The 111,939-nt window shown below is 64.6% G+C and carries 104 protein-coding genes, 2 pseudogenes and 2 riboswitches (1 of these 108 cut by a window edge); of the genes and pseudogenes, 57 read left to right on the top strand and 49 right to left on the bottom strand.

All coding sequences use genetic code 11. The annotated features are described in order from the left end of the window. The first annotated feature begins 84 nt into the window (after window positions 1-84). On the top strand, window positions 85-993 hold the full coding sequence (locus KTQ42_RS19000) for a LysR family transcriptional regulator (protein ID WP_217347191.1): 909 nt from the start codon (window positions 85-87) through the stop codon (window positions 991-993). Window positions 994-1,200: 207 nt separating this feature from the next. Here the strand turns inward: KTQ42_RS19000 and KTQ42_RS18995 are convergent, their stop codons facing one another. From KTQ42_RS18995 to KTQ42_RS18970, 6 genes are all read right to left on the bottom strand, one after another. Continuing rightward, window positions 1,201-1,500, bottom strand: coding sequence for an antibiotic biosynthesis monooxygenase family protein (locus KTQ42_RS18995; RefSeq protein ID WP_217347190.1), 300 nt, complete (start codon window positions 1,498-1,500; stop codon window positions 1,201-1,203). A 203-nt stretch (window positions 1,501-1,703) separates the two neighbouring features. Next, the gene (locus tag KTQ42_RS18990) at window positions 1,704-3,680 is read right to left on the bottom strand and encodes a helicase-related protein (RefSeq protein ID WP_217347189.1); all 1,977 of its coding nucleotides are present in this window, start codon (window positions 3,678-3,680) and stop codon (window positions 1,704-1,706) included. A 97-nt stretch (window positions 3,681-3,777) separates the two neighbouring features. Beyond that, window positions 3,778-4,305, bottom strand: a complete 528-nt coding sequence (locus KTQ42_RS18985; protein WP_217347188.1) for a hypothetical protein — start codon at window positions 4,303-4,305, stop codon at window positions 3,778-3,780. Window positions 4,306-4,383: 78 nt separating this feature from the next. Then, window positions 4,384-5,181 (bottom strand): slipin family protein, encoded by a 798-nt coding sequence (locus KTQ42_RS18980; RefSeq protein ID WP_217347187.1) that lies wholly within the window; start codon window positions 5,179-5,181, stop codon window positions 4,384-4,386. After that, entirely contained in the window at window positions 5,166-6,557 is a 1,392-nt protein-coding gene (locus tag KTQ42_RS18975; RefSeq protein WP_217347186.1) for a nodulation protein NfeD, read from the bottom strand. The genes KTQ42_RS18980 and KTQ42_RS18975 overlap by 16 nt, the downstream gene beginning before the upstream one ends. A 272-nt stretch (window positions 6,558-6,829) precedes the next feature. Then, on the bottom strand, window positions 6,830-6,973 hold the full coding sequence (locus KTQ42_RS18970) for a hypothetical protein (protein ID WP_217347185.1): 144 nt from the start codon (window positions 6,971-6,973) through the stop codon (window positions 6,830-6,832). Window positions 6,974-7,159: 186 nt separating this feature from the next. Here KTQ42_RS18970 and KTQ42_RS18965 point away from each other — a divergent pair, with 186 nt between their 5' ends. Next, entirely contained in the window at window positions 7,160-7,783 is a 624-nt protein-coding gene (locus KTQ42_RS18965; RefSeq protein ID WP_217347184.1) for a class I SAM-dependent methyltransferase, read from the top strand. 20 nt (window positions 7,784-7,803) lie between these two features. Here the strand turns inward: KTQ42_RS18965 and KTQ42_RS18960 are convergent, their stop codons facing one another. From KTQ42_RS18960 to KTQ42_RS18935, 6 genes are all read right to left on the bottom strand, one after another. After that, window positions 7,804-8,142 (bottom strand): DUF202 domain-containing protein, encoded by a 339-nt coding sequence (locus KTQ42_RS18960; protein WP_217347183.1) that lies wholly within the window; start codon window positions 8,140-8,142, stop codon window positions 7,804-7,806. Between the two features lie 13 nt (window positions 8,143-8,155). Beyond that, window positions 8,156-8,518, bottom strand: a complete 363-nt coding sequence (locus tag KTQ42_RS18955; protein WP_217347182.1) for a DUF202 domain-containing protein — start codon at window positions 8,516-8,518, stop codon at window positions 8,156-8,158. A gap of 126 nt (window positions 8,519-8,644) precedes the next feature. Beyond that, window positions 8,645-8,980: a YnfA family protein gene (locus tag KTQ42_RS18950; protein WP_217347181.1), complete on the bottom strand. Its 336-nt coding sequence runs from the start codon at window positions 8,978-8,980 to the stop codon at window positions 8,645-8,647. Beyond that, window positions 8,980-9,465, bottom strand: coding sequence for a YeeE/YedE family protein (locus tag KTQ42_RS18945; protein ID WP_217347636.1), 486 nt, complete (start codon window positions 9,463-9,465; stop codon window positions 8,980-8,982). Before KTQ42_RS18945 ends, KTQ42_RS18950 begins: the two co-directional genes overlap by 1 nt. Window positions 9,466-9,475: 10 nt before the next feature. Beyond that, a complete protein-coding gene (locus KTQ42_RS18940) occupies window positions 9,476-9,907 on the bottom strand; it encodes a YeeE/YedE family protein (protein ID WP_217347180.1) in 432 nt (143 codons plus the stop codon). Then, window positions 9,904-10,242 (bottom strand): metalloregulator ArsR/SmtB family transcription factor, encoded by a 339-nt coding sequence (locus KTQ42_RS18935; protein WP_217347179.1) that lies wholly within the window; start codon window positions 10,240-10,242, stop codon window positions 9,904-9,906. The genes KTQ42_RS18940 and KTQ42_RS18935 overlap by 4 nt, the downstream gene beginning before the upstream one ends. A gap of 171 nt (window positions 10,243-10,413) precedes the next feature. Between KTQ42_RS18935 and KTQ42_RS18930 the strand changes: the two genes are divergently transcribed. Next, window positions 10,414-11,127 carry a DUF1264 domain-containing protein gene (locus KTQ42_RS18930; protein WP_249222993.1) on the top strand — a complete coding sequence of 238 codons (714 nt, stop codon included), beginning with the start codon at window positions 10,414-10,416 and terminating at the stop codon, window positions 11,125-11,127. A gap of 505 nt (window positions 11,128-11,632) precedes the next feature. Continuing rightward, complete coding sequence (locus KTQ42_RS18925; protein WP_217347178.1) at window positions 11,633-11,866, top strand: hypothetical protein; 234 nt, start codon at window positions 11,633-11,635, stop codon at window positions 11,864-11,866. Here KTQ42_RS18925 and KTQ42_RS18920 read toward each other — a convergent pair. Continuing rightward, window positions 11,791-12,627, bottom strand: a complete 837-nt coding sequence (locus KTQ42_RS18920) for a GDSL-type esterase/lipase family protein (protein WP_249222992.1) — start codon at window positions 12,625-12,627, stop codon at window positions 11,791-11,793. The two genes, KTQ42_RS18925 and KTQ42_RS18920, sit on opposite strands and share 76 nt — an antisense overlap. Before the next feature lie 277 nt (window positions 12,628-12,904). Between KTQ42_RS18920 and KTQ42_RS18915 the strand changes: the two genes are divergently transcribed. Next, entirely contained in the window at window positions 12,905-13,075 is a 171-nt protein-coding gene (locus tag KTQ42_RS18915) for a hypothetical protein (protein WP_217347177.1), read from the top strand. 102 nt (window positions 13,076-13,177) lie between these two features. Here KTQ42_RS18915 and wrbA read toward each other — a convergent pair whose 3' ends face one another. Further along, window positions 13,178-13,777 carry an NAD(P)H:quinone oxidoreductase gene (gene wrbA, locus KTQ42_RS18910; protein ID WP_217347176.1) on the bottom strand — a complete coding sequence of 200 codons (600 nt, stop codon included), beginning with the start codon at window positions 13,775-13,777 and terminating at the stop codon, window positions 13,178-13,180. A gap of 157 nt (window positions 13,778-13,934) precedes the next feature. After that, a complete protein-coding gene (locus tag KTQ42_RS18905; RefSeq protein WP_217347175.1) occupies window positions 13,935-14,720 on the bottom strand; it encodes an enoyl-CoA hydratase-related protein in 786 nt (261 codons plus the stop codon). Between the two features lie 339 nt (window positions 14,721-15,059). On the opposite strand from KTQ42_RS18905, the gene KTQ42_RS18900 reads away from it, so the two are divergent. Then, complete coding sequence (locus KTQ42_RS18900; protein ID WP_217347174.1) at window positions 15,060-15,314, top strand: helix-turn-helix domain-containing protein; 255 nt, start codon at window positions 15,060-15,062, stop codon at window positions 15,312-15,314. Further along, on the top strand, window positions 15,315-16,637 hold the full coding sequence (locus KTQ42_RS18895) for a type II toxin-antitoxin system HipA family toxin (RefSeq protein WP_217347173.1): 1,323 nt from the start codon (window positions 15,315-15,317) through the stop codon (window positions 16,635-16,637). A gap of 28 nt (window positions 16,638-16,665) precedes the next feature. Here KTQ42_RS18895 and KTQ42_RS18890 read toward each other — a convergent pair whose 3' ends face one another. Then, the gene (locus KTQ42_RS18890) at window positions 16,666-17,967 is read right to left on the bottom strand and encodes a GGDEF domain-containing protein (protein WP_217347172.1); all 1,302 of its coding nucleotides are present in this window, start codon (window positions 17,965-17,967) and stop codon (window positions 16,666-16,668) included. 584 nt (window positions 17,968-18,551) lie between these two features. On the opposite strand from KTQ42_RS18890, the gene KTQ42_RS18885 reads away from it, so the two are divergent. Next, complete coding sequence (locus KTQ42_RS18885) at window positions 18,552-20,657, top strand: Ig-like domain-containing protein (RefSeq protein WP_217347171.1); 2,106 nt, start codon at window positions 18,552-18,554, stop codon at window positions 20,655-20,657. A 290-nt stretch (window positions 20,658-20,947) separates the two neighbouring features. Here the strand turns inward: KTQ42_RS18885 and KTQ42_RS18880 are convergent, their stop codons facing one another. After that, a complete protein-coding gene (locus tag KTQ42_RS18880; RefSeq protein ID WP_217347170.1) occupies window positions 20,948-21,469 on the bottom strand; it encodes a 6,7-dimethyl-8-ribityllumazine synthase in 522 nt (173 codons plus the stop codon). 165 nt (window positions 21,470-21,634) lie between these two features. Continuing rightward, window positions 21,635-21,804: riboswitch (FMN riboswitch) on the bottom strand. Window positions 21,805-21,943: 139 nt separating this feature from the next. Here KTQ42_RS18880 and KTQ42_RS18875 point away from each other — a divergent pair. From KTQ42_RS18875 to KTQ42_RS18865, 3 genes are read left to right on the top strand one after another with little or no spacing between them, the layout of a single operon-like run. Continuing rightward, window positions 21,944-23,161, top strand: coding sequence for an MFS transporter (locus KTQ42_RS18875; protein ID WP_217347169.1), 1,218 nt, complete (start codon window positions 21,944-21,946; stop codon window positions 23,159-23,161). A 58-nt stretch (window positions 23,162-23,219) separates the two neighbouring features. After that, entirely contained in the window at window positions 23,220-24,362 is a 1,143-nt protein-coding gene (locus tag KTQ42_RS18870; protein WP_249222991.1) for a zinc-binding dehydrogenase, read from the top strand. Between the two features lie 28 nt (window positions 24,363-24,390). Further along, a complete protein-coding gene (locus KTQ42_RS18865; protein WP_249222990.1) occupies window positions 24,391-25,605 on the top strand; it encodes a polysaccharide pyruvyl transferase family protein in 1,215 nt (404 codons plus the stop codon). A 188-nt stretch (window positions 25,606-25,793) separates the two neighbouring features. Here KTQ42_RS18865 and pepA (KTQ42_RS18860) read toward each other — a convergent pair whose 3' ends face one another. Next, on the bottom strand, window positions 25,794-26,726 hold the full coding sequence (pepA, locus tag KTQ42_RS18860; protein ID WP_249222989.1) for a flocculation-associated PEP-CTERM protein PepA: 933 nt from the start codon (window positions 26,724-26,726) through the stop codon (window positions 25,794-25,796). 1,095 nt (window positions 26,727-27,821) lie between these two features. Between pepA (KTQ42_RS18860) and KTQ42_RS18855 the strand changes: the two genes are divergently transcribed. After that, window positions 27,822-28,061: a hypothetical protein gene (locus KTQ42_RS18855; protein WP_217347167.1), complete on the top strand. Its 240-nt coding sequence runs from the start codon at window positions 27,822-27,824 to the stop codon at window positions 28,059-28,061. A 195-nt stretch (window positions 28,062-28,256) separates the two neighbouring features. After that, window positions 28,257-28,409: a hypothetical protein gene (locus KTQ42_RS18850; RefSeq protein ID WP_194711922.1), complete on the top strand. Its 153-nt coding sequence runs from the start codon at window positions 28,257-28,259 to the stop codon at window positions 28,407-28,409. A gap of 1,268 nt (window positions 28,410-29,677) precedes the next feature. Here KTQ42_RS18850 and KTQ42_RS18845 read toward each other — a convergent pair. Beyond that, a complete protein-coding gene (locus KTQ42_RS18845) occupies window positions 29,678-30,595 on the bottom strand; it encodes a YihY/virulence factor BrkB family protein (RefSeq protein WP_217347166.1) in 918 nt (305 codons plus the stop codon). 272 nt (window positions 30,596-30,867) lie between these two features. Here KTQ42_RS18845 and KTQ42_RS18840 point away from each other — a divergent pair, with 272 nt between their 5' ends. The 3 genes from KTQ42_RS18840 (at window position 30,868) to KTQ42_RS18830 (ending at window position 34,299) form a co-directional block, all read left to right on the top strand. After that, window positions 30,868-32,706: an AI-2E family transporter gene (locus tag KTQ42_RS18840; protein ID WP_217347165.1), complete on the top strand. Its 1,839-nt coding sequence runs from the start codon at window positions 30,868-30,870 to the stop codon at window positions 32,704-32,706. A 108-nt stretch (window positions 32,707-32,814) separates the two neighbouring features. Beyond that, entirely contained in the window at window positions 32,815-33,258 is a 444-nt protein-coding gene (locus tag KTQ42_RS18835; protein ID WP_217347632.1) for a YaiI/YqxD family protein, read from the top strand. 573 nt (window positions 33,259-33,831) lie between these two features. Beyond that, entirely contained in the window at window positions 33,832-34,299 is a 468-nt protein-coding gene (locus tag KTQ42_RS18830; protein WP_217347164.1) for an Lrp/AsnC family transcriptional regulator, read from the top strand. 40 nt (window positions 34,300-34,339) lie between these two features. Here the strand turns inward: KTQ42_RS18830 and KTQ42_RS18825 are convergent, their stop codons facing one another. From KTQ42_RS18825 to cyoA, 7 genes are read right to left on the bottom strand one after another with little or no spacing between them, the layout of a single operon-like run. Beyond that, complete coding sequence (locus KTQ42_RS18825) at window positions 34,340-34,876, bottom strand: response regulator transcription factor (RefSeq protein ID WP_217347163.1); 537 nt, start codon at window positions 34,874-34,876, stop codon at window positions 34,340-34,342. After that, window positions 34,866-36,212: an ATP-binding protein gene (locus tag KTQ42_RS18820; protein ID WP_217347162.1), complete on the bottom strand. Its 1,347-nt coding sequence runs from the start codon at window positions 36,210-36,212 to the stop codon at window positions 34,866-34,868. The genes KTQ42_RS18825 and KTQ42_RS18820 overlap by 11 nt, the downstream gene beginning before the upstream one ends. Next, window positions 36,196-36,993 carry an SURF1 family protein gene (locus tag KTQ42_RS18815; protein ID WP_217347161.1) on the bottom strand — a complete coding sequence of 266 codons (798 nt, stop codon included), beginning with the start codon at window positions 36,991-36,993 and terminating at the stop codon, window positions 36,196-36,198. The genes KTQ42_RS18820 and KTQ42_RS18815 overlap by 17 nt, the downstream gene beginning before the upstream one ends. After that, complete coding sequence (gene cyoD / locus KTQ42_RS18810; RefSeq protein WP_217347160.1) at window positions 36,990-37,418, bottom strand: cytochrome o ubiquinol oxidase subunit IV; 429 nt, start codon at window positions 37,416-37,418, stop codon at window positions 36,990-36,992. The genes KTQ42_RS18815 and cyoD overlap by 4 nt, the downstream gene beginning before the upstream one ends. Beyond that, window positions 37,415-38,044, bottom strand: a complete 630-nt coding sequence (gene cyoC / locus KTQ42_RS18805; RefSeq protein WP_249223033.1) for a cytochrome o ubiquinol oxidase subunit III — start codon at window positions 38,042-38,044, stop codon at window positions 37,415-37,417. Before cyoC ends, cyoD begins: the two co-directional genes overlap by 4 nt. A 7-nt stretch (window positions 38,045-38,051) precedes the next feature. Next, window positions 38,052-40,055 (bottom strand): cytochrome o ubiquinol oxidase subunit I, encoded by a 2,004-nt coding sequence (gene cyoB, locus KTQ42_RS18800; protein WP_217347158.1) that lies wholly within the window; start codon window positions 40,053-40,055, stop codon window positions 38,052-38,054. Beyond that, a complete protein-coding gene (gene cyoA, locus KTQ42_RS18795) occupies window positions 40,039-41,121 on the bottom strand; it encodes a ubiquinol oxidase subunit II (protein WP_217347157.1) in 1,083 nt (360 codons plus the stop codon). The genes cyoB and cyoA overlap by 17 nt, the downstream gene beginning before the upstream one ends. 156 nt (window positions 41,122-41,277) lie before the next feature. On the opposite strand from cyoA, the gene KTQ42_RS18790 reads away from it, so the two are divergent. The 8 genes from KTQ42_RS18790 to KTQ42_RS18755 all read left to right on the top strand — a co-directional run bounded on the left by KTQ42_RS18790 (window position 41,278) and on the right by KTQ42_RS18755 (window position 48,809). Further along, window positions 41,278-42,627: an MFS transporter gene (locus KTQ42_RS18790; RefSeq protein ID WP_217347156.1), complete on the top strand. Its 1,350-nt coding sequence runs from the start codon at window positions 41,278-41,280 to the stop codon at window positions 42,625-42,627. A 573-nt stretch (window positions 42,628-43,200) separates the two neighbouring features. Beyond that, a riboswitch (guanidine-I (ykkC/yxkD leader) is annotated at window positions 43,201-43,313 on the top strand. Window positions 43,314-43,362: 49 nt separating this feature from the next. After that, the gene (locus KTQ42_RS18785) at window positions 43,363-44,394 is read left to right on the top strand and encodes an ABC transporter substrate-binding protein (protein WP_217347155.1); all 1,032 of its coding nucleotides are present in this window, start codon (window positions 43,363-43,365) and stop codon (window positions 44,392-44,394) included. A gap of 33 nt (window positions 44,395-44,427) precedes the next feature. Next, window positions 44,428-45,441 (top strand): fatty acid desaturase, encoded by a 1,014-nt coding sequence (locus tag KTQ42_RS18780; RefSeq protein ID WP_217347154.1) that lies wholly within the window; start codon window positions 44,428-44,430, stop codon window positions 45,439-45,441. Next, complete coding sequence (locus KTQ42_RS18775; RefSeq protein ID WP_217347153.1) at window positions 45,441-46,331, top strand: DMT family transporter; 891 nt, start codon at window positions 45,441-45,443, stop codon at window positions 46,329-46,331. The genes KTQ42_RS18780 and KTQ42_RS18775 overlap by 1 nt, the downstream gene beginning before the upstream one ends. Window positions 46,332-46,341: 10 nt before the next feature. Further along, complete coding sequence (locus tag KTQ42_RS18770; RefSeq protein WP_249222988.1) at window positions 46,342-46,989, top strand: isochorismatase family cysteine hydrolase; 648 nt, start codon at window positions 46,342-46,344, stop codon at window positions 46,987-46,989. Continuing rightward, window positions 46,986-47,780 carry an N-acyl homoserine lactonase family protein gene (locus KTQ42_RS18765; RefSeq protein WP_217347151.1) on the top strand — a complete coding sequence of 265 codons (795 nt, stop codon included), beginning with the start codon at window positions 46,986-46,988 and terminating at the stop codon, window positions 47,778-47,780. The genes KTQ42_RS18770 and KTQ42_RS18765 overlap by 4 nt, the downstream gene beginning before the upstream one ends. Next, complete coding sequence (locus tag KTQ42_RS18760; RefSeq protein ID WP_217347150.1) at window positions 47,777-48,484, top strand: hypothetical protein; 708 nt, start codon at window positions 47,777-47,779, stop codon at window positions 48,482-48,484. The genes KTQ42_RS18765 and KTQ42_RS18760 overlap by 4 nt, the downstream gene beginning before the upstream one ends. 112 nt (window positions 48,485-48,596) lie before the next feature. Beyond that, entirely contained in the window at window positions 48,597-48,809 is a 213-nt protein-coding gene (locus KTQ42_RS18755) for a hypothetical protein (RefSeq protein WP_217347149.1), read from the top strand. Window positions 48,810-49,087: 278 nt separating this feature from the next. Here the strand turns inward: KTQ42_RS18755 and KTQ42_RS18750 are convergent, their stop codons facing one another. After that, window positions 49,088-50,062: a tripartite tricarboxylate transporter substrate binding protein BugD gene (locus KTQ42_RS18750; RefSeq protein WP_217347148.1), complete on the bottom strand. Its 975-nt coding sequence runs from the start codon at window positions 50,060-50,062 to the stop codon at window positions 49,088-49,090. A 311-nt stretch (window positions 50,063-50,373) separates the two neighbouring features. On the opposite strand from KTQ42_RS18750, the gene KTQ42_RS18745 reads away from it, so the two are divergent. The 8 genes from KTQ42_RS18745 to KTQ42_RS18710 are packed head-to-tail and all read left to right on the top strand — an operon-like array spanning window position 50,374 to window position 57,472. Beyond that, window positions 50,374-51,336, top strand: coding sequence for a tripartite tricarboxylate transporter substrate binding protein (locus KTQ42_RS18745; protein WP_249222987.1), 963 nt, complete (start codon window positions 50,374-50,376; stop codon window positions 51,334-51,336). Between the two features lie 57 nt (window positions 51,337-51,393). Further along, window positions 51,394-53,061: a malonate decarboxylase subunit alpha gene (mdcA, locus tag KTQ42_RS18740; RefSeq protein ID WP_217347146.1), complete on the top strand. Its 1,668-nt coding sequence runs from the start codon at window positions 51,394-51,396 to the stop codon at window positions 53,059-53,061. A gap of 7 nt (window positions 53,062-53,068) precedes the next feature. Further along, window positions 53,069-53,407: a malonate decarboxylase acyl carrier protein gene (gene mdcC / locus KTQ42_RS18735; protein ID WP_217347145.1), complete on the top strand. Its 339-nt coding sequence runs from the start codon at window positions 53,069-53,071 to the stop codon at window positions 53,405-53,407. Next, the gene (locus KTQ42_RS18730; protein WP_217347144.1) at window positions 53,407-54,303 is read left to right on the top strand and encodes a biotin-independent malonate decarboxylase subunit beta; all 897 of its coding nucleotides are present in this window, start codon (window positions 53,407-53,409) and stop codon (window positions 54,301-54,303) included. Before mdcC ends, KTQ42_RS18730 begins: the two co-directional genes overlap by 1 nt. Continuing rightward, window positions 54,303-55,013 carry a biotin-independent malonate decarboxylase subunit gamma gene (mdcE, locus tag KTQ42_RS18725; RefSeq protein WP_217347631.1) on the top strand — a complete coding sequence of 237 codons (711 nt, stop codon included), beginning with the start codon at window positions 54,303-54,305 and terminating at the stop codon, window positions 55,011-55,013. Before KTQ42_RS18730 ends, mdcE begins: the two co-directional genes overlap by 1 nt. After that, window positions 54,997-55,677: a malonate decarboxylase holo-[acyl-carrier-protein] synthase gene (mdcG, locus tag KTQ42_RS18720; protein WP_217347143.1), complete on the top strand. Its 681-nt coding sequence runs from the start codon at window positions 54,997-54,999 to the stop codon at window positions 55,675-55,677. The genes mdcE and mdcG overlap by 17 nt, the downstream gene beginning before the upstream one ends. After that, complete coding sequence (gene mdcB / locus KTQ42_RS18715; RefSeq protein ID WP_349292173.1) at window positions 55,665-56,540, top strand: triphosphoribosyl-dephospho-CoA synthase MdcB; 876 nt, start codon at window positions 55,665-55,667, stop codon at window positions 56,538-56,540. The genes mdcG and mdcB overlap by 13 nt, the downstream gene beginning before the upstream one ends. Window positions 56,541-56,542: 2 nt before the next feature. Then, window positions 56,543-57,472, top strand: a complete 930-nt coding sequence (locus KTQ42_RS18710) for an acyltransferase domain-containing protein (protein ID WP_217347141.1) — start codon at window positions 56,543-56,545, stop codon at window positions 57,470-57,472. 85 nt (window positions 57,473-57,557) lie between these two features. Here KTQ42_RS18710 and KTQ42_RS18705 read toward each other — a convergent pair whose 3' ends face one another. Beyond that, the gene (locus tag KTQ42_RS18705) at window positions 57,558-58,151 is read right to left on the bottom strand and encodes a hypothetical protein (protein WP_217347140.1); all 594 of its coding nucleotides are present in this window, start codon (window positions 58,149-58,151) and stop codon (window positions 57,558-57,560) included. A gap of 605 nt (window positions 58,152-58,756) precedes the next feature. Here KTQ42_RS18705 and KTQ42_RS18700 point away from each other — a divergent pair. From KTQ42_RS18700 to KTQ42_RS18685, 4 genes are all read left to right on the top strand, one after another. Further along, a complete protein-coding gene (locus KTQ42_RS18700) occupies window positions 58,757-60,202 on the top strand; it encodes a DUF2868 domain-containing protein (RefSeq protein WP_217347139.1) in 1,446 nt (481 codons plus the stop codon). Further along, window positions 60,199-61,680 (top strand): DUF3482 domain-containing protein, encoded by a 1,482-nt coding sequence (locus tag KTQ42_RS18695; protein ID WP_217347138.1) that lies wholly within the window; start codon window positions 60,199-60,201, stop codon window positions 61,678-61,680. Before KTQ42_RS18700 ends, KTQ42_RS18695 begins: the two co-directional genes overlap by 4 nt. A gap of 121 nt (window positions 61,681-61,801) precedes the next feature. Then, entirely contained in the window at window positions 61,802-62,230 is a 429-nt protein-coding gene (locus KTQ42_RS18690; protein WP_217347137.1) for a hypothetical protein, read from the top strand. A 202-nt stretch (window positions 62,231-62,432) separates the two neighbouring features. Then, window positions 62,433-64,301, top strand: a complete 1,869-nt coding sequence (locus KTQ42_RS18685; RefSeq protein WP_217347136.1) for a CocE/NonD family hydrolase — start codon at window positions 62,433-62,435, stop codon at window positions 64,299-64,301. Window positions 64,302-65,091: 790 nt separating this feature from the next. On the opposite strand, the gene KTQ42_RS18680 is transcribed toward KTQ42_RS18685, so the two are convergent. The 7 genes from KTQ42_RS18680 to KTQ42_RS18650 all read right to left on the bottom strand — a co-directional run bounded on the left by KTQ42_RS18680 (window position 65,092) and on the right by KTQ42_RS18650 (window position 72,688). After that, complete coding sequence (locus tag KTQ42_RS18680; RefSeq protein WP_217347135.1) at window positions 65,092-66,072, bottom strand: tripartite tricarboxylate transporter substrate binding protein; 981 nt, start codon at window positions 66,070-66,072, stop codon at window positions 65,092-65,094. Between the two features lie 103 nt (window positions 66,073-66,175). Then, window positions 66,176-67,387, bottom strand: a complete 1,212-nt coding sequence (tcuB, locus tag KTQ42_RS18675; RefSeq protein WP_217347134.1) for a tricarballylate utilization 4Fe-4S protein TcuB — start codon at window positions 67,385-67,387, stop codon at window positions 66,176-66,178. Next, window positions 67,374-68,792, bottom strand: coding sequence for an FAD-dependent tricarballylate dehydrogenase TcuA (gene tcuA, locus KTQ42_RS18670; protein WP_217347133.1), 1,419 nt, complete (start codon window positions 68,790-68,792; stop codon window positions 67,374-67,376). Before tcuA ends, tcuB begins: the two co-directional genes overlap by 14 nt. Window positions 68,793-68,870: 78 nt before the next feature. Then, a complete protein-coding gene (locus KTQ42_RS18665) occupies window positions 68,871-69,797 on the bottom strand; it encodes a LysR family transcriptional regulator (protein WP_217347132.1) in 927 nt (308 codons plus the stop codon). Beyond that, window positions 69,797-70,747, bottom strand: coding sequence for a DMT family transporter (locus KTQ42_RS18660; RefSeq protein ID WP_217347131.1), 951 nt, complete (start codon window positions 70,745-70,747; stop codon window positions 69,797-69,799). The genes KTQ42_RS18665 and KTQ42_RS18660 overlap by 1 nt, the downstream gene beginning before the upstream one ends. A gap of 123 nt (window positions 70,748-70,870) precedes the next feature. Beyond that, complete coding sequence (locus tag KTQ42_RS18655; protein ID WP_217347130.1) at window positions 70,871-71,653, bottom strand: enoyl-CoA hydratase; 783 nt, start codon at window positions 71,651-71,653, stop codon at window positions 70,871-70,873. Window positions 71,654-71,767: 114 nt separating this feature from the next. Beyond that, window positions 71,768-72,688 (bottom strand): LysR family transcriptional regulator, encoded by a 921-nt coding sequence (locus KTQ42_RS18650; RefSeq protein WP_217347129.1) that lies wholly within the window; start codon window positions 72,686-72,688, stop codon window positions 71,768-71,770. A 198-nt stretch (window positions 72,689-72,886) separates the two neighbouring features. On the opposite strand from KTQ42_RS18650, the gene KTQ42_RS18645 reads away from it, so the two are divergent. The 4 genes from KTQ42_RS18645 (at window position 72,887) to KTQ42_RS18630 (ending at window position 77,993) form a co-directional block, all read left to right on the top strand. Further along, window positions 72,887-73,909: a D-2-hydroxyacid dehydrogenase gene (locus tag KTQ42_RS18645; protein ID WP_217347128.1), complete on the top strand. Its 1,023-nt coding sequence runs from the start codon at window positions 72,887-72,889 to the stop codon at window positions 73,907-73,909. 36 nt (window positions 73,910-73,945) lie between these two features. Further along, window positions 73,946-74,734 (top strand): class II aldolase/adducin family protein, encoded by a 789-nt coding sequence (locus KTQ42_RS18640; protein WP_217347127.1) that lies wholly within the window; start codon window positions 73,946-73,948, stop codon window positions 74,732-74,734. A gap of 8 nt (window positions 74,735-74,742) precedes the next feature. Beyond that, complete coding sequence (locus tag KTQ42_RS18635; RefSeq protein ID WP_217347126.1) at window positions 74,743-76,380, top strand: MFS transporter; 1,638 nt, start codon at window positions 74,743-74,745, stop codon at window positions 76,378-76,380. A 908-nt stretch (window positions 76,381-77,288) separates the two neighbouring features. Continuing rightward, complete coding sequence (locus KTQ42_RS18630; protein WP_217347125.1) at window positions 77,289-77,993, top strand: heme-binding protein; 705 nt, start codon at window positions 77,289-77,291, stop codon at window positions 77,991-77,993. 66 nt (window positions 77,994-78,059) lie between these two features. On the opposite strand, the gene KTQ42_RS18625 is transcribed toward KTQ42_RS18630, so the two are convergent. Next, window positions 78,060-78,488, bottom strand: a complete 429-nt coding sequence (locus KTQ42_RS18625) for a hypothetical protein (RefSeq protein WP_217347124.1) — start codon at window positions 78,486-78,488, stop codon at window positions 78,060-78,062. Window positions 78,489-78,617: 129 nt separating this feature from the next. Beyond that, window positions 78,618-79,517, bottom strand: a complete 900-nt coding sequence (locus tag KTQ42_RS18620) for a LysR family transcriptional regulator (RefSeq protein ID WP_217347630.1) — start codon at window positions 79,515-79,517, stop codon at window positions 78,618-78,620. 103 nt (window positions 79,518-79,620) lie between these two features. On the opposite strand from KTQ42_RS18620, the gene KTQ42_RS18615 reads away from it, so the two are divergent. The 8 genes from KTQ42_RS18615 to KTQ42_RS18580 all read left to right on the top strand — a co-directional run bounded on the left by KTQ42_RS18615 (window position 79,621) and on the right by KTQ42_RS18580 (window position 84,508). After that, window positions 79,621-80,634, top strand: a complete 1,014-nt coding sequence (locus KTQ42_RS18615; protein ID WP_217347123.1) for a zinc-binding alcohol dehydrogenase family protein — start codon at window positions 79,621-79,623, stop codon at window positions 80,632-80,634. Window positions 80,635-80,717: 83 nt separating this feature from the next. Further along, on the top strand, window positions 80,718-81,425 hold the full coding sequence (locus KTQ42_RS18610) for a class I SAM-dependent methyltransferase (RefSeq protein ID WP_217347122.1): 708 nt from the start codon (window positions 80,718-80,720) through the stop codon (window positions 81,423-81,425). A gap of 16 nt (window positions 81,426-81,441) precedes the next feature. Then, on the top strand, window positions 81,442-82,206 hold the full coding sequence (locus tag KTQ42_RS18605) for a DUF72 domain-containing protein (protein ID WP_217347121.1): 765 nt from the start codon (window positions 81,442-81,444) through the stop codon (window positions 82,204-82,206). A gap of 67 nt (window positions 82,207-82,273) precedes the next feature. Then, the gene (locus KTQ42_RS18600; protein WP_217347120.1) at window positions 82,274-82,591 is read left to right on the top strand and encodes a hypothetical protein; all 318 of its coding nucleotides are present in this window, start codon (window positions 82,274-82,276) and stop codon (window positions 82,589-82,591) included. Between the two features lie 15 nt (window positions 82,592-82,606). Next, window positions 82,607-82,768 carry a hypothetical protein gene (locus tag KTQ42_RS18595; protein WP_217347119.1) on the top strand — a complete coding sequence of 54 codons (162 nt, stop codon included), beginning with the start codon at window positions 82,607-82,609 and terminating at the stop codon, window positions 82,766-82,768. 788 nt (window positions 82,769-83,556) lie between these two features. After that, complete coding sequence (locus tag KTQ42_RS18590) at window positions 83,557-83,793, top strand: hypothetical protein (RefSeq protein WP_217347118.1); 237 nt, start codon at window positions 83,557-83,559, stop codon at window positions 83,791-83,793. Window positions 83,794-83,799: 6 nt separating this feature from the next. Continuing rightward, entirely contained in the window at window positions 83,800-84,195 is a 396-nt protein-coding gene (locus KTQ42_RS18585) for a hypothetical protein (protein ID WP_217347117.1), read from the top strand. After that, on the top strand, window positions 84,176-84,508 hold the full coding sequence (locus KTQ42_RS18580) for an SGNH hydrolase domain-containing protein (RefSeq protein WP_217347116.1): 333 nt from the start codon (window positions 84,176-84,178) through the stop codon (window positions 84,506-84,508). Before KTQ42_RS18585 ends, KTQ42_RS18580 begins: the two co-directional genes overlap by 20 nt. 135 nt (window positions 84,509-84,643) lie before the next feature. Here the strand turns inward: KTQ42_RS18580 and KTQ42_RS18575 are convergent, their stop codons facing one another. After that, window positions 84,644-86,335, bottom strand: a complete 1,692-nt coding sequence (locus KTQ42_RS18575) for a SulP family inorganic anion transporter (protein ID WP_217347115.1) — start codon at window positions 86,333-86,335, stop codon at window positions 84,644-84,646. A 368-nt stretch (window positions 86,336-86,703) separates the two neighbouring features. Continuing rightward, complete coding sequence (pepA, locus tag KTQ42_RS18570; protein WP_217347114.1) at window positions 86,704-87,537, bottom strand: flocculation-associated PEP-CTERM protein PepA; 834 nt, start codon at window positions 87,535-87,537, stop codon at window positions 86,704-86,706. Between the two features lie 550 nt (window positions 87,538-88,087). On the opposite strand from pepA (KTQ42_RS18570), the gene opgC reads away from it, so the two are divergent. Further along, window positions 88,088-89,296, top strand: coding sequence for an OpgC domain-containing protein (opgC, locus tag KTQ42_RS18565; RefSeq protein ID WP_249222985.1), 1,209 nt, complete (start codon window positions 88,088-88,090; stop codon window positions 89,294-89,296). Here the strand turns inward: opgC and KTQ42_RS18560 are convergent. From KTQ42_RS18560 to KTQ42_RS18550, 3 genes and pseudogenes are all read right to left on the bottom strand, one after another. Continuing rightward, window positions 89,289-89,981, bottom strand: coding sequence for an SGNH/GDSL hydrolase family protein (locus tag KTQ42_RS18560; RefSeq protein ID WP_249222984.1), 693 nt, complete (start codon window positions 89,979-89,981; stop codon window positions 89,289-89,291). The two genes, opgC and KTQ42_RS18560, sit on opposite strands and share 8 nt — an antisense overlap. A gap of 250 nt (window positions 89,982-90,231) precedes the next feature. Further along, a pseudogene (locus KTQ42_RS18555) lies at window positions 90,232-91,535 on the bottom strand (MFS family transporter). Between the two features lie 181 nt (window positions 91,536-91,716). After that, window positions 91,717-93,216, bottom strand: a complete 1,500-nt coding sequence (locus KTQ42_RS18550; RefSeq protein WP_217347112.1) for an aldehyde dehydrogenase family protein — start codon at window positions 93,214-93,216, stop codon at window positions 91,717-91,719. A 231-nt stretch (window positions 93,217-93,447) separates the two neighbouring features. On the opposite strand from KTQ42_RS18550, the pseudogene KTQ42_RS18545 reads away from it, so the two are divergent. The 3 genes and pseudogenes from KTQ42_RS18545 (at window position 93,448) to KTQ42_RS18535 (ending at window position 97,844) form a co-directional block, all read left to right on the top strand. Further along, window positions 93,448-95,392 (top strand): annotated as a pseudogene (locus KTQ42_RS18545) (sigma-54-dependent Fis family transcriptional regulator). Between the two features lie 265 nt (window positions 95,393-95,657). Then, entirely contained in the window at window positions 95,658-97,451 is a 1,794-nt protein-coding gene (locus KTQ42_RS18540; protein ID WP_217347111.1) for an NAD(P)/FAD-dependent oxidoreductase, read from the top strand. An 84-nt stretch (window positions 97,452-97,535) separates the two neighbouring features. Then, window positions 97,536-97,844 (top strand): hypothetical protein, encoded by a 309-nt coding sequence (locus KTQ42_RS18535; protein WP_217347110.1) that lies wholly within the window; start codon window positions 97,536-97,538, stop codon window positions 97,842-97,844. 332 nt (window positions 97,845-98,176) lie between these two features. On the opposite strand, the gene KTQ42_RS18530 is transcribed toward KTQ42_RS18535, so the two are convergent. Genes KTQ42_RS18530 through KTQ42_RS18510 form a run of 5 tightly spaced genes read right to left on the bottom strand, consistent with a single transcriptional unit; the run spans window position 98,177 to window position 103,607 of the window. Then, complete coding sequence (locus KTQ42_RS18530) at window positions 98,177-99,166, bottom strand: D-2-hydroxyacid dehydrogenase family protein (RefSeq protein ID WP_217347109.1); 990 nt, start codon at window positions 99,164-99,166, stop codon at window positions 98,177-98,179. Next, window positions 99,163-100,032: an alpha/beta fold hydrolase gene (locus tag KTQ42_RS18525; RefSeq protein ID WP_217347108.1), complete on the bottom strand. Its 870-nt coding sequence runs from the start codon at window positions 100,030-100,032 to the stop codon at window positions 99,163-99,165. The genes KTQ42_RS18530 and KTQ42_RS18525 overlap by 4 nt, the downstream gene beginning before the upstream one ends. Before the next feature lie 33 nt (window positions 100,033-100,065). Beyond that, complete coding sequence (locus tag KTQ42_RS18520) at window positions 100,066-101,397, bottom strand: MmgE/PrpD family protein (RefSeq protein ID WP_217347107.1); 1,332 nt, start codon at window positions 101,395-101,397, stop codon at window positions 100,066-100,068. An 11-nt stretch (window positions 101,398-101,408) separates the two neighbouring features. Continuing rightward, window positions 101,409-102,404, bottom strand: coding sequence for a tripartite tricarboxylate transporter substrate binding protein (locus KTQ42_RS18515; RefSeq protein ID WP_217347106.1), 996 nt, complete (start codon window positions 102,402-102,404; stop codon window positions 101,409-101,411). Window positions 102,405-102,449: 45 nt separating this feature from the next. Then, on the bottom strand, window positions 102,450-103,607 hold the full coding sequence (locus KTQ42_RS18510) for an acyl-CoA dehydrogenase (RefSeq protein ID WP_217347105.1): 1,158 nt from the start codon (window positions 103,605-103,607) through the stop codon (window positions 102,450-102,452). 281 nt (window positions 103,608-103,888) lie between these two features. On the opposite strand from KTQ42_RS18510, the gene KTQ42_RS18505 reads away from it, so the two are divergent. Further along, window positions 103,889-105,961, top strand: coding sequence for an acetate--CoA ligase family protein (locus KTQ42_RS18505; protein WP_217347104.1), 2,073 nt, complete (start codon window positions 103,889-103,891; stop codon window positions 105,959-105,961). Between the two features lie 429 nt (window positions 105,962-106,390). On the opposite strand, the gene gcvA is transcribed toward KTQ42_RS18505, so the two are convergent. Together gcvA and KTQ42_RS18495 are read right to left on the bottom strand one after the other, a co-directional pair. Then, complete coding sequence (gcvA, locus tag KTQ42_RS18500) at window positions 106,391-107,293, bottom strand: transcriptional regulator GcvA (protein ID WP_217347103.1); 903 nt, start codon at window positions 107,291-107,293, stop codon at window positions 106,391-106,393. Window positions 107,294-107,367: 74 nt separating this feature from the next. Next, complete coding sequence (locus KTQ42_RS18495) at window positions 107,368-108,048, bottom strand: FCD domain-containing protein (protein ID WP_217347102.1); 681 nt, start codon at window positions 108,046-108,048, stop codon at window positions 107,368-107,370. A 195-nt stretch (window positions 108,049-108,243) separates the two neighbouring features. Between KTQ42_RS18495 and KTQ42_RS18490 the strand changes: the two genes are divergently transcribed. The 4 genes from KTQ42_RS18490 to KTQ42_RS18475 form a co-directional block, all read left to right on the top strand. Continuing rightward, the gene (locus tag KTQ42_RS18490) at window positions 108,244-109,113 is read left to right on the top strand and encodes a fumarylacetoacetate hydrolase family protein (RefSeq protein WP_217347101.1); all 870 of its coding nucleotides are present in this window, start codon (window positions 108,244-108,246) and stop codon (window positions 109,111-109,113) included. A 102-nt stretch (window positions 109,114-109,215) separates the two neighbouring features. Then, window positions 109,216-110,205 carry a tripartite tricarboxylate transporter substrate binding protein gene (locus tag KTQ42_RS18485; protein ID WP_217347100.1) on the top strand — a complete coding sequence of 330 codons (990 nt, stop codon included), beginning with the start codon at window positions 109,216-109,218 and terminating at the stop codon, window positions 110,203-110,205. Between the two features lie 207 nt (window positions 110,206-110,412). Beyond that, the gene (locus KTQ42_RS18480) at window positions 110,413-111,867 is read left to right on the top strand and encodes a hypothetical protein (protein WP_217347099.1); all 1,455 of its coding nucleotides are present in this window, start codon (window positions 110,413-110,415) and stop codon (window positions 111,865-111,867) included. Beyond that, window positions 111,867-111,939, top strand: partial view of a copper-binding protein gene (locus KTQ42_RS18475; protein ID WP_217347098.1) — the 5' portion only. It continues 392 nt past the right edge of the window; the window shows 73 of its 465 coding nt (coding positions 1-73); its start codon is at window positions 111,867-111,869; the stop codon falls past the right edge of the window. The genes KTQ42_RS18480 and KTQ42_RS18475 overlap by 1 nt, the downstream gene beginning before the upstream one ends.

Here is a 111,939-nt window from a genome sequence, read left to right as displayed (position 1 = left end):
GGGCCTGGACGGAGCAAGAAAAACTGCAGTCTGCCGCCGAGACTTATTTCTGTGAATCGCATATTTTCTATAAACTTATCGATTATGGAGATAAATCTTTCGGCCCGCGACATCCGCGCCTTCCTTGCCGTGGCCCAGACGCTCAGCTTCAGCCAGGCGGCGCAGGAAATGCACCTGTCGCAGTCGGCCCTGTCGACACTGATCAGCCGGCTGGAACAAGCTGTTGGCACGCGCCTGTTCGACCGCACCACCCGCGCCGTTGCCCTGACGGCGGCCGGGGAGGTGCTCGCCGCGCAGGCCGAGCAGCTGCTGTCGGACATCGAGCGCGCGGTGGTCGCGGTCCGCGATGTGGCGGCGGTGCGGCGCGGCCGGGTGGCAATTGCGGCCATGCCGTCTTTGGCGGCGCGCATCATTCCCAAGCTCTTTCGCAGCTTCAGCGCCAGACATCCGGACATCAGGCTGTCAGTGGTCGACACCCTGTCCGAGCCGGCCTTCGAGCTGGTGCGCGAGGGCCGGGTGGACTTTGCGCTGACGGCGGCCAATCCCGCCTATACCGACCTCGACTATGTGCCGCTGACGACTGACAACTTCGTGCTGCTGGCCGCACCCGGCCACCCGCTGGCCAAGGGTCGCGGCAAGGTGCGCTTTGCCGACACCCTGCCCTTTCCGCATATCACGATGTCGCGCCATACCAGCGTACGCCAGTATGTCGAAGCGGCCGCGCTGCAACATGGCTTCGGATTCCATCCCGCTTATGAAGTGGACCATCTCGCCACCATTGGTGCCATGGTGATCGAGGAACTCGGCGTGGCGGCACTGCCGGCGCTGGCGGCCGACGTGATCGGCGACCCCGGCATCGTGCGCCGTCCGCTGGTGGAGCCGGTGATACGCCGCTCCATCGGCCTGGTGCTGCGCCGCGAGGGCTCGCTGTCGCCGGCCGCGGCGGCCATGTTGGCGATGTTAAAGCAGCAGTTGCGCAAGCCGGCCGCGTAGCACGGTAAGGGAATAGCGTCAGGCGAGTCCGCCAGCAGCCGATCGCCTTCCCATGTAAAGGCCTTGCATGCCGATGAATTGCCTCATATGGCTGACAAGATTTGCCGCCATGGGCAATTCAGCGAGCGGGGAACAGGGGCAGGACAAGTCCACTGCGCACCGCCATTCAAAACGCGGCACGCCCGCTGCCTGCTCGTGGCAGCCGGCTCAGAATGCCTGCAATACCGTGTTCAGATGCTGCACCTGGGGCGGCTCGGCAAAGTAGGGGCCGGCGAGGCGTCGCCATTCCTGGAAGTCGGCACTGTTGCGAAAGTCAACGGTATGGTCCTCGACGGTCTGCCAGCCGACCACCAGCGTATACCTGTCCGGATACTCTACCGACTGTTCCAGTTGCATTGAAACGCAACCCTTGGCCCGCTGGAACAAGGGTGCCGCTGCCTGCACCGCCGCCACGAAGCTGGCTTCCTCGCCTGCCTTCACCCTGATCTCTGCCCGCTCGAAAATCATCGTATCTCTCCATGTTGATGTTGATGTTGACGCCCATGCCGGCCTGCAGACAGGCGCGACGGCGCGCTCGCATCTTAAACGGTTAATGCATTCGCAGCACTGCTGGGTAATACGACGTAACGTGATGGCCACCGGCGTCTCTCCGCTGTCCCACCACGCCCCGCATCACCAATCTCGATAGTCCGCGAAACACTACCCAGCCCTCAACCGCCACGCCGCTTTCCCTGCCGCCGCCGCAACGCCGCGTTCTGCGCCTGCAGCATCGCATCGACCCGCTCGGACGCAGTGCGCGCCAGCGACTGCGCTTCCTCGATGCTGGGGAAATACTCGGGCATGCGGTAGCCCAGCCAGGCATAGGCGGAATACAGCCGGCACTGGTCCTCCACTTCCTGCAAGTTCAGTCGGCCGAGCTCGCGCGGGTCGACCTCGAGCTTCATCACCCGCTTCTTCGCCAGGGCCCTGGCCCAGCCTTCCCAGGCCAGTTGCAGCGTGGGCACGCGGCTGGCGATGGGCACCAGGGACAGGGTGAACTTCTCGGCGATGGTCAATGGCAGCGTGTCGAGCCACAGCGCCCGTTCCGACTGCTCCTCGGTGATGCGCGGAAAGAAGAAGCCGTCCGGCACATCGATGTTATGCACGAAGCGCTTCAACAGCCGCACCAGCGACTGCTCGCCGGTCACGGAAGAAATCCGGTGCAGATGCTCCAGCGTCGGCGCGACCGAGAAGTTGGTGGCCGGCACCGGCGCCAGCTTTTCCTTCAGCAGTGCGCGGATCACGTCGTGCGTATCCTCGTCGTAGCCCGCCACGAAGCCTTCCTCGTGCACGCCGTAACGCCCGGCGCGGCCGGCGATCTGGCGCGCCAGCGCCGCGGAGATTTCTTCCTCCTCGACGCCGTTGAACTTGACGGCGGTGGTCATCACCACCCGCGAGATCGGCATGTTCAGGCCCATCGCCAGCGCATCGGTCGCCACCACGATGTCGGCCTCGCCATCGCGAAAGCGCTGGGCCTGCGCACGCCGCACTTCGGGCGACAGGTTGCCGTAGACGGTGGAGACCGACATGCCGGTCTCGGCGATCATGTCGCGCCACATCAGCACCTCGCGCCGGGAAAACGCGATCACGGCGTCGCCGCGGCGGAAGTTACGCAGCTTCCTGACGGCCTGCCCTTCCATCGTCAGCGGCGCCTTGCGCTTGAGCATGTGGATTTCGAGCGGACATTCGAGTCGTTCAGCCAGCGCTTCGATCGCCTTGCGCGCTTCCGGCGCGCCCACCAGATAGACCGTGGTGGCGGGTGCGCCGCAGACGGCGGCGGTCCAGGCCGCGCCACGGTCGCGGTCGGCCAGCATCTGGATCTCGTCAATCACGGCGACCTCGACCCTGGTGCGGCTGTCCAGCATCTCGACCGTGCTGGCGACATGGGTCGCGCCTTCCTCGATGCGGCGTTCCTCGCCGGTGATCAGGCTGACCTTCAGCGCCTTGCCGTGCGGCCGGGCCGCTTGCATGCGTTCATAGTTTTCCAGCGCTAGCAGGCGCAGCGGCGCCAGGTAGACGCCGCTCTTGGCATGGATCAGCGCCTCCATTGCCTTGTGGGTCTTGCCCGAGTTGGTCGGGCCAAGCACGGCGATGAACTTGCGCGGCAGGCGGCGCGCCATCTCGAAGGAATCGGGATACTCAGCCAGGTTGATGCTCTCGCGGGTCAGCGCGGCATGGCGCTCCTCCTGCGCCCGCTCGATCGCATGCGCCAGGCGCTGGCGGATGCGGTCGAACACGAATTCCGCCGGGTCGGCGCTCTCCTGCCCGGCCAGCGACTGCAGGTAGGGCATCGCGTCCAGGCCGGCATCCTCGGCCTGTTCCTCGATCTCGCGCGCGAAGGCGGCGACCTGGCGGCGCAGCGCTTCTATGGCTTCCGGCGTGACCCGCTCCCGCACCAGCGCGAGCTGGGCGTCGTCATCCATCCTGCGCCATTTGGTAGGCTTGGCCAGCACGCCGTAGGCCGGCACCAGGTCGTAGGGGATGCGCAGCAGGCCGGCTTCGACCTCGCCAGTAAAGCGCACGAAAACCCGGCCTTCCAGCTTGACCAGGCGTGCACCGGCGGCGCTCACATACTGTTGTGCCGAGGCGGCGTCCGGCGCATCCTCGTGCTCGCCGGCGGTGGAAAGGGGAATGTCTGGCTCTGTCATTGGCAATCATCAGCGGCGGCGCAGGCCGCCAGGTAAAAGGAACCGGTATCGTACCGGAGCGGCCCGGGGTTCTGTTGGAGCGGGAACAATGGCGCCGCTAGCGCGTGGCGGTCACGGCTGCCGGCGCGGGCGCCTGGCGCAGCCGGTGGCTGCTCAGCGCGTCACGCAGGCACCAGGCAAGCGCTGCCAGGCCCAGCGCAGTCAGCGCCAGGCTTTGCCAGCCATGCGACACCGGCACCACCGCGCTTGGCAGCGCGCGCCATGCCAGCCAGTGCGGCGCCAGCAGCGTGATGTAGGCGCCGAGGTTGATCAGCAGCGCCACATGCAGCATCCGCTCTAGCGGCGGCAGGCGGCGCGTATGGTCTTCCAGCACGCTGTCCCAAGTCGATACCGTCACTTCGCAGGCGACCACGGCGGCGACCAGCCAGGCAGCCGCGCCATGCCATTCGAACCAGGCCAGCCCAAGAAACAGCGCGGCGAACAAAGCCTCCCGAGCCGCGTGCAGCGCTTCCTCCATGGCCGCGCCCGGCCGGTGCGGCAGGCGTTCCGCGAGCTCATGGTTCAGGGCCACATCCAGGCCGCCAAGCAGGCCGTGCAACACCAGCAGCGTCAATACCAATTCCATTGCTCCCTCCGCATCGTATGCGGATACGACGCCGGCCGGCGGCTGCGGTTCCACTACAGCGCAGTTAAACGCTGCCGCTCAGGGAGCCGGCCCCGCGTCGGCGCGCCGGGACGTGGTCTTGCGGGCCTGTTCCACCATGCCGGTCAGCAGTTCGACCGGCAGCGGAAACACGATGGTCGAGGACTTGTCGCCGGCGATGTTGGCCAGCGTCTGCATGTAGCGCAGTTGCATTGCGCCCGGCTGCCGGGCCAGCACCTCGGCGGCCTGCATCAGCTTTTCCGAGGCCTGCAGCTCGCCCTCAGCATGGATCACCTTGGCGCGCCGCTCGCGCTCGGCCTCGGCCTGGCGGGCAATCGCCCGCACCATGGATTCATCCAGGTCCACATGCTTGATCTCGACATTGGCCACCTTGATGCCCCAGGCGTCGGTCTGGGCGTCGAGCACCTGCTGGATATCGATGTTGAGGCGCTCGCGCTCGGCCAGCATCTCGTCCAGCTCATGCTTGCCCAGCACCGCGCGCAGCGTGGTCTGCGCCAGCTGGCTGGTTGCCTCGAAGAAGTTGGCAACCTGGATGATGGCCTTTTCCGGATCGACCACCCGGAAGTACAACACGGCGTTGACCTTGACCGATACATTGTCGCGCGAGATCACGTCCTGGGTCGGCACGTCGAGCACAATAGTGCGCAAATCAACCCGCACCATCTGCTGGAGCACCGGGATCAGGATCACCAGGCCCGGCCCCTTGACAGCCCAGAAGCGGCCGAGCTGGAACACCACGCCGCGCTCGTATTCGCGCAGCACCCTTATCGATACGGCCAGCAGCACCAGCAGCAAGACGACGATGAAACCGAATCCGAAGCTCAGGGTGGCGGGCATGTCGATTCTCCTTGTGTGTCGTCGCCGATCGGAACCACGTCGAGCAGCAGGCCTTTGCGGGCCACCACCCGCACCCTCTGGCCGCGGCGCAGCGGCGTGGTGCTGGCCACGCGCCAGGTTTCGCCGCGCAGCCGCGCCCAGGCCTGGTGCGGCGCGCCGGGCGCTGCCTCCACCTCGGCAATGCCGCCTACCATGTCGTCCAGCCCGGCGATGCGCGGCCGGCGCCGGGTTTTCAGCGCCAGGGTGGCGATGGCGCCGAGCAGCAGCGCGCTGGCCACTGCCACGGTGGCGATCAGGCCGAGCGGCAGGCCGTAGCCCGGCAGGTCGGTATCGATCAGCATCAGCGCGCCGGCAACAAAGGCGGCGACGCCACCGATGCCCAGCACGCCGAAGCTGGGCAGAAAGGCTTCGGCCACCATCAGTAGTAGCGCCAGCAGGATCAGCGCCAGCCCGGCATAGTTCACCGGCAGCAGCTGCAGGCCGTACAGCGCAAGCAGCAGGCAGATGGCGCCGACCACGCCCGGCGCCACCGCGCCCGGGCTGATAAACTCGAACACCAGGCCATACACGCCAACTGTCAGCAGCAGCAACGCGATGGTCGGGCTGGTGATGGTGGAGAGCAGCTGCACCCGCCAGTCGGGCTGCACACGCACCAGCGTCGCGCCGGCCGTATGCAGCTGCCGTTGCTGGCCGAGCACGGTGACCTTGCTGCCGTCGAGCTGCCGCAGCAACGCTTCGCCGTCGGCGGCGAGGTAATCGATCACCCGCAGCTTCAATGCTTCCTCGGCCGGCAGGCTGACCGCCTCGCGCACGGCGCGCTCGGCCCAGTCTGCATTGCGCCCGCGCAGCTGCGCCAGGCCGCGGATGTAGGCGGTGGCATCATTGACCTGCTTGCGTGCCAGCGCCGATTCCGGCCTGGCGGCAGCGCCGGGCGGCGGCTTGTCGCTCTCGGGCGCTGCGCCCGGCGGGCCGATCTGCACCGGCGTGGCTGCGCCGAGGTTGGTGCCTGGCGCCATCGCCGCGATATGGCTGGCGTAGAGGATATAGGTGCCAGCGCTGGCGGCGCGCGCGCCGCCGGGCGCGATCAGGCCCGCCACCGGCACCGGCGAGGCCAGGATGGCCTTGATGATGGCACGCATCGACGTGTCGAGTCCGCCGGGCGTATCCATTTGCAAGATCACCAGCTGGCTGCCGTCGCTGGCGGCGCGCGCCATGCCGCGCACCATGTAATCGGCGCTGGCCGGACCGATCGGACCGTCGATGCTAAGCAGCGTTACCGGCGCCGGCGCGGCCAGCGCGCAGGCGGCCAGCAGCAGGCCGAGCAGACAGAAGAGCGCGCCGCCGGCATGCCGGCGGCGGCTTCGAGGCAGTGGCATCGCGCGATTTCCCGGAGTCCCCACAAGGGCCGGTTATGGCCGGCCTACCATGCCCATTCTTGTGCAGCCGGGCCGCGCGGCTTTGCGTCACATCAGACGGCGGCGTGGCTGGGGCCGGGGCGCTGCCGGCCCCAGCCAGCCAAACCTTACCGGATGATCACCATGCACATGCGCGTGACCAAATTCCATGGCCCCAGCGTCACGTTGCCGGCGTTGACGCGCTTGCGGAACACGCTACAGGTGAGAGTGGCGCTGCCTTCGCGGGTATCGGTCTAGGTGTCGTCGACCCAGGACGACACGCCGCGGTCGTTCTGCAGGGCGATGTAGACGTCGGCCGCGGCATTGGGGGTAGAAGAGGCCAGCGGCTTGCCGGCATAGCTCCTGGAGTCGTTGGCGGTCCATACACTGGGTGCCAATCGGGTTGCCCGGTTGCTCCGTTGGCTGCAGACTCCTGGTTGGACAGGTGCAAGGTGCCTAGTCGATTTTATTCCACGGAAGCAAAGCAAAGCGCCGAATACGACAGCCGCTATGCTCGTCGGTATATTGCAGATGCTGGCGCCCGTCTACGCCAGCCGGCATTCCTTATCTCAATGGGAGTCACCATGACAGATGCACGCTTCTTTCAAGCCGCCGCCACCTGGGACCAGCGCTACAGCGCACCGGAATTCGTCTTCGGCACCGAGCCCAATGCCTACCTGGCAGACCAGGCCGGCCTGCTGCAGGCGGGCAAGAAGGCTCTTGCCGTGGCGGATGGGGAAGGACGCAATAGCGTCTGGCTGGCACGGCAGGGACTGCTGGTCGATGCCTTCGACATATCGCCGGTAGGCGTGGACAAGGCGCGTCGCCTGGCGAGGGAGGCCGGTGCCGACGTTAACTACCACGTCAACAGTTGCGACGACTGGGCCTGGCAAGCCAAAGCCTACGACTACGTCGTGGCGATCTTCGTACAGTTCGCCGATCCCGACATGCGAGACAGGCTGTTTGCCAACATGGTGAGGAGCCTGAAGCCGGGCGGCTGCTTGGTGCTGCAGGGATACACCCCCAGGCAGCTGGAGTATAAAACCGGCGGCCCCGGCCTGCTGGAACACCTGTACACCGAGGACATGCTGAGGGCGGCATTCGCCGGCCTGCGCATTGTCGACATGCGGTCCTACGATGCGCAGTTGAATGAAGGCAGCCGGCACAGCGGCATGTCCGCGCTGGTTGGCATGGTGGCGCAGAAATAAGGGCCGACGGAAAGGGCCTGTCAGACCTTGCCAACGAAGGCGCTGGCCACCGCCGCCAGCAGGCAGGCCAGCGCCGCGCCTAGCGCCAGTGCGCGCATCAATGCCGGATGCACAGGCACGGGCTTGGCGCCGGTCATTAATGCCCTGGCCCGCATCCTGCCGCAAATATGGAAGCCGGCAGACGACGTCAATAGCGCGAGCCCGAACAGCAGCAGCATGCTTTCGTCATCGGCCAGGCCGGCACGCAGCCACAGCAGCGCATTGACCAGAAAGGCGAAGGCGGTGCGGCTCCAGGCAAGCGCGGTTCTCTCTGCCTGCAGGCCGGGGTCATACGGAGACAGGGCGTTCTGGACAGGCACGATGCGGCAGCGCTTAGGCGATGGCGACCATCACGCCGACGAAAATGCCCAGCATCAGCAGGCACACCGACAGCAGTGGGATTACATGGGGAAAGGGCAAGGGCTGTGCATGGCGCATCGCGATTTCATTGGCCCGCCAGCGGAAATAGGCCAGCCCGCACAGCGCCGCGGCCAGCAGGCACAGGAGCACGGTCCCGGCAAGCGCCAGTCCTCTGGGCTGCAGCCGGCTGGCGAACTGGTGCACCAGCACTGCGCCGGCCAGGATGGACAGCGCTGTCCTGATCCAGGCCAGGTAGGTTCGTTCGTTGGCCAGCGAGAACCGGTAGTCAGGTTCCGTGCCGTCCTGTTGCCAGGCCGGTCTCCTGCCTTGCCGCATTGTCTTACCCCCGGGTTGTTTATGATGACGGCGCATGTCGATGCCAGCGTCCGTCGCTACGAAGCGCGCCAGTATATCAGCCGCCTTCCATGCTCCACGGCGGCGCCAGGCGCATGCCGGCGACGGTCATTGCGCCTGCGGCTGGAGGGCAATCACCGCCATGCCCGCCAGCGCCAGCAGCGCGCCGGCGACGTCCCAACGGCTTAGGGCGATGCCATCGACCAGCCGCAGCCACAGCAGCGCGACCACGATGTACATGCCGCCATAGGCCGCATAGGTGCGGCCAGCCGCCGCCGGATGCAGCGTCAGCAGCCAGGCGAATGCCACCAGCGAGGCGGCAGCCGGCAGCAGCAGCCAGGGCGACCTGGCGTCGCGCAGCACCAGCCACGGCAGGTAACACCCGACGATCTCGGTCAAGGCTGTCAGTGCGAACAGGGCGGCGACTTTCACTATTTCTGGCATTAGGGGCCTCGGTGGACGGGATCGGTGCCTGCCAAACGCGCCTGGCGCTGGGCAGCCTTCTGCTGGTCGTCCTGCGGTCGCCATTCCAGCAACTCGAACAGCGCCATGCCGACCAGCGTCGCCAGCACGAACACCAGCGGCCTGATGCCGCCTGACAGCAGCAAGGCCAGCGACGGGCCGGGGCAATAGCCGGCCAGCCCCCAACCTGCGCCGAAGGCCAGGCTGCCCAGCGCCAGGCGGCGGTCGATCCGGGTGGCCGCCGGCAGCCGCATCGGCCCGCCGAGCAGGACGCCCGATCTGCGCCCGGCCAGCCGGAATGGCAGGAAGGCCGCCGCGATGGCGCCGGCCATCACCAACGCCAGCGACGGGTCCCAGTTGCCGGCCAGGTCGAGAAAGCCGATCACCTTGGCCGGATTAGTCATCCCTGACAGGATCAGCCCGATGCCGAACACCAGGCCCGACAACAATGCAATGACGATCTGGATGGCGGACTCCTCAGGCCAGCAGGTGGCGGACGATAAACACCGTGGCGAAGCCGGCCGCCGTGAAGCAGATGGTGGCTACCAGCGAGCGCGGCGACAGTTGGGCAATGCCGCAGACGCGATGTCCGCTGGTGCAGCCGGCGCCATAGCGGATGCCGATGCCCACCAGCAGGCCGGCCGTGATCAGGATGCCGGCGTCGGCATCCACCACCGTCTCCGGCAGGGGCCGGGCGATGGCGTAGAGCAGCGGCGCGATCACCAGGCCGGCCAGGAAGGCAACCTGCCACAGGATGTCGTTTCTGGCTGGACGCAGCAGTCCGCCGAGGATGCTGCTGATGCCCACGATGCGCCCGTTGAAGAGGATGAAGATCGCCGTCGAGATGCCGATCAGGATGCCGCCCGCCAGCGAGGCCCATGGGGTGAAATGGGTCCAGTCGATGTTCATGAGGCTTTCTCCTTCTCCTGTTCCGGGGCGCAGTAGAGCGCATGGAGTACCGTCATCACCGCCAGCGCTTCCCGGCTGGCGATGCGGTAATAGATCTGCTTGCCCTCGCGGCGGGTAGCGACCATGTCCTCGTCGCGCAGCACCGTGAGCTGCTGCGACAGCGTCGGCTGCCTTATCCCGGTCATTTCTTCCAGTTCGCCGACGCAGTATTCGCCCTGTGTCATCTGGCACAGCAACAGCAGCCGGTCCGGATTGGCCAGCACCTTCAGCAGACCACAGGCCTGGCCAGCAGCCTGGCGCAACTGTTCGATATCGATAGTGGCGGTGGTGCTCACCGTGTCACCTTGTGGTTTGTTATGGCCATGCAAGTTGCAGGCGCATTTTTTACTCGGCCATATTATATATTTTTGTATAGTGAATCACCAGCAGCCTGTGTCGCCATGCAGGGCGTGGCTGACGCAATGCCGTGTTTTCGGCGCCAACAGCACATCACAGAACCCAAGGACATGACCACGACCCCCAGCATCGCCAGCAACGCCTGCCTCGCCCTCGCCGCCACCTCAACCGTGCATGCGCAGGAGCGCAGCAAACCGAAAACCGCCGTCAGCGGCGAAGCCAAATCGGCCAAGACCAAGACGCTGGAAGCCGGCGCCAGGCTGTTGCAGAGCAAGGCTCCCCTGCGTGACTTCGATGTCTACCTGGTCGGCTTTCACCCGTTGAAGGACCATCCGGATACCCAGATCGAAGCCCGTCATTACTGCCATCAGGTCAATCAGGACTTTGCCCAGTGCGTGCTGTTCGACGGCAATACCGGGCGCGCCAACATGAATGACGTGGAATACATCATTTCCGAAAAGCTGTTCGCCGGCCTGCCCGAAGAAGAGCGCAAGTACTGGCATCCGCATAATGGCGAGACCCTGTCCGGCCAGCTGGTGGCGCTGGGTATACCGCAGGCGACGGAAAAGTCGCTGATGAAGACCAAGATATACAGCTACGGCACGACCTGGCATTCGTGGAACACCGGCATGGCCGGGCAGGCGGGCGACCGGCTGCCGCTAGGCGACCCGATGCTGGCATGGTCCTTCAGCCGCTACGGGGGATCCTGCCTGGGCTGGCCGAGAAGTGCGACCAGGCGCTGGGCACCGACACCGGCAAGAAGCGCCAGGATCGCGCCGATCTGCGGTCGCTGGCCAAACCGCAGTCCGGCGTGGACGACCTAAAGGACAGGTTCGACCGGCCGACCAGGGAGATTCCAGGCGTGGTCGACAGCAAGGCCGGCGCTGCACGGCGCTGACCTGCGGCTGCCGTGCCTCATGCCGGCAGTGACAGCGCCACCCTGGCCACCATGCCGACCGCAACCAGCGTAGCCACCATGGCAAAGGCGCTGGAGATGGGCGCCGCCGATGCGTGGCGCAACCATGCAGGCCGCGCATGGCCCATGCCGAGCTAGTGCGGCCTGCGGAGTTTTCCAGGAATGTCTGGCGGATTTGCACGGCAACCCGGCCTCAGCAAACGGACGCTGTACCGGAGCCCTGGAACCCGGGCATCGCCATGCCCGATCAGGAAGCAGATTCATGACCGGCAACGGCCATGCGGCACCGCCCCTGATGCCGGCGCCAGCCGGCCCTTGCAGCGATGGAAGTGCATCGGGCACGCGCCGGATCAAGCATCGATGGCCGCGCAGCAGGCATGATGCCTTCATGATGCCCAGCCACCTGCCCAACGATGCTGCTTAGGGTTGATACTGTCACCGGCCCCCTTGGCCTGCTGGAGCCGGCCGCCTTCTGGCTCGGCACCGAGAGGATCACGGTACTCGATATCGTCGACCGCTGGCCGGCGGCTGACTATACCTATTTCAAGGTGTCCACCAACGACCAGGCCAGCTATATCCTACGCCATGACAGCCGGCAGGACTGCTGGGAACTGACGCTCTTCAAGTCGCCCGGCCAGGCTGTCTGACCTTTCTTCCCTATGCTTACGTCCAGCAGACCGGCCAGCGGCGCCTGCCGTTCCAGTTCATCGAACCAGACCGCATAGCCGGCATCGCTGGGATGCAGTCGGTCGGCCGCGATCAGCCGCTGCGGGTCCTGGGCGAAGGGGTCGGCTGCATGTTCGCGGTAGAGGTCGACATAGGCCGCGCCCACCGTGCCGGCGCTGGCACGCGCCAGCCGGTGCAGCAGGCGCGCCCTGTATGAAAGCAGCCACGACAGCGGCCGCGGGAAGAAAGGCGCATTGCCCACATTCGGCGCCGGCAACAGGATGACTCGCCCTGCCTGCGAGGCTGCGCGATGCAGCGTCAGATCGATGTCCCGCGCCAGGCGCGACTCTGACGTGAAGCGCATCACGTCGTTGGCGCCGCCGGCAACCAGGATCAGGTCATGCTGCCCGACGTCGCGCAACTGCTCGGCGATGTCGGCGAAACGCGCGCCGGCGCGGGCCAGGTTGCGTATCCGCAGCGACGGGTAACGCGCAGCAATGCGACCCGCCAGGCTAGCTTGCGGCGTGCTGGCGCCGGTGCCCAGCGCGGTGCTGTCGCCAACGATCAGCACGCTGGCCTCGGCCGCTTCCGGGCTGGCATGGAAAGGCCTGCTGAGCCGGCTCAGGCGCGCCGCGTGGCGGAGGTTCTGCATGGTGCTGCCACCGACCGATGCGGCGGCAGCCAGCATGGCCAGATAAAGCGTGCCGCGCACGGCCAGCCGGCCGGAAGTGCTTGCGATCATTGATGGATTCCCTGCGGCGGACTTCGCCACGAAACGGCTGCCTGGGGCGATCATGTGCCTTGGGGAACAGCCTGCGGCGGTATTGCCGCCTTCTGTCGAGCCCGCAAGCCTAGCCTCGGTTCAGCCATTCCGCCGTCGCCTTCGTTTGACGCAACATTTCTGTGGCTGTCTGTCAGCCGATTCCGACGACCGATACGCTGCTTGTCCGATAGGCATCCGGAACACGCTGACCTAGAGTCCACAACATAGACACCTATTTCATCATCAGGAGACTGCCATGAACCGCGACACCGATACCCGCAAGGTCACGCAGACGGACGAAGACGACCGCGCCGCCCAGCCCACCATCGTGCATGAAACCGTGCCCGGCGAAGATCCGATCATCCAGGGAAGCGATATGGACGCCAAGAACAAGGCCGGCAAGAGCACGGCAGATGAGGATATCTGAGGTGACAGGCTAAGGTGGCTGACACCCGGCAGCCCATGCTCGCCGGTTGCGGGTGCCAGAGAAAGCAAGCCGCTGCCCTCTTCCTTGCCTGTCCTCCTGCCTTCAGCCGAACAGCTTGTTGGCCGTTTTGGCGATCAGCTCGCCCTGGTGGCGCGCGCCGTCCAGTTCGAGTTGGCTGGGCCGGCGTTCACCCTTGCCGCCCGCGATGGTACTTGCGCCATAGGGGCTGCAGCCGACGATCTCGTCCATCGTCATCTGGCCCTGGAAGCTATAGGGCAGGCCAACCACGGTCATGCCGAAATGGAGCAGGTTGGTAATGATGGAAAACAGCGTGGTTTCCTGTCCGCCGTGCTGGGTGGCGGTGGAGGTGAAGGCGCCGCCCACCTTCCCGTTGAGCGCGCCGCGCGCCCACAGGCCGCCGGTCTGGTCGAGGAAGCTGGCCATCTGGGATGGCATGCGGCCATAGCGGGTCGGGGCGCCGATGATGATGGCGTCGTAGCTCTCCAGTTCATCCACCCTGGCTTCCGGCGCCTGCTGGTCCAGCTTGAAGTGGGCATTCTTCGCCACTTCCGCCGGAGCGGTTTCGGGCACCCGCTTGATGTCAACCGTCGCGCCCGTGCCGCGCGCGCCTTCCGCGACCGCATTCGCCATGGTTTCGATATGGCCGTAGGTGGAGTAATAGAGAACGAGAACCCTGGACATGCTTGCCTCCGCTGATCATTAAATGATGAATCCGGCGGACAGGGCCGCCGGGCTGACTCGTAGAGAAAGCCCGGTATCCATAGTTCAACCAATCGGCGGCAGGAAGGACTGCCGTCATGAGGGTGCGATTTGATCAAGCCCGGCGCGGCGCCGCCAGCTACCTGCCCTTGAAATGCGGCGCGCGCCGCGCGAAGAAGGCGTCCATCGCCTCGGCGAAGTCCTCGGTGGCGGCGCTGGCGCGGAAGTTGTCGCGCTCCAAGTCGAGCTGGGTGTCGAGATCATTGTCGAGCGCCTGCCGCAGCAGGCGCTTCATGCGGCCGATGGCCAGCGTCGGTCCATCGGCCAGCCTGCGCGCTAGCGCATCGGTTTCCTCCTGCAGCGTGGAAGCCGGCACTACCCGGTTGATCAGGCCCAGCCGCAATGCCTCGGCGGCGTCGAAGGTATCGCCCAACAGCGCAATGGCCATCGCGTTGCGCAATCCGACCAGGCGCGGCAGGTTCCAGGAGCCCGACACGTCGCAGTTGGCGGCGACATTCACATAGGCTAGGTTGAAACGGGCGGTATCGGCGGCGATTGCCAGGTCGCAGGCCATGGCCAGGCTCAGGCTGCCGCCAGCCACGCTGCCATGCAGGCTGGCGATCACCGGCGCATTCATCGCCGCCAGGTGCCTGACCGCCTTGTGCATCGGCTCGATCAGCGCCATCGCGGTGCCGACCGGGTCCTGCCGCAACGCCGCCAGGTCGCCGCCGACACCGAAGGTGCGGCCTTCGCCGCGCAGCACGACGGCGCGTACGCCGGCGTCCGCCGCCAACTCGGCGCAGGCATCATGAAAGGCATTGGCGGTCGGGATGTCGAGCGCATTGAGGCCGTCCGGACGGTTCAGGATCAGCCAGGCAACGCAGCCTTCACGGCGCAGCACGACGAGTGCATTGGATACAATCATGACGCATCTCCTCTTCTTTTTGTGGGTGGGACTGGGACAGCGCCGCTTTCCTGTAGCGGCCGGTTGCTGCCATGGTGCACGCAATGGCTTTATTCGTCCATTGTCGGTTCGAAGCAACTGAACATCGGACTTTGTTAGAGCAAGCGGCTTCCTGTGTTCCTGGCCTCATCTGACATCATCTTTAATATTGCCTTGGGTACCTTTTTTAACGAATAAACAACTATTATTCTTTTAAAATAATAATTTCTATTTATTCGCTTTAAGATATAACATGACAACATGATTGAACGCTGCAACCTCGCTGTCCCGCTTCCATCACCGTCTGCCTAAGGAGCCTGAATGATGATGCCCATCCGCACCACCGGACAGCTGGGCCCGGTACTGCGCAGCCTGCGCAAGGCCAAGGGCTGGTCGCAGGCAGAACTCGGACGGCGGGTTGGCCTGTCGCAGGAACGGATTTCCGCCATCGAGAGCCGGCCGGAAAAGGTCAACCTCGACACCCTGCTGACGCTGGCCATGGCGCTGGACGCCGAGTGGAGCATCGGCGAGCGCGCGCCCGCAACGCCCTCCCCGGATGCCGGGGAGCAGTGGTAGATGGCCGGCCGGCCTTCCCGCAGCCGTGCGCTCGACGTCTGGATGAATGGCGAACTGGTGGGCCGCTGGACGCTGGCGGGGTCCAGCCACCGTTTCTCCTATCACGCTGCCTGGCTGTCCAGCCCCAATGCGCGGCCGCTGTCGCTATCCTTGCCGCTGGCGCAGGGCAGCCATGCCTTCAGCGGCGAGCCGGTCGAGCATTACTTCGACAACCTGCTGCCCGACAGCCTGGCGATCAGGAAACGGCTGGCGGGCCGGTTCGGCGCCGCGTCCACCCGCGCCTTCGACCTGATCGAAAAGATAGGGCGCGACTGCGTCGGCGCGGTGATGCTGCTGCCGGCCGGCGCCGCCGCGCCGGAGGTACGAACCATCGAGGCCGAGCCGCTGTCGGAAAGCCAGGTGGAAGGCCTGCTCGATGCCGCCATTGGCGGCACCGGCCTAGCCATGGACGATGGCGAGGAACTGCGCATCTCGATCGCCGGCGCGCAGGAAAAAACCGCACTGCTGTGGCAGGGCCAGTGGTGCCGGGCGCTGGCGGCCACGCCCACCAGCCACATCCTGAAGCTGCCGCTGGGCGAAGTCGGCGGCGCCCGCGCCGACTTCTCGACCTCGGTAGAAAATGAATGGCTCTGTTCACTGCTGGCCAGGGCCTTTGGCCTAGAAGCTGCCAGCAGCCATATCGAACGGTTTGGCCGGCACAAGGTGCTGGTAGTGGAACGCTTCGACCGGCGCCGCATGGATGGCTGGATCGCCAGACTGCCGCAGGAAGATTTTTGCCAGGCGCTGGGCTGCCCGGTCGAACTGAAGTACGAGAGCCGCGGCGGGCCCGGCATGGCGACCATACTCGACCGGCTGCGCGGCAGCAGCCTGGCAAGCCGGGACCGCGAGACCTTTCTCGCGGCGCAGTTGCTGTTCTGGCTGCTCGCCGCGCCGGACGGGCATGCCAAGAATTTCAGCATCTTCCTAGAACGCGGCGGCGCCTTCCGCCTGACGCCGCTATACGATGTGCTGTCAGCCTGGCCCGTGATCGGCGACGGCCCGAACAGGCTGCCCTGGAAAAAGGTAAGCATGGCCATGGCGCTACGCGCCGGGAATGGCCATTACCGGATGGCTGAAATTCAGCGCAGGTACTGGAATGAGGTGGCCAGGCGCAATGCGGTGGGCGCGGATTTCGAAGCGGTGATCGAGCGTTTCATCACCCGCGCGCCGGCCGCCCTGGCCGAGGTGGCCGCTCGCTTGCCAGCAGACTTTCCGGCTTCGGTATCTGAACCTGTGTTCAGCGGCATTTTGAGCCAGCTGGCGGCGCTGCAACGGCAGGGCTGACAAGCCGGCTCCGCGTCCGGCAGCAGCTTCAGTCCTGCGGGGATTGGCTATTTTTCTTCTCAAGGTACATTGCCTGGTCGGCATGCCTTAGGATATGGCCTGCTTCCAGGCCATGGTCGGGATAGAAGGCAAGCCCGATGCTGGCGCGCGTCTGCACCGGTTGCCCGTTCAGATACGCCGGCTGTTGCAGCGCCCTGCGCACCGTATTGGCCACCACGATTGCCTGCTGTTCCTGCGCGACCTCTTCCAGGAGGACCACGAATTCGTCGCCGCCTAACCTGGCCACCGTGTCGACTTCCCGCACCACGCGCTTCAACTGCTGTCCCACGTGTTGCAGCAGCAGGTCGCCGGCGGCATGGCCGAGGGTGTCGTTGACCTGCTTGAAGCCATCGAGGTCGATGAACAGCACCGCGGCGCGGCATTGCTTGCGTCGGCAGCGTGCTAGTACCGTTTCCATCCGGTCTTCCAGCAGGCGTCGATTTGCCAGCCCGGTCAACTGGTCGTAGCGTGCCAGGCGCAACAGCTCATCGTTGAGATTCCTGCGCCGAATCGCCGTGGCTGCCTGTGCCGCGACGAAATGCAGCAATTCCCTGTCCCTGTCGGTCTGCGTCATCCCAGCCGGCTGCCTGACCAGCAGGACGCCGATTGCCTCTTTGTGCGATACCAACGGCATGGCAAGCCACAATGGCGCGCCCGGTTCGTCTTCGGGCAATACCATGGCCTCACCGGTGCGGATCACGGTGGCGCAATGCCGCAGCGTTTCTGCGTCCCGGGCCTGTCGCGGGGACGCATGCTGGCCGGGACGACAGGCAAAAGCCGGCTGGCCAGTCATGGCGTCGCAGGTAATGACCGCAAAGCCGGTCAGCGGCACCAGCGTAGCGATAATGCGGTGGATTTCCTGGAACAGCTGATTCAGGTCAGTGGCTTCGTGCGTTGCTTCGGAGATGGCATAGGTTGCCGCCTGCATCTGCTCCGCATGCCTGCGTTCGCTGATGTCGCGGGCGACGCCAATGCGCAGTTGTGCTGCCTCGGACCAGCGGGCCGACCACATGATCGACACCAGGTGGCCATCCTTGTGCACATAGCGGTTCTCGAAGCCTACCCGGTCGCAGCCGGCCACCACCTTGCTGGCTTCCTCCAGCGTGCGCGCACGGTCCTGCGGAGCAACATGGTCGAGCAGCCACTGTCCTGTGAACTCCTGCGGCGTGTAGCCGAAGATGCGTTCGCAGCCTGCGCTGACATAGACGACACGGCCGTCTAGACCGACAAGGAAAACCGCATCTAGCAGCAGATCCACAAACGGCGGCAGCAGGTCTCTGTTGATATCCATCGCGGCATGATACTCGCTTACTGACGGACAACAACTGGCCACCCTGTCTTGAATAGCTTGCGACCTCAGGAGCCTGAAAGTGGCCCGGTCCGCAGGATAAAAGCGCGCGGTGGAAGCGATATCAGGCAACCCGCCGACGCAACAGGCAAAACGCCCTTTTCTATTGACTAACTTAAGTGCAAAGCGATTTGCACAACGTTCCTTCACTGAATCAGAACGATCATCGAATTGCTGCATCACGGAAAAAATGGGCGAGTCATTGTCGGGCATCCTATTCCGTCGAACTGCAAGCTTATTTATCTGAGGCCGAGCAAAGCAGTCGTCTCGGGATCAAACCGCGAAAATTCCCGAATGACTATGCAAATTACTATTGATAAAGGCGTAAACCGCACATTATTTCAATTGCCCTGCACTAAATTTCGAAATACTATCATGCAACGAATTCCGTTATAAAACAATGACTTATATTTCCATAGGGAAAAGTTTAAATTACATTTTGGAAATTAATTGTGACGGATTCTCAGGCACGGCGAACGGCCCGCCATCAGGCCCTAGCCTAAAACACCAAAAACCAGGAGACATGCATGTTGAAAAATACTGGCCGCCGCATGGCGTCTGCCGTGGTGTTGCTTGCCCTTCCACTGACTGTGCTGGCCGATGGCGTCGCCATCCGCTATGACCTGTCGGATCCGGCTGGCAGCCCCTTCCCGAGCGACCGCTTTACCGTCGCCGACCCCGATCAGAACACCGGCCGCCGCGTAGCATTGCCGCTGCCCAACTGCACCATACGGCCCAGCGACTGCGCCGACATCAGGGTGCTCAACACCCTGGACGGCTTTTCCACCCAGCCTCGCATCACCCTGCCCTTCAACGGCGACATCGACCCCCGTACCGTCAACAGCAACACGATTTTCCTGATGAATCTCGGCGATACGCTCAACGGCGCGGGCGCCGGCCAGAAGGTCGGTATTAACCAGGTGGTATGGGACCCGGCCAGCAAGACCCTGGCCTTCGAATCAGATGAATTGCTCAACGAGCATTCCCGCTATGTACTGCTTGTTACCGACGGCGTGCGCGATGCCAGCGGCAAAAAGCTCAAATCGATCGACATGGATAATGACGATAGCGATCAGCGCCGCGAGACCAGCGAATACCGGCGCGAGTTGCGCGATGCGTTGCGCTCGCGCATTCCGGCCAACCTGAAGGTGGCCGCCGCCACCCTGTTTTCCACCCAGAGTATCAGCACCGATCTGTACAAGATCATGCAGTCGGTCAAGAGCGCCAAGCCGACCGCTAGCTTCATAATCGGCAATAACGGCAATGCCCGGGCAGTGTTTCCGGTGGCCGGCACCACCATTTCCTTCAAGCGCCAGACGGGCGCCACCAGTTTCGCCACATCGCAGCTGCCGGTCACGGCGCTGCAGGTCGTACCAGGCGCCGTAGGACACATTGCCTATGGCACTTTCAATTCGCCCAGCTATCTGAACGATGCCAAGTACATCTCGCCAACACCAACCCGCACCGGCCAGCCTGTGCCACAGCGCAATGAAAAACTGGTGTTCCAGCTGTTCCTGCCATCTGGCGCAAAACCAGCCAACGGCTACCCGGTTGCCATCTTCGGCCACGGCTTTACCGACAGCATGTACGGTGCGCCATGGACGGTGGCATCGACTTTCGCCGCTAAAGGCATTGCGACCCTGGCAATACAGGTGGTGGGCCATGGAGGCGGTGAGCAGGGCACGCTGACGGTCACCAGCGGCGGCAACACAGTCACCGTGCCAGCCGGCGGCCGTGGCTATGACCAAAACGGCGACGGCGCGATTGAATCCACCGAAGGCGTCAACGCCGCCCCACCCTACACGGTGCTGGGCAGCCGCGATGGCCTGCGCCAGACCGTGGTTGATCTGATGCAACTAGTGAGCGTGGTGGACAACGGCATGGACGTGGACGGGGACGGCAAGGCCGATCTCGACCGTCAACGGATCTATTATGCCGGCCAGTCCTTCGGCGGCATCTACGGCACCATCCTGCTGGGCGTGGAACCGCGCATCAAGGCCGGCGTGCCCAACGTGCCGGGCGGCTCCATCACCGAGGTGGCAAGGCTGGGCGGATTTCGTCCGCTGACGGGCATCGCGCTGGCCAGCCGGCTGCCGTCGCTGATCAACCTGCCGCCGGCGGGAGGCATCAACTTCGATGAAAACATCCCGCTGCGCAACCTGCCGCCGGTGGTCAACAATGTGCCGGGCGCAATGGCGATTCAGCAGCTGCTCGACCGCAACGAGTGGGCGCAGCAAGCCGGCAACCCGGTGTCGTACGCGCCGTTCATCCGGTCCCACCCGTTGCCGGGCAACAGCGCCAAGCCAGTGCTGATCCAATTTGCGCGTGGCGACCAGACGGTGCCGAATCCCACCACCACCGCGATCCTGCGCGCCGGCAAGCTGGCCAACGCGGCCGTGCAGTACCGCAACGACCTGGCTTACAAGGCCAATCCGGCGGTGCCGAAGAATCCACACACTTTCCTGACCAACATCGCCAATCCTGCGGCGGCAGCCTTCGCAATCGGGGCTCAGCAGCAGATTGCCGAGTTCTTCATCAGCAATGGCGTAACGGTAATAGACCCGGATGGCATGGGCGATATCTTTGAAGTGCCCAGCAAGGATCTGCCGGAGACGCTGAACTTTATCCCCTGACCGGAAATGCCGGAACGCGGCAACGCGTTCCGGCAAAAGCCCCGGCACAACGCCTGGCCGCCTCGACGGTGCCCAGGCGTTGCCACGTCAGGCCATGGCGCGCTTGCGGCCTGGCCTCAGAACACACCCAGCAGCAACAGCAGCAATAAGGTTAGCACCAGCGATACGGCAATAGAGCCGAGGCAGCCGAGCCGGCTGGAAAAGAATACGAACATCGCGTCCTCCGCAATCAGCAACACCGGCTTGGATCACGGAACCGCGCTGGCGTTGCATGCGGGCCGCCGTACGACTCACGTCCCTGCGTCAGGCAGGCCGCGCAGCCGGCGCACCGCCTGCATGGTGGCATGGCAGGCCTTGGCGGCCTCCTCGCCCTTGACCACAAAATGCGCGGCGAAGAAGTCGCGGTGCTCCGCGCCGGCGTGGAAATGATGCGGCGTCAGCACGGCGGAAATCACCGGCGTGCCAGTGGAGAGCTGCACGTCCATCAGGCCGGAAATTACCGCCTGGGCAACGAACTCATGACGGTAGATGCCGCCGTCCACGACCAGCCCGGCGCCTACGATGGCGCCATAGCGGCCGCTCTGCGCCAGCAGCTTGGCATGCAGTGGAATTTCAAAAGCGCCGGCGACCTCGAAGAAATCAACGTCGCTCCCGGCATGGCCGAGGCGGCCGATTTCGGTCAGGAAGGACAGCCGGCACTGGTTCACGATCTCGCTGTGCCAGCCGGCCTGGATGAAGGCAATGCGGCTACCCGGCAGGGCGGCAGCGGTGTCGCCGGAGTGGATGGATTGGATGGTTTGAATGGACTGCATGCTTGTTACTCCTGTTTTCGATGGACAAAAAACAGGGCTTGCGATCGATGGGAAAGGATGCGCGCCATGCGTGAGTGGCATGGCTGCCGGCCAGGCGCGGCTGCCTCGTCACCGCATGACACGACAAGGCAGCCCGCGCCGCAACAGCCGGCTTGGCAGGCACTATCCCGCTCTCTCTTTATCCGGACTGTAACCGTCGGTCCCGGAATCGCACCGGGTCTGCTGACCTTGCCGCAACCCAGATAAGCCGGTGCGGCGGCAAGCGCTCGCGGACTAGGACCAGTTGCCTGGCCATTACCGCCGGTGAGGAATTTCACCTCGCCCTGAGAACGTATGCGGTCCGGCATGGCCGGAAACCGCGCCCGGAATGTAGCACAGCGCCGGCCTGTCTGCCTGACCGAACGATTTGTCGCTAACCGGCTTTCGCGGCAGAATCATGCTCTCGCGCCCCCAGCGCATTGCCCATAGGCCGCCATGTCCGCTCCCTCCCGTCCGGTTTTCCTGCTGCTGAACCTGGGTCATGCGCTCGACCACCTCTTCATGCTGATCTTCGCCACTGCGGTCACCTCGATCGCGGCCGACTTTGGCTTCGCCCGCTGGGAAGACCTGATGCCCTATGGCGTCGGCGCCTTCTTCCTCTTCGGCCTCGGCTCGTTGCCCTCGGGCCGGCTCGGCGACATCTGGGGAAGGCGACAGATGATGACGGTATTCTTCCTCGGCCTGGGCGCGTCGGCCCTGCTGGTGGCCTGCACCCGGAATGCCTGGCAGCTCGCAGGCGCACTGGCACTGCTCGGCGCCTTCGCCTCGATCTACCATCCGGTCGGCATACCGATGGTGGTGCAGGGCAGCCGCCGTCCGGGCGCCGTGATCGGTATCAACGGCCTGGCCGGGAACCTCGGCGTGGCGCTGGCAGCAGTGCTGACGGGCTTGCTGATCCAGGCGCACGGCTGGCGCGCGGCCTTCGTCGCACCCGGCCTGCTGTCAATTGCCTGCGGCCTGCTGTTCTGGCGTGTGGCGCCAGCCGAGATGGCGCCACACGCCAGACGCGCCGCCAGCGCCGCCGCAGCGCTGCCGCCGGAGCTGGTAGCGCGGGCCTTCGTGGTGATGACCGCGGCCGCCGTTTCCAGCAGCCTGCTGTTCAATTTCTCGACCAATGGCAATGCCCGCCTGCTGGCCGAGCGGCTGCAGGGCACGATCGATGATCCGGCGCGGCTGGGCATGCTGCTGGCCACGGTGTACGCGGTGGCGTCACTGGCCCAGCTGGTGGTGGGCCAGCTGATCGATCGCATGCGCATCAAGCGGCTTTACCTCTGCATCGCCTGCGCCCAGGCGCCCTTGCTGCTGCTGGCCGCGTTTTCCAGCGGCTGGGCGCTGTATGCGCTGCTGCTGGCCACCATGATCTGCATCTTCGGCGCGATTCCCTTTACCGATGCCCTGATCGTGCGCTATGTCGATGACCGCATGCGCTCGCGCGCCACCGGCATGCGGCTGGCGGTGTCGTTCGGCATCAGTTCAATCGCGGTCTGGCTGCTGGGCCCGGTGGTCAAGGCTGGCGGCTTCACCACACTGCTCATGATCATGGCCGGCATCTCGGTCTGCACCGCTGCCATCGTGGCCTGGTTGCCGGAAGAGCAGCGCGCCACGGCGACGGCGCCGGACCTGGCACAAGCCGGCAAGTCGGGCCGGTGTTAAGCTTTGCCGCTTTCCCCTGCCCGACCTGCCGCAGGCCTATCAAACAAGGAGACGACAATTGACTACCCCGATCCAAAACACTGCCCTGGAACTGCGCTCGCTGGTCAAGGCTAGCGGCGAGCTTGAACTGTCGCTGGCGCCGGTACCGGTGCCGGTGCCGGCCGAGAATGAAGTGCTGGTGCGCGTCGAGGCCTCGCCGATCAATCCGTCCGACATCGGCCTGCTGTTCGGCGCGGCCGACATGTCCAGCGCGGTCTTCAGCCGCAATGCCAGCGGCCCTGTGGTCACCGCGCCGATTCCGGAGCGCGGCATGAAGAGCATGGCGGGCCGGCTCGACCAGTTGCTACCGGTGGGCAATGAAGGCGCAGGCGTGGTGGTGGCGGCCGGCGCCTCGCCGGCGGCGCAGGCGCTGCTGGGCAAGACGGTGGCGGTGCTGGCCGGGGCCATGTATGCGCAATACCGCTGCGTGCCGGCGGACCAGTGCCTGCCGCTGCCGGCAGGCGCGACCGCGGCGCAGGGCGCGTCGGCCTTCGTCAATCCGCTAACGGCCCTGGGCATGGTGGAAACCATGCGCAACGAAGGCCACAAGGCGCTGGTGCATACCGCCGCGGCGTCCAACCTCGGGCAGATGCTGAACCGCATCTGCATCAGGGATGGCATCGGGCTGGTCAACATCGTGCGTTCGTCGCAGCAGGCCGAACTGCTCCGGGGCATGGGTGCGCGCTACGTGGTCGATTCCAGCACCGACAACTTCATGCAGGAACTGACCGACGCGCTGGTCGGCACCGGCGCCACCATCGCCTTCGACGCCATCGGCGGCGGCCGACTGGCCGGCCAGATCCTGTCTGGCATGGAAGCGGCGGCCAATCGCACCGCGAAGGAATACAGCCGCTATGGCTCCACTACCTTCAAGCAGGTCTATATCTACGGCGGCCTCGACACCCGGCCAACCGAAATCGTGCGCGACTTCGGCATGACCTGGAGCATGGGCGGCTGGCTGCTGTTCCCCTTCCTGCAGAAAGTCGGCCCCGAGGTGGTGGCGCGGCTCAAGCAGCGGGTCGCCGCGGAACTGACCACCACCTTCGCCAGCCATTACACGAAGGAAGTGTCGCTGTCCGAAGCGCTGGGCGCCGACGCCGTAGCCGTGTATGGCCGGCGCAGCACAGGCGAAAAGTACCTGCTCAATCCGTCGCGCGGATAAGGCGCGCTCGACACTTGCCAGCCAGGCGATGCAGCCCGTCACCATCGTCTTTGGCGCCTTCGACCGGCACAACTTCGGCGACCTGCTTTTCGCCCGGGTCGCCGAAGTTGTGCTGAGGCCGCGCCGGCTGGTCTATGCGGGGCTGGCCAATGCAGATCTGCGCCCGTTTGGCGGCACGCGGGTGCAGGCCCTGCCCGATGTGCTGGCGCGGCAGCGCCGACAGGGCATCGAGCTGGTCCATGCCGGCGGTGAGCTGCTGACCTGCAGTGCCTGGGAGGCTGCAGTGATGCTGCTGCCGGCGCGGCAGGCGACGCCGCTGGCGAGCCGTCTGGATCATGACCTTGCCACCCGGACGGCCTGGGCGCATGGCCGGCTGCGCCGCCCCGACCTGGCGCCGTATGTGGCGGCCCCTGGAGCGCCTGCGGGCGCGCTGCGGCTGCTGCATGTCGCCGTCGGGGGAGTCGGTCTGGCCGGGTGCGAGGCTGCGATGCAGCGCGAAGTACTGGACAAGCTGCGCCGTGCTGAGGCCGTGTCGGTGCGCGACCATCTCACCCACGCGCTGCTGGCGCGTGCCGGCATCGCCAGCCGGCTGATGCCCGACCCGGCGGTATTGACGGCAAGGCTGCTGGACCGCCGCATCCGCCGCCACGCGCACGGCAGCGCGCTGTCCGCACTGCGCCAGCGTTTCCCGCGCGGCTATCTGGCCGTGCAGTTCAGCGCCGATTTCGGCGACGACGCCACGCTCGATGCACTGGCCCGTGCCCTTGACCAGTCGGCCCGCGAGGCCGGATGCGGCATCGCATTGTTTCGTGCAGGCGCCGCGTACTGGCATGACGATATCGACTGTTACCGGCGCCTGACTGCCCGCATGCGCGTGCCGGCAGCCATCCTGCCCAGCCTGAACCTGTGGAATATCTGCGCCCTCATTACCGGCGCGCGCTGCTACCTGGGCAGCAGCCTGCACGGCCGCATCGTGGCGACGGCGTATGCGCTGCCTCGCGTGAACCTGTGCCTGCCGGGCCAGGAAGGCAAGCCGTCCAAGCAGGCGGCCTATGCGGCTACCTGGGACTTGCCGGCCATGCCAGGCGTATTGCCTGTGCATGCCGTGCCGGAAGGGGTCATGCAGGCCATGGGCACTGACCCGCAGGCGCGGCTACAACTGGCCGATCTGCTGGCAGAGCGCTGTCTTGCCGAATATGTCTCGCTATGCCGTCGGCGGGAGTCAGTCCGCCAGCACCGCTAATCTTATCAACCCGGCCCTTCGCCTGGCCACCTGCCGGGGCGACGCAGCGCGCCGACACGACGCCTGCTGCAGTTATGAAAAAAGGCTGCCACGCTCGGTCGTGGCAGCCTACCCAGCCGCCTGGCTGGCCTGCGTTGCATCAGGCCAGCGGGCGGTCTCCCTTGAGAACGTCCTGCGACGGGGCCTACCTAGCGCCTCCTGCGCCGCGACAGGCTAAGGCCAAGCGCGCCTAGCCCCAGCAGGGCCAGGGTGGCCGGTTCGGGAACCTGGCCGCCACCCCCAAAGACCACATCCAGCGAGCCATTGATGACCTGGGTGCCGCTCGGGTTGAAGTTATTGAGCTGACCGGACTGGAACGACACGTTGAAGAACGGATTGGGCGTGGTGAAGTAGGCGCTGCCTGCCGAAGTAAGCACCCAGGACGACGAGGCGCCGAAGCTGCCGCAGTTGATGCCGCTGCCGCCGGTGCCTGAACAGGTCGGCAGATTGGGGTCCAGCGTTCCCTGGCCGGAAGTCGGGACACCATTGGCGACCTGGATGTCATCACCCGCGTTGCCTGTGCTCCAGGCGGTGGCGCCATTGCCTGGCTGGGTGAAGGTGGTATTGCTGCCAGGGTCCAGGAACACGGACAGGCTGCCGCCGGGCGTAAAGTTGAAGCTGGTTGTCCCATTGGGACCAGCGCTAAAGGTGCCGTTGCCCCGGTACAGCGCGTACAAGCCGTACTGGTTGGACGTCACCCCGCCAAGCTGCGAAGCGACCGGCGTCGTACCGTTGTTGGCCACGAACTGGCCGGCCTGCCATAGCAGCGAGACGTTGAAGCTGTTACCGGTAAAAGTAATTACCTCCACGTAGTTGCCGGTCACTTTGTCGGCGTTAACTATGCCCGCGTTTGCGCCAGGAACGGCAATTTCATTCACGGCAAAGTCCGGGAACGCCTGAGCCCCCGCGCCCGACGCGAACAGCGCCAGACCTCCCGCAATGCTGCACGCCAAAACTTTTTTCTTCATGGTAAAGCGCATGGTGTTTTCTCCGATCAAAAGCTTGAATACAAGCCAGTTCGCAATAAAGGAAAGGCTTTCGCTAATATCTTTTATCCACTTCCTGGAAATAACCCATTGCAAGGCGCATGCCATAAAAAGGCAAACTTTAAGAATCAACAGCTTAATTAATTTGTTTCATCAATTGAAAGCCAATGTGTAAATAAATTCGACATAAATATTTTCCCGATGTAAATTTTTATCATTTCCACATAAACTTTTTTACAAGAAAGGATCAGCATTTATTGTCACCGTCACTATTTCAAAAAGCCACAGAGCGACTCCCCTTCTTTTTCTTTACAGAAAATATTTAGTTTAGATAGAGTAACTACAATACTTAAGAAACAGGCACCTATACTTTATTTCAATATTTCTACGGTACACTTTTCATTCTCTCAATTTCTTATATTAAATAAATACGCCGAAGTCGCCGCATCATTTTTTGAAAGTATCTTTACCGTACAAAAATTTAGGTTCTACATTTTCTTTTGAAAAATTTTATCAAGTTAATTGCTTCGGAAACAATTGTCAAAAAGTGGAGAATTTTCATTAAATAAATGAAATATACCCAAAATTTTTTCCTTTTTCGCCATCCACTGGATAAATTCGGTTCAACGAAAAAGTTTTCTAAGTTTCATTTGGCAGGAGTGAACGGAATCAATTCAAGGCGAGCCAGGTAAATTGCCTGCCCTGCCCGGAGAACGCGACTCACGTATGACAAACGGTTGAAAGACCAGGAACGCTTGAGTCTATTGCATTGATGACAGTCATTTCCGGTCTTGCTTGCGGCACCTGGACCGTCAGGAAGAATGCCGCGGCAGCAGGTTGGGTAGTGCACACCCATGCGCTGCCCTTAACAATCTTGCCGGAGCAAAAGCCGATGGACTCAAAATCGAACTGACAACAGAATTTCCGGCCCATCGGCAATATCGCGCTACTTGACTAGCGCGATTCCACGATTGCCCGCGAGCTTCTGCGGGGACGCATCCACCCGACGTCCGCGGACAGTTCGCGGCAGCAGGCCCGCTGAACGCAGTTGCGAGGCGTCATCGCGAGCGTTTGAAGAATGCTCGGAAAGTCAAAAGCATCACCCGAAATGAAGCAGGGCAGCCGCAGCGCTAGGTTGCACTCGCTTCGCTGGCCGCTACCCGAGAATGGATGTATCAGATCTTGTGCGAGATGGAGCAGGAAGAACTTTGCCTGCTTGCGCTGCGCAATGCCGGCGAATCCATGATGTTGCGCGACAATAATCCGGCGGTCATCGTGCGCTCCACGAGCGACCTGCGACGCAAGGTGGAGGCCAAACGCGTGGCAAGCCAGGCGCATTGGGACCATCTGGCGGCATTCAGCAGCAACATGGCAAGGAGTATTTCATTGCCGCACCGATGTTGTTGGCGCTATTGCGGACATGGGCGGTGACCTAGAACGAACGTCGCGGGCCAGCCGTCTGATCCAAAGACAAGGCTGGCAAACGCTGGGCAATGCGGCTGGCCGCCGAGCCGCCATTAAAAACGTCGTTTATTTGCCTCATCGAGCCGGAATCCTTTCCAACTAGAAATCCGGCCGCTATCATTGCGTTGCAGCTCCCCTCTGATTTCACATTTCCTACGCACCATGAAAAGCATCGTTCTGTCTTCCGCGCTCGCCGTCCTTGGCTGCATCGCATTGAGCATTGCCGCAGCCGTTCTGGCCGGCACCCCCAGCGCGCAAACAGACAGCTCGAGCGCGGCGCCGCCGGCGGTACGCAGCGCAGCCAAGGCTGGCTGACCCCCGCGCTGCAGAGGCTGGAGTTTGCGGACCGGCGTGGCGCCGGACTGATGTATTCTTAGCCCATCCAATTTTTCACCATAGCACACTGCACCGGCCACTTCCTGCGTGGATGGACACAACGATCCGGCCAGGGCCACGTCGCGGTCGCAACCGCAACTCGCTTAGCGCAGTTGTCGAAATGCTTGACGGTGTGATGTTCTGGACTTGATGCAGTCTAATGCGTGCTATCGGCTACCTACGCCCAAGTGCAGCGCTGGCTTAAGCAGCAGAATGATCTTACCTTGGCCGAGTTCACCGAGCGACTGGAAGCACAATGCAGGTTGTGTGACCAGCAGCTGTATCTGTCGACTCATGCAGCGGCTGCACATGCGTTGGAAAAAAGACCATTCATGCCAGCGAACGGGACACACCGACTGTATTACTGACACGTCAGCAATACCGCACGAGTACCGGACGCAACTTGCCACCCGCTCGGACCGACATCTGAAGTTTATTGGCGAATCCGGCTGCAACATTGCCACGACCCGTCGCTGGGGCCGGGCCCAATACGGTCGACGGGTGCGGGAGGCGAGCTCGACCTGTACGACAGCTAGTTCGCCCCGGGTAAGGCAGGTTGGCTGCTCTAAAGGACACGCGCTGCACCCTGCCCCGTCAACGCGCGCCTGGATAACGCCGTGCCGGGCAAGCGGGATCTCGCTGACATTACCCAGCACTTGACTGGCAATCCCGCACTGACTTCCCTTTCCCGCGAGGCTGCGCCATAACGGTAGAAGGCTTGCAACTGATCTGCGAGGCGCCGAAAACCACTATAGCCATGGATGAGCTGCTCCTATCAGAAAACCTAATCGCCTTCGGACACGACGAACTTGAACGATCAAAACAACAGACCTTATTGACAGGCGGCTTGGTTGTCGTTGGCAACGGCAACCTCATCGCACTCGCGCAGCAACCGGCTGCCTTAGCGATCGACAAATTGGCACAATATCGGGATGGGATTGCAAGGGACGACCTCGATAAAAATAGGATGAGGGCATCGCCCACGCCGACATACCTCTTGCTGGCCAGGATGGCATTCTCGCTACGGCGCAATAACGGCCTGCACAATGGCGTACCAAACCTTAGCAGCCTCTTGCCAAATAAGGCGTCCATCGATGCCATAGGGATTCTGCCGGACGCAAGCGAACGGACGACCTGCCGCGGCGCCAGAATAGTCGGGGAAACGCCGCAAAGCGCGCCCTTGCGGCGGCGCGGCTTCCCCGGGCCGCTCAACCTGCGCTTCTGTCGCCCGGGTTCTTGCCGGCCGGGTCCAGGTGCTCGATCGCGGCATTGAGCTCGGCTCCGAACAGCAGGATGAACGAGGTCAGCAAGAAATACAGCAGCAGCACCACAGCCGTGCCGACGCTGCCGTACAGCTTGTCGTAGCTGCCGATATTGCGTACATAGAAGTCGAAGCTCAAGGAGGCGCCAAACCACACCAGCACCGCGATGAAGGCGCCGGGCGTGACGAACTGGAAGCGCTGCTCGACATCCGGCGCGATCCAGTAGATCACCGTCACGACAGCGGTTAGCAGCAGCAGGACCGCGGGCCAGCGCAGATACCAGGCCCACATCCCGGCCCACCAGTGCGGCAGGCCAAGGTCTTCGGCCAGCACCGCCATCGCCGCCGGCCGCACTAGCAGCAGGGTCACCGCAAACGCAAGCGCGGCCCCCACTGCCAGCGTGGCTAGCACGGATAGCAGGTAACGCTTCCATACGGGTCGCTCTTCCTTGACGCCATAGATCACGTTCATGGCTTTCATCATCGCGCGCATTGCCGAGGATGACGCCCACAGCGCGAACACGATGCCGAAGGACAGCATGCCGTGGCGACGCTGCTGCAATTGGTCAATGATGGCATTGAGCTGCGGCCCCGTCTGGCGCAGGAAAAACACTTCGGATTGCCGGCGCAGGTAATCGAAAAGGCTGGAAATTTCCAGGTAGCCCAGCAGCGCCATGAACAGGATTACGAACGGGAAAAACGAGAACAGCACCTGGAAAGTCACTGCCTTGGCATGGGTCACCATGTCATGCGCCACAAACTGCGACAGGCTCTGCCTGAGCACCGTGACCGCGCCAAGGCCGCGCAGGCCGGGAATGGCAATGTCGATCACGCTGACCAGGCCTCGAAGAGATGCAATTGGCATGCTGCCTAGCATTCCAGTTTCAGGAGATGCGCACCTTATCCGCAATCACCTTATTGCGCAGATGGCTGAAACCAGCCTTGCTGCGCGCGGCAAAATACATACATCTCCACGCCGAAACCGGAACATGCCACTAGGCCGATTGCGAAGGCGCAACGCCTCTTCTTGCATTTTGATCAACAATATAGACAGGATTATTGACCGCTTTCCCGGTCGCCCCTCGGCTCAGCAACTACGCCGGAGGCACATGAATCAACGCTTCAAGGCACCCCTCCATGTCCGACACGCCTTCCCGGCCCGGCAGCAATCTGGCAACCATCGCGCTGATGCTCATCACGGTGGCAGTGCTATATGTCGGCCGCGATATCTTCGTGCCGTTCGCGCTGGCGATTTTGCTGAGCTTCCTGCTGGCGCCGCCCGTCGCCTGGCTGCGCCGCACCCGGATGCCGCGCATTGCCGCAGTGGTGCTGGTCGTTACTACTGCCGTGGCGCTGCTGGCAGGCGCCGGCTTCGTGGTCGGCCGCCAGGCACTCACGCTGATCGGCGATATACCGCAGTACCAGCGCTCCATGCATCAGAAGATCCGCTCCATCAGCGGCGCCGTGCCAGGCAGCGGCGTGCTCAAGCGCAGTGCTGAGGTGGTCAAGGAAATCGGCCGCGACCTGTCGGAAGCCACCGGCACCGCCAGGCCGGCCGAAACCAGCGGACAGGGCCGGGCAAGGGAACCAGTGCCGGTGCGGGTCGAACCGGTCGCGGACCCGTTGCGCACGCTGCAAGATATGGTGGACCCGATCCTGAAACCCCTCGGCACCGCCGGGCTTGTAATCGTGTTCGTGTTCTTCGTACTGCTGGCGCCAAGCGACCTGCGCGACCGCTTCATCCGCCTGGCCGGCAGCGACCTGCATCGCACTACCGAGGCACTGAGCGAAGCCGCCAGCCGGGTCAGCCGCTATCTGCTGATGCAGCTGGTCGTCAATGCCACCTATGGCATACCGCTGGGCGTGGGCCTGTATCTCATCGGGGTGCCGGGCGCGCTGCTGTGGGGCTTCCTGGCCACGCTGCTGCGCTTCATTCCCTACCTGGGACCGGTGGTGGCCGCGGTATTCCCGCTTACTCTCGCCTTCGTGGTCGACCCTGGCTGGTCGATGCTGCTCTGGACGCTGGTGCTGATCCTGACGATCGAGCTGGTCAGCAACAACATCGTCGAGCCCTGGCTGTACGGCTCCAGCACCGGCATGACGCCGATGGCGGTGATCCTGTCAGCCATCTTCTGGACCCTGCTGTGGGGCACGCCGGGCCTGATCCTGGCCACGCCGCTGACCGTATGCCTGGTGGTGATGGGACGCTACGTGCCGCGGCTGGCCTTCATCGAGGTGCTGCTCGGCAGCGAGCCGGTGCTGTCGCCGGAAGAGCGGCTGTACCAGCGCCTGCTGGCTGGCGACATCGAGGAAGCCATCGAACTAGCTGAAGCCGAGGTGGGCGCCGGCACCTTGCTGTCCTTCCATGACGATACCGCGCTGGCTGCGCTGCGCCTGGCTGAAAGCGCCCGCAAGAGCGGCTCGTCGATTGAGGACCGGCAGAAAGTGGCGGACGGCATGCGCATGCTGGTGGAAGACCTGCGCGAAATCCTCGACCGGCAACAGGAAGGCGCGAAGGAAGCCGCTTCCGCCACGCCTCTGCCACCGGCGGAGAAGGCCGAGATCCTGTGCATTGGCGGCCGCGGCGCGCTCGACACGGTCGCCGCGCTGCTGCTCACGCATGTGCTGGAAACCCGCGGCGTGGCTGCACGCCTGCTGCCGGCCACCGCGATTACGCTGGATAAAATCGGCAGCCTTGACTTGACGGGTTGTAAGGCGGTGTGCCTGTCCTACCTGAGCCCGAGGCCGCGCACCTATGCCCGTTTCGTGGTCCGGCGCCTCAGGGCCCGGGCGCCGGGCATGAAGATCGTGCTTGGCGCCTGGAATCCGGCAGCGGAAGAAGATGGCGCAATCGACCTGGCGGCGGAAACCGGCGCCGACGCGGTTGCCGGAAGGCTGGGCGCCGCGGCCGATCTGCTACAGCAGGCAACGGGCGTATCCCCGGCTGTAGCCGAGCCGGCGTCCAGCATGCATTGAAGACGGGACATGGGACCATGCCTGCGCCCGCGCTCCCCGGTTGGCCGACCCAGCCGCCGGAACGCTTGCCTTACAATGCGGGATCCTGCCGCTCTCACTGCCTTCCTCATGCATATCTGGGTCGACGCCGACGCCTGTCCCACCGTCATTAAGGACATCCTGTTCCGGGTGGCCGAACGCCTGCAGCTCAACGTCACGCTGGTGGCCAACAAGCTGATCCGCGTGCCGGGCTCGCGCTTCATCCGTGCGCTCCAGGTGCCCGCTGGCGCGGATATGGCCGATGCCGAAATCGTCGAGCGCGTCAGCCCTGGCGACATCGTCGTCACCGGCGACATCCCGCTGGCGGCCCTGGTGCTGGACAAGGGCGGGCTGCCGCTCAATCCGCGCGGCGAGTGGTATACCAAAGACACCATTGCCCAGCAGCTGACGATGCGCTCCTTCATGGAAGAGTTGCGCAGCAGTGGCGTCGACACCGGCGGCCCGGCCGCCTTCAGCCATGCGGACAGGCAGAACTTCGCCAACGCGCTGGACCGGGCGCTCGCGCGGCGCTGAGCCCGGACAACGTCCCGCCAGGGAGATTTGCGCAATCACTCGCTTTGCCGGCGGCAGGCGCGCCCTGCTCCACAGACCACAAACCATGCCTGACCCGGCTCCGATCGGCAAAAAAAACCGTTGCGCCTGTGCAGGGCAACGGTGAATGGAGTTACGTCGGATCATGAAATACCACGCCGGAAGACTTTTCCGACGTGACGCCCTCCATTGTGAAATTGCTACCTGACAATCTGCTGACCACGGGCTGACGGCTGCCTGAACAGCGCCGCGTTAGTCCGCGCCTTGCTCCATCCGGTGGTTCAGAGACAAAACCGCCAGGCGGCTGGGATACAGCGGCCTGGCGGTTTCAAACGCTATGCTTGCGAACGGCCTGCAGTCCTCTCCGGTAAGAAACGACCCTCTACTGCCGTTGTTGCTGCCTTGTGGGCATGGAAGAATCTTATCGCCCGGCGGAAAAAAGGTGCTTTTTAATTTTTACCAGAATACCGTTCTTTGAAGAGTTTTCTCCTGCCTTATGAGGTTTTATTAGATAATCCTTTTTCCCGAAATGAAATCAATAAAAAAACCTGCGCCATGAAAGACGCTAGCCTCGACGATACCGACCGCAAGCTCCTGCGCATCCTGTGCAGCGACGGCCGCATCAGCAACCAGAAACTGGCCGAACAAGTCAACCTGTCGCCCACGCCCTGCTGGAATCGGGTGCGGGCGCTGGAAACCGCCGGCTACATCACCGGCTATGCGGCGGTGCTGGACCAGCGCGCAATGGGGCTGCCCGAGACGGTGATCATCGAAGTCACGCTCGAACGCCATGATGACGAGATCTTTCAGCGCTTCGGCGATGCGCTGGCATTGTTGCCTGAGGTGATGGAAGCCTATCTGCTGACTGGCGAATACGACTACCTGATCAAGGTCGCGGTGTCCGGCACCGAAGGCTACGAGCGCTTCCTGCGCCAGAAGCTCTACAAGATTCCGGGCATACGCCACAGCCGCTCGACCTTTGCGCTGCGCTGCCTGAAGCGAGTGCATTCGGTCGTGCCCTGAAGCGCCCGCCGGACGCCATCCATGAAAGCGGCGGCCCGCGCTACTTGATGCGCTGCTTTTCCAGCTTGCGAGCCAGAGTGCGGCGATGCATGCCCAGCCTTCGCGCCGTCTCCGAGATATTGAAATCGGTCTGCACCAGCACTTCATGAATGCGTTCCCATTCCAGGGTTTTGATCGACGTGGCGCGGTTGGTCAGTTCCACCGGCTCGCTGCCCGCGACATGGCCAAATGCGGCCTCGATGTCGTCGGTGTTGGCCGGCTTGGCGAGGTATTGCACCGCGCCCAGCTTGATCGCTTCCACCGCGGTGTTGATGCTGGCATAGCCGGTCAGCACCACGATCAGCATTGCCGGGTCATGCTTGTGCAGCATCTGCACGCAGGTCAGGCCCGAGGTATTCCCGTTGAGCTTCAGGTCGACCACCGCGTAGCCGGGGTTGTGCTGCTTGAGCAGCGCCGCGGCTTCGTCTAGGCTGGTGGCCATCAGCACCCGGTAGCCGCGCCGCTCGAAGGACTTGCCTAGGGTGCGGGCAAAGGCGGCATCGTCCTCGATGATTAGCAGCAGTCGTTCAGGCTGCATCGTCGCTCTCCTCCGCCAGCGTGATGGCCGCCAGCGGCAGCGTCACCCGCACCTGCGCGCCACCTTCGGGCCGGTTGCTGGCGACCACGCTGCCGCCCAAGGTGCGGGCCACGTTCACCACCAGGAACAGCCCGAGGCCGCGGCCCGGCTTGCCCTTGGTGGACTGGTAGGGCGTGCCCACCTGTTCCAGCATGCCGGGCGCAAAGCCTGGACCGCTGTCGCACACCGTCAGCACCAGCCCATCGGCTTCCCGCTCGGCCACCAAGGACAGCCAGGACGGCGAGGCTTCCAGCGCATTGTCGAGGATGTTGAACACCATCTGCTTCAGGGTGGAATCGAACACCACCGGCAGGTCCTGCGCCAGCCGGTTTTCATAGAGGAAGGAGACTACCGGCCGGCTTTCCCGCCATTCCGTGGCGAGCCGGTCCAGGAAGGTTTTGATCGTGGTGCGCGCCGAAGATTCCCCGCGGGTTTCGCCCGAGGACAGCAGGATGCCGCTGACGATGGCCTTGCAGCGCTGCAGCTGGGTTTCCATCTCGGTGATTTCCTCCATCAGGTCGGGATTGTTCTTGAATTCGCGCATGTGCCGCCAGTCGCCGAGGATCACCGAGAGCGTTGCCAGCGGCGTGCCCAGCTCATGCGCCGCGCCCGATGCCAAGAGGCCCATGCGCACGATGTGCTTTTCCTCGGCGGCCCGCTGCCGCAGGTCCGCCAGTTGCGCCGCGCCGCGCCGCAGGTTGTCGGTGATGCGGGTGATGCAGGCCACCAGCAGCGAGGCATTGAGTATGAAACAGATCACCATGCCCTGCACATACAGGCTGAAGAAGCCGCTATTGTGCTCCGGCGGCAGCGTCAACGGCACCGACCATAGCGACAGGCCCGCCAGGCAGGCGCTGGTGATGATCACGATCAGCCATGTGGTCCAGGCTTCCAGCAGCACCGCGCTCAGAATCACCTGCAGCAGGTACAGGAAGGCAAAGGGATTGGCGGCGCCGCCGCTGAAGTAGAGCTGAGCCGTCAGGCTGCCCACGTCCACCAGCAGCGCCAGGAACAATTCGCGGTTGCTGACCGGGCGGCCTTCATGCCAGCGCAGTTGGCTGCCCAGGTTAAAGGCGATCAGGCAGGCCAACACCATCAGCATCTGCGGCAGCGGCAGCGGAATGCGCAGCACAATGCTGACAATCGCAATCGTGGTGACCTGCCCGATCACGGCGAACCAGCGCAGCTGGATCAGCTGCACCATGTTGAGCCGGCTGGCGACGTGCTCCACCCCGGCCGCCGCGCTGGCCCGCTTCAGTTCCGGCTTGTCATTAACTGCTTCAGTAGTTCCTGCCATCGGCATCTTCCCGGTCGGGGCCGGCGCGCCGGCCCTCATGGCGCCCCACCCAGTAAAACGCGCCCGCCACCATCAGCGCCAGCGCATACCAGGTGAGAGCATAAACCAGGTGGTTGTTATGAAAGGAAACCACGGTCAGGCCGCCCACCGGCGCTGGCCCGTTTCCAGGCGCCTGGCGCCCATCGCGCTCGGCGCTGGCGGCATCGGCGTCGACGAAATAGGGCGCGACGCTGCCCAAGCTCTGGGCCGCGGCGATGGCCTCGACATCGCGGGAATACCAGCGCCCGGCGGCAGGGTCGTTCCTGCGCAGGAAGGCGCCGTCCGGCTGGCTCATGCGCAGCAGGCCGGTGACCTCGACGTTGCCGCCGCCTTGCCCGGCCGCGGCAGCGTCGATCTTCCCGGTCGGAATGAAGCCGCGATTGACGAGCACGATGCCGACCTGCGTAGTGGCCAGCGGCGTCATCAGCCAGTAGCCGCCGCCCAGGTCTGTCACCGCCTGCACCTTCACCGTTCTGTCATACCGGTAGGTGCCGGCAAGCCGGACAGGCCGGTACTCGTCGGAGGCGGCGCTCAGCTGGGCCCAGCGCTCCGGGCCGGGCGCGGGCACCGGTGCCGCATGCACGCGCTGCTCGACACGCTCGATCAATGCCAGCTTCCATTGCAGCCGATATACCTGCCAGGTGCCGAGCGCCGCAAAAGCAATAAAGGCCAGCACTGCGAAGATCGCCAGTGCCAGCCTTTTCCTCTCGTTGCGCGGATGCTGCGCCGTGTCGCCTGTCATGGCATCTGGTGCATTTGATGCGAGCCGCCGGGCGCCATGCCGGGCATCATGTTGGTGTTTAAGTGATACATGACCCAGATCGAGCCGGACAGCGTGATCACCACCAGTACCAGCGTGAAGACCAGGGCCAGCAAGGACCAGCCGCCTTCGGCACGGGTATTCATGTGCAGGAAGTACACCATGTGCACCACGATCTGCACCGCGGCAAAGGCCAGGATCACCAGCGCGGTGGTGCTGGACTTGTCGAAGGTCTTGTTCATCACTAGCCAGAACGGAATGGCCGTCAGTATCACGGACAGCACGAAGCCTATTGCGTAGGTCTTTAGGCTGCCGTGGTCGGCATGGTCTTCATGACCGTGGTGGCCATGGTGATCGTGATGATCATGGCCGGCGCCGTGCGCCGCGTGATGCGGATGCGCGCTCATGGCAGTACTCCCATCAGGTAGACAAAGGTGAAGACGCCGATCCAGATCACGTCCAGGAAGTGCCAGAACATCGACAGGCACATCAGGCGACGGCTGTTTTCCGGGATCAGGCCGTGGCGTCCAAGCTGGAACATCAGCGTGACCAGCCAGATAATGCCGAAGGTCACGTGCAGGCCGTGGGTGCCGACCAGCGTGAAGAAGGCCGACAGGAAGGCGCTGCGCTGCGGGCCAGCGCCTTCATGGATCAGGTGCGAGAACTCGTACAGTTCCAGGCCCAAAAAGCCCGCGCCCAGCAGGCCGGTAATGCCCAGCCAGACCAGGGTGGACTTGAGCCGCTTCTTCTGCGACTCCAGCATGGCGAAGCCATAGGTGATGGACGACAGTAGCAGCAGCGCGGTGTTCATCGCCACCAGCGGCAGGTCGAACAGCTCGGCGCCGGTCGGGCCGCCGGCATAGCTGCGGCCCAGCACCGCATAGGCAGCAAACAGGCAGGCAAACACCAGGCAGTCGCTCATCAGGTAGAGCCAGAAGCCCAGCAGAGTGCCGTTTTCCGGATGATGCTCGGTGACATGGAACTGCACTTCGCCGTCGGCGCGCGCGTCAAGCACGGCCGCGTTGTGGTTCATGGTGATATCAGACATGGCTTTCCAGCAAACGTGTGCGCGCCTCTTCGGTACGGACCACCTGCTCGGCAGGGATGTAGAAGTCGCGCTTGTAGTTGAACGTATGGATAATGATGGCTGCCATCATTGCGACAAAGCCCAGGCCGGCCACTAGCCACATCTGCCAAATGAGGGCGAAGCCCACTACGCCGGACAGCATGGCGATGATGAAGCCGGCCGCGGTATTGCTGGGCATGTGGATCGGCTGGAAACCCTTCAGCGGACGGCTGTAGTTGCGCTTCTTCATGTCGGCCCAGGTGTCGTTGTCATACACCACCGGGGTGAACGCGAAGTTGTAGTCCGGCGGCGGCGACGAGGTAGACCATTCCAGGGTGCGGCCGTTCCACGGGTCGCCGGTCAGATCGCGCAGCGACTCGCGGCGGCGGAAGCTGACGTAGAACTGCACCAGCATGGCGCCAATGCCGCAGGCGATCAGCGCAGTGCCCAGGAAGGAGGTCACGAACAGCGGCTGCATGGTCGTGTCCTCGAAGTGGCTCATGCGGCGGGTCACGCCCATCAGGCCCAGCACATAGCCCGGCATGAAGGCCATGTAGAAGCCGATCACCCAGCACCAGAACGATACCTTGCCCCAGAGGGTATCGAGCTTGTAGCCGAACACTTTCGGGAACCAGAAGTTGATGCCGGCAAACAGGCCGAACAGCACGCCGCCGATGATCACATTATGGAAGTGCGCGATTAGGAACAGGCTGTTGTGGAGCACGAAGTCGGCCGGCGGCACCGCCAGCAGCACGCCGGTCATGCCGCCGATGACGAAGGTCACCATGAAGGCCACGGTCCACATCATCGGCAGTTCAAAGCGGATACGGCCGCGGTACATCGTGAAGAGCCAGTTGAAGATCTTGGCGCCGGTCGGGATCGAGATGATCATCGTAGTGATGCCGAAGAAAGAGTTCACGCTCGCGCCCGAGCCCATAGTGAAGAAGTGATGCAGCCACACCAGGTAGGACAGGATCGTGATAACGACCGTTGCATACACCATTGAGGTGTAGCCGAACAGGCGCTTGCCGGAGAAGGTCGACACGACTTCGGAGAACACGCCGAACAGCGGCAGGATCAGGATGTACACCTCTGGGTGGCCCCAGATCCAGATCAGATTCACGTACATCATCGAGTTGCCGCCGAGGTCATTGGTGAAGAAGTTGGTGCCCACCATGCGGTCCAGCGACAGCATGGCCAGCACCGCGGTCAGTACCGGGAAGGCGGCCACGATCAGCACGTTGGTGCACAACGAGGTCCAGGTGAAGACCGGCATCTTCATCATGGTCATGCCGGGAGCGCGCATTTTGACAATGGTGGCGATCAGGTTCACGCCGGACAACAGCGTGCCGACGCCGGCCAGCTGCAATGACCAGATGTAGTAATCCACCCCGACATCGGGACTGGCCAGGATGCCCGACAGCGGCGGATAGGCCAGCCAGCCGGTCCTGGCAAATTCGCCGACGAACAGCGAGGCCATGGTGAGGCCGGCGCCGACGGCCGTCATCCAGAAGCTGAAGTTGTTCAGGAACGGGAAGGCAACGTCACGCGCACCGATCTGCAGCGGCACCAGGTAGTTCATGAAGCCCGTCACCAGAGGCATGGCGACGAAGAAGATCATGATCACGCCGTGGGCGGTGAAGATCTGGTCATAGTGATGCGGCGGCAGGAAGCCGGCATTGTCGCCGAAGGACATTGCCTGCTGGGCACGCATCATCAGCGCGTCGGCAAAGCCGCGCAGCAGCATCACCAGGCCGAGGATGACGTACATCACGCCGATTTTCTTGTGGTCGATGCTGGTGATCCAGTCGCGCCACAGCGGGCCCCACAGGCGGTACTTGGTGACGAGGGCGAGGATCGCCGCGCCACCCAGGACGACGGCGGCGAAGGTAACCAGCAGGATGGGCTCGTGATACGGGATCGCTTCCCAGCTTAGCCGGCCGAAGATGAGCTTGGTCAGATCAGTGTGCTCGGTCATGGTGACTTTTCTTGGAATCCATTGAATGTGAAGGCGAAGGCGCGGTAGCGGGACCGGCACTGGACGACGGCACGGTCGAGTTCTCGTTGCCAGTGATGCCGCCGGCCGGGACAGCCACGCCCGGCGTATGCTCTTCCTTGCGTACCACGCTGCTCTTGGCGCGCTGCATGTCGGCGGCCATCATCTCGTCCATGCAGACGGCCTTGGCGTCGACGCAGCGGTTAACGATGGCCTTGAACAGGCCGGGCGCAACTGCGCCATAGCGACGCACCGGCTCCCGTTCACTCGGCTGCTCCAGCGACAGGTAGCCGTCGCGGCTCAGTTCGCCGCCGGCTGCCTTGGTCTTCTGCACCCAGGCCTTGAAGTCGGCTTCGCTCACGCCGTGATACTTGAAGCGCATGTGGGAGAAGCCGGCACCGCTGTAGTTGGCCGAGAAGCCGTCATACACGCCAGGCTTGTTCATCACCGCGTGCAGCTGGGTCTCCATGCCGGGCATGGCATAGATCTGGCCAGCCAGCGCCGGAATGTAGAACGAGTTCATCACGGTCGATGCGCTAATCTTGAAGTTGATCGGCACGTCTACTGGCGTCACCAGCTCATTGACGCTTGCCACCCCCTGCTCCGGATAGATGAACAGCCATTTCCAGTCCAGTGCCACGACCTGCACTTCTAGCGGCTTGACGTTGGCCGCCAGCGGCCGGTTCTCGTCGATGCGCTGCAGCGGCCGGAACGGGTCCAGCAAGTGGGTGCTGATCCAGGTCAGAAGGCCCAGCGCGATGATAATCAGCAGCGGCGCGCCCCAGATCACCAGTTCCAGCTGGGTGGAGTGGTCCCAGTCGGGCTCATAGCGGGCCTTGGTGTTGCTCTTGCGATAACGCCACGCGAACAGCAGCGTCAACACGATGACGGGGACAATGATCAACAGCATTAGCAGGGTCGATGCGACAACGAGCTGGCCCTGCTGCTTGGCGATGTCGCCGGAGGGGTTCATCACCACCATATCGCAGCCTGCAAGCAATATGAGTGACAATAAGCCGAGTCCGCGACGGAGATTGGATGGAATCATGCGATGCAATACGGAGGATGGCTGACATGCTACTGTAGCTCGCCGCGCGGTCCTTGCCGATTGGACGTTTTGTCCCACCCCCCTTGCTCCTACCCCGGCACACAGGCTAGGCTCGGGGTATTGGCCACCAAAGGCATTTCTGAAAGAGTCACGTTCATGGCAAAAACGGCAACTTACGACGGGTCCGCCGCCGGCGGTCCGCGCGCTTCTACAGCTGGCGACGACGCCCGCAATATTAATACCCGGGGCAGCCACATCGCCCCTGGCGAAATCGCGATTGGCGTGGTGATCGGCCGCGCCTCCGAGTACTTCGACTTCTTCGTTTACGCCATCGCCTCGGTGCTGGTGTTCCCGTCGGTGTTCTTTCCCTTTGCCGACAAGCTGCAGGGTACGCTGTATTCCTTCATCCTGTTTTCCTTCGCCTTCATCGCGCGCCCGATCGGCACCGTGATCTTCATGGCAATCCAGCGCCGCTACAGCCGCGAGGCCAAGCTGACGCTGGCGCTGTTCATGCTGGGCTTGTCGACCGCCGGCATTGCCTTCCTGCCGACCTACGCGCGCCTGGGCGGCGCCGCGCTGATCCTGCTAAGCGTGCTGCGCATCGGCCAGGGCTTGGCGCTGGGTGGCTCCTGGGACGGCCTGCCGTCGCTGCTGGCGCTGAATGCGCCGGAAAACAAGCGCGGCTGGTATGCGATGCTGGGCCAGATGGGCGCGCCGGTTGGCTTCATTCTCGCCGGCGGCCTGTTCGCCTTCCTGCTGCACTCGCTGGCCGACAAGGACTTCCTTGAATGGGGCTGGCGCTATCCCTTCTATGTCGCCTTCGCCATCAACGTGGTAGCGCTGTTTGCGCGCCTGCGCCTGGTGTCCACGCCGGAATATGCGCACCTGCTGGACGAGAACGAACTGCAGCCAACCGGCGTGTTTGAAATGGTGGGCTCGCAGGGCCGTAACATCCTGATCGGCGCGCTGGCCGCGCTGGCCAGCTATGCGCTGTTCCATCTGGTCACAGTGTTCCCGCTGTCCTGGATCCAGCTGTACTCGCTGCGCGATGTCGGCGACTTCCTGGTGGTGCAGATCATCGGCGCGGCCATTGCGCTGGTGTGCGTGATCCTTTCCGGCCTAATCGCCGACCGCTTCGGCCGCCGCAACACCCTGGGCAGCCTGGCAGTGCTGATCGCCATCTTCAGCGCCTCGGTGCCCAGCCTGATGAATGGCGGCGAGTTTGGCCAGAACGTGTTCGTGCTGCTAGGCTTTGCACTGCTGGGCCTGTCCTATGGCCAGGCGGCCGGCGCGGTAACGGCCAACTTCCCGGCCCGCTTCCGCTACACCGGCGCGGCCCTGACCTCGGACCTGGCCTGGCTGGTCGGCGCCGGCTTCGCGCCGCTGGTGGCGCTGGGCCTGTCGGCCCACTTCGGCCTGGCCTATGTCAGCCTCTATCTGCTGTCGGGCGCGGTCGGCTCGCTGGCGGCGTTGAGCCTGAACCGCGCGCTGGAGATCAGGAACTAGCAGCGCCGGCACCGGGCGCCATCGATTCAAATCAACCATCAGGCCGGCGCTGTCCGGCCTGATGGCGTTTACAGCCCGGCTGGGGCGTCCTCCGACACGACTTCCCCACTTATGAAGGCTTGGGCTGAACATCTCGACCCATGTCAATCGCAATGCAGCGTCGCCTTTCCGCCATGGGCGGCATGCGCCTGCGGTCTTGAACATGTTTTGCACAGACATGCCGCGGCGCTCATTCCACGCGGTCAGCGACACCCTCCCGAGTCGGGCCGCCACGAACCTGGCGATGCTCGGCGCCGCGGAACTCTGCAAGCGCATTTTGGCCTTGCCGCAAGGCCGACTGCGGCATCTGGCCTGACCGGTCTCTGCATGCCGCTCGCCTCATCGCGGTTCCTGTATCGTGCACCGTAAAGTGCGCGACAGCCCGGGCGCCTGCTATTCATGGGGCAGGGCATTAGCTTTTTGCACTGTGCGAGTGCGTTCCAAGGCCTGCTGCGTACCATCCGGCCTGGCATTCCTATTGCTTACTACCGCATGCAGGGAGAACGGGCGCCTGAAGACAGGCGCCTTGTTCAGACTGAGGCACACTAGGGTTCCGGCCGGCGGCAGCGATGCCGCGGGTGACTGGTCCGAGAGTGGGCCGGCTTCGTTCCGACGAAGCTCCACGGAGGGATAAAAGCCCGGGAGAACTTGAGCATTGCGTTCTCCCACGCCCATTACCCCAGACCAGGAGCCTTCATGAACGCAGCAGACTGTACCGCCCGCACTGCCTCCCCCGCCAAGCGCCTGTTCCTGCGCAGCCTGGCCGCCGGCGCCGCCGCGCTGGCCATGGGCATGTCCGCCCATGGCGCAACGCCTGTCCTCAATATTGGCACCGTGGTCTGGATAGGCTATGGGCCGTTCTACGTGGCCGAGTCGCTCGACCTCTTCAAGAAATACGGCATTAAGGTCAAGCTGCAGCCCTTTGCCGACCCGGCCCTGATTCCGCCAGCGCTCTCCAGCGGCTCCCTGCAGGGCGCGATGCTGACCTATGACCAGGTGATCGGCCAGGTGGCCAAGGGGCAGATGCAGAAGGTGGTGATGCCGATCGACTATTCGAACGGCGGCGACGCCATCGTGGCCGATGCGTCCATCACCAAAATCGCCGACTTCAAGGGCAAGAAGATCGGCTACAACCCGCTGTCGCCATCGGACTTCCTGCTGTCGTATGCGATGAAGACGGCGGGCCTGGGCGAGAAGGACATCACCCCGGTCAACATGACGCCGGAAGCGGTGCCGGCTGCCATGGCTTCGGGCCAGATGCCGATCGGCGTGACCTATGAGCCCAGCCTGTCGCAGGTGCTGGGCCAAGGCGGCGGCAAAAAGTTCAAGGTCGTGTTCTCGTCCAAGGACGCGCCCGGCCTGATCGCCGACGTGCTGGTGTTCGACGACAAGACCATCAAGTCCAGTCCGAAGGAAATCATGGCGGTGATGCAGGGCTACCTCGACGGCATGGCCTACATGAAGGCCAAGCCGGACGAGAGCGCGAAGATCATCGGCAAGTTCATGGGCGTGTCGGCCAAGGAAGCCAAGGAACAGATGGCCGGCGTCTACAACATTCCCCTGGTGGAAATGCCGGCCGCGTTCGAGAAGTCCACCTCCACCAAGTCCTACTACGCCAGCGGGGAGATCATCGCCGGCCTGTTAAAGACCAAGGGCCAGATCGGCGCGGTGCCGCCGGCCGAATCCACCTTCGACGGCCAGTTCGTGCGCGCACTGCAGAAGAAGTAAGCGCATCCCGCGATGCTCCTACGGATGACAACCATGCTCTCACGCACTTTCCGCTACGAGGACGGCGTCGCGCCCAATATGGGGGCGCTGGCCTTCGTGCTGCTGGGCTTTCCGCTTGGCGTCTGGCTGCTGACCCGGCCCGGCTGGCTGGCTATGGTCGGCATGCCGCTGGTCACGCTGGCGCTGATCTGGTCGGCCTACTTCATCCACGAGTTCGCCCACTATGCGATCTTCAGGACGCCGCGCGCCAACGAGCGCTGGGGCACGCTGATGAGCTGGATCAACGGCAGTTGCTATGCCACTTTCGCCGACATGCGCAAGAAGCACATGCGCCACCACGTGGAGCGGGCCGACGTGATCACTTTTGACGTGCACGGTTTCCTGCGCGGCTTGCCGGCCTGGCTGCGCGGCATGGTGCTAGCGCTGGAATGGGCGTATGTGCCGGCGGTGGAATTCATCATGCGCGGCTTCGTAATGGCCCTGCCGTTCACGGCCAGGGGGCGCGGCCGGTCGCGCCTGCGCATCGTCGCGATCTTCGCGCTGCGCGCGGCCGCCATGGCGGCGCTGGCGTGGATATCGGTCAAGGCGCTGCTGCTGTATGCGCTGTGCTACCTGGTCTTCGTCACGGTGCTGCGCTTTGCCGACTGCTTCCAGCATACCTACGATGCCTACCCGATCCTGGACGACACGCCAGTGCCAACCGACAAGGTGCGCGACCGTGTCTATGAGCAGGCCAATACCTACAGCGACATCGTCAGTATCGACAGCCGCTGGCTCAACCTGGTCTGGCTCAACTTCGGCTTCCACAATGCCCACCATGAGCGGCCCACCATGCCCTGGCACCAGCTGCCGGCCGGGCATCGCAAGCTGTATGGCGAGCAGCATGCTCAGGTGGTCACCGTGCGCGAGTTGATGAAGAGCTTCCACCGACACCGGGTGACCCGGGTGCTGTCGCCGGACTATGGCAGCGTGCGGCCGCATGGCGTGCCGGGCCGGGCCGACGACTTCGTCGGCGCGGTCGGCGTGTCTTTCCTGACGGCGGTGTGATGGGCGCCGCAGGCTGTTCCGCACTGCCCGCGCCTGCCCCGGCACGCCTGGCGCTGGCATCCCTGCTGGCGTCCGGCGTGGTGTGGGGACTGTCATGGTGGCCGCTCAAGCATTTCGCCGCGGCCGGCCTGACCGGCAACCTGATCGGCATCACGGCCTATGCGCTGGTCGGGCTGGCCGCGCTGCCGGTGCTTTGGCGCGAGCGGGCGGCCTGGCGCGGCGAGGGACTGCTGCTGATGCAGATCGGCCTGTTTTTCGGCGCCGCCAATATCGCCTTCACCAATGCGCTGATGATGGGTGAAGTTGTGCGCGCCATGCTGCTGTTCTACCTGCTGCCGGCCTGGGGCGCGCTCGGCGGCGCGCTGTTCCTGCGCGAGCGCCTGGCGCCGCGGCGGATCGCCGCGGTACTGCTGTCGCTGGCCGGCGTGTTCGTGATCCTGGGCGGCGGCGCCTCGTTCCAGGCCTTCTCGGTTGCGGATGCGGCGGCGCTGGCGGCGGGCCTGTGCTACACCGCGGCCGGCATCGCCAACCGCCGCGCCACTTGCATCCCGGTGGCCAGCCGCACCATGGTGAGCTTTATCGGCTGTGCGCTGGTGGCCTGCATCGGCCAGCTGCTGCTGCCGGCGCCGCTCCCCGCGCCGGGCGCGGCAACCTGGCTGCTGCTGGTGCTGTTCGCCTTTGTCTGGCTGCTCGGCGGCACCCTGCTCACCACCTATGGCGTGACCCATATGCAGGCCAGCCGCGCCTCGGTGCTGCAGGTGGTGGAGCTGCTGGTGGCGGTGGCCTCGGCCATGCTGGTCGGCGGCGAACTGCTGACATTGAAAGAATGGACAGGCGGCGCCATGGTGGTGGCCGCCACGCTGCTGGAAGCCGGCGGCGACGATGATTGAGGAATGTTTGATGCATGACCCCCTGCGTACTGCCCTGCTCGTCATCGACATGCAGCGCGACTTCTGCGACCCCGCCGGCTATGCTGCGCAAGCCGGCCTGGACGTGGCCAGGCTGGCCGCGGTGGCCGGCAACATCGCCCGGTTAATCGACGCCGCCCGCAATGCCGGCACGCCGGTGATCTATACCCGCGAAGGCCATCTGTCCGACCTGTCCGACTGCACGCCGGCCAAGCTGCTGCGCAGCCGGGCTGCTGGCGCCGAGATCGGCAGCCGCGGTCCGCTCGGCCGGCTGCTGGTGCGTGGTGAGGCCGGCCACGACATCATCGACGCGCTGCGTCCTGCGCCCGGCGAAATCGTGATCGACAAGCCCGGCTATGGCGCATTCCACCGCACCGGCCTGGAAACCGTGCTGCAGAGGATGGGCGTGGCGCGGCTGCTGCTGTGCGGCGTCACCACCGAGGTCTGCGTGCATTCGACGCTGCGCGAGGCGGTGGACCGGGGCTACGACTGCGTCACCATCGACGACGCCTGCGCCGCCAGCAACCCGGAACTGCAGCAGCCGGCGCTGGCGATGATCGCGGTGGAAGGCGGCATCCTGGGCGCGGTCGCCAGCAGCGCACACTGCGTGACGATGCTGGCGGCGCGGGAGGCCGCATGAGCCGCGCTACCCGCCTGTGGCCGCTGCTGACGGCGACCCATCGCTATGACAAGTCGATCTCCACTCACGGCCGCGGCATGGGCCAGATGATCGAGGCGCCGATCCTGGCCTACCTGATCGAAACGCCGAACGGCCGCATCCTGTACGACGTCGGCTGCGACTACCGTAAGATCCATGAGCCGGCGCTGCGGGCACGGTATTACGATCCAGCCACCTTTGCGTTCGGCGCGCCCGAGATGCAGCCGGAACAGCGCCTGCCGCAGCATCTGGCGCGCATGGGGCTGGTACCGGCCGATGTCGACCTGATCTTCATCGGCCACCTGCACTTCGACCATGCCGGCGGCCTGGGCGAGTTGCGCGCCTGCGGCTGCGGCGCCGAGGTGCATGTGCAGCAGGCCGAGCTCGACGCGGCAGACAGCGGCGAGGACAGCGTCTACTTCGCCGACGACTTCCACGGCCACGGCCCATTCTGCGTACAGGATGGCGAATACCAGGTCACCGGCGGCGTGCACGCCGTTGCCACGCCCGGCCACACCGCCGGCCACATGTCGATGTGGATCGAGCTGCCGGAAGGCCCGCCGGTGATCCTGGCCGGCGACGCCGCCGATCTGCGCGAGAACATCGAGGATGAAATCGCGCCCGGCGGCTGCTGGCGCGGCGGCTACGCCCAGGCCGAGGACAGCATACGCAAGTTGAAGGCCCTGGCCCGTGAACAAGGCGGCGTGGTCTGGCCCAATCACGACATGGCCTTCTACAACAGCCTGCGCCGCTTTCCGGCGTTCCACGAATGAGGCCGGGATTCGGGCCGGTGCCGACATGCTACCGCGGCCTGTGGCGCCGCACGCTCCTGCAGGCGGGCGATCTGCGCGACACCGCCAGTACGGTTTACTGGCTGCAGACGGAGCGCTGGCATGCCGACATCCGCATCCCCGCCGGGCGGCCTTCGTTCGAAGGCGCTACATCGCTGGCGCAATGCAGTCCGGCGCAACGGCGCTTTCTGGCCAGGCAGCAGGGGTTTTATGGGTTGACCGAAGTCGATACCAGTGTTCAGCCCGATATCTGCCGCTGGCACAGGCTGGCCGACTTCCAGCCGCCGACAGTGTCGCCCGATGCCGGCATGCTGCGCCTAGATGGCGAGCTGCTGGTGGAAACCGGCCTACATGACGATTACTTGGAGCACTGGGAACGGCTGCCCGGCAGCGATCAGACAACGGAAGTGCTGGCGGAGTGCGCCGCGAGCGGTGCCCTCCTGCTGCGTGCCGGCAATTGGGCCATGCGCGTAGTCCCTCGCCGTATCTCCTTGCCCGATGACCTCGCGGCAGGCATGCCGCTGGAAGCCGCAATGACGGCCGGCAGCCTGGATGAAATAGCACTGCTCGACTTCGAGATATCACTTGTGAGAATAACCGATATAGCCTGGACCATACAGCATTCCACCTTGCCCTGGCTGGAAAGGACAGTTATGCTTCCAGCGTTGCAGCAGACCAATCAGTAAAGCGTAGTCATATACATTTCCATGATAATTGGTAACACACATGGGAATTGGAAATAGTAATAGGCAAGTCCTATATTCTTCCCATCAACAACGCAAGTTAAGGAAGAACAAAATGACCGCTATCACTCATTCCCACGCTGGTTTCAACGCACCTGCCGCAACCCGTACCGTCAAGGCTGCCAAGGCCGGCACCAGCTTCTCCGCCAGGGATTTCTTCGCCATGCTGCAGCAGAGCTTTGCGCTAACCCGCGCGATTCCGGACGTTGGCCGCATCAGCGCCAAGGATGTCGCCAAGGTCCGCGCCATGCTGGTGGACGCGCAGTAATCAGGCAGGAAAGCAGGCAGCGCGGCGTCGCCTGCCTGCAGCCCGTCTTGGATGACGGGCAGTCGTTGAGATACCGCTGACGTATCGCTGAAGTAATTTTGAAGTACCGTTAAAACGCCTGTCGCGCAAGGCAGGTTAGTGAGGCTGTTGCATGCTGGGTCGAAGGGTCGGTTGGCCTTTCGTCCCAAAAGGCGACGGCGGCGAAAATTCGCCGCCGTCGCCTTTTGCTTTTTATCCGGCGGCAGCGTCCGCGCGCTGCCGTCCCGGCCCAATCACGATCAGTCGGCGTAGACGCCGGCTTTCTTGATGATCGGCGCCCATTTATCCACTTCCGATTTCAGATAGCTGCGCAGCGCCTCGGGCGTTGCGCGGTTTTGCGCTACCGGCTCGGTGCCGAGGTCGCCGAAGCGTTGCTTGACGGAGGCGTCGGCCAGCGCGTACTGCAATGCGCTGCTGAGCTTGTCGATGACAGGCTTGGGCGTGCCCTTTGGTGCATACAGGCCATGCCAGACCGCCACCTCAAAGCCCGGCAGGCCGGCTTCATTCAGGGTCGGCACGCCCGGCAGCTGCGGCAGGCGGGTCTTGGTGGTCAGGCCATAGACCTTCACCTTGTCGGACTTGATATAGGCGCTGGTATTGGTGGTCTGGTCGCACAGCAGGTCAACTTGGCCGCCGAGCAGATCGTTCATCGCCGGCGCGGTGCCCTTGTAGGGCACGGTGGTCAGGTCGGTGTCGATTGCGTTCATGAATAGCATGCCGCACAGGTGCGAAGCCGAGCCGACGCCGGCATTGGCCAGCGAGATCTTGTCCTTGTTGGCCTTGATGTAGGCGAGCGCTTCCTTGAAGTCCTTGGCCGGGAAGTCCTTGCGGGCGATCAGGGTCATCGGCACATCGGTTACCAGGCCGATCGGCTCGAAGCTGTCGTACACATTGTAGGGAAGCTTGCGGTACAGGCTAGGCGCAGTGGACTGGCCAATATGATGCAGGAACAGCGTATAGCCGTCCGGCGCGGCCCGCGCCACCTTGGCGGCGGCAATCGTGCCACCGGCACCGGCGGTGTTTTCGATGATGACCTGCTGCTTCAAGCGGGTGCTCATGGACTGGGCGATCATGCGGCCCACGGTGTCGGTCGGGCCGCCGGCGGCAAACGGCACCACCATCGTGATTGGCCGGGTCGGATATTCCTGCGCATGGGCGGAAACGGCAGTGCCGATCAGGGCCAGGGCCAGCATTTTCAAAACGGGGCGTCTCATTCTTCTCTCCAGTCCAGTGGGGTTTGCTCGTAACAGCCTGCGGTGGGTGCACGTGACAGCGCAACGGCCGCTACACTAGCTGCAATATTTCTCTATTGCAAGTAAATTAGGGCAGTGGCTGTTTAGAGTGACATTTTTAAGCAACTGGTTCCCGAAGCAAGGGTCTACAGCCATGATTTGCTTGACAATGTATATATTCTCGGCCACCTTGTATACAAGAGCTGCCGTTATGTATGTCTGCGAGCAAACCAAACGATAAAAAAACATGCACGCGGTAGTTTCCGACCCCCTTTTTATGGATGGAGACAAACATGTTCAGACCCGCCCTGCTGCTTCTCGCCGGCCTCGGCTTTTGTGCCATGTCATCGGCGCAGACCTGGCCGGAACGCCCCGTGACTTTTATCGTGCCCTTCCCAGCTGGTGGCGGCACGGACACATTCGCCCGCCCGCTGGCGGCCCAGCTCACCAAGCAGCTTGGCAAGACGGTGGTGATCGATAATCGTGGCGGCGCCGGCGGCACGCTGGGCGCGGGCCTGGCAGCCAAGGCGGCACCGGATGGCTACACCTTCTTCATCGGCGCCGCGCATCATGCGATCGCGCCGGCCATCTATCCCAAGCTGGACTACAACATCCAGAAGGACTTGATACCGATCACCATGATCGCGACACCGCCGCAGGTGATCGTGGTCAATCCGCAGCGCGTCACCGCGCCGGACCTGAAGTCCTTCATCGCCTACGCCAAGGAAAACCCCGGCAAGATCAATTTTGGCTCGGCCGGCAACGGCACCTCGCATCATCTGGCAGGCGAACTGTTCAAGATCCAGACTAAGACCCAGCTGAGCCACGTGCCCTACCGCGGCGCCGGCCCGGCATTGCAGGACCTGATGGGCGGCCAGATCGACATGATGTTCGACGGCCTGGGCTCTTCCTCGGGCCATATCAAGTCCGGCAAGCTCAAGGCGCTGGCGGTGGCTTCGGCCAAGCGCGCGCCTGGCTTCCCCGACGTGCCCACCACGGCCGAAGCCGGCGTGCCGGGCTATGAAGTATCGACCTGGTACGGCTTGTGGGCGGTGAAGGGAACGCCGCAGCCCATTGTCGACAAGATGGCGGCCGAAGTGCGGAAGGCGCTGGCCAACCCGGACATCCAGTCCCGCTGGCATGAGGCCGGCTCCGAAGTGCCGCAGATGTCGCAGCAGGAATTCGCGGCCAAGGTCGATGCCGAGATCGAGCGCTGGGGTACGGTGGTCAAGGCCGCCAACGTCAAGCTGGAATAAGCGGCCCGCAGCCCGCAGTGCGCACTACCCGACTCAACAGCGACCTGGAAGGAATGAATGGGACATAGCGAACGCATCTGGAACCGTCAGCAGGCCAGCCGTGCCGCCCGCCATGCGCGGGCTGCGGCAGCGCTGGGCGGCGACCTCTCGGGCAAGCTGCTGCCGGCGGCGCGCATTGCCGACCTGCTGTATGCCGTGATCGAATGCGGCGACCGCGTCTGCCTGGAAGGCAATAACCAGAAACAGGCGGACTTCCTGTGCAAGGCGCTGGCCGGGCTAGATGCAGCCCGCGTGAACCGGCTGCACATGCTGCAGTCGGTGATTGCGCTGCCCGAACATCTCGACGTGTTCGACAAGGGCATCGCCGAGCAGCTGGACTTTTCCTTTTCCGGCCCGCAGGCCACCCGGCTGGCGCGGCTGGTGTCGTCCGGCCGGATAAGGATCGGCGCCATCCATACCTACCTGGAACTGTTCGGCCGCTATTTCATCGACCTGACGCCGCAGGTAGCGCTGGTGGCGGCAGAAGCGGCCGACCGCGACGGCAATCTCTACACCGGCCCCAATACCGAGGACACGCCGGCCATCGTCGAGGCCACCGCCTTCAAGAGCGGCATCGTGATCGCCCAGGTCAACCGCATCGTCGACAAGCTGCCGCGGGTGGACATCCCGGCCGACTGGGTCGACTACACGGTGCAGGCGCCAACGCCGAACTACATCGAACCCCTGTTTACCCGCGACCCGGCGCAGATCTCCGAGATCCAGGTGCTGATGGCGATGATGGCCATTAAGGGCATCTATGCAGAATATGAAGTCGCCCGCCTGAACCACGGCATCGGTTTCGACACGGCTGCCATCGAACTGATCCTGCCGACCTATGCCGAGTCGCTCGGCCTGCGCGGCAAGATCGCCCGCCACTGGGCGCTCAATCCGCATCCGGCGCTGATCCCGGCGATCGAGGCCGGCTTCGTCGAGTCGGTGCATTCCTTCGGCTCCGAACTGGGCATGGAAGACTATATCCGCGCCCGTCCCGACATCTTCTTCGTCGGGCCGGATGGCTCGATGCGCAGCAACCGCGCCTTCAGCCAGGCGGCCGGGCACTATGCCTGTGACATGTTCATCGGCTCGACGCTGCAAATCGACCTGCAGGGCAATTCCTCCACCGCCACCGCCGGCCGCATCTCTGGCTTCGGCGGCGCGCCCAACATGGGCGCCGACGCCCGCGGCCGGCGCCATGCCAGCCCGGCCTGGCTGAAGGCCGGGCGCGAAGCCGGCGCCGGCCGCAACGGCATGCCGCGCGGCCAGAAGCTGGTGGTACAGATGGTGGAAACCTTCCGCGAGCACATGCAGCCGGCCTTCGTTGAAAAGCTCGATGCCTGGACCCTGGCCGAACAGGCCGGCATGGCGCTGCCGCCGGTGATGATCTACGGTGACGACGTGACCCACATCCTGACAGAGGAAGGCATTGCCAACCTGCTCCTGTGCCGCGGCGAGGAAGAGCGCGAGCAGGCCATCCGCGGCGTGGCCGGCTATACCGCCGTGGGCCTGGGGCGCGACAAGCGCATGGTCGAAAACCTGCGCGACCGCGGCGTGATCCGGCGCGCCGAAGACCTGGGCATCGACAAGCGACAGGCCACCCGCGACCTGCTGGCCGCAAAGAACATGAAGGACCTGGTGCGGGCTTCGGGCGGCCTGTATGACCCGCCGGGCCGCTTCCGCAACTGGTGAGGTCACGATGGAAACGCTGCAATTTCATTTTAAAAATCAGGGCGCGACGCGCCCGGTGAGCAAGGCCGGCCTGGTCGGCGTGGTCGGTTCGGGCAATCTCGAAGTGCTGATCGAGCCGGCGCCCGCCGGCGCCGGCTGCGCCGTCGAAGTCCATACCGCCGCGCTGGGCTTTGCGCCGATCTGGCAGGCGGTGATGGAAGACTTCAACCAGCGCTGGCAGCTGGGTGACGTCTCGATCGCGATCAATGACATGGGCGCCACGCCCGCCGTGGTCAGCCTGCGGCTTGACCAGGCGGTGGAGGCGGTTGCGCCATCGGCGCCGCAGGGCGGCAAGGGAGGCCAGTAATGGGCAGTTATCTCGAAGCGAATGCACGGGAACGGCTGCGCCAGCTGCTCGACGCCGACAGCTTCACCGAATTCCTGCCGCCGCAGCGGCGGCTGATCAGTCCGCACCTAGCGCAGCTCGACGCGCCGGTATCGTTCGACGACGGCGTGGCCATCGGCAGCGGCCGGCTGCGCGGTAAGGCCGTGCTGGCCGCCTCGCAGGAAGGCGGCTTCATGGGCGGCGCAGTCGGTGAGGTGCATGGCGCAAAGTTGGTCGGCCTGTTGCGACGCGCCGTGCAGGAGCGGCCGGACGCGGTGCTGCTGCTGCTGGACTCCGGCGGCGTGCGGCTGCATGAAGCCAATGCCGGCCTGATCGCGGTGTCGGAAGTCATGCGCGCCCTGTTCGATGCGCGCCACGCCGGTATCCCGGTCATCGTGATGATAGGCGGTGCCACCGGCTGCTTCGGCGGCATGGGCATCGTCGCCCGCTGCGCCAATACGGTGCTGATGTCGGAAGAAGGCCGGCTCGCCATGTCCGGGCCGGAAGTGATCGAAACCACCCATGGCGTGGAGGAATACGACGCGCGCGACCGGGCGCTGGTCTGGCGCACCAGCGGCGGCAAGCACCGCTACCTGCTGGGCGACTGTGACGCGCTGCTGCCCGACAGCATCGCTGCCTTTGCCGATGCCGCCGCCGCGGCCATCGACAGGCTGCATGCCGGCACGGTGGCGCTGACGCTGGAAGAACTGGACGCCGAGCAGCGCCTGTTATCGCAGCGGCTGGACGCCTATGGCGAGGAAACCGAGCCGGCCGACATCTGGCGTGGCATGGGCATTGCCGACCCCGCCGCGCTGCCGATGCTGGAAGCCGACGCATTCGTCGCCGCTGCCGCGCCCCACCGCAGGAGGGCCGCATGATGGACTGGAAGACACTGGCGGCAACGCTGTTCCCGCAAGGCCATGACATCGTCGAACGCGATCTGTTCCTGTCGGGCCAGGCCCGGGTGGCCGGCCGCGACGTGACCGTAATCGGCACCACCGGCCATGCGCCGATCGGCGTGGAGATCGCGCTGGCGCAGGCCGAGGCGGTGCTGCGCACGGTGCGCGAGCAGCCGGGCCGGCCCATCGTCATCCTGATCGACACCCAGGGCCAGCGACTGCGGCACCGGGATGAAATGCTGGGCATTAACAGCTACATGGCCCATCTGGGCAAGTGCATCGACCTGGCGCGCCGGCGCGGCCACCGGGTGGTGGGCCTGGTGTATGACCAGGCGCTGTCCGGCGGCTTCATTACCAGCGGCCTGATGGCCGATGCCTGCTACGCGCTGCCTGACGCCAGCATCCGCGTGATGGGTTTGCCGGCGATGGCGCGCATCACCAAGGTGCCGGAAGCCCTGCTGACCGAACTGGCCCGCGACAACCCGGTATTTGCGCCCGGCGCCGAAAACTATCTGCGCATGGGCGGCGTGGTCGACCTCTGGTATGGCGACCTGGCGCAGGCACTGGCGGCGGCGCTGGAAGGGGCCGGCTCGGTGGACCGGCGCAGCGAACTGGGCCGGGAGCGCGGCGGGCGCAAGCTGGCCGCCAATGTGATCGAAGCGGTGATGGCGGATGACGGCGCGGCATGACCTGATCTGGCTGTCCGGCGCAGGCTGGGACGCGGCGCAGCGCGCCGCCACGCCGGCGCAACAGGCGCCCTTGGCCCAATGGCGGCAGGCGGGCTGGCCCGCGACCGTGCGCCGCCGGGATTCCGACGTCGGGCCGGACCAGGTCTGCCTCGGCCTGACGCTGCCGATGGACGACATCGGCGCGGCGCGCGCCCGGCTCGGCCTGCGCTGCCTGCAGTCCGGCGTGGCGCGGCAACGGCGGCCGCTGTCGCTGCAGGAAGCGGCGCCGGCATTGCCGCCGGCCTGGCGCACAGCGTATGCCGGCCTGGAACAGAAGGCAGCGGCGGCCGGCCTAGATATGCGGGTCTACGGTTCGCTGGCGCTGCAGGCACTAACCGGCGCGCCCTACCTGACGGCGCGCTCCGATGTCGACCTGGCGTTTTATCCGCGCGACGCGGCGCAGTTGGACCACGGCCTGGCGCTGCTCGACCACTACAGCCTGCAACTGCCGCTGGATGGCGAGATCATCTTCCCATCCGGCCAGGCGGTAGCCTGGAAGGAGTGGCGCAATGCGGCCTCGGCAGCACATGGGACCAGGGTGCTGGTCAAGCGCATCGACTGCGTGCTGCTGGCCGAACCGGCCACCCTGCTGGATGAGTTCACGGAGTGCATGTGCCGGGCCTAGCGCTGCCATTACCGCTTGCCACGCCGCGTGCCAACCATGCCTTTTGCGCCGCCACGGCCCAGCTGGCGGTCCGTAGCCTCTATATCGAACTGGCGCTGTATCCCAAGCCCGGCCTGGTATCCCTGGTGGACAACGGCAGCCATCGCGACATGGATGCCGGCACTTTCCTGCGCAGCCTTTTCGCGCTGCGCCACTATTTCGTTCGCATCGCCAGCGCCGGCCTCGACGGCGCGCCCTTTCCGGCGCTGCGCGAACTGGGCATTGCCGCAGAACGGCGCATGCTGCAGGCAACCGGCGGCATCAACACCCATCGCGGCGCGATCTTTTGCCTGGGCATGCTATGCGCCGCCGCCGGATGGCGGCACGGCCGCGGCCTGGCGCTGTCGCCGGCGGGTCTGCGCCAGACGCTCGGGGCGCAATGGGGCGGCGCGCTGTCTTCGCATCACGGCGGCCCCGGCGGCCAGTCGCATGGCCAGCGGGTGGCGGCGCTGCATGCCGTGGGCGGCGCCCGCGCCGAAATGGCACGCGGCCTGCCGTCGGTGTTCGAGCTGGCATTGCCGACGCTGGAAAGCACGCTGGCCGCCGGGCGCGGCCAGCGTGCCGCCCGCATCGATGCGCTGTTCGCTCTGATGGCGAATCTGGGCGATACCAATGTCTACCACCGCGCCGGCGCCGATGGCGCGCTGCTGGTGCGGCAAAGCGCGCAGGCTTTTTTGGTGCGTGGTGGCACCGGCGCCGATGGCTGGGAGCGCATGGCACTGGACTGCCACCGCCGCTTCGTTGCGCACCGCCTGTCGCCGGGCGGCGCCGCGGACCTGCTGGCGGCCACCTGCTTCGTTCATCAAGTGAGCGGGATGGGCTGAACATGACGCGCCTGGCGATACTGTGCCCCGGCCAGGGTGGCCAGCATCCCGGCATGTTCGATCTTGCTCTATCCGACCCTGCAACCATTGCAGCGCTTGCCGGCTGGGGCATGGAGCGGACTGCCGGCGTGGCGCCGCACGCGCTGCCGGATTCACCCGAGGCGCTGCACGACAACCGCATCGCCCAGCCGCTGGTGGTGGCGGCCACGCTGGCAATGTGGCAGGCGCTGCGCGCCGACCTGCCCACGCCGGCGCTGGCGGCGGGCTACAGCATCGGCGAACTGGCGGCGTACGGCGTGGCCGGGGCGCTGGCGCCGGCGGACGTGGTGAGCCTGGCGGCGCAGCGGGCGGCGCTGATGGATGACTGCGTCGGGCCGGACCAGCCGCATGGCATGCTGGCCGTGTCCGGCCTGGAGGAAGCCGCACTGCAGGCACTGCTGCCTGCCGGGGCGCTCCATATCGCCATCGACACCGGGGAAGCCAACTTCATCGTAGCCGGACTGCGCCATGCATTGACGGAGCTGGCAGCCGCTTGCGAACAACGCGGCGTGCATGCGACGTGGCTGCCGGTGAAGGTAGCTTCACATACGCCGCTGATGCATGCGGCCGCCGTGAAATTCCGGCCGCTGCTGGAAGCCGCGACATGGTCTGAACCCGCATTCCCGCTGCTCTCGGGCACCGGTGCAAGTGCGGTGTCTCAGCGCGGCCAGGCGCTGGACGCGCTGACGGAACAGATCGGGACGAGGATACGCTGGGGAGCCTGCATGGATGCCATCGCCGAGGTCGGCGTGACGGTGGCGCTGGAATTGGGGCCGGGAGCGGCGTTGTCGCGCATGCTGCGCGATCGGCATCCGCATATCGAGGCGCGCTCGGCGTCGGAATTTCGGTCGTTGGCGGGGCTGGTGGGGTGGTTGCGGCGCCGGTGCGGCTGACTGGCCGGCGCCATATAAAAGCGGACTGCTCGGCAATGCAAGGGCCGGGCAGCGCGGAGGACGGGCCGTCAGCCCGCCGTTTCGATCAATACACCTTGTAAGCGGTTTCGAAGGCGGTCTTGGAGAAGGAGATCGTGCCAGTCGCCTCAAGCTTGCCAGGCATGTTCAGCGGCGCGCTGGTGAGCGCATTCGTGATGTCCACGTAGCCACTCAGCTTGCCGCTGCCGTATGCACCCTCGAAAACACCGGTGCCGCCGGTGATCGTGAATTTCGCGTCCTTGTTCATTGTCAGGATGGGCGAGCCGGCAGTGCCGCCGAAGCTGCCGGAATAGTCGGCCGTCAGCGTCGAGCCATTGACTGCGGTGATAGTCAATTTACCGTTCGAGAACACAAAGGTGGGCGTGGCGCAATCCCGGGCGTTGGCCGTGACCGGGCCGACATAACCGCGATTCTTGTAGCCTACGCTCATCGTTCCCGAACCGGTCGTCATGCCAACGGATTCTGTCAGCGTGCGGCACGTCACGCCCTGTGTTTCCTGATCTGCGAGGGATTCGAGTGTATTAACGGAAATGCTTAATGGCAAATTACGCAGTTCGGCTGCTGCATTTCCAGAATGAAATGCAAAGGCTGCGAACAGAACGGAAGTCGAGTATTTGACAAAAGTGTTAGCTATTTTCATTGAGATTCCGGTAATGGAGAAGTTTCAAACGGACGACATGGTAACGGCAAAGGCTTTTATTACAAAGACAGCATTATTGAATTCAAGAACAAAAACCAGAATTTATTCTTTATGACGTGCAAAAACGACGTTAATAAAATGAAATATTTCCTTATGGATCAATTACTTAAACGTATCGATATCATGGGAAAGGATTTTACGAATAATAGATAGTAACGAAAATCAAGCAGGGCAATAAGATACAAGGTTTAGTACATCCATTTACATAATCCATTAACCTGGTCCCTGATCATGGATTTAAAAGGCAATTTTATTCCAGAACAAGGCATCGCTTTGATTTTTCATAGATCTAACAATATTCCGGTTAGTTCAATGCATCAATCGCTTCTTTTTCAGAAAATTTTTTCATTAATGCTTCATGCCAGAAACAATATCCGTTTCAGGCAAGCACATAACGACAATAATCAAGTTTTGCGGAAAAATATTGGCCTGCGGCATCATTTCTCAAAATTTCTTTATCTCTCGACAAGCACCGACGGCTGTGCCGGGCTTTGCCTCGTCTAACCAAACTACAATGAGGCGAAGCCAATTCGGACCGACATTCTATGAATGAACGCGCTGCGCATGACGTGCTGCTGGTCAAGGCAATCGAGACAAGCGATCGGGAACGCAAGATCCTGAGCGAAGACGACCGCCGTTACGCCAGCCGAACGGCACGCGAACTGGCGCAGTGGACGGCAGCCGAGCGCAAAAAGGCCATGACGCCGGACCTGTTCCTGCACAAGCGCGCCCAGCAACTTTTGGCACGACTATCGGAACGCATGCCTGCTGCTGCGGGCATGCTGCGTCAGCGCTCCTGGCTGCGCATCGCCGGCATCGTGCTGCCCGCGCTGGCATTGCTGTGCGGCATGCTTGCCGACCGCATTGGCGATGTGCACCGCGTCAACTTGCTGTCGGCGCCCCTGCTGCTAGTCCTGCTGTGGAATCTCGCGGTGTACCTGTTGCTACTGCTGCGAGTAGTGCTGCCGCGCCGCGGGCGTACCGTGCGGCGGCGCCTGGGCGGCTTGCACTGGCCGGCCCTCCCCCGCGTCCGCCGTTCGCAAGCCCTGCTCGGCACAGCGCTCGCCCGGTTTGCCGAGGAATGGCTGTCGCTGTCGACGCCGCTGACCCTGGCCCGTGGCGCGCGCATCCTGCATCTGTGTGCCTCGCTGCTGGCTGCGGGCGCAGCGATCTCGCTGTACCTGCGCGGCGTGCTGGCAGCCTACCGGGTCGGCTGGGAGAGCACCTTTCTCGACGCCGGCCAGGTGCATGCGCTGCTGTCATGGCTGTTCCTGCCTGCGGTGTCGCTGCTGGGCCTGAGCGGCTTCACGCCGCAGGAGGTTGAAGCGCTGCGCTTCGGACAACCGGCGCCGCCCGACTCGGGCGCCAAGTGGGTGCATCTGTATGCCGCCACGCTGGTGCTGCTGGTCGTGCTGCCGCGCCTGGCGCTGGCCGCGCTGGCCTGGTGGCGCGAGCGCAGTCTGGCCAGTCGTTTTCCGCTTGACCTGTCCCAGCCCTATTTCCAGCGCCTGTGCGCCGGCCTCGCGCCGGGTGCGGCGACCTTGCGCGTCTGCCCGTACAGCATGCGCGTGGACGAGGCGCGCCAGGCCGGGCTTGCCGTCGCAGCGCGCGCGCTACTGGGCGAGCAGGCCGAGCTGACCATATTGCCCGTTACTGCCTATGGCGACGCCCCACCCGCGCCAGCGACGAGCCAGGCGGTGACCGCGGCGCTGTTTGCCCTGTCGGCCACGCCGGAGCCGGAAAACCACGGCCAGTTCCTGGACCAGTTGCGCAGCAGCCATTCTGCCGGCGTGGTAGCGCTGATCGATGAATCCGGTTATCTGGAGCGCCTGGGGCCGCAGGCCGCCGGCCGCGCCGCCGAGCGGGCCGGCCTGTGGCGCCAGTTCTGCGCGCAGCACCAGACACCGGTTGCCATCGTCAACCTGCTCGTGCCGGAGGCAGGCAGCGAAGAACTGGAGCGTCTGTTGGGCAGCGCCCGGAGCGCGTCATGAACAGCCAGCATGAGCAGCGACCGCAGCAGTCACAGCTGGCAGAGCAGCCGGCACGGCATGGGCAGCAGATCCAGCTGGTGCTGATCTCCCACACCAATGCCGGCAAGACCACGCTGGCACGCACCCTGGTGGGCATGGATGTGGGCGAGGTGCGTGACGCTGCCCATGTCACCGTGGCTTCCGAGTCGCATCCGCTGCTGCATACCGCCGGGGGCGACGCCTTGCTGCTATGGGATACACCCGGCTTCGGCGACTCGGTGCGGCTGGTCAGGCGGCTGGCAATGGCCGACAACCCGATAGGCTGGCTGCTGCGCGAGGTCATCGACCGTTACCGCGACCGACCGTTCTGGCTCAGCCAGCAGGCGCTGCGCACCGCGCGCGAGGAGGCCGACCTGGTGCTGTACCTGGTGAACTCCTCGGAAGACCCCCAGGACGCCGGGTATCTGGCGCCGGAAATGAAGGTGCTGGACTGGCTGGGCAAACCGGTGGTGGTCCTGCTGAACCAGATGGGGCAGCCACGCCCGGCGGCGCAGGAGCAGGCAGAACAGGCGCGCTGGGCCGAGGCGCTGGCCGGATGCCCCGCAGTGCGCCGGGTACTCGCGCTGGATGCCTTCGCCCGCTGCTGGGTGCATGAAAGCGTGCTGTTCGAAGCAATGGCGGCGCTGGTGCCGGCCGACAAGCGGGACGCCTACGACCGGCTGCTGGCGCAATGGGCACAGGACAACCAGGCCCGCTTCCACGCCGCCATGCAGTTGATCGGCCGGCAGCTGTGCGCGGCCTCGGCCGACAGCGAGCCGGTGCCGCCGGCCGAGCGGCCCATGCTCGACAGCGTGGCGCGCACGGTGGGCCTCGGACAGAAGCTTGGCGCCAGGCGCGAGGAGCAGGCGATGAAGGCGCTGATGGCGCGCCTGGAACAGGGTATCGCCGACAGCACCGCCCAACTGCTGCGGCTGCACCGTCTCGACGCCGGCGCGGCGCAGCGAATACACGAGCGGGTGCAGAAAGCTTATGTGGTGCGCACCCCGGTCGACGCCCGCCAGGCCGGGCTGCTAGGCGCGGTGGTGTCGGGCGCGGCCACCGGCCTGTCCGCCGACCTGATGGCCGGCGGCCTCAGCTTTGGCGCCGGTGCGCTTTTGGGCGGCATCGTTGGAGCGCTAACCTTTGCCGGCGCTGCCTGGACCTTTAACACCACTACCAGCCGCAACGAGGCGCGGGTGCGGTTCTCGCCGGAATTCCTGCGCTCGCTGCTGGTGGCAGCGCTGCTGCGCTATCTGGCGGTGGCGCATTTCGGCCGCGGTCGCGGCGGCTTCGTCGAAGGCGAGGCGCCGCCCTTCTGGCAGGAAGAAGTCGAAGCCGAGGTGGCGCGGCATACGAGCAGGCTCCCGTCGATCTGGGGCAATGCCGCCTGCGACACGCAGCTTGGCGAGTTGCTAGAACAGATGACCAGCGCCATCCTGCACCGGCTCTATCCGCGCTGAACGCCCGCGCCACCGGTAAAACTTGTAACAAGGCATAAGAACGGCACATCGCCATGTGGGAAGGCCTTATATTCAGGTCCTCGCCGGTCGTTGCCGGCGGTTTCCTGGAAAGGACATAGCCATGCGTAGCAAGACCCTGATTTCCACCATCGCGGCCGCCGGACTGCTGGCTGCCTCGCTGTCCAGCCCGGCCCTTGCCGACGGCGGCCGCTATCACGGCAACGGCGGCCACCGTGGCCACGGCGGCCATGGCGGCAACAACGGCGCAGCGGTGGTGGCCGGCGTGCTGGGCGCGCTGGTAGTCGGCTCCATCATCGCCAACGCCAATGCGGCTCCCAGCTACGCGCCGCCACAAACCTACTACCAGCCGCCGCCAGCCCCCACCTACTACGAAGCGCCACGCACCTATTACCAGCCAGCGCCGCCGCCGCAGGTGTACTACCAGCCGGCCCCGGTCTACCAGGCCCAGCCGGCGACGGTGGTGATCGAAAGCGGCTATGAGCGGCCGTACTCGCGCGAGCGTTATCAACGCCATTACTACGGTTACTGAAGCCATCGATTTCTGTATGGAAAGAAAGGGCCTGCCGATCACAGCAGGCCCTTTTTACATGAAACTCCGTTTCGCACGACCGTTCTATTGCGTACGATCAACGCCATTCCGGAACAAGTTTTTCTACTTCACGGTCTGAATATTGCTGCACAAAAACAGATCACGCGGCGGTTCCATACTGCCGGTACACGGAGGAAGACAAATGACATCCCTATCATGGCGCGCCGCCGGCGCATTCACCCTGTCCGCCATGCTTGCCGCCTGCGGCAATAACGAACTCGCTACGGCGCTGCCGACCAAAACCGCCGCCACCCTGCTGACCGACACCACCCAGACTCTCGCTTCCACGATTGACCAGGCTGGCCTGGTGTCGCTGAACGATACCGCGCCAGCCCAAACCGCGCGCCGCTTCGATGCCAGCACGGTATCGGCCGACGGCGCTGTAATCGCATTCACGGTGTATGTGCCGGACATCCCTATCGGCAATGCGGCCCCACTGCTCCTGGAAGGCCATGGCTGGGGCGGAAAGCGCACCCGCGACCTCGACACCACCGCCTATGACGCCGCTGCCAACACGCCGCTGCAGACCGCCAAGCTGGCCCTGACCAGTGGCGCCCAAGGCGGCAAGACCGGCGGTCAGGGCTGGTATGTAATCAGTTTCGACCAGCGCGGCTTTGGTGACTCCGGCGGCTTCGCCAATGTGATGGACCCGGAGATCGAAGGCCGCGATGTCAAGGCCATCATCGACTGGGCGCAGGCCAACCTGCCGCGCCTGGCGCACCGCAAGAACCGCGACGGCGCGCTCGACCCGGTCGTGGGCGGCGTTGGCCTGAGCTATGGCGGCGGTTTCCAGACCATAGGTGCCGGTGTCGACAAGCGGATCGACGCCATCGTCCCGACTTCCACCTGGTACGACCTGCGCTACAGCCTCTACAACACGCCCAAGAGCGAATACCTGGCGTTGCTGGTGGGCGTCGGCGCAGCCGGTCTCGGCCGCGCGGAACCCTTCACCTATCAGGCCTTCGTGGATGCCAGCACCTTCAACCGGGTCAGCCCGAATTTCAGCCAGACCATGTACCGGCACAGTGCGGTGTCCTATTGCGAGAACAACAGCGCCAGCATGCGGCAGCCCGGCATACCGGCCTTCTTCATCCAGTCGTCCAACGACATCCTGTTCAACCTGAATGAAGGCTTCGACGCTTTCCAGTGCTACCGCAAGGCCAATCCGGACTCGAAGTTCATGGCTGTACGCTTCGGCCATCCGGACGTGCTCGTCAGCAATACCAGTTGGGACAAGTTCACCGAGGAGAACGTGTCCTGCGGCGGCAAGTCGATTCCGGTGGCGCGGCTGGCGTTTTCCTTTCTCTCGCAAAACCTGGTCGATGCGCGGCTCAATGCTAGCTACTCCGCCGACTACCTGACCGTGCCTGACCTGCGCGCCGTGCTGGAAGATGGCAGCGCCACCAATGGCGCAAAAGGCGAGACCGCCGAGGGAGGCTGCCATGAAGTGGCGAAGCTGGGCACGAATCCGCCCGGCGCGCCGCTGATCCAGCGCGGCGGCGTCAGCGCCACAGCCACGCCATCGGCAGTGCAGAACGTGGTGGCCGGCGTGCCTGCGCTGCTGGCGCCGGTGATCATTCCAAACGACCCTGCCACCCTGGCCTCCCCGCTGATGAAGTCCTATACCGGCCCCGAGGCCGGCACGGTGGTGAGGCTGGCACAGCCTTCTGGCAGCGACCGCAAGCTGCTTGGCACGCCCACGGTCACGCTCACCGTTTCACCGACCAACGCGCTGCAGGCAGCCGTGGACAACCCGCCCATCCTGTTCCTGGGCTTGGTGCGCAAGACCGCCGACGGCCGCCAGCAGCTGGTGCATGATCAGGTACAGCCAATACTGGGCTTCGGCACCCAGACGGTGACACTGCCAGGGGTGAGCATGCTTTTGCATGGCAGCGACGAATTGGGCCTCGTGGTGTTTGGCTACCATCCGCAGTATTTCAACTATTACACCCGCCTTCCGCTGAGTGTGAACCTGAGCGGCATCAGTGCCGGGCTGCCATTCGTTAATTAATCGGAGAGCGTGGCCGCTGTTGGCATAACGGGAATGAGGGCACTGGGGTTAGGGTAGCGTGCCTGGCACGATGGGGCGGGGGCCTTTGCTTTGACCTTTGGCCGTTGCCGTTGCTTTTTAAGTGGCAGTTCAAGTCCCGTTGAGCGCGCCGTGCCGTCGATGGCTGAAGCGGATAAGGTGCGGCGTCTGTTTGAGCGCAGTGAGTTTAGCCGCGACCCGCTTCAGGCGTCGACGGCACAGGGACCTCGCGCGATTACCGGGTCGCCTTTTCTGGCCTACTTCTTTTGGCGAAGCAAAAGAAGTAGGTCGCCTGCCGGGGCGAACACCCGGCCTGGTCATGACGACAGTGCAGGCGTGTTGTTTTATCAGGCGTAAGGACGTCACTGCGAAGCAGCAGTTGCTTTTGAAGTTAGGGGTTTTGCTCAACATACGTTGAACGACAAAACCGACAGTGCTGCCAGTGCCTTGCCGGGTGAAACAAGGCGACCGCACTGCTGTGGAGACAAGCCGAGAGTCCGTCCCGGCGGCCGGGTTACTTTTTTGCTCCGCCAAAAAAGTAACCAAAAAAGGCGGCAGCGGTGATCTCGCCCCGCTGCGCGGGGTCCCCGTGTCAGCAGTACCCGGAGCGGGGCGCGGCTAAACTCACTGCGCTGCGCTTAGATAGACGCCGCACCTTTTCCCCCTCCAGGCACCGCTGACACGGCGCGCTCAACGGGGCTTCACTGCAACAGCCACTCCAAAAGCAACTGCAACTGCAACTGCAACGGCAGAGGGCAGAAGCCCAACGCCCTCAATCCACCTTGATATTCCCCGTCTTCACCACTTCCCGCCACATCGCAAGCTCCGCCCCCAGCATGGTTCCGAACTCCGCCGGCGTAGCGCTATAGGCTTCCGCTCCCTCGCTGACCAACCGTCCCTTCAACGGTTCCTTGGCGGAGGCCTCGTTGACCAGCGCGTTGAGCCGGGTGACGATAGGCGCCGGGAGTCCGGCGGGGGCGACGATGCCCCACCAGGTAGTGATGTTGTAGTCGGGAATGCCGGCTTCCGCTACCGTGGGCACTTTGGGAAACAGGGGCGAGCGCTGCGCGCCGGTGGTGGCGATCATGTCGACCGCGCCTGACTTCACGTATTGCAGCATGGTCGGAAAGGTCGCAAAGAAGGCGTGGGTGCGGCCGGCAAGGAAGTCGATGGTGGCCGGGCCGCTGCCCTTGTAGGGCACATGCGTCAGCTTGGCGCCCGTCTTCTGCACGAACAATTCGCCAGCCAGATGGGTGACGCTGCCGGCGCCCGAGGAACAGAAGTCCAGGCCTTCGGGCCTGCTTTTGCTGAGGGCCACCAGATCCTTGACGCTTTTGAAGCCCATGCCCCTGGTCGTGACGATCATCAGCGGGCCGCGGCCTATCATCGCGATCGGCGTGAAGTCCTTCTTCACGTCATATGACGCCTTCCTGTCGGTGGCCGCATGAGTAACGAAGGTGGAGGTCACGAACAGCAGGGTGTAGCCGTCCGGGTCGGCGCGGGCGACCGACTTGGCGGCGATCGCGCCGCCGCCGCCGCCGCGGTTGTCCACCACTACCGGCTGACCCAGGCGGTCGGAAAGGAACTTGCCCAGTTCGCGGGCGATGCTGTCCGTGCCGCCGCCGGCCGCGAAAGGCACTACCAAGGTGATCGGGCGCTTGGGATAGTCCTGCGCCGCGGCTAACAAGGGCATGGTGGCAAGTACGAGCGTGATGGCTTTGAGCGTGAAGCGGCGGCCGGATGGGAAAGTCATGTAAGTCTCCTTGTTTGTTCTGGTGGACATGCGCAGGCAGAGCGCCTGGTGCGCCGGGCAGGCGTGTCACAGGCACGAGGTCAGGCGCTTCGGAAGCAGCGGCTCAGTCCGAGCCCAACTGCAGCTTGTTGGCCTGTCGCTTTTCGATGGCCGACTTCAGCAAGGCCGCGCTGCGATAGATGCCATGCGCGAATTTACCGTATGGCAGGGTGGCAAACAGCGCCATTACCACGCCCAGATGGACCGCCAGCAGCAACGCCATTGCGCCGCTGCCGCGCCAGGCCAGCAGGGCCAGGCCGGTGGCGCTGGTCAAGAGCAGCAACGCGATGAAGCCACGATCCATGGGCCGCTGCTTCACGTCGCCCTGCGCAGGGTCCCGCCTGAGGTTCAGCCACAGCAGGCCGGCCGGGCCGATCAGCAGCCCGATGCCGCCGGCGGTGCCGAGCAGTACCGGCAGGCTGATCAGCGCATACGGCGCGGGCAGGCCCAGCAGATAGTGGTACAGCGTTGCCACCGAGGTGGCGGCGAAGCACAGCATAAATCCGTAGAAGGTGAAATGATGGAAGCGCCGCCGCGCCAGCGTGAAACGGTCGTCTTCCTCGTTGCAGCCGTCGCCATGGCCACCGTCCAGATACTTCAGCGTCAGCGCATTCCTCGCCGCTTCCACCACCGCCGGGGCGGAGGCCTGGCCCGGCGACACGTCGCGCCAGAAGCGCGTCACGCCGATGCCCAGCGCCAGCACCGCGAAGCCGAACACGGCGCCAAACATCGCTGCCATCAGGTTATGCGGAAAGATCGCGTAAAAGTTGCCGGCCAGCGGCGCATGCAGCAGCGTGCCATTGCGCGCCAGCGCCAGCACCAGGAACAGCGCCAGGCCAGCCGCCAGGGCCAGGGCCACTGTCAGGCCGTTGCGCTTGTAGAGCACGCCCAATGCCGGCGGCCAGGCATACTCGGCATAAGTCTGGCCGCGCACCGTCGCCATCGCATGCGGCACGTTGACCGCGAATTCATGCGGCGGCGCGTACTGGCAGGCGTGATAGCAGGCGCCGCAGTTGTGGCACAGATTGGCCAGGTAGTTGACGTCGGCCTTGCCGAATTCCAGCCTGCGCGTCATCGCCGGGAACACGGCGCAGAAACCTTCGCAATAGCGGCAGGCATTGCAGATCTGCATCTGGCGCGCCACTTCGGCTTCGGGCCCGGTCAGGGCCATCACCTGAAATTCCGGTTGCGGGCCGCCGGCATTGCGCAATACTCGGTCTTCGGAAGGGGATACCTGGTCGCGCGCATCGCGCACCAGCGCTTCAAGCTGCTGCATGGTGTTTTCCTTGTTTCGCTTGCATGGCCGCCGCAGCCGCGGCAGCGCGGGTGCCGGCAATGCGGCCGAAGGCGGTGCCGATCGACATGCCGACGCCGGCGGTATAGCCCTTGCCCAGCACATTGCCGGCCATCATTTCACCGGCGACAAACAGGTTATCGCTGGGCTGGCCGCCAAAATGGACCGCGGCATGCTCGTCGACCTTCAGGCCGAGATAGGTGAAGGTGATGCCCGGCCGCAGCGGATAGGCATAGAAAGGCGCGGTATCGATCGGCCGCGCCCAGTGGGTCTTGGCCGGCGCCAGGCCCTCGGTATGGCAGTCGTCGAGCGCGGTGTGGTCAAAGGTGCCGACGCGACAGGCGGCGTTGTAGTCCGACAGGGTGCGCATGAACTGCTCGCGTGGCAGGCCCAGCTTGTCGGCCAGCTCGGGCAGGCTGCCCGCCACCGTGCCGGGGAACACCGGCGGCATGAAGCGCCCCACTGCCTTGGCGTCGATGATGGAATAGCCAATCTGTCCGGGCTGGCCGGCCACGAGGCGGCCCCAGATCGCATAGCGCTTGGGCCAGAAGTCCTCGCCCTCGTCGTAGAAGCGCTCGGCATGGCGGTTGACCACCACGCCCAGCGAGACGCAGTCGATGCGGGTGCAGATTCCGCCGTCGTACAGCGGCGCGCGGGCGTCGATCGCCACGCAATGCGATTGCGATGGATCGCCGATCACGTCGGCGCCGACATCGATCATGTATTTCAGCAGCACGCCCTGGTTAAAGCGGGTGCCGCGGATTAGGAAATTGTCGGCCGGCCATTCGCCGGCCTCGTTCTGGCCCCAGGCCTCGCGCAGCCATTCGCGGTTGGACTCGAAGCCGCCGGCCGCCAGCACGCAGGCGCGGGCCTCGAAGCGGCGCGCGCCGCTGCGGGCGGCCACGAAACGACCTTCATTGAGTTCGATCGCATCGACCGGGGTCTCGTACAGCATCTTCACGCCCATCGCCTCGGCACTGCGGTAATAGGCATTGACCAGGGCCTTGCCGCCGCCCATGAAGAAGGCATTGGTGCGCGCCACATGCAGTGCGCCCGACAGTGGCGGCTGGAAGCGCACGCCATGCTTCTGCATCCATGGTCGGCAGTTGGACGAGGCGCGTATGGTCAGGCGAGCCAGCTTCTCGTCGGTCAGGCCGCCGGTTACCTTCAGCAGATCCTGCCAGTATTCTTCCTCGGGATAGGCCTCCACCAGCACATCCTGCGGCGCATCGTGCATGCAGCGCAGGTTGCGGGTGTGCTGGGAATTGCCGCCACGCCATGCACGCGGGGCCGATTCCAGCACCAATACCGAGGCACCCGCCTCGCGCGCCATCAGGGCGGCACACAGGGCGGCGTTTCCGCCGCCAATCACCAATACGTCGTACATCGTCAGTCTCCCGGCTCAATGACAGGGACTGTAACGGCCTAGGCCCATTGCCGCCAGCGCCCCGGCGGCAATGGGCCTTCACGATTCGTGAAGGGTGGCACCCGGCCAGCGTCCCTGCTGCACCAGTTCGCGCATCACGCCTTGCAGCACCACCCGCGCCGCCAGGCCGGCCGGCGACAGTTCATCGTCCGACAGGCTGGTCAGGAGGTTGGGACGGCGCGCCGCGCTGTCAGCCACTTCCAGCGTGACCAGCGGCTCGCCGGCGAGTCGCGCCAGGGCAGCGCCCGGCTGGATGGTAGCGCCATAGCCGGCCCGCACTGCATCCATCAGCAGCGCCAGGCCATCGATCTCGGCCACCACGTTCAATGCATAGCGGCCGCGGCTGGAGGCGGCATTGAGCAGTGCCCGCAGGCCATGCTGGTTGCTGGGCAGGATCAGCGGCAGGTCGGCCAGCTCGCCGACCTCGACCCGTTCACGATCCGGCAAGCCGGCTAGGCCGGGCCACGCGATCAGGAACAGGCGCTCGTCCAGCACCGGCAGCACGCTCCAGCGCTGGCCGCGGTCGGCCTGGAACAGCACCGCCAGGTCGAGCTGGCGGGCACGTAGCATCGAGGTCAGGTTGCCCGACAGGCTTTCCACCAAGTGCAGCCGCACTTCAGGATACCGCTCGCGCATTGCCGCCATGAAGGGCAAACCCAGCACTGCGCTGGTGCTGGGCGGCAGGCCGACGCTGACATGGCCCGACAGCCGCGCCAGCTGGGCCGCCCGCACCGCGTCGTCGGCATGGCGCAGCGCCAGCTGGGCCTGGCGCCAGAAGGCCAGGCCGGCGTCGGTGGGCACCACGCCGGTGGAAGTGCGCTGCAAGAGCCGGGTGGAGAGTTCGCTTTCGAGCCGGCTGATCTGCTGGCTCAGCGCCGAGGTCACCACGCCAAGGTCGAGCGCGGCGCGGCCCATGCTGCCCAGTTCGACCACGCGCACGAAGTAGCGCAGCTGGCGCAGTTCCATTATCTCCTCCGCACGGCGCCGAGCCAGGTGCCGCAGACCACGCAGCCAAAGCCGAACACTAGCCACCATGAAAACGGCTCGCCCAAAAAGGCTACCGCGAAGGCGATGGCAAACAGCGGCACCCAGTTCAGAAACAGCGCGGTTCGGCTGATGCCGAGGATGCCGATCGAGCGGTTCCAGATCAAGTTGCCGATGGCCGAGGCCGCCACGCCCGAAAACAGGATTAGCGACCATGAGTGCCAGTCCGGGGACAGGATGCGCTGGTCGAAGCCGGCCACGACTGCATGCAGGGCCAGGAGTAGGCTGCCGACCAGGTAGATGCCCCAGCTGATGGCCAGCACGTCGAGCTGGCGCGCCAGCCGCTGCACCAGCACGCCGCCCAGCGCAAAGCTCATCACCGAGGCGCCGACCAGCAAATCGCCGATGCCGGCTGTGCCCACCCCGGCGCCGGGACGATGCAGGATCACGCCCACCACCCCCGCTAGGCCGAGTGCGATTCCGGCCAAGCGCGGCAGCGCCAGCCGCTCGCGGAAGGCGATGGCGGCCAGCAGCGAGGACACCAGCGGCCCGAGCGCGACGATCAGCGCGCTGTTGGTGGCGCTGGTGCGCGCCATGCCGCTGGTGAAGAAAACTTGGTTACCATATACCATCAGCAGGCTGCAGGCCAGCAGCAGCGGCCAGTGGCGACGCTCTATCACTGGCAGGCGGCCGCCGGCACGCAGCGCCAGCACGGCAAACACGCAGCAGGTGAAGAACATGCGCACCGCCGCCAACGTGGCGAAGTCGAAGCGGCCGGCCAGCACTCGCACCGCCGGAATGTTCAGGCCCCACAGCGCCATGGCCGCGGTCAGCACCAACTGGGCGTGCAGGCTGTGCGCCGGCGATACGGGGGATGCGGCCGATGCAGGCGCCGGGGCCGGCGCTGCGCCGGAGGTGGCCGGGGGCTTCATCGGACGGGAATGGGTCTGGTGGTCATGATCTTGCGGTGCTGTCCGGTGAAGGCGTGAAAGGAAGAGGAAGGCGATTGCCGCAGCCAGCGCTGGCAGCGGCGCCGGTGCTGGCCCACTGCAGCATCAGCGGCCGGTGAAGCGCGGCGGACGCTTCTCGCCGAAGGCGCGCACGCCTTCCCGATAGTCCTCGCTCAGGTTGGCGGCATCGATGGCGGCCTGCACGTCGGGCCGCTGCACCTCGCCCAGCCGCTCCAGGTAGGCATTCATCGTCAGCTTCACCGACTTCGCCGTCAAGGGCGCATTCTCGGCAATCGCGCCAGTGAACCCGGCCACCGCCGCATCCAGCCCATCGACGCTGGCGACACGGCTGACAAAGCCCATGCGCAGCGCCTCCTCGGCATCGAAGATGCGCGCGGTGAAGAAGATGTCATAGGTGTTCTGCACGCCGATGAGCGCAGCGAAGCGATGCACGCCGGCCTGGTTGTAGCCTAGGGACAGGCGCGCCGCCGGCATGCGGAAGCGGGCGTCGTCGGCGCAGATACGGATGTCGCAGCCGGCCGCCAGGCCCAGGCCGCCGCCCATGCAGATGCCGCGTATCTTCGCGATGGTGGGCTTGCTGGCCTTCAGCGGCGCGCTGAAGGCGTCATCCAGCGCGGCGTTGTAGGCGGCCAGGGCTTCCGGGTCGGTGCGCTCGTCGCCGAACTGGGAAATGTCGGCGCCCGACACGAAAGCGCGGTCGCCGTCGCCGGTCAGCACGATCACCCGCACGTCGGGGTCGGCATCCAGCTCGGCTACCCTGATAGGCAGGGTGCGCCACATCTCGGCCGTCATCGCATTGAATTTCGCCGGGTTGGATATCACCACGGTGCCGACGGCGCCGTCGCGCTGCACGATGATCTGTCCCATTATCTAGTCTCCTGAATTGTTTTAATGCGCTGTCGCCGGCCATGTCGCCAGGCGCAGGCCCTGCCGGATAGTAAGGCAGCGTCGCGGGAATAACCAAGTGTCAGCGGCACGGCTTCAGGCCGGCGCCGGGTTGTCACTGCCAACGGTGGTGTGGCAAAGATGCGCCAGCAGGTTGGCCGCATGGCTGCCGCCGGCCTCGGGCTCGCGCATGCAGGCATAGAACTGGCGGCTGGCCCAGGCATCGGCAATCTGCACCAGTTCCAGACCCAGCCCGCCGGTGTAGCGCCGGGCGATGTCTTCCGGCAGCATCGCAATGCCTACGCCTTCCTTGACCATGTGGCAGCGCGCCTCGAAGTTCGATACCGACAGCACCACCGTGGGCGGGCGCGACAGGGAATTGCCGGCCAGTTCCAGGAAGCGGTCCAGGCTGTGGCGCGGAAAGGCGCCCACCAGCGGGAAGTCCAGCGCCTCCTCAAACAGCACCTGCCGGCGCGCCGCCAGCGGATGCCCGGCCGGCACTACCAGCCCTACCCGGTCCTGCCGGTAGGGCCAGGACAGCACGCCGGCCGCCGGATGCTGCGCATGATAGATGCCGACATCGGCATGGCCTTCATGCACCATGGCCGGGATCTCGGCGCTATGGCCCTCGGTCAGCTCGATGGAGGTGTTGGCATGGCTGGCCAGAAAGCGGGCGATCTCGGCCGGCAGGCTCTGGACGATGCTGGTCTGGTTGGCCAGCAGCCGTATCTTGTGCACGCCACTGCTGTCGAATTCGGCCAACGCCTGGTCGGCCGCGCGCAGGCTCTTCAGGATGCGCTTGGCATGTAGGTACAGCAGCTCGCCGGCGGCGGTCGGCGCGATGCCGCGGCCGTGGCGCTTCAGAAGCGCCTTGCCGACGTGGCGCTCCAGCTCATCCATGCGCTTGCTGATGGCCGACACCACCAGGTGCATGTCGACGCCGGCCTGGGTCAGGCTCTTTCTCTCCACCACGGCAACGAAGATTTCCAGCAGGTGGGTGTCGAGCTTCTTGGTCATGCGATTGATGTGATTGTCCCGTTCGGGAGGTTGCCGGCGACGGCCGGGACGCGCTGCGGGTTTGGCGGCGCGGCAGTCGCGATTATCGCCGATCCGGGCTGCAAGGGAGAACGCTGCTTTTCCGTTTCGTCAACTCGCGCCGTCGCCCGCTCTGTACAATCGGTGACACTCACCTGCAACAGCAACCCGAAAAGCAACATGACTCTGAATGGCCAGGACCGGCAGGCGCCGGTCATCCTGCTGTCGGACCAGGCGGCACGTTACCTGGGCCCACGCATCGCGCAACTCTTCCATCAGACGCCTTACCGCCTGGTCAGTCCAGAAGAGGCCATGCAGGACAGCGACGGCGTCGGCCGCAACATCGATATCGCCTTCATCAGCCGCGACGTGACCGGCAAGTCAACCAAGCATGAACTCACCGAATCGCTGCAGCAGTTCTACCGGGTGCTGCAGGCCGCGCCGGGGCTGTCCTGGGTGCATGCCCATTCGGCCGGCGCCGACCGGCCGATCTATCCCGAGCTGCGCGCGCGTGGCGTGACCGTCACCACGTCCTCCGGCGCCAATGCGGAAGCGGTGGCGCAAATGGTGCTAACCGGCATGCTGGCGCTGAACCGGCGCCTGTCCGAACTAATGGATGCCCAGCGCCGCCGCGCCTGGGAGCCGCTGCTGGGCGACCGGGCGCCGCGCGACCTGCGCGGCCAGACCGCAGTGATCGTGGGCCTTGGGCCGATCGGCCTGGAAGCGGCACGGCTGTTCAAGGCGCTGCACCTGCGTGTCATCGGCGTGCGCCGCAGCGATGCGGCGGCGCCGCCCTGCGACCTGGTGCTGCCGCTGGCGCGGCTAGACGAGGCATTGGCGCAGGCCGACTGGCTGGTGCTGGCCTGCCCGCTGACCGACGACACCCGCAACCTGATCGATGCCCGCCGACTGGCGCTCTTGCCGCCGGGCGCGCAGCTGATCAATGTGGCGCGCGGTGAGGTCGTGGTCGAGCCCGACCTGATTGCCGCCTTGCGCGAGCGTCGCCTCGCCGGCGCCTTCCTGGATGTATATGCCCACGAGCCGCTAGCGGAAACATCGCCGCTGTGGGCGCTGGACAATGCCATGCTGTCGCCCCATACCGCCGGCCATACCAGCGGCCACTACGCGGCCGTGGCCGGGATCTTCCTGGACAACCTGGCGCGCTGGCGCGACGGACAGGCCATGAACAATCTGATGCCCTGAGGGCAGACCACATCACACAACACTGGAGGAGACGACATGGTGCAAGACGGCGTGCTGCAGATCTCATCAATGAAGGGGCAGTGCTCGCTCGAGGAATGGGAAGCGCGGGTCAACCTGGCAGCCTGCTATCGGCTGGTCGAGATGTATGGCATGTCCGACATGATGGCCAACCACATCTCGGCCCGCGTCCCCGGCGAGGAAGGCACTTACCTGATCAATCCCTACGGCATGATGTATGAGGAGATCACCGCTTCCTGCCTGCTGAAGGTGGACCATGACGGCAGGATCATTTCCGGCCCCGACTTCGGCGAGCTGAATTACGGCGTCAACAAGGCCGGCGCGGTGATCCATACCGCCGTGCATGCGGCCCGGCCCGATGTCGGCTGCGTGATCCATACCCACAGCTGGGCCTCGATGGCGGTGTCGTCGCTGGAATGCGGCCTGCTGCCGCTGACCCAGACCGCGATGCGTTTCCTGAAGATTGGCTATCACGATTACCAAGGCGTGGTGCTGAATGAATCGGAACAGGCATCGCTGATCGCCGACCTCGGCCACGGCGAGGCCCTGATCCTGCGCAACCATGGCGTGCTAACGGTGGGCCGCTCCGTTGGCGAGGCCTTCAACTGGATGCACCGGCTGGAGCTGGCCTGCCGCTCGCAGCTGGCGGCGATGGCGGCCAACAGTCCGTATGCGAAGGTGCCGCAGCAGGTGCTGGAGGAAACCTGGAACAACTACCAGCCGGGCACCCGCCGCCCCTACGGCCTGATGGAATGGCCGGCGCTGCTGAGGAAGCTCGACCGCACCGACCCTGGCTACAAGTCCTGAGGATGGCCATGCCGGAAGCCCGCCAGCCCGAAGCGCCCGAAACATCCGCAAGGCCCAGCCCCGCGGCGCGGCCGCAGTCTGCGCTGGCGCCGCTGGGCCAGCCCGTGTTCCGCATGCTGTGGTGCGTCTGGCTGGCCGCCAACATCGGCATGTGGATGAATGACGTGGCCTCGGCCTGGATGATGACCTCGCTGTCGTCCTCGCCGATCTGGGTGGCGCTGGTGCAGACCGCGTCCACCCTGCCGGTGTTCCTGCTCGGCCTGCCCAGCGGCGCGCTGGCCGACATCCTCGACCGCAGGCGCTATTTCATCCTGACCCAGTTCTGGGTGGCCGCGGTGGCGCTGGTGCTGTGCGTCACCGTGCTCTCGGGTGTCATGACCGCGCCGTTGCTGCTGGCGCTGACCTTCGCCAATGGCATTGGCCTGGCGATGCGCTGGCCGGTGTTTGCGGCTAGCGTGCCGGAACTGGTGCCGCGTGCGCAGCTGCCGGCCGCGCTGGCACTGAACGGCGTGGCGATGAATGCCTCGCGCATCGTCGGCCCGCTGGTAGCCGGCGCCGTGATCGCCAGCCTGGGCAGCGCCTATGTATTCGTGCTCAACGCGGTGCTGTCGGTGGCATCGGCATTCGTGATCATGCGTTGGCGGCGCGAGCACAAACCCAGCCCGCTGGGCCGGGAGCGGCTGTTTTCCGCCATGCGGGTCGGCATGCAGTTTGTGCTGCAGTCGGGCCGGCTGAAGTCGGTGCTGCTGCGCATTTCGCTGTTCTTCCTGCATTCCACCGCGCTGCTTGCGCTGCTGCCGCTGGTGGCGCGCAGCCTAGGCGGCGGCAATGCGGCTGCCTACACCGTGCTGCTGGCGGCCATGGGCAGCGGCGCGATCGTGGCGGCGATGTTCCTGCCACGGCTGCGCCAGCTGATGGCTCGCGACACGCTAGTGATGCGCGGCGCGGCGCTGCAGTCGCTGGCCACTGCCGCCGTGGCGCTGTCTCCCAATATCTACCTTGCGGCGACCGCGATGTTCGTTGCCGGCATGGCCTGGATCACCACCGCCAACTCGCTCAGCGTGTCGGCCCAGCTGGCGCTGCCGGACTGGGTCCGGGCACGCGGCATGTCGATCTACCAGATGTCCATCATGGGCGGCAGCGCGCTCGGCGCGGCGCTGTGGGGCCAGGTGGCGACCATCACCTCGGTGCAGACCAGCCTGTTGATCGCCTCGGTCACCGGCGTGACAGCGATGATGGGCGCGCACCTGCTGGTGACCGACCTCGGCATCGAGGAAGACCTGACGCCGTCGCGTGACTTCAAGGTGCCGGTGGCGAACGACCCACCGCGCACGGGCCATGTGCAGGTGACGATCGAATACCTGATCGACCCGGCCCGGTCTGCCGAATTCATGGCGCTGATGCAGGAGAGCCGGCGCAGCCGCCTGCGCCAGGGCGCACTGTCCTGGGACCTGTTGCGCGACCTGGGCGAGCCGGGCCGCTACCTGGAGCAGATCGTCGATGAATCCTGGACCGAGCACCTGCGCCGCTTCGACCGGGTGACGGCGGCAGATGTCGCGCTGCGCGAGCGCAAGCTGGCCTTCCATGTCGGCGAAGCGCCGCCGCTGGTGACGCGCTGCCTGATTGAAAGCAGCGTGAGGCATTAATGCGTAGGCGCGTAGGTGGGTCAGTTTGTGCAGGCTGCGATCCGGGAAGAGACATTGCACCGTACGGTTGATCCGGAGCCAGGTCGGATCTCTATCTTCTGCAGTCCATGGTGCGTTCCGCTTTGCATGGCGCGCGCTATGAAAACAAACGTTGCCGTTGCCGTTCAAGTCCGGTTGAGCCAACCGTGGCGGCGTTAGCCGGAGAGGGAAAAGGTGCGGCGTCAGTAGAGTGCAATACCCCGCAGGGGCATTGCACCATGGGTCGATCGAGGAAGGCTGTCGCCCCATGCCATCCTGGTCTGCGACCCGTGGTGCAATGCCCTTCGGGTACTGCGCCCTACAGAGGCGGCTGAAGTTGCCGTTGCCGTTGCGGTTGCCGTTCAAACGCCCGTTGAGCGCGCCGCATCAGCGGGGCGTGCTCAACAGGTCGCCTTTTTTGGCGCAGCAAAAAAGTGCCCCGGCCGCCGGGGCGGACTTCAGGCTTGTCTCCACGGCAGTGCAGCGGTGTCGCGTCACCTGGCAACGCACGGGCAGCACTGTCGCCATCGAAATTCTTAAGCATCAACGCAAAGGCCAGCACTGCAGCCTCGTCAGCTTCCGAGCATCCAGAATTGCCAAAGGCTTGACAACCATTCCAAAAACTACCGATCCCACGCCATACCAACCACCAGCGCAATTTAATAAGCCGCTTCGCTACGCTTGATCTTCCACAAAAGCTCCACCGTTCGGTGATCGACAATTACTTCCACCTTAAAGTTGATTGCCGGTTTCTTTTTTGCATCATCCGCCCGCCGGCGTTAACGCTTCCATTCAACTAGACAGGCCGCCGGCATCGGCGGCGTGCCGGGTTGCGTCCGCAGAGCCTGAACTCTGCACCACCGTGTCAACACCTGGATCAGGAGACAAACATGAAGTCAAGAAAACAGAATGCCCTTCTTACCATTGCGCTGGCAGGCATCAGCACCCTCACCCTGGCCGACGACGGCAATGGGCAGGGCAACAAGCCCTGCGGCATACCCGACGCCACCGTGGCGCGGGTGCAGCAGCAGCTCGCCAGCGTGGCCACGCAGAACAACGGGGGGCTGTTTTCGCCCAGCCGCATGTGGTCGGCCGTCATCGACCGCCAGGGCGTGCTGTGCTCGGTGATCCGTCTGGGAGACGCCTGGCCGGGCAGCCGCGCCATTGCCATTGCCAAGGCCAACACGGCCAATGGCTTCAGCAATGATCAGCTGGCCCTGTCCACAGCCAACCTGTATGCGCCCACCCAGCCCGGCGGCTCGCTGTACGGGTTGAATAATTCCAATCCCTTCAATCCTGATTACCTGGCCCAAGGCAGCGGCATAGGACGAGTGCCGGGCGGCATCATCACCTTCGGCGGCGGCGTGCCGCTGTATGTGGATGGCAAAGTGATCGGCGGGCTGGGCCTTTCCGGTGATACGGCCTGTGCCGACCATGTGATTGCCTATCGCATGCGGCGGGCAGCCGGCCTGGACAAGGTGCCCAGCGGCGTTGGCCCGAACAACACCGACAACATCATCTTTGCCAGCGGCACGCCAACCGGCTTCCAGCATCCGCATTGCGGCGCATCCGACATCGCGCCAGAAGCGATCTGAAAGCGGTAGCTGGCATACCGGCGCCGTGCTGTGAAGCGGACATCGTTCCGCTTCACGCCTCGTCTCTTAAAAACAGGGACTGGGCCGCAGCGCGGTGACGGCCACGATTTCCCGGTCGAAGGCATCGGTCTCGATGTCGACGAACTGGGCCGTGCTCTCTTCCACCAGGGCGGCAATGCAGGTGCCCGCCGCCGAGGTGACATTGACGATGCGCATTGCCAGCACACCGTAACGCACCCGGTCGCCGCCGGCATTGAGGCAAAAGCCCAGGTTCTCGCGCCCGGTGCGAAAGTTATACAGGCAGCCGGTATCGCTGAAGAATGCGAAGGCGTCATTGTTGACGTCGACCACGCGCTCGCCGCTGTTGCTGCCGCTCCAGAAGAGGAAGGTGCGCCTGGACGGCTCCGGCACGCCGTCGACCGTTACCGAAGTGCCGCCGCCGCAGCCGGCGAGCGCGACCAGTGCGAGCGATGCGAATCCAATTTTCAATGCCATGCTGTCTCCCTTTTTAGCGTGTGCTGGGTGCTTCATCGTAAGCTGGCAGGAACGCTGTAGCGACTTTATTTGCACGCTGCAAGACCTGCGTCATGCGGCGGGGCCCGGCAGATGGCGAGGCAAGCTTTTTTAGTGTCCCAACGTTGCACATTGCTCAACCAGAAACTGATGCAGTAACCGTACCAGCGGCGACAGCTGGCGCCGGCCGGCGCACAGCAGGTAGAGCGGCACATTTTCGCCCTGCCAGTCCGGGCACAGCGCTACCAGCCGGCCACCCGCCAAGTCGTGCTGGATATCGATGCGGGAACGGTAGGCAATGCCTTCCCCTGCGATCGCCCAGCGCCTGACCACGTCGGAATCATCGGCGACGCGGTCGCCGTCCACCACCACGTTGAGCTGCTGGCCATCCCTGGCGAACTGCCAGCGGTTGTAGACGGTTTCGTCGAGCATGAAACACAGGCAGTTGTGGTGGCGCAGCTCGGCAGGCGACGACGGCGCGCCGCGCCTGGCCACATAGGAGGGCGCGGCGCACAGGATGCGGCGGTTCTCGGCCAGCAGCGGCAGTGCCACCATGCCGGAATCGGCCGGATGCCCGAAGCGGATTGCGATATCCACCGGCTCGCGGTACACATTGGCTAACCGGTCCGACAGCTGCATGCGCAGCCGCACCCGTGGATACTGGGCCTGGAACCGGCTGAGCCACGGCAGCAGCACATGCCGGCCAAGGTCGGACGGCATCGATATCTGCAACTGGCCTTCGACGATGGCATGCCCTGCCTCCAGTTCCCGCTCTACCTCGGCCAGCCCTTCCAGCAGCGGCCGGGCGCGTTCCATCAGGCACTCGCCGGCGGCGGTCAGGCGCATGCTGCGGGTGGTGCGCACCAGGAGCGCAACGCCCAGGTCCTGTTCCAGCCGCTTCAGCGCGGCGCTCGCCACCGCCGGCGACAGGCCCAGCCGGCGCGCCGCGGCTGACAGGCCAGCGGCCTCGGCGGCGGCGACAAAGATTTCCAGGTCTTGTAAATGGCGTATTTTCAACGGGTGATTGAAACAGAAGCAGTTGGCGGGCAGTTTATCAATCAATCCGGATAACGGAAAATCCCTCCAAACCGCCATTCCCCCAAGGAGAACCAGAATGAAAGCCGTGGTCTACCATACCAGCCACAAGATCGAGCACCCCGAGGCGCTGCTTGATGCCACCCTGCCGGATCCGGTTGCCCAGGGAAGCGACCTGCTGGTCGAGGTCAGGGCCGTGTCGGTCAACCCGGTTGACACCAAGGTCCGCGCCAATGTCGCGCCCGAGCCCGGCCAGGCCAAGATACTGGGTTGGGACGCCGCTGGCGTGGTACGGGCGGTCGGCCCCGAGGTCACGCTGTTCAGGCCAGGCGACCGGGTCTGGTATGCCGGCTCGATTGCGCGCCAGGGCAGCTATGCGGAACTGCAGCTAGTGGACGAGCGCATCGTCGGCCCGATGCCGGCATCGCTGGGCTTCGCCGAAGCCGCGGCGCTGCCTTTGACCAGCCTGACCGCATGGGAGATGCTGTTCCAGCGGCTGGAGATCCCGGTCGGCGGCGATGCCGGCGGCAAGTCGCTGCTGGTGATCGGGGCGGCCGGCGGCGTCGGCTCCATTATCGTGCAGCTGGCGCGCCAGCTGACCGGCCTGACCGTGGTCGGCACCGCCTCGCGGCCGCAGTCGCAGGACTGGATACGCCAGCTCGGCGCGCACCACGCGATCGACCATGGCCAGCCGCTGTCGCGCGAGCTGGAACGGCTCGGCCTGCCCCAACCGGAGTATATCGTCAGCCTGTCCCATACCGACCAGCATTTCGCCGAAATCGCCGCATGCATTGCGCCGCAGGGCAAGTTCGGGCTGATCGACGACCCCGACCTGATCGACATCCGCCTGCTCAAGCGCAAGAGCGCATCGGTGCACTGGGAATTCATGTTCACCCGTTCCCTGTTCGGCACTGCCGACATGGCGGCCCAGCATGCGATCCTGAGCCGGGTGGCGCAGCTGGTCGACGCCGGCACGATACGCACCACGCTCAACCAGCATTTCGGCAGCATCAATGCCGCCAACCTGAAACAAGCGCACGCGCTGATCGAGTCGCACCAGGCGCGCGGCAAGATCGTGCTGGAAGGCTGGTAGCAGGCAGGCATTGCGCAGCCTCGTGCGGCGGCCAGCCAGCTTGGGCTAAGCTTGCGGGTCACCACCAGATCCGGGAGCCTGGAATGCGCAGATCAATTGCCTGTCTGGCGCTGTGCCTGCTATGCATCATGCAGCCCGGCGCGGCGCGCGAAGCCGCCTACGGCAGCATCGCGCCCAGCCGCGACGGCATCGGCAAGACCTATATGGGCCGCGAGATCGCCCAAGTAATGGGCTACCCCGGCGCCGACTGGCTGGAGCGCGGCAGCCGTGAGCGCGAGGAGCGGCCCGAGCTACTGCTGGCCGCGCTGGGGCTTGCGCCCGGCATGGCGGTGGCCGATGTCGGCGCCGGCACCGGCTACTATGCCGGGCGCATCGCCGCGCGCATCGGCGACAACGGCCGGGTGTATGCGGTGGATGTGCAGCCGCAGATGCTGGTTTTGCTGGAGGACAGCATGCGCCGACGCGGCGTGCGCAATGTGCAGCCGGTGCTGGGCACGGCAACCGACACCGGCCTGCCGCCGGGGGCCATCGACCTGGCGCTGATGGTGGACGTCTACCATGAGCTGAGCCATCCACGGGAAATCCTCGACAGCGTGGCGCGGGCACTGAAGCCGGGCGGCAGGCTGGTCTTGGTGGAGTACCGCGCCGAGGACGATCGGGTGCCGATCAAGCCGCTGCACAAAATGAGCGAAGCCGGCATACGGCGCGAGGTGGAAGCCAGCGGACTGGTCTGGCAGCAAACCGTAACCACCCTGCCGTGGCAGCATGTGGTGATCTTCCGACGGCCGTAATCTCCAAGCACCTGGCATGCAGCTCTATATCGGCACCAGCGGTTATCAGTACCGCCACTGGAACAACGGTGTCTTCTATCCACGCGGCGTAAAGGACCGGCTGGCCTATGCGCTGGAGCGCATGACGGCTATCGAAATCAATTCCACCTTCTACCGCATACCGCCACCCGACACGGTGGCGGCCTGGGCCGGCGTACTCCCCGAAGGCAGCAGGATGGTGCTCAAGGCGCCGCAGTCGGTCACGCATCGGCGGCGCCTCAAGCTGCACAGCGAAGGCGGCGTGCGCCAGGGCGCCGACCTGCTGGCCTATTTCATCAGCGGCGCGCTGCGCATTGCGCCCGACAAGCGCGGCCCGGTGCTGCTGCAGCTGCCCGGCCAGATGCAGATCGACCTGGCGCGGCTGGAGCCGGTGCTGGCGCTGCTTGCCGGACACGGCCTGCGGGCCGCGCTGGAAATCCGGCATGCCTCCTGGTTCGCCGCCGCCACCCTGTCCCTGCTCGAACGCTACGGCGCCGCACTGGTAGCCTCGGACTGGCCCGAATTCAGCACGCCGCTGGTGCCAACCTGCGACTTCCTCTACCTGCGCCGCCACGGGCCGGGCACGCTGTATGCCAGCAGCTATGACGACGATGCGCTGCTGGCCGACTTGGCGCAGTTGCACGCGCACCGCGCCGCATCAACTGACGGCGCCTATGTGTTCTTCAATAACGATATCCACGGCCATGCGCCGCGCGACGCAATGCGCATGATGGCGCTGCTGGCAGACACGCCATCCATCTGAAGCGGCTGGCCATCGATGCAGAGCGTGCGCCCAAGGGGAAAAACGCTCGCACTGATTGAAGGCGCTTATGTCGGAGCAGCGCTGGTTCAAGCTGGCCAGCAGCATGGGGGAGCTGGTCAGGAAGGTGGCCGGCCTGAAGATACGCTTGCTGCCTCTGCAGGGCGATGCCAGCCAGCCGCTGGCGCCGGCGCTGGACTTCGGCCTGCCCGGCCCGGCCTACGAACGGCTGCGCCGCGTGCATTACCGCAATAAAGAACCGTATTGCCTGATCGAGATTCATCTCGACAAGAAGATTTTCGACAGCGACCCGCAGGGAGGCAGCAGCGCGCCGGTAGTGCCGCAACTGGCAGCGCGCAAGGAAGTGACGATCGCGCATGCCAGGTAGGTCGTGCGCATCACGGTGCCGGACGGGGATACCACCGCGCATCTCGACATTGGCGTGGGCGATCCGAGCGCCGACATCTGCCGCGTCTTCCTCGACGAGCGCATGCACAGCATCTATTACACCCACATCCAGTATCCGGCGCAGATGATGCAGATCGGGACCGACCTGCTACGCTAGCAGGCAGCGCGGCAGCAGGAAGGCAAAGCCGCTGCAGTCCGACGACCTCAACAGAGGCAGGTTGGCACCATGACGCAGTCCGCGGAACCGGCCGCGCGAAAGCGCGGCGTAGGCTGATCGCTGCTCCAAACGCAAGGAAGGTTTTGGCGCCACATCCAACGAAAGCCCTGGCGCAGTGGCTTACGGCGGGATGCGCGCGCCATGGATGGCCTGCAGTCTGCTGCCGGCCAAGTGCAGCAACGACTGTTTCTCGCCGGTCGCCGAATTCAATCCCTGCACCTACACCTGGTCGCTCGGCGTGGAAGAGCAGTTCTATTTTGTGTTCCCGCTGCTCTTCTTCGGCTGGCTTGCCGCCGGTGCCGGCCGCCGCCGCACCTTCCGGCTCTTCGCCGGCGTGACGCTGCTGTCCCTTCTGCATGCGGTGTGGCTGGGCCGGACCAACCCGACCTTCGCCTTATACCTGATCACCAGCCGCTTCCGGCAATTGGGCGCGGGTGTGCTGCTGTATCAGTTCATGGTATTGCGCGGATGCCGGTTCGGCCAATCCTCGACGCCGGCGGCGGCATCGCCATGCATCGGACCTGGCATCTCGCTGCTGCTAGTCGGCTACGGCTTCGTCATGGGCCGATCTGCATGGCGTGCCCTTCCCGGGCGCCATTGCGCCGGTGCTAAGTACGCTCTACCAGTGGGTGGAAAAGCCGGTGCGGCAGCTGCCGGCGCTGCGACGCGCGCCGAGATATGCCGTCGTGGCGGCGGGCCTGGACGCGATCGTTTCGTTTTTCTGAATCATGAACCTCATCAACAAGGCGCAGCCAGCCGTCTCGGTGAGCACGGTTGCGCGCCATGCGCAGGACTGGTACCCCTACGGCAGCAGCGAGAGTGCCGCGCTGCCCGGCCGCGTCGTCAGCACCAGCAAGACAGGCATCGCCAAGGAACACTTCTTGACCTACCGGCGCGAAAACCGCGGCCAGTCCGACACGGCGCCGCGCATCCTTGCCATCGGCGATTTCCACGCGCCGGGCTAGGCGCCGATGTATATGCAGTATGTGATGGAGACCGGCGCGCCGGTCTACTTTTACCGCAACGGCGGCTGCGCCTTCCTCAGCCTGCTTGGCTCCGAATCGAGCGAGCGCTGCAGGGAAAACGGCGAGGCCGCCATCAAGGACATGCTGACCTGGGTGCGGCCGGGCGACGTGGTGTTCCTGCCATCGTTGCGACTGCCGCGCTTTTCCGGACAGGAAAACCCGAACGGCGCCGAAGACGTTGAAGCGAAAATATTCGGGCCGGACGCGGTCAGGACAAGGGAAGAGGCAAGCGCGGAGGCAGAACGCATCCTGCGCCGGCTGAGCGCCACCGGCGCGCATCGCGCTCGAGGCGCCAAAGCCCATCTTCCGTTCGACCCTCTACATGTGCTCGGAAAGCTATAGCCGCACCAACCCGGTCTCCAAGGGCGGCACCGCCATGCCGCGCGCCCTGCTGCTGCATCTGCGCAGTCCGGTAGTGGCGGCAATGCGCAAGCTGGGCGAGGACGTGCGCAACACCCGCATCCGGGAGCCGTTTCCGGCGCTGTGCCCGCCGGCCGGGCAATGCAGCGCCTTCCTCGACGGTAGACCAACGTTCTTCGACACCGGCCATGTGAGCGGCTACGGAAACCGGCTGCTGTTTCCCTTGTTCCGCGACTTCATCAAGGATGTGCCGGGGGCCATCACCGTCGCGGCGGCGGCTGGCCGCAGCCGCTGACATCCGCGACGTCCGGCCACTGCGACGCGGCAAGCTGCAACACTGGTTCCCGCGCCGGGAACATCAGGCAACGTTTCGGTCTTTGGCGTCTCGCCCTGCCATCAGATCAAGCCATTGTGTCGCGCCCCATCCGGTTCAGCGCGGCTGCGCCGTCGTGCCCGCCAACAGGCTGACCGCTTCCCGGTCGGTATTGAACAAATGCCCCTCCCCGATCATCGCGATCAATCCCGCCCGCTCCATCACTTCCCACACCTGCTTCTTCACTGCCGCCAGATTCAGCTCCACGTTCTGCGCCTGCAAATTCAGCGCCAGCGCCTCCAGCAGGTCCACGCCGCTGGCGTCGATATCATTGATGCCCGAGGCCGACAGCAGCACCCGCCGCACGCCGGGGTCGGCGCTCTGCCGTTCGACGATGAAGCGCTCCAGCGCGGCCGCGGTGAGGAAGTTCAGGGCCGAGTCCATGCGCACCGCCAGCAGGTCGGGCGCCAATGGCGGCAGGTCGAAGCGGGTGCGGTCGCGCAGGGTGCCGTCGGCATGCAGCGCGACCTCGATGATGCGCGGATGGGCGCGCCGGTACAGGAAAGTCACCATGGTCAGGCCCAGACCGGCGAAAACGCCGAAGTGCAGCCGCGGCGAGAACGACAGGGTGACGATGAAGGTCACGGCGGCCACCGCCGCGTCGTCGCGCGAGATATGGAAGAGGCGGCGGAAGGCGCCGAAATCCAGCAGGTTGAACACCGGCACCATGATCATCGCCGCCAGCACCGCGTACGGCAGGTCATGGATGAAGCCGGTCAGGAACAGCAGCGAGAACAGCACGCACAGCGCCGCCACCAGCGACGACCAGGCGCTGGTGGCGCCGGCATACAGGTTCAGCGCCGAGCGCGAGATCGAGCCGCTGACCGGGAAGGCGCCGCACAGGCCGCTGGTCATCTTGGCCAGCCCTTGGCCAATCAGCTCCTGGTTTTCATCCCAGCGCTCGCGCTGCTTGCGGGCGATCACGCGGCAGCTCGACATGGCCTCGGTGAAGCTGACGATGGCCAGAATCAGTGCGCCCAGCCACAGTTCGCGGTGGCTATCGAAGGAGATCGCGGGCGGCAAAGCCATCGTCGGCAAACTCGACGGCAGCTCGCCGACGATGGCGCCGCCGTGGCCGGCATAGTCCAGCAGCCGGCTGGCGAGGATGCCCAGCACGGTGACCAGCAGCACGCCCGGCAGCCTGGGAGCATAGCGCTTCAGCAGGACCAGCAGCAGGATGGCGCTGCAGCCGAAGGCAGCGGTGATGGGCGTGCCTCGCGACAGGGTAACGAATTCGGCGGGCACGGACCACTGCCGCGGATGGAAGGCGATGCCCAGCAACTGCGGCAGCTGCGACAGCATGATGATGACAGCAGCGGCGTTGATGAAGCCTGTTACTACCGGCTGCGACACCAGGTTCGCAATGCTGCCCATGCGGAACACGCCTAGCAGCAACTGGAACAAGCCCGAATACAGCGCCAGCCAGATAGCCAGCGCGATCCATGCGCCTGTTTCCGGCGCTGCCATGGAGGATAGCGAGCCGAACACCAGGATGGAGGTGAGCGCCACCGGCCCCACAGCCAGCAGCGGCGACGAACCCCATAGCATGCCGATGATGCTGGGTAGCAGCGCGGCATACAGGCCAGTGTATGGCGGCATGCCGGCCAGCGTCGCATAGGCCAGCGCCTGCGGCACCAGCACCAGGCCGACGGTGATGCCGGCCCAGACATCGCGTTTCAGGGAATGCCGTGTCGGGCGCGGCCATGACAGGAAGGGGAAATAACGCCGGAGGCGTTGGGAAGGCTGCATGTCGGGCTGCTTTGATTGATGGATGTTGCCCGTGTCGCGCTGGCCTGTGCCGCGCCGGGGCAGTCTGCGCGGGCCGGTCCCAGCATGTCAGAGCCTTGCCGGGCGTCATGCAGTATAAGGTACCCGTCCGGAAGTAACAGTGCTTATCGGCGGCCCTGGTCAGCGTGCTGCCGCGTTGCCACCCTTGCAGCGCCTGCCTGTGGCAGCCCGGGCGCCCTGCATCGCAACTGGCCAGAGTCAAATTTATCTCATCATGTCTCTTGCAAAATTGCTTGAACCGTACGGCACAGGCAAAAAAACCACAGCCGCAAAGCGCCGTGGTTTCTCATTACGTCTATACGCGCCGCCCATGCAGGCGGCGGGCATCATCAGGCTTGCTTACGACGACGGGACAAGCCCAGGCCCAGCAGGCCCAGACCAATCATGGCCACGGTTGCCGGTTCCGGCACTTCCGAGGAACCACCGAAGATCACGTCGAGCGAACCGTTGATGACTTGGGTGCCGGTCGGGTTGAAGTTGTTGAGCTGGCCCGACTGGAAGGAAATGTTATAGAACGGGTTGGGCGCAACAAAATACTCGCTGCCGGCGCCGGTCAGGTTGAACGTCGACGAGGCGCCGAAGCTGCCGCAGTTGATGCCTTTGGTGGCGCCGCAGGTGCTCAGGCTGGGGTCGAGGCGGCCTTCGCCGGAGGTTGGGGTGCCGGTAGCGATCAGCACGTCATCCGCATTGTTGCTGGTAGTGAAACCCAGTGCGCCATTGGTTGGCTGACCGAACTGGGTGTTGGCCTGCGCGTCGGCAAACAGGCTCAGGCTGCCGCCCGGCGCGAAGCTGAATACGGTGCCGGATGCGGTGGTGTTGAAGGTGCCGGTGCCTTGGTACAGCGCGTACAGGCCGTACTGGCTGGACGACGTGCTACCAAGCTGGCTGGCCAGTGGGGTGGAACCATTGTTACCGACAAACTGGCCGGCATTCCACTTCAGGGACACATTGAAGGTGCCGCTGGTTTCGGAGCCGGCGAAGGTGATGACTTCCACGTAGTTGCCGGTGATCTTGTCGGCGTTGACGGTCTGAGCCAGGGCACCGGCGATGGCGCCTTCGTTTACAGTGAAGTCAGGGAAGCTCTGTGCCATGGCGCCCGAGCTGGCAGCGAAGGAGGCGGTTACTGCGCATGCGATCAGGGTCTTGCGAATTGCGTTTTTCATTTTTCCGGTTCCAGTTTGATTAATTATGGCGAGATTGCTCTCATGGACTAATCAGCAGGAAACGTGCCAAGTTGCCAACATTTTTTAAAATCAACGACTTAACAAGTTACTGAATGTAACTAGTTTCATTATTGTAAATTTATTCGACACAACAATTTTACAATGCGCACGAAATAACAAGAATGTATGTGCGATCGCGCACGTAATTACATAAATTTCCTGATTTCCTGGCATTTCTGACCTACTCACCGGGTGACTCACCATGCTTTCCGGATTCTGGCGGCTAGGAACCAGAGAATGTGAACATGGAAAATTTAATATTTTTTACGAGATTAATATTCCTAATTCCGATTACCCAGGAAACATGTTTTGACTGCTCGACGAATTCTCCTCTCCGTATTGCGCAATTTAAACATCCGATTGCCATCTTTATGGCTTTTCCATTTACACAATACCGATAATTCCTCGTCCTATTCCATCGGTGTTTTCAATCAAATCCCCGTCATCGCTTTTCCGGCAGACTGTCCCGTTACTCGACAGGTGAATGACCATGAATCGACGGTGGGAACTGGATCTGCTCCGGGGCTTCATGCTGGTAATGATGTTCACCACGCATCTGCCGACCCGGTTTTCCGACAAGCTCGGCCAGCCTTTCGGCTATGTGTCAGCTGCCGAGGGTTTCGTGATGCTGTCAGCCTTCATGGCAGGCCTGATCTACACCGGACGGGCGCAGAAGGCCGGGATACCGGCGATGAAGAAAGCCTTCTTCCGGCGCGTTACCACCGTGTATGCCTGCCACGCCACCCTGCTACTGTTCCTGTTTTCGGCCATTGCACTGCTCGGCCTGAAGCTCGACCAACCGGCGCTGACCAACCTGATCGGCTTTTACCTGTCCGACCCATGGGCCGCCCTGCCGGGCGCGCTGCTGCTGATCTACAATCCGCCGCTGCTCGACATCCTTCCGCTCTACATCCTGCTGCTGTTCGCTAGCCCCTTCGTGCTGGCCTTTGCGATGCAGCGCGGCTGGACCGGCGTGTTCGTCATCAGCGTGGCGCTGTGGGCATGCGGCCAGTTCCCGCTGTCGCAGGGGCTGTACGAAGTGCTGGCGCGCCATATCGGGCTGCGGGTGCCGTTTAGCGAAACCGGCTCGTTTGAAACCCTGTCGTGGCAATTCCTCTGGCTGTTCGGGCTGTGGATGGGCGCCGCCACCGCGCAGGGCCGACTGGATCACCGCAAACCCTTTCCGCAGGCCCTGCTGGCGGGCGCCGTCCTGGTGGTGCTAGTCTGCCTCATCTGGCGCCATACGGCGGGGCAGATTCCGGTGCCGGGACATGCCGAATCCCTGATCAATCAGCTCTTTGACAAATGGAAACTGGGGCCGCTGCGCATGCTGAACCTGTTCGCACTGCTGGTGGTGATCATGCATGTCGGGCCGCGCCTGAGCGAGCGGCTGCCACGTATCGGCTTCCTGGAAAAGCTGGGGTCGGCCTCGCTGCCGGTGTTCTGCATGCACCTGGTGGTGGTGCTTGCGGCGCTGACGATTGCCGGGGAGTACCGTCCAGGCCGGCCATTGCTGCTGGATGTGCTGATGATGGCGGCCGGCTTGGCTGCGCTGTATGCCACCGCACTGGTCACCCTGTACATCGACCGCGAGGAGCAACAGCGCATGCTGGCGGCGCGCAAGGAGCAGGAACTGCAGCGCGCCCGGCGCAGCCAGACCCGAGCCGCCAGTGCGGCCGAATCCGACCTGCCTACCTGAGCGACGGCGAGATCAGGTCGTGCCACAGCGCATAGCCGGCCTGGTTCAGATGCAGCCTGTCTTCCCGGAACAGTTCGGCGCGCGGCGCGCCACGGCTGTCGAGCATAGGCGTGAAGACATCGATATAGCGGGCATTGTCCAGCTGCGACACATAGTCGCTGATCAGGGCATTGGTGGCGCGGATGTCGTCCAGCATGCCGGCACGGGCAATGCTCGGCTTGATTGATACATAGGCGATGCGGGTAGCCGGCAGGGCGGCGCGCACGCCCTCGACGAAGCGGGTGAAGCTCTTCAGCACCTGTTCCGGCCGGCGGCCTTCGGCCAAGTCGTTCTCGCCGGCATAGATCACAACCGTGCGCGGTTTGTAGGGAATCACCAGGCGGCTCAGGTGGGCGGCGCAGTCTTCCATGCGGGAACCGCCGAAGCCGCGCTTGACCACGATGGGCGCGGTGTTGAACTGCTGTTCCAGGTTGTCCCAGAGGCGTATCGACGAACTGCCGACGAACAGCACGCCGCCCGGCGCCGGCATCTGTTGCTTATCAGCATTGGCGAAAGCGTCGAAGCTCGAAGTCCACCTGGGATCGATGGCGGCCTGAAGCCCGGCCGCGCTGCTCTGGCCCAGAGCCGGCTGCGCCAACCCCATGGCGAGTACAAGGGATACCACTGCCCGATAAATGGCAATCATTGCAAACCTTTAATTTAATTCAACCGGATCTTGCCGCATTTTGGGACGGCTCGCCAATATTAAAGGCAAGTGCTTGAAATAGATGAAAAAATTGTGATTTTTTTCATGCAATGACGTTGCTTTACCGTGCATACAGGCCAATCAGGCTACGGTTGCGTGCCCATTACTTCGATTGCAGGCGTGCGCCCGGCGTCTGTCGCGCGTTAAAGATGGGGAAGACGCGTGTGGCCGCGTCTCCCCGTTTTTCCCTTCAGGCAGCATCCTTCAGATAACCCACCTTGGCGGGGTCGCGCATCCTTAAGCAGACCACGAAGGCGATCGCACACATCGCCGTCACATACCAATAGAAGCTGGCTTCGTGCCCGGCCGACTTGAGCCACAGCGCAACATACTCGGCCGAGCCGCCGAAGATGGCATTGCCCAGCGCATAGGAAAGGCCGACGCCAAGCGCCCTGATTTCCGGCGAGAACATCTCCGAGTTGATTAGCCCGCTGATGGAGGTATAGAAGCTGACGATGGCCAGCGCGCCGAGTACCAGCACGAATGCGGCATAAGGGCTGCGCACGCCGGCCAGCGCATAGAGGATAGGCACGGTGCATAGCGTGGCCAGGCCGCCGAACCAGGGCATCGACGTGCGGCGCCCGATGCGGTCAGACAGCGCGCCGAAGAGCGGCTGCATCAGCATGTAGACAAATAGCGCGCAGGTCATAACCAGGCTGGCGGTCTTGGCATACATGCCGGCCGTGTTGACAAGGTACTTCTGCATGTAGGTGGTGAAGGTGTAGAAGATCAGCGAGCCCCGGCGGTGAAGGCGATCACGGTGAAGAAGGCACCCTTGCGCTGCATCAGGCCGGCGAAACTGCCGGCCTCCTTGGCGCCACGGCTCTCGGCGGTGGAAGTCTCGGACAGGGTGCGGCGCAGGTAAAGCGCTACCAGTGCGGCCAGCGCGCCTAGCACGAAGGGGATGCGCCAGCCCCAGTCGCGCAGTTGTTCCGTGGTGAGCAACTGCTGCAGCACCACCAGCACCAGCACTGCCAGCAACTGGCCGCCGATCAGGGTCACGTACTGGAAGGATGCGAAGAAACCGCGCCGCCCCTTTAGCGCCACTTCGGTCATGTAGGTCGCGCTGGTGCCGTATTCACCGCCGACCGACAAGCTCTGCAACAGCCGCGCCAGCAGCAGCAAAGCGGGCGCGAGCGTGCCGAAGCTGGCATAGGTCGGCAGGTAGGCAATGAGCAGCGAGCCGCCGCACATCATGAATACTGATATCAGCATGGCTGTCTTGCGGGCGCGCTTGTCGGCGATCCGGCCGAACATCCAGCCGCCAATGGGCCGCATCAGGAAGCCGGCGGCAAACACGCCAGCGGTGTTGAGCAACTGGGTGGTTAGATTACCGGACGGGAAAAACGCATGGGCAAAGTACAACGATGTGAACGAGTAGATATAGAAGTCGAACCACTCGACCAGGTTGCTAGAGGAGGCGGCGACGATGGCGAAGATGCGGCTGCGGTCATCCAGGGGGTGGGTAGCGGCTACGGGGTTTGCGGCATTCAGTTCGGCACCTTCCTGTGCTGGTCAAGACATGGGTTTACCAGATCGGGCGAAGTCGCTTGTGGACGTGGTTCGCGCTGCGGGCATCGTTTGGACATAGCCAGGTTTCATCACCCGCATACCGGGAAATGTCCATCAAAAGGGATTGCCAGTAGATCACCCGGCAGCCCGGCCGCGACTTACCCTACAGATCGAAGGCAATGCCCTGGGCCAGTGGCAGCTGATCCGAGTAATTGATGGTGTTGGTAGCGCGCTGCATATAGCCCTTCCAGGCATCCGAGCCGGACTCGCGGCCGCCGCCGGTCTCCTTGTTGCCGCCAAAGGCGCCGCCGATTTCGGCGCCGGACGGCCCGACATTGACATTGACGATGCCGCAGTCGCTGCCGGCAGCCGACATGAAGCGTTCGGCTTCCCGCATGTCCGTCGTGAAGATCGATGAAGACAGGCCCTGCGGCACGGCATTGTTGAGCGCGATGGCTTCCTCCAGGCTGTGGAAGCGCATCACATAGAGAATGGGCGCAAAGGTTTCCTCGCACACGATGCCGGTCTGGGTCGGCATCTCTACCAGCGCCGGCCGCACATAGTGGCCGCGCTCGCAGCCCGGCACCATTACTTTTTCGCCGCCATGCACCGTGCCGCCCTGTCCGGACGCAACTGCCAGGGCGCGCTGCATCGCGTCGAAGGCGGCGCCGTCGATCAGCGGGCCGACCAGGGTTTCAGGCAGCAGCGGATCGCCGATGCGCAGCCCCTTCATCGCCTCCTTCAGCGGCGGCAGTAGGCGCTGATGCAGGTCGGCATGGACAAACAGGCGACGCAGGCTGGTGCAGCGCTGGCCGGCGGTGCCCGCGGCGGCGAAGACGATGGCGCGCAGGGTCAGCGCCAGGTTGGCGCTGGGCGTCACCACTGCAGCGTTGTTGCCGCCAAGTTCGAGGATGGCGCGCCCGAACCGGGCCGCCACCCGAGGCGCCACTTCCCGGCCCATGCGGGTCGAGCCGGTGGCCGAGAGCAGCGGCACGCGGCCATCGTCCACCAGCTGCGCCGCCAGCGCATGACCGCCCTGCAGCACTTCAAGCAGGCCGGACGGCGCTGCGCCGAAACGCTGACAAGCCTGGCCGAACAGGGCGGCGCAGGCCAGCGCCGTGAGCGGCGTTCTTTCGGAGGGCTTCCAGACCACGCTGTCGCCGCAGACCCAGGCCAGCGCGGCATTCCAGGCCCACACCGCTGCCGGGAAGTTGAAGGCCGACAGCACGCCACACACGCCTAGCGGATGCCAGGTTTCCATCAGCCGGTGGCCCGGCCGCTCCGATGCCATCGTCAGCCCGTACAACTGGCGCGACAGGCCCAGCGCGAAGTCGCAGATGTCGATCATCTCCTGCACCTCGCCTAGCCCTTCCTGCAGGATCTTGCCGGTTTCCAGCGTGATCAGCCGGCCCAGCGGCGCCTTGTGCTCGCGCAGCACATCGCCAAACAGCCGCACCAGCTCGCCGCGCCGCGGCGCCGGCACGTCGCGCCAGGCGAGATAAGCCTGGTGAGCGCGGCCGACGGCGGCGTCGGCCTGGCTCACAGAACTGGTTGCGATCCCGGCCAGCGGCCTGCCGTCGATCGGCGAGACGGACTGCAGGCCAGCCGGGTCCAGCCTGCCGGGCTGCACGCCCAGCTGCGATAAAAGCGCGGTCACGTCCATGGAAGGCTCCTGTTGAATTGGCGGCTGCGTCAGCCTTGGGATAGGCCAAGTCTGTCGCAGCCGGCCGCGCCAAGCAAGCGTCGGCGAGGGCTTTACGGGACAGCCTGGGCAAGGTCCCTGCTGCCAATCGCGGTTCATGGCACGTTACGGACGAGATTGGTATTAGACTAGCAGCCTGCTTTCTGTGCCTCACAACGCAGCCGGACACCGATCCGGCGCAAGGAGACCCGCATGCGGCATCAGCAACGCGAACACATCGCCACCGTTTTGCGCGTGGCGGACCATGGCGGCGCGGCCGCGGCGGTGCCGCCCGAAGCGGTGGCGCATGATGACGTGATACGCAGCTCATGGCTGCGCTGCGTCAACGACCATCGGCTCGACCCGACCTGCATGCGCGAGGCCGTGATTCTTCCGGGGCCGGTGCTGCGCGAGCACCAGGACCAGATGGAAGACTTCCTGCGCATTGCCCGCCATGGCTTGGAATCGCTTTACCAGCAGGTGGCCGGCCTCGGCTATGTGGTGCTGCTCACCAATGCGTGCGGCGTCACGGTCGACTTCATCGGCGACCTGCAGCTGGACCGCAGCCTGCGCAAGGCTGGCCTCTATCTCGGCGCCGACTGGAGCGAGCGCCATGCCGGCACCTGCGGCGTTGGCACCTGCATCAGCACAGGCGAAGCGCTGACTGTGCACCAGGACGACCACTTCGACGCGACCCACATTCCGCTCACCTGCAGCACCGCGCCGGTCTATGGCAGTGACGGCCGCCTGAATGCGGTGCTGGACATCTCCGCCCTTACCTCGCCCCAGCCCAAGGCCAGCCAGCACCTGGCGCTGCAACTAGTGAAGATGGCGGCGCAGCGGGTGGAGGACGCGGGCTTCCTGCGCCGCTTCGGCCAGGAATGGGTGCTGCGGCTCGCCTCGGCGCCGTAGTTTCTGGAAGTCAGCCCGGAATACCTGCTGGCGCTGGACGCCTCCGGCCATGTCGCCGGCTACAACCGCCGCGCCCAGCTGCTGCTGGAAACGCCGGGCGCGCCGCCGCTCTTGGGCCGGCATATCGAACAGCTCCTGCAGCTCGACTACAACCACCTCGGCCGCTATCTACAGACCGCGCCGGCCGACCGGCGCGCGGTGGTGGTCAACGGCAGCAGGCGCATCCTGTTCCTGCTGGCGGCACCACCGCCGGCACGCCAGGCACAGGCCGTGCAGGCAGCCCAAGCACGGCAGATCCCGGCGCCGCTGGCGGCGCTGTCCGGCGGCGATGCACTGTTGGACCGCCAGATCGAGCGTGCCGCCAGGCTGGTCAACACGCCGGTCAGCCTCCTGCTGACCGGGGAAACCGGCACCGGCAAGGAATACTTCGCTAAGGCCCTGCATGAAAGCAGCGAGCGCCGGCGCGGCCCCTTCATCGCCGTCAATTGTGCGGCCATACCCGAGACGCTGATCGAGAGCGAGCTGTTTGGCTATCTGCCCGGCAGCTTTTCCGGCGCGGCCCAGAAAGGCAAGCGCGGCCTGATCGCCGAGGCGCATGGCGGCACCCTGTTCCTGGACGAGATCGGCGACATGCCGCGCCATCTGCAGGCCAGGCTGCTGCGGGTGCTGGCGGAAAAGGAAGTGCTGCCGATTGGCGCGTCGCGGCCGGTGCAGGTCGACATCCGGGTGATCGCGGCCACCCACTGCGCGCTGGAGGCGTTGGTGCGCGAAGGCCGCTTCCGCGACGACCTGTACTACCGCCTCAACGGCGCGCGCCTTGCGCTTCCGCCGCTGCGGCTGCGCCAGGACCTGGCCTGGATGATGGACCAGATGCTGCGCGCCCATGCCAGGCGCAACGGCATGCAGCATGCGCCCGAGCTGGCCGCCGACACCGCACAGCTGCTGCATAGCCATCGCTGGCCGGGCAATCTGCGGGAACTGCGCAACGTGCTGGAATATGCGGTCGCGGTCTGTAGCGGCCACCGCATCGAGCCGGCCGACCTGCCGGACGGCATGGCCATGTCTGGCGCCCTCGAAGCACCGGCTGCCGCCGCGGCCGACACGCCGGCGCGGCAGCTCGAAGCGCTGCTGCATGAATGCCGCTGGAACGTGACGCTGGCCGCGTCCCGCATGGGCGTGGCGCATGACCTTGTACCGGCGCATGAAACGGCTGGGCATCGTCAGCCCTAACCATACGCAAGCCTGAGCACGCACCGGGCGGCTGGCGTCCTGCAAGTGTCACAGCTGTGACACCTGTCACAGGCCGGGTGACGGCGCAGGTGCCGCACAGCCGGTCCAGCGCGCCCGCATGCCTCCCATGCGCGGCAGCCTGCCTCGCTGACGGATTCTTTTGATTCATAGGCTTGCATGCCTGCCCGCAGTCCGCGCTAGGCGCAGGCGGCGCTGGCACGCGGCTTGCGAAAGACGATGACCGGCACGAGCCGGGCTATTCATATCATGGAGGCAGACAAATGATGATTACCCCCACCCAAGCGGCGGCAGGCTGGCTGGAAGAATTCGGCGTGGCCTTGAAGAGCAACGACCTGGACGCCGTGGCCGCGCTGTTCCAGGAAGACTGCTACTGGCGCGACCTAGTTAGCTTTACTTGGAACATCAAGACCATGGAAGGCCGGCAGCAGGTGCGCGACATGCTGGCGGCGCGCCTGGCCGACACCGCGCCCTCGAATTGGCGCTTGGAAGGCGATGCGACCGAAGCCGACGGCGTGGTTGATGCCTGGCTGACCTTCGAGACCGGCGTGGCCCGCGGCCGCGGCCATCTGCGCCTGAAGGACGGCCGGGCCTGGACGCTCTTGACCACGATGACCGAACTGAAGGGGCATGAGGAAAAGACTGGCGAGCGGCGCGCCAAGGGCGCCGAGCATGGCGTGCAGAAGGGCCGGCTGTCCTGGCTGGAGAAGCGCCAGCAGGAGGAACGCGAGCTGGGCTACAGCACCCAGCCCTATTGCCTGATCATCGGCGGCGGCCAGGGCGGCATTGCGCTCGGCGCGCGCCTGAAGCGCCTGGACGTGCCGACCATCATCGTCGAGCGCAATCCGCGCGCTGGCGACTCCTGGCGCAACCGTTACAAGTCGCTCTGCCTGCACGATCCGGTCTGGTACGACCACCTGCCCTACCTGCCTTTCCCGGACGACTGGCCCGTGTTCGCGCCCAAGGACAAGGTCGGCGACTGGCTGGAGATGTATACCAAGGTGATGGAGCTGAACTACTGGAGCAGTACCGAGGCCGTCAGCGCCCGCTTCGATGAAGGGAAGAAGGAATGGGAAGTGCTGGTCAGGCGCAATGGCGAAGACGTGACGCTGCGCCCGAAGCAGCTGGTATTCGCCCTGGGCGTGTCGGGCTTTCCGAATGTGCCGAAGATCGAGGGCGCGGAAGACTTCCAGGGCGTGCAGCACCACTCCAGCAAACATCCCGGCGGCGAGGCCTTTGCCGGCAAGAAGGCGGTGATGCTGGGCGCGAACAATTCGGCCCATGACATCTGCGCCGACCTGTGGGAAAACGGCGCAGACGTCACCATGATCCAGCGTAGCTCCACCCACATCGCGCCATCCGAGTCGCTGATGGAGCTGGCGTTGGGCGGACTATATTCGGAGCAGGCGGTGGCCAACGGCATCACCACCGACAAGGCCGACCTCACCTTCGCCTCGGTGCCGTACAAGATCATGCATACCTTCCATATCCCGGTGTACGAGGAAATGAAGAAGCGCGATGCCGACCTCTACGAGCGGCTGGAAAAGGCCGGCTTCATGCTGGACTTCGGCGACGACGGCTCGGGCCTCTTCATGAAATACCTGCGGCGCGGCTCCGGCTATTACATCGATGTCGGCGCCTCCGAACTGGTGGCCAACGGCAGCATCAGGTTGAAGAGCCGGGTCGACATCCGGCGCATCAAGGCCAACTCGGTAGAGTTGAGCGACGGCACCGAACTGCCGGCCGACCTACTGGTATATGCCACCGGCTATGGCTCGATGAATGGCTGGGTGGCGCAGTTGGTCTCGCCGGAAGTGGCGGACAAGGTCGGAAAATGCTGGGGCCTGGGCTCGGCCACTACTAAGGACCCCGGCCCGTGGGAAGGCGAATTGCGCAACATGTGGAAGCCGACCGCGCAGGAAAACATGTGGTTCCATGGGGGCAATCTGCATCAGTCGCGGCACTATTCGCGCTACCTGTCGCTGCAGCTGAAGGCGCGCATGGAAGGCATCCCAACCCCGGTGTACGGGCAGGCAAAGGTGCATCACCTGCGTTGATATTGGTCTGGATCAAGGAATCATTAGTTTCTCTGTAGAAACTAACGGGTACCATGGCATGCTCTTTCCCAAAGGAGAGATGCCATGGCACAGCCGCTTTGTTTTTACCGTAACCTGACCGATATCGCAGAAAACCGCATCAGGGAGTTGATCTTGCAGGCCGGGACGGCGGAGCGGCGCGTCGACGCGCTTTTCCCCGAGGCCGGCGGCTATTACCGGGCCTGCGCGCTGACGGTTTTTCTGGCATGGAACGATGTCACCGAAGGATGGCAGTCCGAGCAAGACCGCGACCGCCTGGCCGCGCTGGCCGGTGCCGAGGGGCTGCAACCGGCGTGTTCGCCGCAGGCGCTGGCGCCTGGTACCAACCGTGGACGAGCGAGGCTGGACGCCTGAGCTTTGGGCATCGGCGCGCAGCCAAATGACAAACCCGGCAATACCCGACGCCACCGCCCCGCTGCCCCGGTCCACTGGCTGGCCCGCTGGCTGCCGGTCTGGCGTAGGGTGGAATCCCCGAAGGGGCATTCCACCATGGGTCGAGCGATGAAGGTAGCCGACAATGACGTCGCGGTTGGCAAGCGGCGGTGGAATACCCAGAAGGGACATTCTACCGAGGTCGAGCAACAAAGTTGGTGGACCAGGCCAGCGCGGTCTGCGACGCATGGTGCAATGCCTTTCGAGTATTGCACTCCACAAAAGCGGCGAGTGCCCCACGGCCAATACCAGCCCTATCTCGCTCGCCTGGCCGCTTCCGCCTTCAGCATCGCCGCATTAACCACATGCACCGGCGCACCCGCCACATAAGCCAGGATCTGCTCGAACACCTTCTCGAACCCAAATTCATAGGCATCGCGCTCGACGTAGCCAAGGTGCGGCGTGCATACCGCATTCGGCAGCGCAAGTAGGGGATGGTCCGTCGCCACCGGCTCATGCTCGTACACGTCCACCGCAGCCCGGCCCGGCCGTCCCGCCCGCAGCGCCTCTTCTAGCGCTCCGGCTTCGATCAGTTCGGCGCGGCTGGTGTTGACGATCATTGCATCCGGCTTCATCAGCGCTAGATGGTCGGCAGTGACGATGCCGCGCGTGGCATCGGTCAGTCGGATATGCAGGCTCAGCACGTCGGACAGCTCGAACAGCTCGCGCTGGCTGGCGGCGTTGAGATGGCCGTCTGCGCGTGCCTTGTCCAACGTGGTGTCGCGGCCCCAGACCAGCACCCGCATGCCGAATGCGCGGCCATAGCCGGCAACCAGCGCGCCGATCCGGCCGTAGCCGAAGATGCCGAGGGTGCGGCCATGCAGCACGTCGCCCATGGTCGACTGCCAGTGCCCGGCCTTCAGGCGGGCCACTTCCTGCGGTATGTGGCGCAGCGCGCCGAGGATCAGTCCCCAGGTGAATTCCGCCGTCGCATATGAAGGCCGACCATACTGCCCGGCCGACACCAGCACGCCATGCCGGCTGCAGGCGGCCAGGTCTATATGGGGCGTCACGCCATGCTGGCTGATCAGCTTCAGGCGCGGCAAGCGCTCCAGCAGCGCTGCGCTGATGCTGCTGCGCTCGCGGATCAGCACCAGCACTTCCGTGTCGGCAAGCCGGCTGGCCAGCAGGTCGATATCTTCCACATGGTCGTTCCAGACCGTGACCTCATGGCCATTCAGCAGCCGGAAGCAAGCCAGCGAACGCACGGCATTCTGGTAGTCGTCGAGGATTGCGATCTTCATGACTGCGCCTGGCTGAAGAAGCGCAAGGCCAGCGCATTAAAGCGTGCCGCCTGTTCATACTGCAGCCAGTGACCGGAATCGGCAATCACGCTAACCGACTCGGGCCCGAGGTTCTGCGCAAGCCAGTCGCGACGCTGGGCGAGTTCATGCCGCTGGTGCGGGTCGTCCCGTCCCAGCACCACATGTACGGGCATCTGCAGGGCCGCCAGCATCGGCCGCAAATGCACCGAGCGCGACAGCTGGCGGGAAACGAAGCGGTTCTGCCGTACGCATTGTTCCAGCAGGTCGAGCGCCTCTGGCGTGGCCAGCGCTGGATTCTTCACCATCAGCTCATTGAGCGTAATCGCAAGGCCAGCGCGCAGGCCCTGGTTGCGTGCCGCCTCGGCCGCACGGGCCTGCAACGCCTTGACTTCCTCCGACACCTGGCCCAAGCCGGGCGGATTGACCAGCAGCAGCCCGGCCACCGCATCCGGAAACAGCAAGGCAACCCGCACTGCAACCGCGGTGCCGAAGGAAAAGGCGGCGATGCCCGGCCGCGTGTCGCGCAGCGGCGGCGCCAGCGTGGCACGCAGGCCGGCGATGGCTTCGCCGACCGGACGCGCCAGGCCGTCAATATCGCTTTGCGGCGCGGCATCACATGAAAGACCAAAGCCCGGCAGGTCGATTGCAAAGACCGTGTGGTGCTGCGCCAGCGCGGCGATGTTGTCGCGCCAATGCAGCCAGTTGCCAAAGCCGCCGTGGATCAGTACCAGCGGCGTGCCATTGCCAGCGCTGACGTAATGCAGCTTGCCCAGGCTGGTGTCGACCATGCCGTGATGCAGGCCGTCACCCGGTTCATTCGATGTTGCCATGTCTCGTTTGTCCATAAAAGTCTGCCGGCGCCGCGCCGGCTCACAGGCTCAGAGCGTTTCAAGACCTGGCAATTCGTCCAGGCGATGGAGTTTTCCCAGCAGCGCGCCCGCGGCCTCGCTTCCCAGCACCGGGTCCGCCAGTTCTCGGTATTTCTGCTCCAGTTCCCGGTCCGACAGCGGCGCTTCCGGATCGCCCTTGCGAAACGGCTGCAGCCAGGACAGCACTTGGCCATCGCGCAGCCGGATCTCGAGACGGGCGGCGCGTTGGCCGGGGAAGGCAGCGTCCAGTTCCGGATCGAGCGTCAGCGCGATCTTCTTCATCAGCGCGCGGGTCGCCGCATCGTTCATGCGCGCCGGCTCGAACGCGGCCAGGCGCACGCTGCCATGGATCAGCGCACTGGCCACCGTGTACTTGACCGAGAAGCGCGCTTCCGCGGGCGTGGCCGGATTTTCATAGCCGGCCACTTCCAGCGCGGCGCGATAGGTGCCGATACTGATCTGCTCGATGTCTTCAGCCCGTATACCGTGCTGCGCCTGCAGCGCCAGCGCGCCATCGATCGGCGCGAAGGTATGGCCACAGCAGGCGTGGTTCTTGAACGTGATGCGGGTGATATGAAAGTCGCGGCCCAGGGTCGCCACCGCTTTTTCCCAGTCGGGGTTGTCACTCATCGCGCGACCCAGGCCGGCTTCGCCTTCTAGAATGTCGAGCGAGCCGGTCACGCCCTGCGCCGCCGCCAGCGCCGCGGTGACGCCGGCCTCGGCGGCGCGGCCGGCATGCAGCGGCTTAGACATCGAATCCATGCGGAAGGCCTGCTGCAGTCCGGCGGCGAAGGTGGCCACGGTGGCGAGCGCATGCGCAAAGCGGGCCTGGTCCAGCCCCAGTATCTCAGCCGCCGCCGCCGCCGCGCCGAAGCAGCCTATGGTGCCGGTGTTATGCCAGTGCCGGTAATGCGCGCGGCCCATCGCAGCGCCGATGCGGGTGGAAATCTCGTAGCCCACCACCACCGCGCGCAAAAAGGCCTCGCCCGACACCTTGCGCGACCGGGCCATAGCCAGCGCCGCCGCAATGGTGGGCGCGCCCGGATGGTAGATCGCTTCGCGGAAGATGTCGTCCACTTCCACGATATGCGAGGCGGTGCCATTGACCAGCGCCGCCAGCCTCACGGTGGCTGGCTGGCCCAGCATCAGGCGGGCGCTCCCGTGGCCTAGCTCTTCCGACAAGGCCCGTTCCAGCGATGTGGCCGGCGGCAGCACCGCGCCCGGCAATGCGGCCGCATGCCAGTCGATCACGGCGCGCTTGGCGTGATGCACGACTTCCGGCACCATCGCCGCGCCGCGGTAGTCAACGGCGAACTGCGCAAACTGTTCAACAACGTACATGCCTTACTCCCTTACTCGGCGGTGGCGCCGGAAATCCTGACAACGTTTGCCCATTTCACCGTTTCGTCCTTCATGTACTGGCCGAATTCACGCGGCGTCGAGCCGACCGGTTCGGCGCCCTGCTCGATGAACTTGGCACGTATCTCGGGCATCGCCAGCACGCGGGCAATGTCGGCCGATATCTTTTCCGTCACGGCCTTCGGCATGTTGGCCGGTCCTACCAGGCCGAACCAAGAGCTGGCATCGAAATTGGGGTAGCCGGATTCGGCCACGGTCGGGATGTCGGGCAAGCCGGTTGAACGCTTCTTGCTCGACAGCGCCAGCGCCTTGAGCCGGCCACTGCGCACATGCTGCACCGCCGACGGAATCGTGGCGAACATGAAGTGCACCGAGTCACCGCCCAGCAGGTCATTCAGCGCGACCGCGCCCTTGTACGGCACATGGGTCGCTTCCACATTGGCCTGCGACTTCAGCAGCTCGGTGGCCAGGTGGGAGGCGGTGCCGCTGCCGGTGGAGGCATAGAAGTACTTGCCCGGATTGGCCTTCAGTAGCGTCATGAATTCCTTGAAGTTATTGGCCGGCATGGTCTTCGGATTGACGATCAGCATGTTGGGCACGTCGGCCACCAGCGAGATCGGCGTGAAGTCCTTCAGATGGTCGAAGGGCATGCGCTTGTACAGGCTGGTGTTGACCGACAGCGGGCCGGTGGAGCCCATGAACAGGGTATAGCCGTCGGGCGCGGCCTTGGCCACGGCGGCTCCGGCGATATTGCCGCCCGCGCCGGGACGGTTTTCCACGATCACCGACTGGTTCCATATCTTCGACAGCTCGACGCCCAGCATGCGGGCGATGATGTCGGTCGTGCCGCCGGCGGAGAAGCCGACGATCATGTTAACCGGCCTGGCGGGCCAGGCCGGGTCCTGGGCTGGCGCATTCTGCGCAAGCAGGGCAAGGGCGGCGCCGATCGCCGGCAGGGCGAACTTGCGCAGGGTGGCATTGAATTTCATGAAGGTCTCCTTGATCGTTATTTTTTGTAAAGCCAGGACAAGCTCTCAGGCCGCCTTGGCGGCGCGCTGCGGAAAGGACCGGCCGAACACGCCTTCGGCGATCCGGTTCTTCAACATCTCGATCGAGCCGCCGGCTATCATCCAGCCACGGGTGCGGCGCACGCAATACTCGATCAGCATTTCCTGGCTATAGCCCATGGCGCCCAGCACCTGGAGCGCTTCATTGGCCACGTCCCAGCCGGCCTGGTTGCAGGCAAGCTTGGCCATTGCGGTGCTTTGCGCGGACGGCAGGCCATGCTCGCCTTCCAGCGCGGCGCGATACAGCAGCAGCTGCGCGGCTTCGAGCTTCATCGTCATTTCCGCAAATTTCCACTGGATGCCCTGGAACTCGCACAGCGGGCGGCCGAACTGCTTGCGGGTGGCCGCATGTTCGCGTGCAATGTTGAAGGCATAGCGGCCCAGCGCCAGCGAGCGCGAGGAATTGCCCAGCCGCTCGACATTGAAGCCCGCAATCTGTTTCTTGAAGCCGCCCAGGCCCAGCAGCACGTTGGCGCGCGGTATGCGGCAATTCTCGAAATAGAGCTGGCTCCACTGCTCGCCGCTCATGAAGGATGAGGGCTCGCCAACGGTAAAGCCAGGTGTGCCGCGTTCCACCAGCACCGAGCCGATGCCATCGACGCCAGGGCCGAAGCGCACATAGATCAGGAACAGGTCCGCTTCCGGGCTGTGGGTGGAAAACACCTTGCTGCCATTGATCAGATAGCCGTCACCGTCTTCGGTGGCGCTAGTCTTGAGCTCGGTTACGGCCGAGCCGGCATCGGGTTCGCTCATGCCCAATGCGATCAGCTTCCTGCCGGCCAGCAGGTCGGGCAGGAAGCGCTCCTTCTGCCCGGCGCTGGCATATTCGACGAAGGTGCGGATCGGGCCGAAGTTGCCGGCCTGGACGATGTCTGCGCTCTTCGGGCAGGCCAGCGCGACTTCCTGGATCGCTAGGACCGCATGCATCAGCGTGCCGCCCTGGCCGCCATCGGCATCATCGAAGGCGATACCCAGTAGGCCCTGCTCGGCCAGCATGGCGGCCACGTCCCACGGATAGCGGGTGTCGTGGGCACGTGCCAGCGCGCCTGGCGCTAGCTTGTCCTGCGCAAAGCGGCGTACGGAATCGGTAAAGGCACGGTGCTCTTCACTCAGTTCGAAATTCATTCTGGTCCTCGTTGATCAATCGTCGGTTTCATGCTGCTGATTACGCTGCAGTGTGCGCCCGGGTCGGTGCTTTGACAATTTCCGGTTATGCAAGCCTGCATGAGAAAAACTCATGGCAGCCGGATCCTGGCTTTACAAAAAGGCATAGCTGCATACCAAATCGGAAATGGCCGGCCGACAGCGCCGATGCAATAATCGCTGCGGCCCGGCGCTTTGCCTCACAGCTGCCCGGAGGCCTTCCGCCCACTCCGCTCATTGTTGATTCGAAGGACAAGCACAGCATGCCCGCCACACCCGACGCCAGCCTTGGACAGGCGCTCTTCTCTCCGCGCAGCATCGCCATCATTGGCGCTTCCGACGATCCAGCTAAGACCTCCGGCCGCCCGGTGCTGTTCCTGCGCCGCGCCGGCTTTGAGGGCGCGATCTATCCGGTCAATCCGCGCCGCGACACGGTGCTTGGCGAACGCGCCTGGCCGTCCGTGGCGGCGCTGCCCGAAGTGCCCGACCATGCCTACATCGTCACGCCGACCGATCTGGTGCTGCCGGCGCTGGAGGAATGCGCGGCTGCCGGCATCCGGGTTGCTAGCATCCTGGCCAACGGCTTTTCCGAAGCCGGACCGGAAGGCCTGGCGCGCGAGGAGCAGCTGCGCGCCATCTGCGCTCGCACCGGCATCCGGGTGGTGGGGCCGAATAGCCTGGGCGTGGTGAACGTGCACCGGCGCTGCATGATCACCGCCAATGCCGCCTTCGCCGAGCCGGAACTGCCGCCGGGCGGCATCTTCGTGGCCTCGCACAGCGGCAGCATGATCGGCGCGCTGGTATCGCGCGGCAAGGAGCGCGGCATCGGCTTTGCCGGCCTGGTCTCGGTGGGCAATGAGGCCGACCTTGGCATCGGCGAGATCTGCCTTGCCACGCTGGACGACCCGGACATTACCGGCTACCTGCTGTTCCTGGAGACCATACGCAAGGGCGACCGGCTGCGCGAGTTCGCGCTGGCCGCCGCCGCGCGCGGCAAGCCGGTAGCGGCCTACAAGCTGGGCCGCTCGGCGGCCGCGGCGGAACTGGCGGTGTCCCATACCGGCGCACTGGCCGGCGAGGACGATGTAGCCGACACCTTCCTCAAGGACTGCGGCATAGCCCGGGTCGAAACCTTGGAAGCATTCATTGAATGCCTGCCGCTGATGGCGCGTATGCCGCTGGTCCATCGCAAGTCGCCACGGGTGGGCGTGATCACCACCACCGGCGGCGGTGCGGCCATGGTAGTGGACCAGCTTGGCATGCGCGGCGTGCATGTCGAGACCCCGTCCGGCGAGACCTTCGCCCGGCTCGCCGAGGCCGGCGTGAAAGTGGGCCATGGCGCCATCGTCGACCTGACGCTGGCCGGCACCCGCTATGAAGTGATGAAGGCGGCGATCGACGTGATGTCGGCCGCGCCGGAGTTCGACCTGATCGTGGCGGTGGCTGGCTCCTCTGCTCGCTACCATCCCGACCTAGCGGTACGTCCCATCGTCGACAGCAGGGACGGACTCAAGCCGCTGGTGGCCTTCCTGGTGCCGGAAGCGCCGCAGGCGCTGGCGCTGCTGTCGGCCGCCGGCGTGCCCAATTTCCGTACGCCCGAAGCCTGCGCCGATGCCATCGCCGCCGCCTTTGCACGCCGCGCGCCGCGGGCGCAGGCCACGCCCACGCAGGCGGATGCCACACCGCGCATGCTGGATGAACTGCAGGCTTATGGTCTGCTGGAGCGCATTGGCGTTGCCCATGCGCCGGTCGCCGCGATTGCTGCCGCCGACACGTACGCCGTACATGGCCTGGCCTATCCGCTGGCGGCCAAGGTGCTGCATGCCGACATCGCTCACAAGACCGACGTCGGCGGCGTGGTGCTGGGCATACAGGACCATGTCGGCCTGCTGCAAGCCATGAAAACCATTTCCACCGAGGTCGCAGCGCGCCGGCCTGGCACCACGGTCGAGCGCATCCTGGCGCAGAGCATGGTGCGTGGCGTGGGCGAAGTGTTGATAGGCTACCGGCTCGATGCCCAGGTCGGTCCGCTGGTGATGCTGGCCGCCGGCGGCGTGCTGACCGAGATCTATCGCGACCGCAGCATGCGGCTAGCGCCGGTGGATATGGACACCGCGCGGGAAATGATCGGCGAGGTCAAGGCATTGCAGGCCCTTGCCGGCTACCGCGGCAAGCCGGCCGGCGACCTCGACGCGTTGGCCCAGGCCATCGTTGCGCTTTCCGGGCTGGCGCTGCTGCCGGACCTGAAGGTGGCGGAGGCGGAGATCAATCCCTTGATCGTGCGCGTCGCCGGCGAGGGCGTGGTGGCGGTGGATGCGCTGGTGAAGCTGGCGTAAGAGCCCGCCTGGTTACGTGGCATATCATCCTGGCCCGAGGCCAGGATCAGTCCGACGTCGCGATGTTGGCCGGGCCAGGGACAGGCGTGGCACCGGCTGTAGTGGTAGGGTGGAATACCCCGAAGGGGCATTCCACAGCAGTTGCAGTTGTGCTTGCACCCGGGTTTCACTGCGCTCAACCCAGGCTACGGGCTACGCGCTGATGGAACAATACAAGGGTGCAATAGCCGAAGCGCATTGCACCGCCGTTCGCAAACCGGGATCGGATCGTCGACCGACTTTCCTGATCGGCCAATGGTGCAATGCCCCTTTGGGGTATTCCAGCCTACAAAAGCGACATTTTGACCGCTCGGCGTATCTCCAACACGGCCCGCTTAACCGGGGTTGAAACGCCACGCTGACAGCAATGGTCATGGCAACCTCATTGGGTCATGTACCCGCCCGCCGCGTCTCATCTAGCAGCCATTCCCGAAACACCCCCACCTTGGCCGGCATCGTATCCCGCCGCGGCAGCAGCAGGTAATAGGCGAATCCAGGCCGCGTCACCGTCTCGAACGGGCACACCAGCGCGCCGCTTTCCAGCTCCTGGTCCAGAAGGCTGATCTGCCCGATTGCCACCCCCAGCCCTTCCACCGCAGCCTGATACGTCAGGATCGAACTGGAAAACACCATGCTGTCCCGATGCTCGGTCAAGTCCGGTCGTCCCACCGCTTTGAACCAGTAGGGCCAGTCATTACTGCGGTAATGCGAATGCAGCAGTCGATGATGCTTCAGGTCGTCCAGGGTCTGCAGTGGCGCACCGGGCCTATTGAGCAGGGCCGGGCTGCAGACCGGCGTGATGCGGTCGCCCAGCAGGCGCTCGCATTGCAGCTCGGGCCAGTTGCCGTCGCCAAACTGGATCGCGAGGTCGATCTCATCGCTGGCAAAGTCCGCCGGAGCGACATCGGTGCTCAAGCGTACGTCGATCTCCGGATGCGCCTGCTGGAACAGCGGCAGCCGGCGCATCAGCCACTTGGCGGCAAAGGTAGTGTAGGCGCGTACCCGTAGCGGCCCGCTGCGGTTGTTGGCCAGCAGGTCCTGGGTCGCGGCGGCAATCCGGGCAAATGCCGGGCTGACTTCTTGCTGATAGCGCCGGCCGGCGTCGGTCAGGCTGATGCCGCGCTGCTCCCGGTTGAACAGCTTCACCTGCAGATAGTCTTCCAGCAGCGAGATCTGCCGGCTCACGGCGGACTGGCTCACATGCAGCTCGTCAGCGCCGCGTGTGAAGCTGCCGAGTCGCGCAACAGCTTCGAATACCCGCAATGGATTCAGCGGTGGAATGGTTTTGGCCATGATCTCTCCTGAGGCCGGAAGTATAGGGCAAGCAATGCCCCAAACGGGGCGTCCTTGCCCGCATGCGGCCAGCCTCAATAGCCGAACATGTTTCGCCGGACCTGCACGAGGTGCGCTTCCATCAGTTCGCGCGCCGCTTCGGCATCGCGCGCCTTCAGCGCGGCCACCAGGTCGCGGTGCTCCTTTTCATAGATGGCACGCCGCTCCGGCGTCACGCTGCGCTTTTTCAGCACGCCCCAATCGCCCTGCTCACGCACGCTGTTCATCAGCTGGAACATGCTGCGGGCGAAGTTGTTGTGCGTGGCGTCCGCAATCGTCTGATGCAACGCGCCGTCCCAGTGCTCGAATTCCTTCAGGGTCCGCGCCGCTTCGGCACGGGCGCAGCATTCCTCCATCTTCATGAAGTCGGCCGGCGTGGCATGGCGGATGGCCAGCTGCATCACGACCGGCTCGAGCAGCACCCGCACTTCCATCAGTTCGGCCGGGCTGGTCTCCATCGCGGTGACCTGGGCAGCGCCGGCCTGCAGCTTCTCGCTGGCATCGGCGCTGACATAGGTGCCGCTGCCCACCACCTGGGTGATCAGGCCCTGCTCCTTGAGCTCCGACAGCACCCGCCGCACTACGCTGCGCCCGATATGCCATGTCTCGGACAGCTCGCGCTCGGTCGGCAGGCGGTCGCCGCCATGCAGCCGGCCTGAACGCAGCTCGTCCAGCAGGAAATGACGGAATTCATGCAAGGTGTCTGACGAGTACATGCGCCCTCCTGGAAATGGTTGAAATTATAAACCAATTGCCTGTTGAATCAGCTCAATTGCTAATGCTGTTGATCCAATGCGGGCAAGCAATCGTTTATTGGCTTGTACTGAAAGGCGATTTCACGGGTTGACATTGGTCGGTCCTTGGTTTAACTTGGTTCATCTTAAAACCAATTTGCATCAAGGAGAGTGAGCATGCGTTTTGCGACCATAGAACTGAACGGCGTTCCCACCGTTGCCATCGTCGACCGCGAGCTGTCGCGCTACTGGCCGGTGGCCGATGCGCTGTCGGGCTTCAACGGCGACATGGTCGACCTGATCCGCGCCGTGCCCGAGCCGGCCACGCAACTGAAGACCAGCGGCGAAGGCAAGCCGCTGGAAGGCATCCGGATCCTGGCGCCGCTGTCGACGCCGCGCCGCAATCTCTTCATGGTCGGCAAGAACTATCACGAGCATGCGAAGGAATTCAACAAGTCCGGCTTCGACGGCTCCAAGGAAGACATCTCGCCGCTGCCGTCGGTGTTCACCAAGCCGGCATCGACCATTGTCGGCCCGAACGACGCGGTGAAGTGCCATCAGCAGGCCACCCAGGAAGTCGACTATGAGAATGAGCTGACCGTAATCATCGGCAGCGGCGGCCTCGGCATTAAGAAGGCCGACGCCTACAAGCATGTCTGGGGCTACACCATCGTCAACGACATCACCGCGCGCGACCTGCAGAAGAAGGCACGCCAGTGGTTCCTCGGCAAGGCGCTCGACACCTTCTGCCCGATGGGCCCGGTGATTGTGACTTCGGATGAGATCGAGCCGGAAAACCTGCAGCTGAAGACCTGGATCAACGGCGAACTGCGCCAGAACGCCAACACCGGCGACCTGATCTTCGACATCCCGACCATCATCGAAGTGCTGTCGGCCGGCATGACGCTGGAAGCCGGCGATGTGATCGCCACCGGTACCGCCGCAGGCGTGGGCATTGGCTTCACGCCGCCAAAGTTCCTGAAGCCGGGCGACGAAATGCGCCTGGAGATTGAAGGCATTGGCACGCTGGTCAACCGCATGGAATAAGGCGGGCGGCCGACAGGTCTTCCGTCCGATAGAAATGGCAGCCCCGCCGCGCCCGATGGCGGACGGGGCTGCGTCGCATAAGAACATCAATGGAGACAAACAATGTACAAGTTTGCAGCACGACTGAGTTTTCTGACCGCGGCGGGCGCCGCGCTGATGGCAGCCCTTCCGACCATTGTGGTGGCCCAGGATAACTGGCCGGCCAAACCCATCACCATGGTGGTGCCGTTTCCGCCTGGCGGCGTGGCCGATACGGTGGGCAGGCCGGTGGCGCAGGCCATGGCGCGCGAGCTGAAGCAGTCGGTGATCGTCGAGAACAAGGCCGGCGCTGGCGGCGCAATCGGCATGGCGGCCGTGGCCAAGGCGCCGCCCGACGGCTACACCGTGCTGATGTCGCTGGCATCGATGACCACCATCCCGGAAGCGGACAAGGTCAATGGCAAGACCTCGCTGTTTCAGCTGTCGCAACTGAAGCCCATCGCCCGCTTCACCGCCGACCCGGTGGTGCTGGTGGTGCGCAGCGATGCGCCATGGAAGAACCTGCAGGAATTCGTCGCCGACATGAAGAGCAAGCCTGGCAAGTTCAGCTTCGCGTCGTCGGGCAACTACGGCACCATGCATGTGCCAATGGAAATGCTCAAGTCCCGGGCCGACTTCCGCATGCTGCATGTGCCCTATACCGGCGCCGGCCCGGCGCTGGTGGCGCTCTTGAGCGGCCAAGTCGACGCGGTGGCCACCGGCCCGGCCAGCGTGCTGCAGCAGATCAAGGCTGGCAAGCTCAAGGCGCTTGCCCACTGGGGCGAAGGACCGCTGGCTTCCCTGCCCGGCGTGCCGACCCTGAAGCAGGCCGGCTACCCGCTGGAGTATGCGCAATGGGCCGGCCTGTTCGTGCCGGCCGGCACGCCGGACGCGGTAGTGGAAAAGCTTCGGGCGGCGGCGCACAAGGCTGCCGACGATCCGGCGGTTAATGCCGCCATCAACGGCTCCGGCAGCTCCATCATGTATATGGATGCGCCCGAGTTCCAGACCTACTTGAATGCGGATGCACGCAAGATGGCGGACGTGGTGCAGAAGATCGGCAAGGTCGAATAGGCCGGGCCGGGTTCGAAGCATGAAGGCAGTAATGCGTACGGGCGTCGAAGAACGCCTGACGCAATGGCAGCGCCCGGTGCAGTCGAGCAGCCGGGAGCGCGCCAGGTAGCGCCGGGACATGGATGGCTGCGCCTGGAGCCTGCGCCTCATCCGTATCGATCGCATGTCTTCCGGTTTTCAACCATGAATAATCATCAGGAGACAGACGTGAAATCCGGAACAAGCGCCACATTCCCGAAACTCTTCGCCGCCTCGCTCACCTGCGCAGCATCGCTTTTGGCATGCGCCAGCGTACATGCGCAGGAGAAGGAAGAAGCCAGCAACATGCAACTGCTCGGCCACAATGACCTGCAGGCCCGCACCGCCTACCAGCCCACCATACAGCAGCAGGGAGACCGCTGGATCGCCTATGTCGGCCACCATGGCGGCAAGCAGCCCAATCCGCTCACTGGCAAGGACGAATACAACGGCACCTCCATCGTCGACGTGACCGATCCGAAGGCGCCACGCTACCTCACCCATCTTCCCGGCGAGGAAGGCGAAGGCGAAGCCGGCGGCGCGCAGATGGTGAGGGTCTGCAGCGGCAAGACCCTGCCCCATGCCGAGCAGGGCAAGGTCTACATGCTGCGCACCTTCGGCGGCAGCGCGCATGAGATCTGGGATGTATCGGCGCCAGAAAAGCCCAGCCTGGTATCGCGCATCACCGGCAACCTGCGCGACACCCACAAGAACTTCTGGGAATGCGACACCGGCATTGCCTACCTGATTTCCGGCGCTCCGGGCTGGAAGACCCGGCGCATGACCCAGGTCTATGATCTGAGCGATCCGGCCAAGCCGCGCTTCATCCGCAATTTCGGTCTGGTCGGCCAGCAGCCCGGCTCGCCCGACTCGCTGCGCGGCGCCGATTACGACATGCATGGGCCGATCCGGCTCGGCAGCCGTATCTACTTCGGCTACAACACCTTCCTCAATGGCGTGATCCAGATCATCGACCGTGAAAAGCTCTTGCGCGGGAACCCGTCCGCCAAGGACCCGTTCGAGCCCACCGACGAGAACCTCACTTATCCGGTCATCACGACCTTCTATACCTCGCCACGCCTGGGCGCGCATACCACGCTGCCCCTGCTGGGCATGGACATTCCGGAATTTGCGAAGAACAAGGAAGGCCGCACCCGCGACATGCTGCTGGTGGTCAATGAGTCGCTGCGCAATGAATGCCAGGAAAACCGGCAGATGATGTACATGGTCGATATCACCACCGAGACCAAGCCATGGGGCGTATCGAACTTCCAGGTGCCGGAAGCCAACGGCAACTTCTGCTCGCGCGGGGGCCGTTTCGGCAGCCACTCGTCAAACGAGAACATGACCTCGAAGTATCACAAGAAGCTGATCTTCCTGGCCTACTTCAATGCCGGCATCCGGGCCGTCGACATCCGCGACCCCTGGTCCCCCAGGGAAGTTGGCTATTACATCCCGGCTGTCACGCCCAATACCGACAAGCGCTGCATCAAGGTCGACGGCGCCGATCGCTGCAAGGTCGCCATCCAGACGAACAACGTCGAAACCGACGACCGCGGCTACATCTACGCGGTGGACCGCGCCAACTCCGGCATGCATATCCTTGACCTGACCGGTCCGGCCCGGGCAATCGTGCAGCCCTGATGCAACGGGACCAGGCCATGCGCCACTCCGCCAGCGCGCGTGCCCTGCTGGCGCTGTGGCTGCTGTGCCCGC

Source organism: Noviherbaspirillum sp. L7-7A (genome assembly GCF_019052805.1).
Classification (GTDB): domain Bacteria; phylum Pseudomonadota; class Gammaproteobacteria; order Burkholderiales; family Burkholderiaceae_D; genus Noviherbaspirillum_A.
This window is presented reverse-complemented; position numbering and strand designations above follow the sequence as displayed.

Coding starts and splice junctions, on each gene's coding strand:
- KTQ42_RS18920 (WP_249222992.1), bottom strand. CDS start 12,627: ATGATCGCAAGCACTTCCGGCCGGCTGGCCGTGCGCGGCACGCTTTAT.
- KTQ42_RS18520 (WP_217347107.1), bottom strand. CDS start 101,397: ATGTACGTTGTTGAACAGTTTGCGCAGTTCGCCGTTGACTACCGCGGC.
- KTQ42_RS18840 (WP_217347165.1), top strand. CDS start 30,868: ATGTCCGACACGCCTTCCCGGCCCGGCAGCAATCTGGCAACCATCGCG.
- KTQ42_RS18975 (WP_217347186.1), bottom strand. CDS start 6,557: ATGCCACTGCCTCGAAGCCGCCGCCGGCATGCCGGCGGCGCGCTCTTC.
- KTQ42_RS18825 (WP_217347163.1), bottom strand. CDS start 34,876: ATGCAGCCTGAACGACTGCTGCTAATCATCGAGGACGATGCCGCCTTT.
- KTQ42_RS18900 (WP_217347174.1), top strand. CDS start 15,060: ATGATGATGCCCATCCGCACCACCGGACAGCTGGGCCCGGTACTGCGC.
- KTQ42_RS18940 (WP_217347180.1), bottom strand. CDS start 9,907: ATGAACATCGACTGGACCCATTTCACCCCATGGGCCTCGCTGGCGGGC.
- mdcA (WP_217347146.1), top strand. CDS start 51,394: ATGGGACATAGCGAACGCATCTGGAACCGTCAGCAGGCCAGCCGTGCC.
- KTQ42_RS18605 (WP_217347121.1), top strand. CDS start 81,442: ATGCAGCTCTATATCGGCACCAGCGGTTATCAGTACCGCCACTGGAAC.
- KTQ42_RS18790 (WP_217347156.1), top strand. CDS start 41,278: ATGGCAAAAACGGCAACTTACGACGGGTCCGCCGCCGGCGGTCCGCGC.
- KTQ42_RS18600 (WP_217347120.1), top strand. CDS start 82,274: ATGTCGGAGCAGCGCTGGTTCAAGCTGGCCAGCAGCATGGGGGAGCTG.
- KTQ42_RS18770 (WP_249222988.1), top strand. CDS start 46,342: ATGCATGACCCCCTGCGTACTGCCCTGCTCGTCATCGACATGCAGCGC.
- KTQ42_RS18820 (WP_217347162.1), bottom strand. CDS start 36,212: ATGGCAGGAACTACTGAAGCAGTTAATGACAAGCCGGAACTGAAGCGG.
- KTQ42_RS18830 (WP_217347164.1), top strand. CDS start 33,832: ATGAAAGACGCTAGCCTCGACGATACCGACCGCAAGCTCCTGCGCATC.
- KTQ42_RS18955 (WP_217347182.1), bottom strand. CDS start 8,518: ATGCGGCAAGGCAGGAGACCGGCCTGGCAACAGGACGGCACGGAACCT.
- tcuB (WP_217347134.1), bottom strand. CDS start 67,387: ATGCAGCAGCTTGAAGCGCTGGTGCGCGATGCGCGCGACCAGGTATCC.
- KTQ42_RS18965 (WP_217347184.1), top strand. CDS start 7,160: ATGACAGATGCACGCTTCTTTCAAGCCGCCGCCACCTGGGACCAGCGC.
- KTQ42_RS18515 (WP_217347106.1), bottom strand. CDS start 102,404: ATGAAATTCAATGCCACCCTGCGCAAGTTCGCCCTGCCGGCGATCGGC.
- pepA (WP_217347114.1), bottom strand. CDS start 87,537: ATGAAAAACGCAATTCGCAAGACCCTGATCGCATGCGCAGTAACCGCC.
- KTQ42_RS18625 (WP_217347124.1), bottom strand. CDS start 78,488: ATGGCATTGAAAATTGGATTCGCATCGCTCGCACTGGTCGCGCTCGCC.
- KTQ42_RS18950 (WP_217347181.1), bottom strand. CDS start 8,980: ATGCCAGAAATAGTGAAAGTCGCCGCCCTGTTCGCACTGACAGCCTTG.
- KTQ42_RS18680 (WP_217347135.1), bottom strand. CDS start 66,072: ATGACTTTCCCATCCGGCCGCCGCTTCACGCTCAAAGCCATCACGCTC.
- KTQ42_RS18560 (WP_249222984.1), bottom strand. CDS start 89,981: ATGATTGCCATTTATCGGGCAGTGGTATCCCTTGTACTCGCCATGGGG.
- KTQ42_RS18530 (WP_217347109.1), bottom strand. CDS start 99,166: ATGAAGATCGCAATCCTCGACGACTACCAGAATGCCGTGCGTTCGCTG.
- KTQ42_RS18640 (WP_217347127.1), top strand. CDS start 73,946: ATGGTGCAAGACGGCGTGCTGCAGATCTCATCAATGAAGGGGCAGTGC.
- KTQ42_RS18695 (WP_217347138.1), top strand. CDS start 60,199: ATGAACAGCCAGCATGAGCAGCGACCGCAGCAGTCACAGCTGGCAGAG.
- KTQ42_RS18905 (WP_217347175.1), bottom strand. CDS start 14,720: ATGATTGTATCCAATGCACTCGTCGTGCTGCGCCGTGAAGGCTGCGTT.
- KTQ42_RS18700 (WP_217347139.1), top strand. CDS start 58,757: ATGAATGAACGCGCTGCGCATGACGTGCTGCTGGTCAAGGCAATCGAG.
- wrbA (WP_217347176.1), bottom strand. CDS start 13,777: ATGTCCAGGGTTCTCGTTCTCTATTACTCCACCTACGGCCATATCGAA.
- KTQ42_RS18890 (WP_217347172.1), bottom strand. CDS start 17,967: ATGGATATCAACAGAGACCTGCTGCCGCCGTTTGTGGATCTGCTGCTA.
- KTQ42_RS18585 (WP_217347117.1), top strand. CDS start 83,800: ATGTATATGCAGTATGTGATGGAGACCGGCGCGCCGGTCTACTTTTAC.
- KTQ42_RS18875 (WP_217347169.1), top strand. CDS start 21,944: ATGTCCGCTCCCTCCCGTCCGGTTTTCCTGCTGCTGAACCTGGGTCAT.
- KTQ42_RS18915 (WP_217347177.1), top strand. CDS start 12,905: ATGAACCGCGACACCGATACCCGCAAGGTCACGCAGACGGACGAAGAC.
- KTQ42_RS19000 (WP_217347191.1), top strand. CDS start 85: ATGGAGATAAATCTTTCGGCCCGCGACATCCGCGCCTTCCTTGCCGTG.
- KTQ42_RS18990 (WP_217347189.1), bottom strand. CDS start 3,680: ATGACAGAGCCAGACATTCCCCTTTCCACCGCCGGCGAGCACGAGGAT.
- KTQ42_RS18525 (WP_217347108.1), bottom strand. CDS start 100,032: ATGGACAAACGAGACATGGCAACATCGAATGAACCGGGTGACGGCCTG.
- opgC (WP_249222985.1), top strand. CDS start 88,088: ATGAATCGACGGTGGGAACTGGATCTGCTCCGGGGCTTCATGCTGGTA.
- KTQ42_RS18765 (WP_217347151.1), top strand. CDS start 46,986: ATGAGCCGCGCTACCCGCCTGTGGCCGCTGCTGACGGCGACCCATCGC.
- KTQ42_RS18490 (WP_217347101.1), top strand. CDS start 108,244: ATGCGTTTTGCGACCATAGAACTGAACGGCGTTCCCACCGTTGCCATC.
- KTQ42_RS18750 (WP_217347148.1), bottom strand. CDS start 50,062: ATGAGACGCCCCGTTTTGAAAATGCTGGCCCTGGCCCTGATCGGCACT.
- KTQ42_RS18930 (WP_249222993.1), top strand. CDS start 10,414: ATGACCACGACCCCCAGCATCGCCAGCAACGCCTGCCTCGCCCTCGCC.
- KTQ42_RS18580 (WP_217347116.1), top strand. CDS start 84,176: ATGTGCTCGGAAAGCTATAGCCGCACCAACCCGGTCTCCAAGGGCGGC.
- mdcC (WP_217347145.1), top strand. CDS start 53,069: ATGGAAACGCTGCAATTTCATTTTAAAAATCAGGGCGCGACGCGCCCG.
- KTQ42_RS18850 (WP_194711922.1), top strand. CDS start 28,257: ATGAAAAGCATCGTTCTGTCTTCCGCGCTCGCCGTCCTTGGCTGCATC.
- KTQ42_RS18785 (WP_217347155.1), top strand. CDS start 43,363: ATGAACGCAGCAGACTGTACCGCCCGCACTGCCTCCCCCGCCAAGCGC.
- KTQ42_RS18575 (WP_217347115.1), bottom strand. CDS start 86,335: ATGCAGCCTTCCCAACGCCTCCGGCGTTATTTCCCCTTCCTGTCATGG.
- KTQ42_RS18865 (WP_249222990.1), top strand. CDS start 24,391: ATGCAGCCCGTCACCATCGTCTTTGGCGCCTTCGACCGGCACAACTTC.
- KTQ42_RS18505 (WP_217347104.1), top strand. CDS start 103,889: ATGCCCGCCACACCCGACGCCAGCCTTGGACAGGCGCTCTTCTCTCCG.
- KTQ42_RS18885 (WP_217347171.1), top strand. CDS start 18,552: ATGTTGAAAAATACTGGCCGCCGCATGGCGTCTGCCGTGGTGTTGCTT.
- cyoA (WP_217347157.1), bottom strand. CDS start 41,121: ATGATTCCATCCAATCTCCGTCGCGGACTCGGCTTATTGTCACTCATA.
- KTQ42_RS18780 (WP_217347154.1), top strand. CDS start 44,428: ATGCTCTCACGCACTTTCCGCTACGAGGACGGCGTCGCGCCCAATATG.
- KTQ42_RS18985 (WP_217347188.1), bottom strand. CDS start 4,305: ATGGAATTGGTATTGACGCTGCTGGTGTTGCACGGCCTGCTTGGCGGC.
- KTQ42_RS18855 (WP_217347167.1), top strand. CDS start 27,822: ATGGAGCAGGAAGAACTTTGCCTGCTTGCGCTGCGCAATGCCGGCGAA.
- KTQ42_RS18535 (WP_217347110.1), top strand. CDS start 97,536: ATGGCACAGCCGCTTTGTTTTTACCGTAACCTGACCGATATCGCAGAA.
- KTQ42_RS18690 (WP_217347137.1), top strand. CDS start 61,802: ATGCGTAGCAAGACCCTGATTTCCACCATCGCGGCCGCCGGACTGCTG.
- KTQ42_RS18685 (WP_217347136.1), top strand. CDS start 62,433: ATGACATCCCTATCATGGCGCGCCGCCGGCGCATTCACCCTGTCCGCC.
- KTQ42_RS18655 (WP_217347130.1), bottom strand. CDS start 71,653: ATGGGACAGATCATCGTGCAGCGCGACGGCGCCGTCGGCACCGTGGTG.
- KTQ42_RS18880 (WP_217347170.1), bottom strand. CDS start 21,469: ATGCAGTCCATTCAAACCATCCAATCCATCCACTCCGGCGACACCGCT.
- KTQ42_RS18495 (WP_217347102.1), bottom strand. CDS start 108,048: ATGTACTCGTCAGACACCTTGCATGAATTCCGTCATTTCCTGCTGGAC.
- mdcE (WP_217347631.1), top strand. CDS start 54,303: ATGGACTGGAAGACACTGGCGGCAACGCTGTTCCCGCAAGGCCATGAC.
- mdcG (WP_217347143.1), top strand. CDS start 54,997: ATGACGGCGCGGCATGACCTGATCTGGCTGTCCGGCGCAGGCTGGGAC.
- gcvA (WP_217347103.1), bottom strand. CDS start 107,293: ATGGCCAAAACCATTCCACCGCTGAATCCATTGCGGGTATTCGAAGCT.
- cyoB (WP_217347158.1), bottom strand. CDS start 40,055: ATGACCGAGCACACTGATCTGACCAAGCTCATCTTCGGCCGGCTAAGC.
- KTQ42_RS18630 (WP_217347125.1), top strand. CDS start 77,289: ATGAAGTCAAGAAAACAGAATGCCCTTCTTACCATTGCGCTGGCAGGC.
- KTQ42_RS18730 (WP_217347144.1), top strand. CDS start 53,407: ATGGGCAGTTATCTCGAAGCGAATGCACGGGAACGGCTGCGCCAGCTG.
- KTQ42_RS18650 (WP_217347129.1), bottom strand. CDS start 72,688: ATGACCAAGAAGCTCGACACCCACCTGCTGGAAATCTTCGTTGCCGTG.
- cyoD (WP_217347160.1), bottom strand. CDS start 37,418: ATGAGCGCGCATCCGCATCACGCGGCGCACGGCGCCGGCCATGATCAT.
- tcuA (WP_217347133.1), bottom strand. CDS start 68,792: ATGTACGACGTATTGGTGATTGGCGGCGGAAACGCCGCCCTGTGTGCC.
- KTQ42_RS18485 (WP_217347100.1), top strand. CDS start 109,216: ATGTACAAGTTTGCAGCACGACTGAGTTTTCTGACCGCGGCGGGCGCC.
- KTQ42_RS18705 (WP_217347140.1), bottom strand. CDS start 58,151: ATGAAAATAGCTAACACTTTTGTCAAATACTCGACTTCCGTTCTGTTC.
- KTQ42_RS18610 (WP_217347122.1), top strand. CDS start 80,718: ATGCGCAGATCAATTGCCTGTCTGGCGCTGTGCCTGCTATGCATCATG.
- KTQ42_RS18895 (WP_217347173.1), top strand. CDS start 15,315: ATGGCCGGCCGGCCTTCCCGCAGCCGTGCGCTCGACGTCTGGATGAAT.
- KTQ42_RS18590 (WP_217347118.1), top strand. CDS start 83,557: ATGAACCTCATCAACAAGGCGCAGCCAGCCGTCTCGGTGAGCACGGTT.
- KTQ42_RS18815 (WP_217347161.1), bottom strand. CDS start 36,993: ATGACAGGCGACACGGCGCAGCATCCGCGCAACGAGAGGAAAAGGCTG.
- KTQ42_RS18635 (WP_217347126.1), top strand. CDS start 74,743: ATGCCGGAAGCCCGCCAGCCCGAAGCGCCCGAAACATCCGCAAGGCCC.
- KTQ42_RS18760 (WP_217347150.1), top strand. CDS start 47,777: ATGAGGCCGGGATTCGGGCCGGTGCCGACATGCTACCGCGGCCTGTGG.
- cyoC (WP_249223033.1), bottom strand. CDS start 38,044: ATGAACCACAACGCGGCCGTGCTTGACGCGCGCGCCGACGGCGAAGTG.
- KTQ42_RS18755 (WP_217347149.1), top strand. CDS start 48,597: ATGACCGCTATCACTCATTCCCACGCTGGTTTCAACGCACCTGCCGCA.
- KTQ42_RS18745 (WP_249222987.1), top strand. CDS start 50,374: ATGTTCAGACCCGCCCTGCTGCTTCTCGCCGGCCTCGGCTTTTGTGCC.
- KTQ42_RS18645 (WP_217347128.1), top strand. CDS start 72,887: ATGACTCTGAATGGCCAGGACCGGCAGGCGCCGGTCATCCTGCTGTCG.
- KTQ42_RS18980 (WP_217347187.1), bottom strand. CDS start 5,181: ATGCCCGCCACCCTGAGCTTCGGATTCGGTTTCATCGTCGTCTTGCTG.
- KTQ42_RS18540 (WP_217347111.1), top strand. CDS start 95,658: ATGATGATTACCCCCACCCAAGCGGCGGCAGGCTGGCTGGAAGAATTC.
- KTQ42_RS18995 (WP_217347190.1), bottom strand. CDS start 1,500: ATGATTTTCGAGCGGGCAGAGATCAGGGTGAAGGCAGGCGAGGAAGCC.
- KTQ42_RS18845 (WP_217347166.1), bottom strand. CDS start 30,595: ATGCCAATTGCATCTCTTCGAGGCCTGGTCAGCGTGATCGACATTGCC.
- KTQ42_RS18710 (WP_217347141.1), top strand. CDS start 56,543: ATGACGCGCCTGGCGATACTGTGCCCCGGCCAGGGTGGCCAGCATCCC.
- KTQ42_RS18510 (WP_217347105.1), bottom strand. CDS start 103,607: ATGAATTTCGAACTGAGTGAAGAGCACCGTGCCTTTACCGATTCCGTA.
- KTQ42_RS18615 (WP_217347123.1), top strand. CDS start 79,621: ATGAAAGCCGTGGTCTACCATACCAGCCACAAGATCGAGCACCCCGAG.
- KTQ42_RS18550 (WP_217347112.1), bottom strand. CDS start 93,216: ATGGACGTGACCGCGCTTTTATCGCAGCTGGGCGTGCAGCCCGGCAGG.
- KTQ42_RS18925 (WP_217347178.1), top strand. CDS start 11,633: ATGCTGCTTAGGGTTGATACTGTCACCGGCCCCCTTGGCCTGCTGGAG.
- KTQ42_RS18665 (WP_217347132.1), bottom strand. CDS start 69,797: ATGGAACTGCGCCAGCTGCGCTACTTCGTGCGCGTGGTCGAACTGGGC.
- KTQ42_RS18775 (WP_217347153.1), top strand. CDS start 45,441: ATGGGCGCCGCAGGCTGTTCCGCACTGCCCGCGCCTGCCCCGGCACGC.
- KTQ42_RS18835 (WP_217347632.1), top strand. CDS start 32,815: ATGCATATCTGGGTCGACGCCGACGCCTGTCCCACCGTCATTAAGGAC.
- KTQ42_RS18660 (WP_217347131.1), bottom strand. CDS start 70,747: ATGAAGCCCCCGGCCACCTCCGGCGCAGCGCCGGCCCCGGCGCCTGCA.